The organism is Allorhizobium sp. Av2, from assembly GCF_021462805.2.
In the GTDB taxonomy this organism is placed as follows: Bacteria; Pseudomonadota; Alphaproteobacteria; order Rhizobiales; family Rhizobiaceae; genus Allorhizobium; species Allorhizobium vitis_G.
In genome coordinates, this window is sequence record NZ_CP192698.1 from 1 (window position 1) to 115343 (window position 115343).

Consider the following 115343-nt stretch of genomic DNA (forward strand, 5'->3'; position numbering starts at 1 on the left):
ATGGCGAAGATCGCCCCGAAAACTGATACCGTGATTGAGGGGTTGACTGCCTTGATGGAGCGTCACGCTGACGCGCTTTCCAGCCAGTTGCAAGCACATCATTTGAAAGTTTTCCCGCCGACCTCCGAAAAGGGGATTAGGACGTTCGGGCCGTCTGAAGCGTCCAAGTTGCTTGGCGTTGGGGAGTCTTATCTAAGACAGATTGCTTCTGAAATGCCAGAGTTGAATGTCAGCATGAGCCCTGGGGGCCGGCGCATTTTCTCGATTGAAGATATTCACATGATCCGTAAGCATATGGACCAGATCGGTCGTGGAAACCGTCGCTACCTTCCGCATCGTCGAGACGGCGAACAGCTCCAAGTCATTTCTGTCATGAATTTCAAAGGCGGCTCGGGCAAAACGACGACCGCTGCGCATTTGGCTCAATATCTCGCAATGCGTGGTTACCGAGTCCTTGCTATCGATCTCGATCCTCAGGCAAGCCTGTCTGCGCTTTTTGGCAGCCAACCGGAGACGGACGTCGGTCCAAACGAGACCCTCTACGGCGCTATCAGATATGATGATGAGCAAGTGCCGATCGAACAGGTTGTTAGAGGAACATATATTCCGGACCTTCATCTCATTCCCGGCAATCTCGAACTTATGGAGTTTGAGCATGACACTCCCCGCGCATTGATGAAGCGCAAGGAAGGTGACACGCTCTTCTATGGTCGCATCAGTCAAGCCATTGAAGACATTGCAGATAATTATGATGTCGTCGTCATCGATTGCCCTCCGCAACTCGGTTACCTCACGCTTTCAGCATTGACGGCCGCGACATCCATCCTTGTTACGGTTCACCCCCAGATGCTCGATGTGATGTCAATGAACCAATTTCTGGCAATGACATCGAACTTGTTGAGGGAAATTGAGAGCGCCGGTGCGGAGTTCAAGTTCAATTGGATGCGCTATCTTATCACTCGTTTCGAACCGAGTGATGGGCCACAAAATCAAATGGTTGGCTATCTCAGGTCTATTTTCGGTGAGAACGTCCTTAATTTTCCAATGCTCAAAACGACGGCTGTCTCAGACGCGGGCCTGACAAATCAAACCCTTTTTGAAGTGGAACGCGGTCAGTTTACCCGATCAACCTATGATCGCGCCTTGGAGGCTATGAACGCTGTCAATGATGAGATTGAATCTCTGATCAAAAAAGCATGGGGTAGAACCACATGAGCCGGAAGCACATCCTTGGCGTCTCGACGGACGCCCAAGACGTTAAGCCGTCTGACAATCGGGCAGGGAAAACGCGGTCAATGCCGCTTCTCGGTGTCGCCAGAAAAGAACGCGACCCGGCAACAAAGCTGACTGCGAATATTGGAAACGCACTGCGTGAGCAGAATGATCGGTTGAGCCGCGCTGAAGAGATAGAGCGGCGTCTTGCTGAAGGACAAGCGGTTATCGAATTGGATGTCTCGACGGTAGATCCATCCTTCGTGCAGGACCGAATGCCTGGCGACATCGACGGGCTTCTCGAATCGATTCGAGAGCAGGGCCAACAGGTCCCAATCCTCGTGCGTCCTCACCCGGATATGCCGGGCCGCTATCAGGTCGGCTTCGGTCACCGTCGGCTTCAGGCCGTTTCTGAATTAGGTCTTCCGGTCAAAGCGGTTGTTCGCGATTTGACCGACGAACAATTGGTCATTGCACAGGGCCAGGAGAATAACGAGCGCCAGGATCTCACCTTTATTGAGAAAGCACGTTTTGCTCATCGCTTGAATAAGCAATTTTCACGCGAGATCGTGATTGCCGCGATGTCGATCGACAAGAGTAACCTGTCGAAGATGCTTTTGCTTGTCGACACCCTCCCCCCGGAGTTGATCGATGCAATCGGCCCCGCACCAGGTGTCGGCCGACCAAGCTGGCAGCAACTCACGGAGTTTATCGAAAAGGCCCCCTCGCCTTCTGACGTCTCGAAATACGCGTTATCGCGTGAAGTACAAGCACTGCCATCGGCGGAGCGGTTCAAGGCAGTGTTGGTCAGCCTTAAGCCTCCGAGGATCTCTCGCGGACTTCCGGAAATTATGTCGACCCCTGATGGGGATAGATTGGCTCAGGTTTCGCAAAGCAAATCCAAATTGGAAATAACGATAGACAGAAAGGCGACGCCGGATTTCGCAGCCTTCGTCATTGATCACTTGCCTGCGCTTTATCAGGCGCATCGAGCACAGAACCAGAAGAAACAAGGAGAGTAGTCCGCAAAAGAAAAGAGCTCCCCCAACGTCGCCGTCGTGGAAGCCCTTCTGTCTCTCTAGCAAGAACAGAATCGCATTTCCTCGAATCCTCGTCAAGAGTTTATGCGCCGTTTTGGTGAGTGATTTTCTTTTGCCTGCTGAAAGGTAAAAGATGATGGAGACTGGAAATGTAACGACGCCCTTCGGGCGGCGGGGTATGACGCTTGCGCTGGTGCGTCGGCAGGTCGCTACAAGCGACATTAAGCCGGGTAAACGTGCTGATAAATGGAAAATATTCAGGGATGCCTCAGCCGCAATGGACTTACTTGGGATACAATCCAACAGTCTTGCGGTTCTCGATGCCTTATTGAGCTTTTATCCGGAGAATGAACTGCGGCAGGATGCACAGCTTGTTGTCTTCCCCTCGAATGCACAACTTGCTCTCCGCGCGCACGGCTTAGCCGGGGCGACTTTACGCCGGCATATCGCAGTGCTTGTAGATGCAGGCCTGATCGTTCGCAAAGATAGCGCCAATGGAAAACGCTACGCGCGCAAGGATAATGCCGGTCAAATCGAGCAGGCATTTGGCTTCGATTTATCACCCCTCCTCGTACGCTCAGAGGAGCTTGCGATGATGGCGCAACAGGTGATGGCTGATCGCGCCACCTTTAGAAAAGCTAAGGAAAGCCTGACCATTTGCCGCCGAGACGTCCGCAAGCTGATCACGGCGGCGATCGAGGAGGGCGCGCAAGGTGACTGGCACGAGATCGAATGCACTTATATCTCTCTCGTCGGCAAAATATCCAGAACCCCGGCTCTCTCTGAGGTCACATTGGTTTTAGATGAGATGAACAACCTCAAGAGACACATCGTTAAACGACTGGAAAATCTAGTTAATTCAGAAGAAAAAAGCGGCAATGCTGCTCAAATTGAGCACCACATACAGAATTCAAACACAAACTACATAACTGAATTTGAACCTCGCTCTCGAAAAGAGCAAGAAGCGGCTAAGGAGCAAAACAATCCGCCTAACAGACTGCCGATAAAGTCATTTCCGCTTGGAATGGTTTTGAAGGCCTGCCCTTCGGTTGGCGATTACGGACCAGATGGAACGATCGCGAATTGGCGTGACTTAATGACAGCTGCGGTGGTGGTTAGATCTATGTTGGGAGTAAGTCCGTCCGCCTATCAGGAAGCTTGCGAAATCATGGGTCAAGAGAATGCGGCAACCGCCATTGCGTGTATTTTAGAGCGTACAAATTTTATCAATTCGGCAGGAGGTTATCTGCGTGATCTAACCCGTCGGTCACAGCAGGGAGAATTCTCTCTCGGGCCTATGATGATGGCTTTGTTAAGGACCAACGGAGAAGCGGGTATAAAGACCGGGTAAAAGGTTAAGCGAATCCTCCAAATCGAGACGGATTGGAGTCAAAATGCGAGCAATTGAGGGTGTGATTTGGTGGTCAGCTGACCACCAACATAAGTCTTTGAAAGAGCAGGGTTTTTCAATGCTGTTATGAAATCCAGATTGTGAGTGATTATTTACACGAAAAATGCGGATTGCGGTGAAATTGGTCGGTGTAAGCGAGATATTGGGCTTCTGCCTTGATCATCACAATAGAAAAAGAGTGCAGATTGTTTGCGGTATCTCTAATCCGGATACATCCACACCACTATTCGGGCGGCCAGGTAAGACGTCAAAATAAGATCAGGCCTGCGGCATACGAGCCAGGTAGTTATCCTGAATGGTGATGTGATCAGCCAAGTGCTTGGCATCATGCCAGACGCCCCAGATAAAACTGGAGGCGCGCCCGGAAAGTCCGGGAAGGCCGAGGAAGTAGAGGCCTCTCTCAGAAGAGACACCTAGATGATGTCTAGGGCGACCCGCTTCATCGAAGGCCTGCACTTTCAACCAGCTATAGTCGGATCTGAAGCCGGTGGCCCAGATGATGGTGGTGATGTCTGCCGCGGTAAGATCCAGTTCTAGAATCGGATTGATAATACAATCGGCCGTCGGACCAAGAATGCGGGCTTCCGGCTCTTGCGGAAGGTTGAGGCCGTTCAATACAACGAAAGCATCCGCTTCGTCGAGCAGTGATAGATAGGTCTGGTCACCACGATCAAGATTGTTGGCAAGGTCTTCAGCGAAGGATAATTTGCCGTTCTTAAAACTTTCGGTCATGCCAACCAGAACCATTCCTTGTGCTGCAAGACGACGGAAGTCGATAGTTTCTCCGCCTCGCGCACCACTGACAGCGACCGTAACATGGTCGCTTGTCTGCAATTCCTTCACCTGGGCATCCCATTTTCCGAGAACGCCAAGCCACCAGGCGCAGTCATACCCCCGATAGGCGCGTGGAGGACGATCATGCGGACCAACCGAAAGATAAGTTTTGCGGCCCACTCGCATGAGTTCTTCCGCAATCTGCACTCCCGACGAGCCCGCGCCAATCACGAGAACGGCCCCCTCCCCGAGCTGGTGAGGATTGCGGTATTCGCTGGAATGTATCTGGTTGATATTGGCGGTCGGCGGAACGATTGACGGGATATTCGGCAACTGGAACGGACCGGTCGCCACAACGACGTAGCGTGCTTCGATAACTCCGTTAGATGTCTCGACACGGAAGCCAGGGCGACCGTCCAGACGCTCGACTTGAGTTACCTCGGTTCCACAGCGTGTTGGCGCGTTGTACTTCTTTGCATAGGCTTCAAAATAGTCAGCAACGCCTTCCTTGGGAACAAACGTATCGGCATTGCCGGGAAAGGTCAGGTTTGGAAAACGATCGTGCCAGGCCGGACCATTGGCGACAAGAGAATCCCACCGCATGGAACGCCAGCGCTCCGCTATTCTTCCCTTTTCAAGGACAAGGTGTGCAACATTGTTCCTAGTCAGATGCTCACTCATAGCGATACCAGCCTGGCCGGCGCCGACGACGAGTGCATGTGTTTTTTTGACAGGCATTGTTTCGTTCTTTCTATAAATTTATGTGTTTTCTGGCCCCTGGAGTTGGGTGTTGGCGAGTGCCGAACCATAGGGGCAGGGGCCGACGAGGATTCTTATTACTGTGGCTGTAGGAATAAATTTGGTTGCATTATTCGTTTTCTCGGTCGTCGGGCATCTCATTAAGTCGGCATCCCTGGCCTCTGCGGATGCTCGCCAAGGCAGTCTCCATCTGTTCTTTGAACGTTAGCTGTTTACGAATAGTCGGCCGATGCGGGCTATCTACAACTCTATGATGATAGTGGACCGAAATCTCAATCTGATAGAAACTCTTGGGTTGGTATGAGCGATATAAAAAGAGAGGAAATTTTGGCGAGATTAACAACGCAGTAAGAGACGAGGGGAGGAGAAGTCTGCTCGCCGTTGAGTAGCCGATGCTTACGTAATTTCGCAACGGTCGATCGCAAGGAACTTAAGAAGGGGCCTTGTGAAAAATAGTGGCTTTAGGACTCCCTTAAATCGATCTCTGCTAAATTTTCTGGGTATTCTGTCTGATCGTTGCGCAAGATGAGCTGATGATATTGAACCACCAGTTTGGCAATCGTAAAAATAGTTTTGATTTGGACGCGGCAGCCGCGCTGGATGAAGCTTGGGACCTAGCCTGCAAGGGTCGTTCCGTTCGCGCATTTTCTTTAGCAAATTCAGTTTTGGCTTCAGCAGAACGGCGAGCAGATCAAGGTCTTATAGCGGGCAGTTCTCAGCAATGTGCCTGGTATTGCTTTCAACTTGGTGAGACACAGACGGGGCTAGTATACATTGAGAAAGCAATTTCTCTGTGGAGGCACCTTGAAGAGCCGGTGCTTGAGGCGCAAGCTCTTAGTATCTGTGCTTGGCTGCATCTGGAACTCGGTAATTTAGAGCAGGCTGTCGAGTTTGCCGCAGAGGCACTCAACATTGCCGACCAGAGCCGTAGCCTCCGATCTCGATCTTTGGCGATAAATGTTATTGGCGTGATATTCTGGATGACGCGTCAACCATCTCTCGCTGTTGACTATTGCAGTCGAGCTGTGGAGCTTGCTCGAGAGGCATATGATCTTACGTTCGAATGTTGGTGGTTGATTAATCTCGGTGGAGCGCATGCAGAGGATGCTTATCTCTCTCAGGAAGCCGATAATCAAAAATTCGAAACGTCGATTAGCAGCGCAATAGATATTACGAAACAAGCACTCAGCCTCGCTCAATCACTTAAAGACGCCTGGGCCGAGAGGTTGTGTATCGCAAATTTAGCGGAATATTTTAATGCGGTTGACGATTTTTCCGCCGCAGAAATGTTATTGGAGCGGTACCGTGATATTCCGGGAGATGATTATGTCCGGGGTGAGGGGCATTATCTGGTTACACTGGGAAGCACGCTTGTTTCGTTAAAGCGCTATGATGAGGCCTTGGTTCCACTCGAGCAGGCCCACTTGCTCGCCGGGGAGAATTTCAATCTCGAGACCTTAATGCATGCCTGTCTGTCTCTGTCAAAGGCCCATGAGTATCTTGGAGCATTTAAGCCTGCGCTGGATTTTCATAAAAAATATCACAAACTACATCAGCAGTTCACTGCGGAGCGGATCCAGCAAAATGCCCGTATGGCGGAGATCCGTTATGAAACGAAAAAACTCAAAACAATGCTTGATACAGAGGCAGAGCGCTCCGCAGAAATTGCCCGGTCATTAGAGGCGCTTCAACAGCAGACCAATGTCCTGACGGAAGCGGCAAATACGGACCCGCTGACGGGACTTTCCAATCGGCGGCATTTGGAGACGTTAATATCTGACATTAATACTCGAAGCGCGAGTTATGCGCTGGTGATCCTTGATGTCGATCACTTCAAGAAAATCAATGATACGTTCTCCCATATTATTGGTGATCGTGTCCTCGTGCAAATCGGGGCACTGGTCAAAATTGTTGTTCGTGAAACAGATCTCGCAGTTCGCTTCGGTGGCGAAGAGTTCGTCATACTTATGACGGACCTAACACCGGCCCACGCGGAAAGGGTTTCAGAAAGACTGCGAATGACAATTACCAACTTTGACTGGTCCGAAATTGCCGATGGGCTGAATGTGTCCGTCAGTATCGGAGTGGCAATGTCAGACGATGCAGTCGACGCCGAAGCGGTTTTGCAACTGGCGGATCGGCGCCTTTATTGGGCAAAGCAGACCGGTAGAAATAGAGTTGTTTGTTTTCTGCCGTCTGGAAATAGGTTTGAACAAACGACCAGCGCGATTACGGATTGAGGAAGCGATCCGATTCTGCTGACTGCCCATAGCCTTCTCGGCGTTGCTTTTCTCTTGCCATGAATCTCCGCTTCCGCCGGAGTGAAGATGCGTACGGAATGCCGTCCAAAACCCGCCATAGCGCACTCGATTTTAATGTCATCAATAACCGAAACCGCTAATCGGCTGTCATGAAGGCTAAAGGGGCGGGGTGTGGCGCGGAAAGGGATTTCGACGCGATGAGCGCGATAAACCGATGTTATCTTCGGTAATGATGGGATTATGTTGACGTGCATTTTGACAGGTAGCAGAATTGGACCAGCAGTCTCAATTGCCATGCAAAATCCTGGTGAAACAACCAGCCTGAAACAGGTCGAGGCCGAAAAATCCTATTTCCAGGTGCAACCATTGTGATCAGCAATTCATGGGATGCAAATTTTCTGGTTCAAACGAACAAATTCAAAGCCCCGCGGCTTTTGTCAAATTGACCCTGAAGCGATCCCTTCGGCGCTGGTATCTGCGGGTCATCTCGGCTGAGGCATGGCCGAGCTGTTTCTGGATGTAGCGTTCGTCGACTTCGGCGGAGGAGGCGAGACCGGCGCGAAGCGAATGGCCGGAGAATTTGAAGGCGCGTTCAATCTCGCTGAGATCGCCGCGAACCCCGGCAGCCATGGCGGTCCGCTTCACCAGCCTTGCCACTTCCTTATCGTTCAAGCGGTCCGGACCAATGGACTTGCCTTGTCCTGTGACGCGGCGGAAGAGGGGGCCATGGGCAAGTCTGGCAAAGGTGATCCAGGTTTCCACAGCCACCACCGGGCAGGTAGCATCGGAGGAGCCACGGCCGATCTCGACCTCGCGCCAGCCGGTCTTGCCGCGCAGGGTGACGAGCATGCCCTTGTCGAATATTTCGATCCAGCCTTGTCCGTCTTCAGTCTGGTCAGCCTTGATGTCGAGCCCGACAATCTCGGATCGCCGCAGGCCACCGGCATAGCCGATCAGCAGCATGGCGCGATCCCGCAAACCTCTGAGGTTTCCCCGATCGAGTGTCTCGATCATGGCGATGATATCCTCGGCCAGCACCGCTTCCTTCTGCACGGGTGGGCGTGCGTGGCTGTTGCGAATACCGGCCATCACGGTGGCGATATGCCGATCCTTGCGATCGAGCATCAACCCGCGCTGCGCATAGTTCCAAGACAATGACGAGAGGCGCCGTTCGATCGTCGAGACGGAGTTGGCCTTGGCACCCCTTTCTGCTGAGCCCGAAGCGCAGGCCGTGATGTAGAGCCCCACGGTTTGGGGGGCCGGGGGGAGGGGAGCCAGGTTCGATCGCCGGCACCACGCCGAAAAATGCTTCCAGTCGCAGGCATAGGCCTTGCGGGTATTTGCAGAACTTGCCGCCTCCACATAGTCACGGGCGCGGCTCGCCAGGCTGGCGAGATGCGTTGGCATCTGCTCGTCGGTGGAGGAGAGGGGAGGGGCCTGCATCGAGGTGTCGGCGGCCGACACCTGCGAGGTGGAAACATCACCCCCAGCCGCCGTGCCGAGCGACGGCGCAGGGCTCTCCTGGAGGGGAATGTCGCTGTTCTGCTCGATGAGCTGGGCCATTTCATTATAATGACAAAAATGTCCGATAATGCAAGATTATCGGACGCATTTATTTGATGACAAAGCGTGCGGTTATATGCATTTTTTCGCGAATAACCGCGCGTAAATTTTAAGCTTCGTCCTCGCCCAGCCCATTGATTGCGTCCATCTGGGTCGCCCCGCTTGCTGAGTCGGGTGTTACAGCACCGTGCGTTTTATAAACGCACGGTGCTGTAACACTTTAAATCTGCTGCATAATTACTGAAATCGATTCCGATTTGAGGAATTATGCATTAGCTCTCCTTCGAGAGCACATCAGATCCCATCTCGCTGAACCGTGTCGGGTAATGAAAAACTATCTGTTCGACCTTAGAGCCGTTGCTATAGGAAGCCTTGTGGCAGTGATCGCTGGTAATGCCCCACCTATGACGCCGATTGTAAGCCCGAGTGCTCCCGCGACGAGCATGACGTCGCTAGTAACCGCTAACTGAAATGCCACCCCAGCGTCATTCGCGCCGATCGTGCTGGCTTGCCATCCATTGAAGACCAGCCATGACATTGCCAGTCCGCTTATCGCACCGATTGCAGCAAGAAGAACTGCCTCAATCCAAGTTCCGATGAATGTCGAGAAACGCGTAAAACCCAAGGCTCTAAAGGTTGCGATTTCCACCTTACGATCAGAAACGGAATTCATCATGGTGTTCAACGCACCTGCTGTAGCGCCGATTGCCATCAAGATTGCAAGAGGCCAGCCGAACAGCCGTATCAGGCTGGCTGTTCGGCCCGATTGTGCCGCATAAAGATCAGTTTCCGAAACAGCGATCAGCGGCGTTGTGGTTATTGTTGCGAGTTCGTTTTGAAGAGCTGGAAGCGATGTCGGGCTAAACAAGCGTAGTCGTAGGCTTTGGACCTGTCCCTGACGATCAAACGCTGAACGAATTGCATCGAGATCGGCCCATATTTCGGATTCGAAGGCGCTGCCTTGCGCGGAGAATTGCCCGACAACGGTCCAGTTGACCGTCCCGAGCCGAACCGTATCACCCGTATGTAATCCCAACTCACGGGCAAAGCGATCACCAACGACAATCTCGCGCGCGCCGGATTTGAAAGGCCGCCCTGTAGACAGCGAAATATTATCGCGGATCGACATTCCAGCCGCGTCCATGCCACGCAATGCGATTGTTGGGGTTAGAGCAAGAACTGCTCAAAATCATACGCTAGCCGTGAACAAACAACGAACTTCAGGCTGCCCGCGCTATAGCGGTTGAAGTTCTCAGCGGCCTGAAACCACTATCCGCGAAGCTTGGCGGCTCGTCCCATGTATAGATACCTGTCAAATTGATATGTTCCCAACTCAACGGTGAAACATGCTTGAGCATATCATTCGGAATGATGCGGCGTTTCTGACGGAGGTGCTGCACAGCTCGGCTGAGATAAATGGTGTTCCAGTGGACGATTGCGCTGACGACGAGATTGAGGCCGGACGCCCGAAACGCCTGACTTTCAAACGAACGGTCACGAATTTCACCACGCTCGTGGAAAAAGACGGCCCGCTTGAGTTTGTGGGCAGCCTCACCCTTGTTCAATCCCGCTTGACAACGCCGCCGTAACGCCGGGCCGGAATACCATTCAATCATGAATAGCGACCGCTCAAGCCGCCCCAGCTCTCGCAGTGCCTTCGCGAGCTGGCTCGGGTTGGGCGAGGCCGCTAGTTTTTTCAGAATTGCCGAGGGAGCAAACATCTTCATTTTAATCGAAGCGGCCAAATGCAGTAGATCGTCCCAATGGGCCAGAATCAGATCGCCGTTAATTGGCGCACCAATATGGCCCTCCAGTCCTGAATAGATGTCCGGTTTCTCAAACGTATGGAATTTCCGATCGTTAAGATTGCGCAGTCGAGGCGAGAACCGTTTATCGAGCAGGGCGAACAACGCAAAGACGTTGTCGCTGGCACCACCGGTATCGGTAAAATGCTCTTTAATCTCGAGTGCCGTCTCATGATCGAACAGGCCGTCGAGTACATAGGCTGCCTCGCTTTCAGTTGGACTGATCGGCAGGATGCTGAAATAACCATACTGGTCGGAGAGATGGCTGTAGAACTTGATGCCGGGCTCGCTACCATAGTGCAGGTTAATATCGGCGCGCTTGGCGGCACGGTCACTCGCTCGGAAGAATTGGCCATCAGACGATGCCGTCGCACCATTACCCCATAGCTGAGCGTGGGGATGGCGGGAATGGGCATCGGAAATACAGGCCTGGGCTGTTCGATACGTTTCAGCACGCGCATGAAACATCCGCATCCAGCTGATCTGATGAGCGCTGATTCCCTTCGACGCTATCGCCATCCGTTTGGGCCCGAGATTGGTGCCATCGGCGAGAACGCCGGCCAACATCGCTGAACTATTACGCGGAGGATCGCCGGTGCGCACATGCGTAAATTGATCGGCAAACCTGGTCCATTCATGAACCTCTTTGAGTAAATCCGGAACTTCGACGAGTGGATACATACCGCTCAATTCCCAATTCAATTCTTCTGCCTCTGCGGGTATTTCGCTCGAGAGAGGTGTGACGAGCAACTTGCCGTGTTCTAGGCGGACACCGTCAAGTTTTCCGTTTCGGGCACGATAGGCGAGCTGCTGGAGATTGAAGTCGAGAGCTTGGGCCGCCTCAGAAAGGTAGGCAGCGCCATCGCTCTGGACGCCAAGTCCAAGGTCACCGTCTTCCTTAAGTGTTCTAAATGCTGGCATTGGCATTAGGAGTTCATCCATGGGCCGATATGATTTACTACCTTCTACCCAGACGTCCGCGGAACGTAATCGGTCTCGCAATACGGCTAAGGTTGCGATCTCGTAGAGACGGCGGTCAGGTTTGTCCTGCCGAGAGATCAGCTTGCGCGTCTGCTCCCGCAGATGGCCGACTGGAAACCGAGTGGGCAGCCCCCGCCGCCCGTCGTTAGAAAGCAACTTCAGCATGTCGAGCGCAGCAAGCAGGGGATCATGCCGGCGTGATGAGCGAAAAGTGAAGGCTTGCAGGAACATGGGGGCATATTTGCGCACGCCGCCATAGCGCTCGACCGCCAGCAAGAGCGGGTCTGGATCAGCGTCCTCGACCATCGCTTCAACAAGAGGCTTTGCCTGCAGCAATTTGTGCCATCCCACCTGCCGGTCGATCGTGTCCAATGCATCCGCCCCGGTCTGGTCGGCGATAACGAGCGCGCGCAGCGTGTCTCTAAACAGCCTGAGCGCCTTTGCCGTTTCATGATGCGCGTCGGTGCGGCGCTGCTTTTTTCTGTTGTTTGCCTGAGAAAACAAACGCCCTATCAGTTTGCAGAACATTGTTACCGCATCATCGGTCAGCTTCTGTATGAGTTTGATAAGCTGGGAGACGATAGTTGCCCGACGGCGTGCGGTATTGAAGTCGGCGATAAGCCACGCCGGTGTAACGTCTCCTTCGCGAACCATTTGGTTCCAGCGTTCCGGATGAATTCGGCTCTGAAGCTGAGGATCGATCTCCAAGGATCGGATGAACGCCAGTCTCTCCATCAATCCGACGAGGTTATCACCGCTTGGCCCATCGGGGGCAGACCTAATCCAATGAAAGCGAGTGTGCTCAATCTTCGGATCTACCTTAAGAAGATTGTCGAGATTGACCAAACGCGCTTCGGAGAAACCCGCCAACAATGCCGCTTCTGCTCGGCGGCGAGCAACAGCGCGTGCAGCAAGCCCAAGCCTTTCGATCACGTCCTCCGCAGGCAGCAAAACATTGCGCTCGCGAAACGCTGCTACAATCGCGTTAACGATGGTAACGCCCTTATCTGTTGCCGCAGCCACCTCAATGGCGGCCGATAGTGCCATCCGTCGATCTTCAGAAGTCGGCGTTCGCATTCCCAGATAGCTCAACAGAAAGGCGACATGCTCCATCCGTGTCGGTTGGCGGCGCGCATAAAGATTGAACTCGTGTGGTTCAATATCGAGTTGTCGAGCAATGAACCCGAGTGTTGCCAGGGGTAGGCTCTCCCCCGACATCAATGTTCGCCCGGGATAGCGCATGAGACAGAGTTGGACGGCGAAGCCGAGCTGGTTGGGCGGCCGGCGGCGGGTCTGAATCTCAAGCCGATCGGAAAGGGATAGCGTGTAGTGCCGGATTAAACCATCGTCGCTGGTCGGCACTCCGAAAACCGCTCGTCTCTCATCACTTTTAAGGAGCTTTCTGCGACCCATCACTGGTCTCCTGAAATCAAACGTGTTCAGGGAACATGAAAATGGATCGAGAAGAATTGGCAAATGGATTCCAAGGGCACCATTGCTGTCAAATGCAGGTTCTTAATACGTTCATGGCTACCGTATGATTTTGAACAGTTCTTGTGCCAGTCCCATCATCGTCTCTCATCAAACCGTGCGGCTCTGGGCTGAGAAATTCGGTAGACATTTTGCCAATGATATCCGCAAGCGATCTGCCGGCAGGCTCGGGGACAAATGGCATCTCGATGAGGTTGTCATCACCATCGGTGGAAGGAAACACTGGCTTTGGCGCGCCGTTGATCAGGATGGCTTTGTTCTCGACGTGCTGGTGCAAAACCGCCGCAATGCCAAGGCGGCAAAACGTTTGATGCGCAAGCTCCTGAAAGCCCAAGGCCGTGCGCCGCGTGTGATGATTACCGACAAACTACGATCCTATGGTGCAGCAAAGCGGGAGGTCATGCACGGCTTTGAGCATCGTTCTCACAAAGGATTGAACAATCGGGCAGAAAACTCGCATCAGCCCGTCCGACGACGGGAGAGGATCATGAAGCGCTTCAAGTCAGCGAGGCATCTTCAACGGTTTGTTTCCATCCACGATCCGATTGCCAACCTCTTTCACATTCCCCGCCACGACATTCCATCCACCCATCATCGCGAATTGCGAAAAACAGCCATGCAAACATGGTACCAAATCGCTGGCATTCAAGCCGCCTAAAGCATAACCTCAACCCCAGATCATGACTGTGAAGCGCTAAGTTTACATTGCCTGCCGATGATCTGTTCGTCTGTAAAACGGTTGCGCTTCATTCTCTGGTCCTCTCAATGGGCCAGAGCTTATTTCAAAATGGATTAGGGCATCGTAACGTTAACCGGACATCGATCAAAATGTGGGATCTGGCTACATGACCAGATCCAGCCGTGATCCCCTTTATCGTCGCCACCGATTTCCCGGCGAGGTGATTGCCCATGCAGTTTGGCTGTATTTCCGGTTTCCGCTTAGCCTGCGGATGGTCGAGGATCTGCTGGCAGCGCGTGGCATCATCGTCTCTCATCAAACCGTGCGGCTCTGGGCGGAGAAATTCGGTAGACATTTTGCCAATGATATCCGGAAGCGATCTGCCGGCAGGCTCGGGGACAAATGGCATCTCGATGAGGTTGTCATCACCATCGGTGGAAGTAAACACTGGCTTTGGCGCGCCCTTGACCAGGACGGCTTTGTTCTCGACGTGCTGGTGCAAAGCCGCCGCAATGCCAAGGCGGTAAAACGTTTGATGCGCAAGCTCCTGAAAGCCCAAGGCCGCGCCCCGCGTGTGATGATCACCGATAAACTACGATCCTATGGTGCAGCAAAGCGGGAGGTCATGCCCGGCGTTGAGCATCGTTCTCACAAAGGATTGAACAATCGGGCGGAAAACTCTCATCAGCCCGTCCGACGACGGGAGAGGATCATGAAGCGCTTCAAGTCAACACGACATCTTCAGCGTTTCGTTTCCATCCATGACCCGATCACCAACCTTTTTCACATTCCCCGCCACGATATTCCATCCGTCCACCATCGCGAACTGCGAACAGCTGCCATGCAAGCATGGCACCAAATCGCGCGCCTTCACGCCGCATGAACTAATTCATCACGCCAAGATGTTGCGTTCAAGGCGATAAGTTTACAGTGCCAATCTGGCCCTTATTTCTGTAACTAATTATTAACCATAACGGCAGCTCTAACCATCGATAAGTATCCCTTATCGGATGTTATGTAGTCTACCCATTGACCAACGTCGGCTTCGCCCTTACTCTTAGGTACAATGCGCCAATATCAGCGAAGGAAGTGTTATGACTGTTACCATCAAGGTCGCCGAGGCGAAGACGCATCTGTCGGAACTGTTGGCCCGCGTCGAGGCCGGTGAGGACTTTATTATTGCGCGTGGCAATGATCCGGTTGCGCGCCTGGTGGCCATAAACGAACGCCGGCAACGTATGGCCGCAATCGAATCCGTTCGCGCGTTGCGCGCCCAGGCCAAGCCTGTCACCCATCAGGAAATTCAGGACTGGAAGCAGGAAGGCCGGCGCTGATGGCATTTGTCGTTGATGCCTCGATTGCGGGCGCGTGGCTGTTGCCGGACGAAGAAAACATGATCGCTGAACAGGCGATGACGCGCATGGCTGAGGAAGATGCCATAGCGCCCGATCTGCTTCGCCACGAAATTCGCAGCATTCTCCTGAGCGCCGAGAGGCGCGAGCGCATCTCGGCTGACTTTGTTCATTCGGCTCTGGCACGGTTTCGCGGATTGCCTATGCAACTAACCGGCCCCGGAGACGACACAGAGGTGGTGCGCCTGTCCCGGAAATATCGTCTCAGCGCTTATGATGCCGCCTATCTCGCTCTTGCGCTTCTTGAGCAACTCCCACTTGCCACACTGGATCGCCGATTGGCGGAAGCTGCACGCGCTGAAGGTGTTGCACTCTTTGGGCCAGCTGAGCATGAGCATTGATCGTCCCGCCCAACTCGCGGGACGGATGGCGACACTCGACACGATCGCCGCCGTTCTCCCGATGGAGCGGCGCGACGAACTCGCAGAACTGTTGACCGACCAGGATGTTGAGACACTCCGGCACCTCGTCAACCAAGGCATGGGCGCCAATACGCTGCGCGCCTTCACCTCGGATCTCGCCTACCTGCAGGCTTGGTCACTGGCGGCGACAGGAAACGCTCTCCCCTGGCCTGCCCCCGAAGCAATGCTCCTGAAATTCGTCACCCATCATCTTTGGGACCCGGAAAAGCGTTCGAGCGATCCGGAGCATGGCATGCCGACCGAGGTCGAGAGCAGTCTTCGTGGTCAGGGCTTCTTAAGGGCCTCTGGTCCGCATGCGCCTGACACTGTGCGCCGGCGGCTTGCGACCTGGTCGACGCTGACCAAATGGCGAGGATTGCAGGGAATGTTCGCTTCCCCTGCCCTCAAGTCTGCCATCCGGCTTTCGGTGCGTGCCACGCCGCAGCCGAGGAAGCGCAAGAGTGCCAAGGCGGTCACGGGTGACGTCCTCTCGCAACTGCTGGCCACGTGCCGCACAGACGTCCTCAAGGATCTGCGCGATCGGGCCATTCTGATGGTGGCCTTTGCCTCCGGCGGTCGGCGCCGCAGCGAAATTGCCGGGCTGCGCATGGAACAGCTGAGCAGAGAGGGGCCCATTCCCGTTGATAGCGGTTCTCCCCTTATCTCGCTCTCCATCCACCTGGGATGGACCAAGACCAGTGGTGAGGACAATGACGAAGTGGTTTATCTCACCGGCCGTCCCGTCGAGGCGCTGAATGCATGGCTTACGGCTGCACGCATTGAACATGGCAGTGTGTTTCGGGCGATCGATCGTTGGGGGAATGTGTCTCCCCGCGCGCTCGATCCGAAGGCAATCAACGACATCGTCAAGCAGCGCGCGCTCCTGGCGGGACTTGATCCGGCCGAGTTTTCTGCCCATGGCCTGCGATCGGGATATCTCACCGAAGCGGCCAATCGTGGCATTCCGCTGCCTGAGGCCATGGAACAATCGCGACATCGATCCTTGCAGCAGGCCTCGAGCTATTACAACAGCGCAACACGAAGAAGCGGACGGGCGTCGAGGTTGTTGGATTAATGGACGATGGCGCAAAAAACCGGATATATCGAGGCGTTGGTGCGGGGATCAAATTTCAACATTTTGCAACTCTGTGACTGCGATCGAAAATAGCAAGATTGATCCCGCATCCCGCACAAACATAACGCCGCCCGCCGCCATCACATCGATAAGATGAAGTTCAAGGTAACGAACTGGGCGGACTATGAGGCAGGGCTTCGCTGTCGTGGCAGCTTGATCCTTTGGATAACGCCGGAGGCGCTGGCGGGCTGGGCAGCTCCACATCGCGAGATACCTGGTGGCCAGCCACTCTATTCGGATCTGGCGATCGAAACGACGCTGATGCTGGGCATGGTATTCGGATTACGGTTGCGCCAGAGCGAAGGGCTTCTGGGTTCGGTGCTTGATAGATGCGATTGGATTTACCTGTGCCCGATACCACCAAGCTGAGTAGGAGGGCCAGAACCTGGAGGCCATCGGACAGAAGCAACGACCGTCAGCCTGTTGCGGACGGAACCATTCATGTGCTGGTGCGATAGCACTGGGCTGAAGATCTATGGTGCGGGCCAATGGCTGGAAGAAAAACACGGAGCGAAGTCCCGGCGTGGCTGGCGAAAACTGCATCTGGCTGTTGATGCCGACAGTGGCGAGATCACTGCCCATAGCCTGACAGATCAAGAAGCTGGCGATGCTTCGCAGCTGGAGCCGTTACTGGATCAGATCGAAGATGAGATCAACCAATTCACCGCCGATGGAGCTTATGATGGCACTGCTGAAGCGCGCCTTGTTCTCGCCCATCATTTGACTGTGAAGCATTTGGAGCATCTCTGGCCCCGAACGCTCAACGATAGCTATCCCGGCCAGCAGAGCCGGCCGGAGGTGCAGAGGCAGAATTGGACTTGAGGACGTTGTCAGACTCTGCCGATCAACGACATCGTCGAGAACGACATGCCATTCATGGAAATGACGGAAACCTTCAATTGTACGATATAGGCCAGATTTGACTCAATTTATCATTTGGTGTTGTCCCGCCTAAGCGAGGATAAGAGCTTCTACTAAAAAGCTCTTCCTAGTAGAGCGTGGATCGTGGCGAAGTTACAAACTGGGTCAGACTCTGCCGATAATCAACTGCTATATCCTGAAAACTTACACTTAGTAAACTTTCAAGGCACGTGACATGAAGTCGATGAAGAGACGTGTGCGCCGTGGCAGGAAATTGCTCTGCGGGTACATGGCATATATCGTCAGCGGTTCCATGGTCCAGTCGGAGAGCAGTTCCACCAAGCGTCCTTCCGCAAGCTCTCGGGACACATAGGGGCGCGGGATACGAGCAATGCCCATACCTGCCACGGTCAGCGATTTGATCGCCTCGCTACAATTCGATTTATGCTGAGCACGGACGCTAACATAGCAACTTTCCCCCTGAGCGGAAAAACGCCATTTCTGGTCGCCGATATTGGCACCGTGCACCACGAGCTGATGATCCTCTAGATCCTTCGGGCTTTTGAGGCTTTGCGATTTCTGCAAATAACTGGGCGCTGCGCATATGGCATAGGTCACCGAGCCGATGCAGCGCGACATCAGCGTCGAATCCTCCAGACGTTGACTGGCCCGCACAGCCACGTCAAAATTTCCCTCAACAAGTTGCTGCTTCTCTTCGCTGAGGCAAAGATCCAGCGAACATTCGGGGTTTTCCTCATTGAACTGCGGAAGGACCGGAAGGATCAGATGCAGTCCCAATGTCACAGGCATGGTCACGCGCAAGGTCCCGCGAAGCTCTGCCCCGCTCTGGCTGGCAACTTCATCGGCTTGTTCGTGACGCCATAAAAGCTCGCTCACAATCTGGTAATATCGCGATCCTGCCTCGCTGGGCATGACACCGCGCGTGGTGCGATTGACCAAGGTCACCCCAACATGGGCCTCAAGCTCGCGAATATTCTTGCTGATCGCGGGACGCGAGAGTCCAATATTATTTCCAGCTTTAGTAAAGCTTCGAGCTTCGATAACTGCGCAAAATACTTTCAACGCGGTAAATCGATCCATTAACGCATTCCTTGAAAATCTTTATTTTTAAATACAACCGAAAATTTGTTGTGTAATATCATATTTCTGATTCGATGAAAGTCTGCTCCGGCAGATGTAAACAGTGATTTGCTGACAGACGCTTGTAAACTAACCGATTTCACAGATGTTGGTGAGAGGCCAAAACACCGCGCTACAGAGCCCCGAGCCGTGTTCCAAGATCTTTGGAGGTGCGGGAAATATGCCAAAGGCGCTGGATCCCACCGCCGGCCACTGCGATAAGGTGATGGTCGTCGGCAGGACACCAGCTTCCCGACACAGCGAATTCTGGCGACCTGGCCTGGAAGCCGTCCTCACTGGCGCACATCTGCAATAGCCGTGGATCCAAGACAAAGGCCGTTCTTTGGGCCTTTAGCGTGGCTTCGATGGCGGTCCAGTATTGCAGCGCCGACAGTCCGGCGGGAAGCGGCGCAAGATTCGGAAGAACGTCACCCCACACAGCCCGGGCGGGCATCTGTTCGATATCGAGCCCCACAGGAGCCATCCGGTCCAGGGCTAGCCCGACCCAAGCGCTGCAGTGGCTGAGACTGAAATGCACATCGCTGTCGCGCAAGAACGGAACGTTTCAGCAGATGCGCGGCTTCGAACCGCCTCTGATCAAGCGCGGAGCGGAAATGGCCCAGACGATGAAGCTCTTCTGAGGAAAGCCAGTCGCGTGGAAAGCGACAGTCTGCGACGACATCATGCGGGGCCGCTATGATCACCGTTCGCGGTGAACGCGCTGAAGGGGGGACATATCATCGGAATCGAAGCTTGAAGACGCTTCAGCTTCTGCATTGGTCCTACCATCCGACCGTAAGGCGCTGCCCCGCTTTCGCACGAAGCTCTAAGGTCCAGCATGGCGACAGCGAAATCGGCACAAGAGATGAGTGAAACCCCGTCCTCCTGGGTCATCAGCGTATCGCGGCCAAGCGCATAGCGTCCGGTGCGCCGCTCCTCGGTCAGAAGCGCCGCCGGACGCAAGCAAATCCAGTCCATACCGTCGCTCTCGCTCAAAAGATGGTCCTGCCGGTCGCAGGCTTCGGCTATCGGGCGAAAAACCTAGCCTCGGGCAGAAATCCGGGTGCTGATAAAACCGTATGACCGCGGCCATCTGCCAAATAAAGCGGCGCTGCGCCGCCGTTCAGATAGAGGCGCTTTTTGGCTTTTCCCACTGCCTCTATTGCATAATTCCTTAAATCGGAATCGATTTAAGGTGAAAATTATGCAGCAGATATAAAGCGCTACAGCGAACCGCTGTGCGCCATATATGGCGCACAGCGCTGTAGAAGCACGTGCGTCATGGTCACCAACAAGCCCTCCTGCCCGCCGATGCCGGGATTAAGCGCGGATAGCGTGACATCATCACGGGCGAAAAGTGCCTCCAGCCGTCCGGGGTGCGACAGAATATCAAGAGCCTCGAAGCGCAGGTCGGACGATGCCGGCAGCGACGGCGAAGGGGTACGCGCGCAAGCCGTCTCCATATGATCACGGTGACGCGTTCACCTAATGGAGTCCGACCATACCGGTCGCGCCTAGAATGAGCAGGTTCATAATCTCATACTCTTCGGCAACGTCTTGGACATGAAAACACGCTCTGAGCCGTGTGGGCCAGACTGCGTGGGGCGACCGAGACCGCCCCTGCTCCTTCGGCCTCCCGTAGTCAGCGACCTGGGAGGCGCAGCCCAAAGATCATAAATGCTAGACAACCTGATCGAGCGTCGGGTAGTCGGTGTAGCCACGGCTATCGCCGCCATAGAAGGTCGCCTCGTCGGGAAGATTGAGCACAGCATCTACCTTCAGACGGGCAACCAAATCAGGATTAGCAAGGAACAATGCTCCGAGCGCCACGCCATCAGCGAGGTTCTCGTTCAAGATTGGAGAGATCACCTCGGTAGAGGTCGGCCAGGACCGCGTATCTTTATGCGGATTCAGGATGAAAGGCCCCTGCCACAAGGCGCGGATTTGCTGCGTCATGTCACGGTTATTGGCTTCCATGATGTGAAGATAAGCTAGATCACACGACAAACTAGGGACCAATGCGCGATAGATCGCATCCGTATCGCCTTCGGCAATGTCGTTATAGGGGTTTGCGGGCGATATCCTTACCCCCACGCGGCCTGCCCCGATGGCCTCGGCACAGGCCGCAATTGTCTGCTGGGCGAAACGAATACGATTTTCGACAGGCCCGCCAAACTGATCAATGCGATGGTTGGTATTTTGCGACAGGAATTGATGGATTAGAAAACCGTTGCCGGCGTGTACCTCGATCCCGTCGAACCCCGCTTCAATCGCCAGTCTGGCCGCGTTGACGTGATCGGCAATGGCCTGTTCGATTTCGGCCACCGTCATCTCTCGCGGCAGAGGGTATGGCTTCATCCCGCCCCGCGTATAGGCTTCTCCGGCCGCTGCAACCGCCGAAGGCGCAATCGAACCATGCGCGGACGGATAGAGGTCGGGATGCCCGATTCGCCCCGCATGCATGAGTTGGGCGACGATCTTGCCACCTTTATCATGCACGGCTTTGGTTACAGGCTTCCAGCTTGCCGCTTGTTCATTGGTGAAAAGACCGGGCGCATTTGCGAACCCTTGCCCGACCTGACAGGGATGCATCCCTTCGCTGACAATCAGACCAGCGCTTGCCCGTTGGCCATAGTATTTTGCCATCAGCGCGGTCGCATGACCTTGCACCGTAGCGCGATTGCGCGACATCGGGGCCATGACAAGGCGGTTGGCGACGCGAATGGCGCCATAAGCTGTAGATTGGAAAGTAAGATCCGTTATCATCTGATATATCTTTTCATGAGTTGACTGGTTGAAAGATCGCGTTGCGCTGCGGCGCGATTTCCGCAAGTGCTACGGCGATATCTCCGGCGGTTTGTGCCGTGCTCACCAGCACCGCGGCATTGGCGCGCGAGGTCTTACCGTGAGTGGCCGTGTCCAGCGCGCGCATGATGAATTTGGTCAGGCCCGGGCCCGTCACATTCTCAGATTGCGCCTGTTGCAGGGCCGTGGTGAGGGCGGCTTCGGCGAGTTCCAGCGGCACCGCGTCTTCGGGCCGCGGCGGCACAGTAACCACCACCCCGCCTGGAGCGCCCGAGGCCGCATGCAGGATGATCGCACGCGCGATATCTGCCGGATCATCCAACCTCTGCGGGCATTTCAAGCCGCTCGATTCGCAGAAGAAAGCCGGGAAATAGTCAGATTTATACCCGACTAGCGGCACGGAATGGGTCTCCAGAAACTCCAGCGTTAGCGGCAAATCCAAAATCATCTTTGCCCCCGCACAAACCGTAGTGACACGGCTTCGGGTGAACTGGATAAGATCTGCCGACACATCCATGCTGTGTGTGGCGCCCCGATGGACCCCGCCAATACCCGCCGAGGAGAAGACGGATATGCCTGCCCATTGTGCACAGACCAGCGAAGAGGCGACCGTCGTGGCTCCTGTCCCGCCTTTGGCGAGCACGAAAGGCAGATCGCGACTGGAAACTTTGGGAATGCCTTCCGACGTAGCAAAGCGCGCAAGCAGCCGCTCATCCGATCCATAGATGACGGCTCCCTCGTCAACGAAGATTGTGGCCGGGACCGCCCCCGTGTCGCGCACGGCGGTTTCCATACGCTGCACGCAGTCGATATTTTGCGGATAGCGCAAGCCGTGGGTGATCACATTGGATTCCAGCGCCACGACCGGACGGCCTTCTGCCAAAGCGTCCGCTACTTCGGACTGGAACTTCAGTGTCAGCCCGTGATCCAGGGAAACCTGTTTCATTCATACCTCCGGTAAGGTGTAGCAGGGACGCCGCAGTAACCTGTCAGCGCTTGCCACGATGCGCGGCAAGGCAACCTTTACGTTCCAGTCCTCTGGCGCGACGGGCTCCAGCGCGATGGAGATGGCCGAAATCGGCACGTCGAGGCTTTCGCATAGCGCTTGGGTCAGAGCAGCATCGAGACGCGCGCGCTGGGCATCGCTGAGGGGGCGGTCGAAATAAGCGAGATCGATATGTGGCAAGGTCTAATCCTGAAAAGCTGGGGTAATCGCACCAGCCTGCTGGCTGGCCGAGTGTTGGATGAGGCGTGCCAGATCGGCCGCGTATGGCCGCTGGAGCACCTGATAATGGTTCTGTGGCATGGTCAGAGTGGTCACGGGGCTGGCAGCAAAGCCAGTGGCCTGCTCAAGGAAGGAATAGTCATCCCCCTTCGCTTTGATGACCGTCATCGGGGCGTTGATCCGGCGTCCGAGCAGTTCGGCAAATGTATAGTCGAACTGGTAGGTCGTGCGGACGATCCCGATGATCCGCGCTGCCATTTCCCGCGGCATTTCGGGCTGTTCCGCGCAAAGATGGTCAAGGAAGGCCGGCTCGCTATTGCCAATAGCCAGCATCCGGCGGGTTCGTGCAATATCAATCTGACCGGCAAATACCGAGAGCAGGATCGCCATATAGGATGGGTCGCCCAAAACCGCCTGTCGTGGGCGCGCGAGAGCCTTGTTGGTCGGATCGAGCGCGGCAAGCTCGGGCGGAAGCGAGGGATTGCCAGGGCAGACTAGAACCAGTTGGTCGACTTCGACCCCCTGCTGTTCAAGCTGCCATGCCGCCTCGAACGCCACTCGCGCGCCAAAGGAATATCCCCACAGCGTCACCGGCCCCTCGGGGTGGCGGGCCAGAAGTTCGGCAATATCGTCGCGCGCCATTTCGGCAATCGTTGCAGCGGGGGTCTCGCTTTCATTCAGCCCTTGGGCCTGTATGCCGAAGACGGGACGCGCTTGCTCTTGCGCCAGCGCCCGCAAATTCATCGGATAGCCGCCCAGTCCGGGCCAGATGAAGATAGGCCGTCCCTGGTTCTGCTGGTTCAGTCTTACTAAGCGCTTCGGCGCATCTGTCCCGTCGGTTATCCGGGCCCTGTCGATTTCCTGCGCCAGCACGCGCAAGACGGTATGTTCGAAAATCGCCTGGGTCGGCAACGCGCAGCCGAAAGTCAGTTTGATCCGGTGCAAAAGCGCGATCGCCCTAAGGCTGTTTCCGCCAAGAGCGAAAAAATCATCCTCTTGCGAAATTTCACCGACCGACAGCAGCGATGCCCAAAGCGATGCTAGGCTGTAGTGACAAATTAACGACTGGGATTCCCTTTCCGTCGCAAATCAGATTCAACGCTAACTTTTGGAGGTTTAGCGATGGATGGTGAGGTTCTCCGAGATGACCAGTGGGAGCGTTTGAAACCGTTTGTTCCCGGCGGTCGTAAAGGTAAACGCGGCCCACGCAGCGACGGTCGGCGGTTCTTTGATGCGATTTTATGGCTTGCCCGGTCTGGAGCCCGCTGGCGAGATCTGCCGGAAGACCGCTTCGGCTCTTATCAGGCAGTCAAACGGCGTTACTATCGTTGGATCGAGCAGGGCATTTTCGACGAGATTTTCGAGGCCGTCGCTGCGGACCCGGATTTGGAGTGGCTGTCCATCGACGCCACTGTGATCCGGGCTCAGGCGCAAGCCGCTGGCGGACGCCGAAAAAGGGGGGACCGCAAGCCCAGGCTCTCGGTCGCTCCAGAGGTGGATTTGGCTGCAAAATCCATGCGGTCGTTGATGCGCTAGGGTTGCCGGTTCGTTTTCAACTCGGGCCCGGACAGCAAAATGACATGGCTCCAGCCTGCGACCTCGTTCGGGGACTGCCAGCTCAAAAGGTGCTTGCAGACCGTGCCTATGATGCCGATCATCTGCACGATGTCATTCTCGAACAAGGCGGTGAACCGGTCATTCCGCCGCGACGGCATCGCAAGTACCAGCATGCCTATGATCGCATCGCTTACAGGCAGAGATGGGGTATTGAGAGCTTCTTTGCCAAGCTCAAGCAGTGGCGGCGTATCGCCACGCGATATGACAAACTCGCCGCCAACTTTCTCGGGTTCATTAAGCTCGCCAGCATAATGCTATGGATCAAATGATTAAATTATCACTACAGCCTAGAGCGATCTGCGTCGGACCTTCCGGCGCGATATAGGGACGCGGTGCGAGTGCTTCGAGCAATTGCGGCGCAGATTTGATCGCGTTGCAGTCGATCTTGCCATTGGCCGAAAGCGGCAATTTATCGAAGAGCACCACATCGCTGGGGATCATATAATCGGGCAGGCTGCATTTCAGCTGCCTCCGGATCATCTCTGCGGGCCCTTCCATATGGACCGCATCTTCATTCATGCCCTGGCTTTCGATCTGCGCCCAGCTGACCCGCCCACCGAGGGAGAAATAGCTGGGCCCCGTTTCGATGCCGCAACCCGCCAGAATACGGTCGAATCGTTTGGCAGCCGGCAGAGGGTGATCAGAATGCGAACTATAGCCCGACGCCATGAAACCGAAGAATGCAGCGTTGGCCTGCGCGCAATGCTGGGCGAAGCCAAGGCCAATATAGTTGCGCGTCTCATCCGTATCGCGGCCCACGAAGGTAAGGCCAAAGGAGGATCGCGCAAAGATCGACTGGTTGATCGCGATAACATCGTTCTCGCGGATCATCTCCTCGGAGATCCACGTCAGATCCCCCTCGAGAACGCGATACGTGCCCGTCCGCAACCCGCTCAGCGTCGCGGAATGGGCTTGCAAAAAGACATCCAGTTCAGGCATCCAGCGCTGTGCCGCCGGCACGATATCGAAGGCGGCGATATTGTAATCCTCTTCGGGCAGGTCCAGACGCGCGATCAGGTCCTCGCAAGGTAGGTGCAGGCGCCACGCCTTGCCCCAAGGCTGCAAGCTGGTGCGCTAGAACCCCGAGCATATGCCCCGCCTCAATCTTCATGACCTCTGCGATATTGGTTTTATAGACCCTTTCGAACGGCGCATGGCGCCCGGCGAAATGGCACCGCACCGCGCCCCGGTCCAGATCGCTTTGCGGATGGCTGGCGGCGACAAAACGCAGGCAATGCTGCGCGGGGTCGTAATAATGCAGCCCGTCTTGCAGCCCTGTCACGCCGCATGTTTCCAGGTAGAGCTGCGTGGCATAAAGTGCGCCGGGTGAGGCATAGGCGTATTTGGGCAACAAGCGCTCTTCGCTGTGAAATTGTCCCATCCAGCGCAGAAGGGTCCCTAGGCGCTCAAGCGTCAGCGGCTTGAACGCCCCGATCTTGCCGCCCGAAAGCCGCGCCCGCCAATCTTGCAAGAAGGCCGTGAGCGCTTGCAAATCCAATGGCGAGCCATCAAAGAAACGGTAGGTTTTGCGGGCGAACACCTCGGCGCGCATCTGTTCGGTCTCGCGTTGTCCGACCAAGGGCACGACGGGTTCGTCCGACCTTTCGGCGCGTAACCCGACATTCGAAAGCTGCGGCTTGACCTGAAGCTTGTTCCGTTTCGAGAGATGGTGGCCTTCGGCCACGTCCTGATCCATCACAGCTGCCTGACGCGGATTTAGCTCGATACAAGCGATCAACCGGTCTTCTTGACTGCGTGCATCCTTGGTCACCACGACCGCTGCGGCATTCACCCACGGACTAGTAGCGATAGAAGATGCGATTTCCTCAAGCTCGACACGATATCCACGCAGCTTGATCTGGTTATCAATGCGCCCCAGAAAATGCAGCGTGCCATCAGGCTGCCAAACACATTTGTCTCCGGTTCGGTACATACGTTCGTCTTGTCCCCACGGACATGGCAGGAACCGCTCGGCTGTCTGCTCCGGTGCATTTCGATAGCCGCGCGCCACCTGCGGCCCCGAAATGTACAGCTCGCCCTCTTGGCCGACTGCCGTCGCCTTGAGATCGGCATCCAGGACGTGACAACGCATTCCTGTTACAGGATGGCCGATGGACACCACCGGATTGAGATTGATCAGATCATAAGGGCGCACCTCGTAGGCGGTGGCATTGATCGTGGTTTCAGTCGGGCCATAAAGATTGACCAGCTTCAACCAAGGCATATTGGCAAGAATCGACCCCGCCAGTTTGCGGGTCAAGGCTTCCCCGCCCGAGAAAATCGCGCGCAAGTCATTGAGCGCCCGAAAGCCTTCGTGTTGCAACAAAGCGCTGAGAAGCGTCGGCACGGCCTGCAAATGCGTGACCTGCGTCTGCGCCATCCGCGCGATCAGCGCGTCAGTATCGCGATAGATGCCCACCGACCCGCACACCGTGCAGGCGCCGACCGCTGGGGCCAGAATTTCCCATTGTGCGGCGTCAAAGCTGATCGGGGTCTTTTGCAGAATACGCGTGTCGGGCGTTAAATAAAGCTGTTCGGCAAGCCAGCAGATCTGGTGGACAAGGGCGGACCGCGGCACCTCGACACCTTTGGGCCGCCCGGTCGAGCCGGACGTATAGATCACATAGGCCAGGTCGCCGCCCGAGGGCAGCGGTGCGATCTCTGTCGCGGCCCGTGTGTCGCTGCGAAACCCCGCCAGAAGCTCTTCAATTCGCAGAATTTCAACATCCGCCGGAGCGATCGCGCGCAGGCGATCGACCAGGCACGATTGTACGATCACCTGTTTCAGGCAGCTACTCTCGATGATGTAGCTGAGGCGTTCATCCGGGTATTCCGGCGCCAGCGGGACATAGCCGCGCCCGGACCAGACGATCCCCCAAAGGGCGAGGCTCATCAATACCAACGGTTCGACGAACATACCTGCCACATCCGCAGCCCGCAGCCCCTGCAAGGCCGCCGCCACACTCGCGGCGCCGCGCGCCAGCTCGGCGAAGGTCAGGTCGAAGCCAGTCCCAGCCTCTGCGAGCACCGCTAAATCCTGCGGCCGCGCCAAAGAGACCTTATGCAGCATCGCAGCAAGACTGGAATGCGGTCCATCGTCATGTACCGTTTCAATCACAAAGCTGCCGTCCGATTCGGGTCGCACGGCACATAAATAAGGGGAGTCATTATTACATGTCATGATCAAAATTGCTTTTCTTGATGGGAGATTCACGAGTGAAAGACGTACACAACATGGGTGTAGTAACCTGCATTATCCTCCTTGGGCCGGTTTGCTTGATAATTGCTTCCGAAACGCCGAGCCCAAGCCGAAGAAACTCACCTGTGGCTGCGACAGATAGACCGAAACCAGGACCAGCATACCGCCGCCAAACTGAATCCAAGTCAGTGTCTGGCCCAGAAAGATCGCCCCCAAAATGGCCGCTGTCAGCGGGCTGAGAAGCGAAAGAAACGACACGGTCAAGGCAGGCAGACGTGCGATTCCCCTAAACCAAAGCGCATAGGTCACGAGCGCCCCCAGCAGGCTGAGATAGCTCAGTCCGCCGATATTCCGCAGCGTGAGCGTTTCGGGAAAGGACTCGGTCATCAACGCGAAGGGCACCAGAGCCAAGCCGCCAAAGGTCAGCTGCCAGCCGGTCAGCGCCAGCAGCGACATATTGTCGGGACGACCGAATTTCTTGGCCAGTACCATCCCCGTCGCCATCGAGAATGCCCCGGCCAGACCCGCAGTCACCCCTTGGGTATTGAGCATGACATCGGAGCGCAGCGCGACAAGCGCCACCCCAACCGCCGCGCAAAGGCACGCCAGAATCTGCGTTGCGCGCACCGGGTTGCGAAATAGAATCGCGCTGTAAATGAGAACGATAACCGGCTGAATCGACATCAGCAGCGCCGCAATCCCGCCGGGCAGATGATAAGCCGCCAGAAACAAGAAGTAAAAGAAAGCACCAATATTCAGCACCCCCAGAAGGGCCGCGCGCCACCACCAGTGGCCCTGCAACATTTTCCTTTGCAGCAACACCAGAATAAGCCCTGCGGGCAAAGCGCGTAAAACGGCCGCGGTCAGCGGAATACCGGGCGGCAGGAATTGGGTTGTCACGAGATAGGTGCTGCCCCAAACGAGCGGAACCAATGCCGTGATTAACAGATCAAACCGCTGCCTCGACTTGTTGTCCATTTTGCCCTCCAGAACTGATTGTGCCGAAATAACGATCCCCGAAATCTCCAATCCCCGGGATCATGAACGCCTCCTGGTTTAGTTGCTGCTCGATCGATGAACTCACGATGGTCACATGGGGATAGCGCGCGCTGACACGCTTGATCCCTTCAGGGGAGGCGAGAATATTGGCAAAGACGACATGCTTTTCCTGCACGCCCTTCTTCAGCAATTCCGAGATAGCCATCAGCGCTGAGCCACCCGTCGCCAGCATGGGCTCCATCATAATCACATGGCGCTGTGCGATATCTTCGGGCAGCGCGCTGTAAAATAGTCTTGGTTGTTTGGTGATCTTGTCGCGCTGGATCAGGATCTTGCCGATAGGGATGGCGGGCAGCATCTTGGACAATTCGAATTCCATGCTTTCTCCCGCGCGCACAATCGAAACGGCGCAAAGGGGCGCATCCAGCTCGGCACCCAGATAGGTCGCCCCGACAGGGGTTTGCACCGATCGATCACAGTAGGGCAACTGGTCAAGACAAAGCTCCAGCACATTGCGGATCACGCAATTGGCGTTGGCGACGAAAGTCTCGCGGGGGGCGGTCGCGCGGCGCATCTCTGCATGGAGCGCCCGCAACCTCTGCGTTTGGGGAAGTTCGATCAAAGGCATGGCGGCGCTCTACTGGGTAACCTGGAGCGAAAGTTCGGAAAATGCCCTTTTGGCTTCGGCACAGAAGACCCGCACCTTTTCCGCGCATTTTCGCTTGTCCACTCCTTCCAGCAAGGAATGCGCATCCACTGCTGCTGGGCGCACCGCAAGGATCGCGTCATACACATTGTCCGGCGATAGACCGCCCGCCATCATCAAGGGCTTGGGGGAGTAGCGGGCCAATTCCGCGCTCACATTCCAGTCATGAGTCAAGCCGGTTGCGCCCTTCGCACCGGTTTTCGGATCGAACGTGTCGGTGATATACATATCGACATACTCGGCGCTGTCATCGATCAATTTGCGCAGCTCCGGCAGGTTGTCGGCGGACACAACCAGACTTTTGAGTAGGTAAAGATCCGGCCGATCGGAACGCAGCTTGGCAAGCTCCGCCATCGGAATATCGCCATGAATCTGCACCGCATCCAGACCGAGCTGGTCGCAAAATTGCGATATCTCGTCGGCGGTCGTCATGTAGCTGATTAGAACCGCGCGCTGCGGTGCCTTGAGGCCTTTGACGATGGTCGTAGAGTCAGCTTCAGAAATATCGTCTTTTCCCGACGGCAGGCGCAGAGGAAATCCGATCCAGTCCGCGCCGTTTTCAAAGCAGAGCTTCGCCTCTTCGCTATCAATAATGCCGGCAACCTGAACAATATTTTGCATCCGTTGGTCCATCCATGTGAGTCGGTTTCGTGCAACGCGGTGGACAAGATGGCCAAACGGAACGGCGCAGAAGATCGCTTTTGGTAACAACCGACGTAACTGATGAGAGCTGGCTCTGGAAATCTGCACGGCTAGGATAAGTGGAATTTCTGGCTGACGTCGGCTTAGATGCAGCCTCACTGATTTCCACTCTTTGGCCTTCCCAAAACGCGGTGAATCTGAATCTCTGTCGCAAAGGGGAGGTTTACGATGCCATCGGGGATTTCGTTACGTGAAGATTTTGATGGTGAACGTCTCCGGCGGCTGGCGCGGCAGACGAAGGATGCAGCCCAGGTATGATACCTGTTGGCACTCGCCTCTGACCTTGCCCCGCTGAACTAATCCAGGCACTGTAAACTTATCGCCTTGAACGCAACATCTTGGCGTGATGAATTAGTTCATGCGGCGTGAAGGCGCGCGATTTGGTGCCATGCTTGCATGGCAGCTGTTCGCAGTTCGCGATGGTGGACGGATGGAATATCGTGGCGGGGAATGTGAAAAAGGTTGGCGATGGGGTCATGGATGGAAACGAAACGCTGAAGATGTCGTGCTGACTTGAAGCGCTTCATGATCCTCTCCCGTCGTCGGACGGGCTGATGCGAGTTTTCTGCCCGATTGTTCAATCCTTTGTGAGAACGATGCTCAAAGCCGTGCATGACCTCCCGCTTTGCTGCACCATAGGATCGTAGTTTGTCGGTAATCATCACACGCGGCGCACGGCCTTGGGCTTTCAGGAGCTTGCGCATCAAACGTTTTGCCGCCTTGGCATTGCGGCGGTTTTGCACCAGCACGTCGAGAACAAAGCCATCCTGATCAACGGCGCGCCAAAGCCAGTGTTTCCTTCCACCGATGGTGATGACAACCTCATCGAGATGCCATTTGTCCCCGAGCCTGCCGGCAGATCGCTTGCGGATATCATTGGCAAAATGTCTACCGAATTTCTCAGCCCAGAGCCGCACGGTTTGATGAGAGACGATGATGCCACGCACTGCCAGCAGATCCTCGACCATCCGCAGGCTAAGCGGAAACCGGAAATACAGCCAAACGGCATGGGCAATCACTTCCGCTGGAAATCGGTGGCGACGATAAAGAGGATCACGGCTACATCTGGTCATGCAGCCAGATCCCATATTTTGATCGATGTCCGGTTAACGTTACGATGCCGTCACCCCGGGTTCCGCTGCGGGCGATGCTCGCGCCGCCGTCGTTACCGGCCTTTCATTGCGTGCTGCCGTAGGTGCGATTGTGCCACAAGTTAAGCTTCAGGCACATTTGATGAGTGACGAAGCAAAGGCATTCATGGCTATTGGCGAGAGCTTTGCCGCACACGAGACGGTCAACCACCCCAGCCGTGAATATGTCCGTGATACCGTCCACGTCAATTCAGTTGAAGGGTTCAATGCTCGGGTTTGCCGAACCATCGCAGGTGTTTTTCATCATATCAGCCCGGAACTTGCCGATCTGTATTTCCATGAAATAGGCTTCCGCTGGTCCCAGCGCATCGTAACCGGCCAGGCTGTGCGAAAAAGCCGAAGCGGCAAGGAGAGCATGAAAATCCTTTGGTCGCGGGTGCCGCCGGCGCTGCAATTGGTGCAAGTGTTCCGCGCTGCTACCGGCCGTCAGATGCGCAGAAGCCCGGATGGCGGCATCACCATCAAATCGGCCGTAGCTGTCTTTGGTTGATAAAGGCCGCGTACGATTTCGGACTGCTCTTGTTCTGACCCCATAATTGAATTGGAGCCATAATGCTTTGGGTTTTGATCGCGATTCACCCCGGCGTGCGAGCGTGTCAAACACCGAGTTCCAGGCCTGTTGTCGCCATATGCACCGAAATTTTCGGAAAGGCGTCACTCAGCCGCGATTGAATGCGCTCACGGGCGCCTAGTGGGTAGTGCGAAATGCAAACGGATTTACAGTCCGGCAACTTACCGAGAAGTACGAGCAAATCCTCCACACACATGTGTACTGCATCGCCTTCCGCGCGCTCTTCGGTATTGCATTCAAGAATGACAAGCTGGGCGCCCTGAAGGTCTTGCGGCAATTGCGGGTAGGGGCCCGTATCCGCCGCAAAGATAATGGCTGGACCCTGTTGATGCCGGATTTTGAGGCCATGGGTATCCGCGCTGTGCCGTGTGCGAAAAAAGGATACTTCGAAACTAAGGATAGTAGTGTTGATACCAGGCTCGTATTCGTGCAGATTGAAAAAGTCGGAAAAATACCCGCGACCGATTGCCATGGTGTCGCAAATTCGCGCCAACACTTCTTCATTGCCTGGCCCGACATGAAGATCAACTTTTTTGTCTGTTCCCGAATTGAGAAGCGCATTGCGCAGGGCGAAAAGGTCGGCCCAATGGTCGGGGTGAAGGTGGGTCAGTAGCACGGCCCCGATGGATCCCAACAGATCGGCCTCCAAGATGACGGAGACCGCCCCGTGTCCGCAATCCACGAGCAGCGTGTGAGGTGTGTGAGCGCATGAAAACAGCATGCAGGTAGAAGCCGTGCCTGCTTCCAGATGCGGCTTTGCCCATCCGACAACTCTAACGGCGCAATTGTTCATCTCTGGTTTTCATCCGATTTCGCTTTGCGTCCCCATGTCATTCCGAGACGTAAGTCTGGTCGAAAAGCCCACGGGCGCTTAATAATCTACCGCAACGAAACTCATAGGTGCATTTGGCATCCATCTTGTAACTGCAAGGTCGGTGACCTTGCCGACATGTTGAATACCCTTACCGGGGTATATGCAGCCTGGGCAGGTTACGACAAATACCTTCGTACTATGCCGCTGCACGCGCGCGCGAAATCTCAGCAGACGCGCCGTGTTTAGCTAACAGGGAGCCACCAAGATGGGCCAGCACCATATCCCGAAAACCGCCATTCCCGGTCTGTCAAAACCGTCATCGTCGATGGCGCTTGGACTGCTCGAGTTCGACAATTTGGCCGATGTGTCGGCTGTCCTCGACAGGTTTTCTGAACGGGGAGGGAACCTCCTCGACACGGCCTTTGCCTATCGGGATGGCCTGACTGAAAAACTGGTCGGCGCGTGGATTTCCGAACGGGGTGTCAGAGAGGAAATAGCGCTCGTTGGCAAAGGCGCACACACGCCACTGTGCACGCCCGAAAATATCGGCAAACAACTGACTCGGTCCCTCGAGCGTCTGCAGACCGACTATGTCGATATCTACTTTATGCACCGCGATAATCTGGATGTTCCAGTCGCCGAATTTGTTGATGCGATGGATGCGGAGGTTCGCGCGGGCCGCATTCGGGGCACATTCGGAGGCTCCAACTGGACGCGTGAGCGGTTCGACGAGGCTGTGGCCTATGCCGCCAAGTCGGGCAAACAGGCCCCAGGCGTCCTGTCCAATAATTTTTCGCTAGGCGAGATGCAGGACGTGATCTGGCCCGGGTGCATCTCATCATCAGATGAAACATGGCACCGTTGGTTCTTGGATCGCAAGGTGCCCAATTTTGCCTGGTCAAGTCAGGCCCGGGGCTTCTTTTCCGATCGTGCGGGGCGCGACAAACTTGACGATGAGGAAATGGTGAGCGCCTGGTACTCCGACCGCAATTTCACCCGACGGGACCGGGCGATGGAACTGGCCAATCAGGTTGGCAAAAGCGGCACACAGGTTGCGCTGGCCTATGCACTCGCCCAGCCATTTCCGCTGATACCGATAATCGGTCCAGGATCCTTGGCAGAGCTGGAAGACAGCCTAGCGGCATTTGAAATCCAGTTGACGCGTGAGCAAGTGACCTGGCTGAAAGCGTAGGCCGATAGTCATCCACTTGGAGCCGACTTAGTCAACTCCGGCAAGCGTGGCCGGATAGGCCTCGGCAGCTGTTGTGAATGCCCGCCCGAAAGCAGCAATTGCGGTGTCGATTTCCTGCGCCGTGATGACCAGTGGCGGATTTATCCGAAATCGAGGTCCGGCCTTGCCAACTATCAGGCCTTCATCAAGCAGGCATCTATATACCAGATCAACACCATCGTCATCCAAAGGCCGGTCAGCTTGATCAGGCTTGCGCATTTTCAGGCCGATCATCAGGCCTGCGCCGTCGATTGCATCGAACAATGGGTTTTGCTGCAACTCGAAGTTCAGTTCGGCTGTGAACCTTGCCCCCTCGAATTCAGCATGACTGTTCAGGTTTCGCGTATTGATTTGGCTCAAAACAAAATTCGCCGCTGCGGCTGAAAGCAGATTCCCCCCAAAACTGCTCGAAAGCTGCACAGGGCAATCAGCGATCGCATCGCGGGTCAGGACCATTGAAATGGGCACGCCATTGCCAAGCCCTTTGCCAAGCACCAGCAGGTCAGGAACGGCCCCCTCCTTCAAAAACCGGAACCATCCACCAGTCCGGCCGATACCCGTCAGCACTTCGTCAATGACCAGCAACACCCCATACTCTGAACAAATCTGCCGCAGCATTTTCAAAAAGCCCAGAGGTGGCACCAGATTGCCGGCGGTTCCTTGAAGGGGTTCGACAAAAAGTGCGCCTATTCTGTCGCCGGCTTCTTCAAAAACAGAGCGGACCGACAATCGGCAATCCTCGACCAGGTCAGCATCAGGTTTGTCACCCCGAACCGGATAGTCAAACAGGTAGGTCTGCTCCCCCTGTACGGATAGTTGGGCGGCACCGCGTGTCCGCCCATGAAATCCCGAATGGAATGCGGCCATGGCGGGGCGCCCGGTGCTGGCGCGTACGAAACGGATCACCGCCTCGTTCGCCTCCGCCCCGGTGGAAAAGAAAAAGGCACGATTGATCTCATCGGGTAAATGCTGGCTCAGTTGCGCCCATAGCTCAACCCTGGCCTCATTGGCAAAAGGCGAGCAGATGATTTTGCCGATTTGACCGGAAACATGATCCGCGAAGGCCTGATTGCCATGGCCCAGACTGGCAATTCCGGCATTGGCGAAAAGATCGAGAAATTGCCGGCCATCGTCCGTGAACAATGTCGATCCCGCACCGTACCTGATCGAAACGGGCAGGTCGCGTGCCAATCGAGAAATACCCCCGCGATGAAAACCTCTTTCTTTTGCAACAATGTCGTTCATGCCGAACACAGCCGGTTGATAGCAATATTATTGCCAGTTCTTGCGAAGGACACGATCTCGGTGTCGCCGCAAGGGCCGGTTCCGAAGTCGAGATGTTGAAAACGATCAATGAGGTCGGCAAACCCGGCAGGGTTTGACAACAGGCCGCCAAATACGGCCAGACTTGCATGGCAAGTGTTTCTGACGTCGGCGATATCCGGCTCCGGACTATCGCTGGTGAAGCCCAGTTCTGTGAGATTTTTGTGCAGGCCCCGACGTAAGCCTTGCAGATCAAATTGTGGATATCCGCAGAGCAAAATCGATGTTTTGGCGGCAACAATCCCCCTGAATTCAATGTCAAAACGAGGGCAGCGCGCCAGAGCAGCCCGTGTAGCCTCAATATATTGACGCAATGCCGGCTCGTCGGCGGACACGTCTGGTCTGTATCGCTCGACCGTTCTTATGGTGATGTGGACATTGTGTTGCGCATAATAGGAGTGGTCCGGCCCGGCCAATGCGGCAAGCCCTTGAAGCCGTGTCCAAACGTCCGGCGGAATCTCCGGGCGGAAGACGAGGCTGACGCCCCAGCGCGGATCCCCCTGTTTCGGAAGCGGATCTATCGATACCCGGTTTTCCGTAAGGCCTGGCCGACTGCTCTCCCAGATTTTGCCATAGCGGGCTGTAAGCTCGTCCTGATCGGCTCGATCAACAGGCGGAAACATGAAATCAGAGCTCACCTAAGGCCACTCCCATCGCGCATTGCAAAGAGGAAAACAACATGGCGGCGCGATTTTGACTTGGCTGGCTGATAGCCCGAAGATCTGTCGGTTCTGCCCTCAAATAGTCGCCAAATTCCGCGCCGCCGCACCACGTGTCGTCGCTCAGGCGGAAGGCTGAAGCTGGCTGACGCCGCTGTCGCCTTGAACCGTCAGCGGGAATACAAAATCTGCAATAAACCTGTTCGACGTGCGCGGCTCGGAGACCAACTGGCTGAACTGTTCCAGCCACTTCGTGTTCTGCATATACCAGGTGTAGGTTTCCGTTATGCCGTCTTCGATTGACTTGTGCGGGGCCCATTCGATGGCACCCTGCAGTTTCATTGACGAACTCACCAGAGATGCTCCCCTCCCATCGTTGCCTCGCTCGTTGCGCTTGTGAATGAACGCCTGCTTGGAGGATGCGCCATCGACAAGATCGGCAATCATGTAGTTCGATACACCTTCGCCCGAGGAAATATTGAACACTTCACCCCAGATCTCATTGGCGTCGATCTGCATGATCGCTGCAATTACGTCGCCCACATAAAGATAATCGCGGACACGGCCCTGATCGACTTCACCCGGCAATCCTAGAATGCTTTGCGCAATCAGGCGCGGAATGATGCGGTCCGGCAGTTGCCATGGCCCGTACAGGTTGGTGAAGCGTACCGTGGAGGTCTGCACCCCGAAAGAAAGCTGGAAGCTCTGGGCAACGCTTTCGCACGCCACCTTGGAAGCACCATAGGGCGAGAGCGGATTGAGGGGGCACACTTCGGTAATAATATCCGAGACCTCGGTTCCGTATGTTTCCACGGATGAGCCGAAAATTACCCGCCAGCCTTTGCGGCGCGCCGTTTCAAATATGTTTATCGTCGCCAGAATGTTGTTGGTGAACGTCTCTGAGGGATTGTGCATCGAGTAATCGACATGGGCTAAAGCCGCCAGATGCACACATGTGGCTTCATTGGGCAGTCTGTCCTCAGGTATGCCATCAGCCAGGTTTCCGGCAATGATTTCAAACTTGGGGTGGTCCATAATATCGGTGCCGAATATGCGCGAAAACCGGTCGCCCACATCTAGGCAATATACTTTTCGACCCTGTTCAAGCGCAAATCTGATGAGATTGGCACCAACGAAACCAGCTCCGCCTGTTACGATAAGTTCGCGCATATTTTTAACTCTTCTGTCTCACGTTTCCGCAAATTGTGAATAATCAAATCTAGTTTTGAGCGACCCTTTCGGGGCATCGGCCAACGCTCTGTCTGACCGCCTCAACGTGATTGGGAAGGCGTTCCACGGCTCCGATGGCTTCAATTGCCGGCAACAGGTTTGACAAGGCCTGACGTTCCAGCCGTGCATAGGTTGCAAAACGAATGAAATCGCGTGAGGTGATGCCCGAGCATGAGCGCGCGAAGCCGTTGGTCGGCAAAACTGCCGTGATACCAATGCAATAATTTGCTGCTGCAAACGGTGTGAATTGTCCGTCCAGAAGTTCGGAGGACACAACATTGCCGAGAACATAGTCCCGGTCGTTTCCGGTGACATTGATCATCAAATGCTCCGACGAAAATCGGTTGGCAAAAGCTACAAGCGCGTCAATGTCGGCAAATACGAGAACGCCACCATGTGCCGTTTCAGCTATGCTGGCATAGTGGTCGTTTCGTCCATATTGCAGGTCAGACGTGTCCTTCAGAGCATTCTGAAGCTGTTTGGCGGCAGTGGCACTGGTCGTGAGCGCGTAGGTGAAGGAATCTGGCCCGTGTTCGATCTCTGTGAGAAAATTGCGTGCCAGCCTGTCGAAATAACCATCCTCTTCAGAATTCTCGAAGATCACAAGCGAGTCTGACGGGCCGATGCCCGGCCGCGTTGCAACGCCATATTTCGCCCCGTGGTGCATGGCCAGCGCAATGGCCTGCGGTCCCGGACCGTAGATTGCGTTCATGCGTCCATGACGCCAGTTTCCAACTGACGCGGCGGCAATAATCGCGAGCCCGTTTCCGCATACAAAATGACGTGCGCCCGCAAGATAGGCCGCGGCAACCGTATTCCTGTCAGGAAAACCATCAGCCAGGGGCGGAGTTGCCAGAATTATGTTTTTCACCTCGGCCGTGGCGGCGGCGGCACACAACATGATGGCGGTCGATACCAGCGGGGCCTTGCGTGAGGGCACCCACAGCATGGCGCTGTCCTGTGGCAGGCAGCGCTCGCCAACCAAATGCCCCGGTGCCAGTTCACTGGTCCAGTCGATCAATGTTGACATGATGTGCGCATTGACCGTGGAGATGTTTTTGATCGCCAGATCGATGGCTGCGCGCAAGTCCGGTTCCAGCCCGTTGACACATGACTCCACGAACGCGTCAGTCAGGTAAATGCCTTCCTCGCAAAACGTTTCGCTGTCAAAACGCCGGGTATAGTCGACAATGGCTTTTTCCCCATCCTGCTCAAGAGCATCAAACGCGCTAACAACCGCAGCCTCCAACTCCGGATGAGCAATGGACGAGCGCTTTTCGAGAAGCACCCCCAGTTTGCTGTCAATTTCAGCGGCTTGTAAAATGGGAAACATCGGTCATTCCAGTTTGGTTTAGAGCCTGCTTTTCATCGCCAATATCCAAGGGTTTTGACCTTCGGGTAAGGCTCGGATGCCAATACGCGTCATCTGAAACACGAAACAAATACCCCGATCGTGGTATGTCTGGATCCGCTCGACCGACCCTAATGTTCCCAATAGCGAGACGCGGCAGCTGGAGAAGTGCGGTGCGCGGTGTACTTCGCGCGGGCAGGCTATAATCTCGACAAGAATGTCCACCGGCAGGCAGAGGCGTTCCGATCCGTACCCCGTCCAAATGACGCGTCTCGGGTTGAAGCGTTCTCAAGGGAACCAGGGGAGCCATGGAAGAGTTTCAAGTACCGAACCGCCGCGATGACCTGCTCGCCAAGGGCGCAATCATTCGGGACAAACAGGTTTACAGTCCCACGCTCGGACGGCAGGTGCGGAGTGCGCCTCTGAACTTTGCCAAAGAGGTCTCTCTTTACAAGGATCGCGTACTTTCGAACCGGCACGGTGCGCATAGGGATGTCATCGACGCAATTTCCCTCGCGATGGATTTTGCTCCGGGCACCAGGATTATCTGTTGCATTTTGTGCCATGCAAAAGAGGACACGGAGTCTTTCAATCTGGAGGGCTTGGTGGACTGTGTTGCCGCGGCCGGCGGTCACACAGTCATTTTTGTGAACGGCGCTGATGGTGGCGACACGACCGGAATTATCGAACAGGCTGCCACCAGATTGCGCGGGCGATTCGTGGAAACCAAAAGCCATGATCGCATTTCGGTGGTGACGAATTTATTCCCAAAACGGGAGCCATTGAGCACGATCCGGGGCATTCTGGCAGACGGCGTCACGCTCGCAGCGGAGCGCGCCGGGCTTTCAGACCCCATCATTACCTCCAATGATATCGACATCGTTGCGGTGCCCAATGACTATGCCCGGATCACTCTCGAAGAGTTTCGATCGCCCAAAATCGATATACTGTCCGGGCCTGTATTTTACGGCTATGACCAGTTTGGACGTGACTATACCGGACTGCCGCTCAGTGCACCGGAGTTGATGCTCGGCAACAGGGCAATTTACTGCCGAAAAATGGCGCTGGCCTCCGGCGCAATGCTGGGCGATCCGTTCTTTCCAACTGACGGACCCAATATCGCGTTCCGGCTGTCCGCATATTGCGCGGCGGGTGGCTACAATTATGCGGTCGATGTTGGCGAGGATACCTATATCGGGTCGGCCATTTTCGGCATCCGGAGCGAGACGGAAGACCTGTTTCCCCAGTATGGCCATGCCAGCTACAATTCCGCGTTCTGGGTTGCAACCGATCCGCGCAGGCAATTGCTGTCCATCTGTTCGGGGAATTCCATTGAGGACTCCTGGAGCTTCGTTCCCTTTTCCTCGACCCTTGGGTCCTCAATGAAGACTGCGGAGTTGGCCCGCATTTATCGAAACAACGACGACATGATCCAACTCGGCGACATCGCGGAATTGGATGGCTCGTTGTTGCAGGACAAAATAAGGCAAAGAGCGATAACCGTTTTTCAGGAATCGATCAGGAACGACAATTTCCCGGAAACGCTAGTCACCTATCTAGCCAGATTTTACGGATTGAACCGGGGTGAATTCAATTCCGCCGAGAGAAACTACGACCTGTCCAGAACCATTATTGACGGATTGAAGTCCTGTCACGGCGGCCTGCGGTGAATAGGCCCGAAACGTCGTTCGGTAGGTGTGTCTCATTGGAGTTGTGCGGAAGCGGGTGCGGTTTGGACAGCAGATGCTTCGAATTCAAGTGAGGTCAAAGATCGGATGAAATTACTTGAGCGACTGGTACGGACCCCGGGTGTTCCCGGCCGCGAAGCCCGTGTGCGGGCGGTCATTGAAGAGCATATTCTCAAAGCCGGAATATTTGACGAAGTACGCACAGACGCTCTTGGCTCTCTAATTGGTCTGCGGCACCCAAGGCCGTCTTCGGGACCACCATCCGACAAGCCAACGCGTATATTGCTTGCCGCGCACATGGACCAAATCGGTTTTCTGGTGTCACACATAACGCCGGATGGTTTACTCTATCTGCTGCCCGTGGGATGGTTTGATGTGCGTACTTTGCTCGCCCGCCAAGTGACCGTATGCACCGAAGGAGGCGGGGACCTGCCGGGAATCCTCCTTGCACCGGGACGACCGATGCAGATTGCCAGTTCTGACGACATGAAGAAGCTGCCGGAGACCACCGGTCTATACGTGGACCTGTCCATGTCAGGTGAGGCTGTACGCAAGAAGGTGCGGCCCGGCGATATGGTGGTATTGGACACCGAGTTCGGCGAGATTGGAAGGTCAGTAGTGGGAGCCGCCCTGGACGATCGCGTAGGATGTTGGGTACTAATCCGTGCCTTGGAAGGCTTGACCCACCATGATTGCGAAATTTACGCCGTATGGACCACGCAGGAAGAGCTGGGGTCGCGGGGTGCCGGTCCCGTTGCAGCCGGATATGCGGCTGAAATAGGCATTTCATGCGATACGATTGCCTCCTGCAATGTGCCCGGTGTGCCCGGACATGAACATATCTCACAGCTAGGCGATGGCGTGTCCCTCGTCATAGCCGACGGCACGACATTGTCAGACATGTCACTGGTGGCCGAGTTTGAACAATTGGCTGCGGAACTTGGTATCAAATGCCAGCGTAGCCTGATCTCGGGCGGCGGTCAGGACGGAGCCATGATCCAGAGGTCGAGACAGGGCGTTAAAACGATAGTGCTGAGTTGCCCGGTCAAGAACATGCACACCGCGGTCGAAATGGTGAACAAGAGCGATTTAGCGTCCTACCGGCAATTGATCACAGCATTCCTGTCAAAAGCCGCTTGAGATGAACCGAATAGCACCTCATTCAGCGCTTGGTCTGGGTCAGCAGGCGAGCAGGCGGTCAATCAAAGGGAGTGTGTTTTGCAACCAGTTGATGCGCGATCCCGGGGTGGGTCAGACGGACATGGGTAACCACATTGCGGTTCTGCAGGTTGCGCTCTATGACGAGACAGGCGGTTCCGCTGCTCAACTTGAAGGTCTGAGCAGAACTCCTGTCAGCGTTAATGGCGCTGATGCGATGCTCCGCCGTTGTCCACGGCACCTTCGCCAAGAGCCACGGGCCAGCGGCTTCCCGCGTGAAATCGGCGTGTTCGGCATCCGGGGTTTCGCTAAGCGAAATGGCGCGAACTTCATGGCAGTAAGACATATCGTTCGCATGATGGACGCAGGAAAGCAGAAGCGCTCGCGCATTCTCATCTTCCAGTTCCGGCCAATCGCCTTGGTCGGCGGGGCCAACCAACCGTTCCAGCAAACGATATCCGTAGGCACTGCCCATTGCTTCGACTTCGGCTTTCACATCCCTGATTTCCAGAGCCGCAGATCGGGCGTGGGGGAGGACGACAAACGAACCCGCTTGCACCCATTCTGGATGAGCTGAAGGCCTGGATCGAGGCTACGCTCTCAGCGTTGCCACAAATGCAGAGGCTAGCCGAGGCGATGAGATATGCCCTCACTCGATGGGTAGCCTGGAGCGTCTACATCGACGACGGGCGCATCGAGATCGATAACAACATCGCTGAACGAGCCATGCGACCACTGGGCAGACCTGAGTCATTATGCACTCCTTCTTTAAGTGTCTGTAAACATTGGAAGCGTCTCCGCGTCGGCGATGCGACACGGGCTGCCCTTTCGGGCTATCGCGGCTTTGACCGTCGCAGAATCCAGGTCGGCAGCCTTGATTTGTTACGGCGCACCGCGAACCACCTGTTCGGCGAACAGCACCTTCGTCTAGATCAAATGGCGTATCCGATGATTGGTCACGCCCAAAGCCGCCGCAGCCTCTGTCATTGTCAGCCAATCGCCGTCCTTGTCGGCTGATTTGTACGCGTGGATTGCGCGTACCCGTCTCACGGAAGCGACGCGGTGTGCGGTCCAAGTTTTTCCTTGCCCCGTGGGCATGCCCATTCGATTGAGCGATGCGGCGATATGTTCATCGGACCAGCGACCAGCCATGCTGCGTATCACCGCCAGAGCATCGTCCGTGGTGGTACAGCCGTGTTCACCAATACGAGGTTTGCGGACTTTCAACTCTGAATGCTGGCCGCCATTCCAATGAATCGTCAGCACCACGTCTCGCACCGCATCGTCGACATCAACGACAATGTCGGCGATGAGCGTATGTACGCAGCAGTTGCTGGCGCACCCGCATGGTCACATCAGGCGAAGCCCAGGCTGCCAAGAGATTGTCGGCTAAGTTCGCGAAGGTGCCTGGGTCGACCTCGATGGTCGAAGAACTATCGGCAGGCTTGCACCCTTCCAGATCCCGCACGCGGCGCAATGCAGCTTCCCAATTCTGCTCGAACTGCGCCGCAATCAGACGATTGTCGGGATCGCATGCAGCATAGCGCCGCTCGGCAAGGCTAGCCTCGTAGCGGGCCTGCCGCAGTTCTAAATCGTGAATGTGGCGCTGGTCTTCTTGCCGCTCCCGGTTCATCCGATCTGCTTCAAAGGTCGCCTCGATCGCTAACGGTTCTACCGCGCGCAACAACTCGCGCGCAACCGCCGCATCGACCTTCGGGCCGCCGAACGTCATGCACCGGGGCAGGCCTGTCGATGGCTGTTTGAAAGTGCGGTTATTCGGTGCCGAGATTGGAGATGGAGGTTCCCGCAACGCCGCCATTCGGTAGGCCGCTCCCGCAGCTGAGCGCAATCCGCGCGCAGCGAAGCGAAGGGGCAAGAGGTTTCAAGCTCTCCCATGCAATCCGAAGGCCGCGATCGATCTTTTGGGACCACAGCGTGATGGCGTCGAGGAGGCACATGTCTTCATTGTGAGGCTACGGTTTGGTCAACCTGGTAGATTACTGCTGCAACGAGGGTTACCGTGATGTTGGAAGTCGAAGGAGAAACCTCTGGTGCCGCCACGTCCTGCATCAGCGCGACCTGATCGCGAAGATCCGCCGTCAGCACGGTTCTATCTGTGTTTGCGCTGCCGGCCTCAAGCGCTGGTTTGCTCAAGCTGTGATCGAGGGCAGATATATTGCACACCCGATTGCGCCAAAGCTGCGCGAAAAGAGCAGCAGAGATGCGCTCGTCGGCGCTATCAGGCAGGCGCTCGCGGCCGCGCTATGCATGCCGAGCGAAGTCGCCGCTTTCGTGAGCGACAACGCGGCGTGACGGATCATGGTTCGCTTGAACCGGCAGCCGCATCACTTTTAACGGAACTTTTAGATCCATTGCAACGCAGGAGTGCGTCGCTCAATCGACATCAATTCCTTTGCAATGGCTGCGCTTGTGCAGTTTCAGAATTTGTCAGGCTTGATACTCTCCCACCACGCAAGCCCGTGCGCCGCCGTGGTAAATTCCGGTCGGGAACGCCCATTGCTTCCCACGCGATCAATGGAAGAGCACCCCCACCATAGGTCAGAGAAGCCTTACCAGCCTCATCACTGCGACCAATCCAAACCATACGGTCATGGCGGAGCAAATCGTCCGTAACAGCCTCGGCACCGAATAGCCGCAGTTCTAGACGACCGCGAACAAGGCCAATCGGCCCAGCCTTTAATGAGATGGTCCGTACCGGGGAACTGAGTGCGCCGGTGGTCATCGGTCGCGACCACCTGGATTCGGGCTCGGTGGCCTCGCCAAATCGCGAGACCGAGGCGATGAAGGATGGTTCTGATGCAGTATCGGACTGGCCGCTGCTCAACACCCTGATAAACACGGCGTCGGATGCCACCTGGGTATCTTTGCATCATGGCGGTGGTGTGGGAATGGGCTTTTCTCAACATGCGGGTATGGTGATTTGCGCAGATGGCCCGATGACGCGGCGCGTCGGATTGAACGGGTATTGTGGAACGATCCGGCCACTGGCTTGATGCGACATGCGGATGCAGGTTACGAAATTTCTCGCGACTGCGCGCAACAAAATGGTCTGTATCTTCCCAGCATTTTGACGAGTTGAGGCTTCAGGGCGTGTCGCCGAAAATGGTGCGGCACCAGATTTTCCGATGCATCCTGTAGATCGAAAACATGCATTTTGTGATCTCTTCAGTAAAAGAGGCGAAATACACAAATACCATGGGTAGCCCCAGAACGACCGCCGCCAATATCGACAGGGGAATGCCCACTCCCCACGACGATATTGTGTCGATCTTCAGGATATATCCATTGTCCGCTCCGATACGCAATATGCCGTTTATGACAACGATATTGATGCCCCTGATCCACAGCAAAAGCATGCTCACGGAAAACAGGATCAGGAACTCCTGCGACAGTTCCGGTGAGATGGACGGGTAAAGAATATTCACCTGATCCCGAAGCAAAAACAGTCCGATTGACGTCAGAATGCCGAATGCGGCGGCGACGTTGACGGAATAAACCGCATATTGCCATGCAAGAGGATAATCACGTCGCCCCAATGCCTGCCCGATCATGGCGCCAGATCCGGTCGCCAGTCCGTTGAACAGAGTGAGATATACCGTGATGATGGGGAGGAGGAGGCCGAAGGCCGCTAAGCCAAGCTCACCGACCTGGCTAAAAACGACCTGATAGCCAAACAGACCACCCGACCACAAGCCGCCGTTTAACGCGAGGGGTAGCGATTGCGCAACAAATTGTCTGGCCTTCTTGAGGTCCAGCAATAACCGCAATTCGTCGCGCCGCAAAAGCAGATAGGCTAGGTGAAACTTCAAAAGCGCGATATAGATGAAAAAGAACATGATGTTGACCACCAATGTTCCAAGCGCCGCGCCTTTTACGCCGGTCGCCGGAACGGGACCCATGCCGAAGACGAAAATGTAATTGCACAGGACCGCAATGGTGACAAAAGCCAGGCTGAGCGCCATGCTGAGGGCTGCACGGCCCGTCATGTTGAGCGCGTTGCCTACCCCGACAATGACTGGCCACATAAGCAGGCTCCACCCTGCAATCTGCAAATAGGAAACGCCGGCGCTTCTCACTTCTTCTGATTGCGGCCCCATGCGCATTACCCAATCGGGGAAAATCACGAATAGAACCACCGCAGGAACTGAAACAATCTGCGTCATCAATGTGCTCAGATAGAGTGTCTTTCGTACACTGAGCCTATCACCGGCTCCCCAATGCTGGGAGATGAGCGCTCCGGCGGCCATGACCAGTCCGTACAAAATACTGGTAATGACGAAAAACGCCGCGCCGCAAAACGATAGGGCCGCGATCGATGCATCGCCCAGATGGGCGACCATAACGGTATCAACCACCTGCTGGGCCGAGAAGGCGAAATGCTGGAGGGCAGAGGGGATGGCTGTTGCGAACAGCGCGTACAGAAAAGCGCGATTGCCAAACAGTTTAGATGGCGTCATGGCCGCCGCCAAACGTAGGCGCGAAGATGGCCGTCAGTGGGTCTTGAGGAAGGCTGACTGGTGAGGTGGTCAAATATCCGGTCCCTGAAATCCGGAAACGTTAAGGGTGATCGGGTCCACGCTCATGCAGCGGGCAGTTTGCCACAAATTGTATTTAGCATGCAGATAGACCTTGTTGTCATCGTCTGAATCAAACCGGTCCTCAGCCTGATGGTGAGGAATGTGGACCGACCGGGCTGTGCGCCCAACATCGATTTCAATACCATTTTGGAAAAGCGAAAGGCCAAAATCCATGTCCTCAGCTCCCCACGACTTGTAGTTTTCATCAAAGCCGCCCACCGCATCAAAGGATGTCCGCAAAAGGGAAGCGTTTGCGGTCCAGGTTAGCGCCCAGGGCGCAACAAGTGCCTTCAGGTCATTCTTGCAATATCGGTAGGCAATTTCCCGGGGGTCTTCCCACTCCGGGTCAAGCGCGACGGCGCGTGATATTTCCTCAAGGGCTGTACGCGTATCGGCACCAGCCTGATCGCTAAACAGTGCCTCAAGTCTTTCAAGGCCGTCCGGCGTTGAATATATGCCATAGACATAACCAATGGCGTAAAGCGGCCTTGTCGCTGTTTTGTGCAGGTCGATATGCGCTGATACGAACCCGGGTAGGGCGAGCACCCCGGAATCGCAGAAAATGATTACTTCCCCGCTCGATATTTTGACACCGAGATTGCGCGCACGCGCCGCGCGAAACCCTTCGTCGGGCATATAGACATATTTGAGCTGTGCGCGACCTTCAAATTGCTTGACGACTTTTTCGAACGAGCCGTCGCTTGAGCCGTCATCGGAAACGATGATCTCATATTCGTCGGTGTTCGGGCTGCTTTCAAGCACCGAGGCAAGCGTTTGCCGCAACATGTCGGCACGATTGAAGGTTGGAATAATAACGCTGGCCTTAAGGGACTTAGTCATTTCTTAAACGCCCGACACAAGAACCGCGACGACGGAAATCACTCCCCTGCGCGGTCGGATAAATTGATGGCGTGGAGGGACGCGTCGAGGATGCCAGACCCGAGTTCTCACCGGCTTTGATCCAAGGTTCCACCGGGCATAATTCCGGCTTGTTGCGTCTCACCACAATTCATGCGTACCAGCTAACTTCAGGGGAACATCGGCTCGTGCCTATACCCCCTAAGCGGTATAACTGCGCATGGTCCGCGTGATTAACCTGCCCACCCACGACTGGATTTGCGGATGCGGCACATCGTTTGCTGAAGAATAGATTTTCCATTGCCCCGACTTCGACAGGCGGGTTCCTCCGAGAACAGAACGCGTTGTCGACGCGCGCAAGACGCCGTAGGGGTGACTTGAAACGTGTTGGGAGTCACCGCCCATGAAGCTAGGGGTTTGTTATTACCCGGAACACTGGCCCGAGAGCTGGTGTTCGCGCGATGCCGCGCGCATGGTTGAACTGGGAATTTCCTGCGCCCGTATAGGTGAATTCGCCTGGTCCAGGATTGAGCCCGAGCGTGGGAAGTTTGACTTTGAATGGCTCGACCGTGCCGTGGAATGCCTCCATTCAGCAGGTTTGCGAATCGTCATGGGAACTCCGACGGCGGCACCGCCGAAATGGTTGGTGGACGAATATCCTTCTGTTCTTCCCCACGGCGCCGACGGTAAATCGCGCCGCTTTGGCTCGCGGCGCCATTGCCGTTTTTCCTCTCGCGACTGGCTTCGGGAATCCCGGCGCATTGTCGAGATCGTGGCACATCGTTATGGAAACCATCCAGGGATTGTCGGTTGGCAAACCGACAATGAATATGGCTGCCACGGTACAACACTTTCTTGGGGGCTGGAGGATCGCGACGCATTTCGAGAATGGCTGGCCAAGCGATATGCGACAATTGAAGCGCTTAATACTGCCTGGGCCAATGTGTTCTGGTCTCAGGAAGTGACGGATTTTGATCAGGTGGAGCTTACCAATCTCACCGTCGCGGAGGCCAATCCTGCCGCACGGCTCGACTTCTGGGAATTCTCGTCCAGTCAGGTCGCGTCCTATAATCGCGCGCAATGTGATTTAATTCGACGTCACTCGCCCGGTCGGTGGATCACCCATAACTTTATGGGTTTTGCGAATGATTTCGATCACTGGAAAGTCGCTGATGATCTGGATTTTGTCGCTTGGGATTCCTATCCGATCGAGAGCCTGTCCTGTGTGCCGTTTTTCACGGGGGATGAAAAATTGCGCTTTGCGGAGACCTCGCACCCCGATATCGCGTCTTTTCACCACGATCTCTATCGTGCTCTGGGCAGGGGGCGGTTCTGGATTATGGAGCAACAACCCGGCCCGGTGAACTGGGCAGACTGGAACCCGGTCCCCAAACCCGGCATGGTGCGCCTTTGGACCTGGGAGGCCTTTGCCCATGGGGCAGATGTCGTCAGCTATTTCCGCTGGAGACAGGCCGACTTCGCACAGGAACAACATCATACCGGTCTTAACCTGCCACATGCGCATGAATTGTCACCGGGTGGCCATGAAGTGCAACAGGTCAGTCGAGATCTGCAAAATCTTGATGCCGATTTGGAAACAGTTCAGGCACCAGTCACGATTGTGCATGACTTTGCGAGCTATTGGGCGCTGCAAATTCAGCCTCAGGGTGATGATTACCGTTTTGAAGAAATAATGTTTCGCTGGTACGAGGCCGTGCGCAGGCTGGGCATTGATGTTGACTTCGTCCGACCCGGCGCCGATCTGAAGGGTTATAAGCTAGTTCTTGCGCCAGCGCTGGTGCAGGTTGACGCGGATGCAATCAGAGCCTTTGAGAGTGCCGACGGGTTGGTACTTTATGGTCCGCGTTGCGGCTCACGATGCGAGCAGTTCAAGATACCTGCAAATCTGCCTCCCGGCCCCCTGGGCGATCTGACCGGGGTATGCGTGATTCAGGTCGCATCGCTGCGCCCGGGTCTTGAATTTGCCGTTTCGGGTTCCGTCAATGGCAAGGCGATATGCTGGCGGGAATATGTCGAGACGAGCGCGGAAACCCTCGCAAGTTTTGCAAATGGCGGGCTGGCGCTGACGGCGAAACACAACCACCATTATCTGGCTTGCTGGCCGGACGCAGATCTCCTCAATGAGGTTATTGCGATGCTGGCGACAAAGGCTGGTCTCCACACGACAGATCTGCCGGATTTCATAAGGCTGCGGCGTCGAGGCGATGTTGTTTTTGCCTTTAATTACGGCACGGAGAACTGGAATTTACCGGACTCAGCGCAACTGCTCTTCGGCGAAAGAACGCTCCGACCGCAAGACTTCGCTGCATTTTCATATGCCGACCCTGCCACTCCCAGCCTAACACGGCAATAGTTCGCACCATCGCTACCTGTTGGATTGAAAGGACGCCAGAATGACTGATTCAAACACGCGGAATAAAGATACCCGCGCCCTGATTACCGGTGGCGCTCAAGGCCTCGGTCTGGCTGTCGCAAAGCAGCTTGTCAGGGAAGGGTGCAAAGCGGTTGCTCTTGTCGGACGTTCTGAAGAGAAGGGCGCAACCGCTGTGGCTGCACTCGAAACTCTCGGCGCAGAGGCCGTCTTCATCAGGGCGGACATTTCTGACCCCACCATCTGCCTGTGGGCCGTGGATGAGGCAACAAGCCGTTTTGGAACGATCAACGGACTGGTAAACGCAGCCGCTGCTTCTGATCGCGGCACGCTGCTCGATACCACGCCGGAATTGTTCAATTATTTGTTCAACACCAATGTGCGCGGTCCCTTCTTTTTGAGCCAGGGTGTGGTGAAAGGACTGGTCGAAGCTGAAGCTCCCGGATCAATCGTCAATGTCATGTCGATGACCGCTCATGCCGGGCTGCCATATTTGACACCCTATTCGGCCAGCAAGGGTGCGCTGGGGGTTTTGACTAAAAACGTTGCCCATAGCTATCGCTACAAACGCATTCGCTGCAACGCCGTGTTGCCCGGCTGGATGGATACCGAAGGCGAGGACATGGTGCAAAAAAAATGGCATGGCGCATCGGATGGCTGGCTGGAGGAGGCCGAAGCCGGCCAACCAATGGGCCAACTGGTCAAACCAGACCAGTTGGCGGTTCTCATAGCCTATATGATCAGTCCCCAATCCGGCGTTATGACCGGCGCGCTGGTTGATTATGATCAATATGTTGCCGGTGCGTTCTGGGATGACTAGGCACGGAACTGGCCGGCATCCCTGACCAGACGTTGCACTACTGACACATTTGACCAGTCTACTTCACTGTGGGCGTTACCAGGCGCCTTTGCGCACAACACGAATTCATGAGGGATCATTGTGCTGCGGTTTTGCAGCAGGTCTTTGTGGTCGGAATTGATGAATTCACCGAGATTGACCGCGCCCTTTTCAAGGATGCAATAAGCGGTCATTTGACCGGTGCCGGAACCTACAAACACGGCGAAATCCGAAAACAGACCAGTGGCCAGAAAATGATCTCTTACCGCCGCAAGGTTGATCCACGAACCACCAATGTTCTGCCACTCGGCAGATGGTTCCCAAGCCGCAATACCAAAGCTTGTCACGCACTCTTCCGGGTCCGCAGATGGATCGAGCGCGAGTGTGGTCAGCAGCTTCTCCAGACAGAATAATATCCGGGTGACATCTCCCTTGTCGATATAGTTGGTGTCGGCAAGAATGAACACTTCAGAAGCCGAGTAGGATTTGACGCTGAAAGTGTGCAGGTCGAACACGCGTGACTGCTCATGAACAATCCTGCCAGTGTTGGCTGCATCGGCAAGATAGGCCTCGATGTCATCCATGTGTGTGGTATTTGAAAGGTCCAGCGTTGCGTCGTGGCTGATGTTGAATGAGGTATCGATCTCATAAACCATTCCCTTTTGGGCGCCGATGTCGCGCAATATGGCATCGACGCCGGGTACCCAGACCTGGGCGCTGGGATAGGCATCCATCAAGTTGAAATGAGTGTTTGTCAGGACGTTGGAAAAATCGCCGCTGTCCAACTCCACTATGACCGGTGTGCCTTGCGGGAAACTCCCTATAGCGCGCTGCACCTCTTCGGTTGTGCGATTGCAGTACAAAATGGTGGCGCAAAAATCGTGTGTTTTCACCAACCGGGACAGGATCAACGCAAGACTGGTCAATAACACGGTGGCCGTCGAGACATGGGTGCGCGCGGCGATTGCCTTGGCTGCAGCACCCATGGCAAGCGAGTGGATTTCGGCGCTATGCCACTGATCGGTCCGGCTGTCAGTCAATTGCCGGGCGAATACGGCTCTGGGAAAATGCCGCACTGTGCTGCGCCAATACTCTTCCGAGGCAGTCAATACGTCCTGGCCCTCGGAGGACAATTCCCAGTCGGACTGGTCAAATGGTGACCAAACGGAGGGCCATGAATGGCCCTCTATGCCTTCATTCAGGGCACGGGAGAAATCTTCATGGATGATACTGCTTGACCAACCGTCAGCGACCATATGAGAAAATCCCAAGACGACTGTTTGAGGGGTGCCATTGCTGGTGACAATGCCGCACCTGACGGGTAGGTCGCGGGGCAGGTCGAAGGGTTGATTTTCCAACTCCGTGGCAAGCGATTCAGCAGAGTCTTCAACCGAACCATCACCGCACTCGATAATGGTCACCGGAATAGACACACTTGCTAGCAGGACCTGTTCAGGTTCACCATTATTCTGCACAGGAAACAAAGTGCGCAGGGCGTCGTGGCGTCTCACAAACCACGAAATTGTGTCTTTCACCGTGGCAAGGTCGATGGCGCGTGTCACCTCTATGACAACGGGGATATTGAGCGTTTCAATGCCATGGAGTTCTCGCAGAACCCGCCAGATATATCGCTGGCCACAGGTCGGTCTTGCACGTCTGCCAATTTCGTTTTCACAGGTGATCGTGAGTTCCTGCATATTGCGCTCGGTCATATTTTGACTTTCAGGAATTGTTCCGATTTTTTCGGCGCAGCGTTTCTCACGATCCGGCGGGAATGGCTGGCAATGCGGGGAGACCTTATGAAGCGCTGTCTGCCGTAGTCGACATCTGTTTCTCGATCAGAGCTGCCTGGGCCTTGATATCGCTCGCCTCCAGAACGTCGCGCACCCGCAGCGTTATGCCGAAGGTAACGTTCAGGCGGCGAACGAGCTTAATCGCTGCCAGCGAGCTGCCACCGATTTCCGTAAAACCACTGTCCGTCTTGATGTTGGGTATGCCCAGTAATTCAGTCCAAACCATCTTCACCTTGCGCTCATAATCGGTGAGTGTCTCACCGGCATTTTCCCCGGTGTCCATCGCAACAGGTGGTTCGCGAATATTATTGTCTGGGTTCGCGACAACGCCTGACGGAGGCTGCTGTTGGAATATCCCGGCATTTGGGGTGCCGGGTGACGCGACAGTGTAAAGTTTGCGCGCGAACGGATAGTTCGGGAGCCTGACACGCTGACGGTCTTCTGCGGCATAATAGTCGACCCAATTCACTTTGAGGCCAGCCTGCCAGCTCTCGGCGAGCGCCGCCGCCAGTTCGTGGCTTTCATCCATATCGCCGGGCAGGCTCGAAATGCTCCAGACACCTGCCTGCCGAGCCAACCCGGAAAGGGCCCTGCCTGGCCCGACCTCAATCATAACAGCACCCGGATGCGCCTGCTTGATGCGCTCTATACCGGCATGAAAACGGACGGCGGACCGGATATGACCTGCCCAATAATTAGGGTCGAGGGCTTCATGGTCCTTGATCCAGTCGCCTGTCACATTGGACAAAAATGGCCGGGTTGGGGCGTGTAATTTTGTCTTTGAAACAACGTCGCGAAAACGTTCGCAGACCGGTGCCATCATTTCAGAATGGAACGCATGCGAGGTAAGTAGAATACGAACAGGCACATCCATCGCCGCGAGTTCTTCCGCCGCCGCTTTTATGTCTTCGGTTGAACCGGAAAGGACACATTGTTCCGGGCCGTTAACGGCGGCAATGTCCAGCCGCCCCTCGAACAGGCGTAACAGTTCTGTCTCTTCCTGTGCGACAGCCAGCATGGCACCAGCTGGCTGCGCTTGCATAAGCGCGCCGCGCGCAATCACCAGATGCAACGCGTCCGAAAGCGAAAAAACATCGGTCCGACAGGCGGCAACATATTCGCCTAGACTGTGGCCGATCATGGCGGCGGGCACGACTCCCCAACTTTCCCATAGCTCAGCCAGAGCATAGCTTTGGGCAAAAATTGTTGGCTGGGCATAACGGGTTTCTCGCAGGGTATCGGCACCGACTTCAAACAGCAGCTTGCGCAAATTGACATCGCGGCCGGAAGCCGCCTCAATGCATTTATCGATGGCATCGCGAAAAACCGGCTCCTTCCGGTATAGAACGGCGCCGCACCCGGTCATCTGGCTGCCTTGGCCGGGGAACAGGAATACAGCCCCCCGCGCATCGGTGACCCCCACATCTTTTTCACCTTTTCGCAGGATCTGTGCTGCCTGCTCCGCAGTATCGGCGACCACGACGGCCCGATGGCTATAGTCGATCCGACCAATTGCCTGACTGTAGGCGATATCTGCAAATGCCGCTACATTCGAACACTTCTCGATTGCTCCGGCCAGACGAAGGGACAATGACGACAAAGCTTCCGCGGATTTGGCAGAATAGGGGATGATGACAGGGACACGCTGAAGCGGAGGCGCAGGTGGCCGCTCTGGTGCTTCTTCCACAATCACATGTGCATTCGTACCGCCGATGCCGAACGCGCTAAGCCCGGCAATGCGGGGTCGTTCAGAATTGCGGCGCCAGGGTGTTGCCCGGTCATTGACCACAAAGGGACCGTTTTCAAACGGGATTTTCGGGTTTGGTGTTTGATAGTTCACGCTAGCCGGCAGCAACTCATGCTCAAGCGAAAGGACAAGCTTGATGAGACCTGCAACGCCGGCTGCCGTGTCCAGATGGCCGATATTGCTCTTGAGAGATCCAATCAGGCATTGATGATCTGCCCGGTTTAACCCGTATGCCATGTTGAGGGCTTCGATTTCGATAGGGTCGCCCAAAGGCGTGCCAGTGCCATGGCATTCGACATAATCTATGTCTTCGGCATCAAGCTGCGCGATGGACAGGCACTCTGAAATAACTTCAGCCTGCCCCGAACTGAGCGGGGCCGTGTAGCCGATTTTCTGGTTGCCATCATTGTTGATGGATGTGGCACGCAGAACGGCGCGAACATGGTCACCGTCCGCGATAGCGTCCTCGTATCTTTTGAGCACCACAATACCAGCGCCGCCTGCGCCGACCGTTCCCGCCGCATCCGCATCGAAGGCGCGGCAATGCCCGTCAGGCGAAAGAATGCCGCCCTCACGATATATGTAGCCGGTGCCATGCGGAAAACTGATGGATACACCTCCCGCCAAGGCAACATCGCATTCCCCGTTCAGCAGAGATTGGGCGGCCATATGGACGGCGACAAGAGAACTGGAACACGCTGTTTGTACTGTAACGCTGGGTCCGGTGAGGCCAAGCAGATAGGAGATGCGCGAACACAAAAAATCCTTGTCATTACCGATGAGGGCTTCAAACAGATTTCCATCGGCACGGCGCAGGAGTTCCTGGGCATTTGCCAGAAGGTATGAACTGAAACCGGCGCCTGCATAAACGCCAACCGGCACGTCAATCTCGCCAATCGGCATTCCAGCGTCCTCCAAGGCATGCACGGCACATTCCAGAAACACCCGCTGCTGCGGATCCATGGCCTCGGCCTCCGCCGGCGAAATGCCGAAGAAGGACGCGTCGAAGTGATCAGGCGTGTCGAGCATTCCCGCTGCCCGTACGTAAGCAGGATCCTTATAGACCTCTTCGGGCACGCAAGCCGCTTTCAGGGCTGCCTCATCCGGGCGCGCGATCCCTTCACGGCCCTCGGCCAGCATTTCCCAAAGTGCGTCGGGTGTGTTTGCGCCGGGAAAGCGACCTGAAAGACCAACAATGGCGACACGTAGTAACGGAGGTCCGTTTTCTTCACCCATATCCATCGTCACATCAATCCAATCTGCGCCGTTGCACGCCACGCCGCATGGTATTCGGGTTCGTGCTACGTTTTTTCGGTCGGGACTGCGCATCGTTGGCAGTATTGGCGGTTTGCAAAAGTCTGGCCTGTGCGGTCACGCTCGTATGGCGAAACAATTCCACAATGCCGATGGTGCGGGGTGCAATCAGGTTAAGTTCTTTTTGCAGCTTCATCAGAAGAAGGGAGTGTCCACCGACCTCAAAGAAACTCCGGTCGGGATCGATATTCTGTACACCGAGCAAATCCCGCCATACCCCGGCAACCTTGCTTTCGTCGGGGCTGAGCGGTCTGTCCGGCTGTACTTCGGCTTCGGGAACAGCGAGGGCCGAAAGCCGCTTCCGGTCCAGTTTTCCCGTGGCGGTTCGGGGCAATTCGGGCAGGGAGGCGAACACAGACGGGCAATAATAGGCAGGCAGGCGTTCAGAGATTGCCCGCCGCAATGCTTCGGCGGCCAGTGGGCTTTCAGGGCGATCCTGTTCCACATAGGCGATCAGGCGCGCGCGACCGCCCGAGCCGTTCAGCACTACTACCGATTGGCGTATGCCAGTCACCGTATTCAGGATTTTTTCGATTTGCTCCGGCTCTATTCGGTAGCCGCGCAGTTTGATCTGGTTGTCGATGCGCCCGAAATATTCAAGCGCTCCATCCATCCTGAAGCGCCCCACGTCGCCCGTCCGGTAAACCCGCTCCTCATTGTTGCCCACAGAGATTGAAGTGAACCTTGCCCCGGTGATCTCTGGCCGTGCAACATAGCCTCGTGCAAGGTTCTCACCCGCGACGCAGACTTCACCAAGGGCGCCCATTGGTAGAATCCGTTGATCAGGGTCGAGAACGTACAATCGGGTATTGGCAATGGGACGACCGATGGGAATGCGTTCCTCGCCCTCTTCAACCTTCCAACCTGATACCCATACACTGGCTTCTGTCGGCCCATACTCATTGTATAGTGCGGCATCCGGAAACGTTTCGTGGTGTGCCGTTACCGTATCGCTTTCCAATTTTTCTCCCGCCAGAATTACAGACTGTAATCCGGTAAGTCGGGATGCGCCCGCCGATTGCAGGATTAGCTGGTAGAGTGTTGGAACGGTCAGTACGTGGGAAATTCGGTCAGCACCTGGCAATGTGGTCAGCGTGGCCAAATCCACTTTGTGCCCCGGCAGCAGGCGCAGGGTGCCTCCCTGACAAAGGGTCCAATAAATGCCGGCCACCGAACTGTCGAAATAAAAGGGCGACAGGAGAAGAAAGGCGTCTACGGTTTCGGGGTAATGCTCCATCCGGGCAAGTGTGGAATTGTACAGGGCACGATGGGAAATTGCCACGCCATTGGGTTTGCCCGTCGAACCCGAAGTATACATGACGTAGGCCAGATCGTCGCGGTGAACTGGCGCATCGATATCGGCATCCAACGCGTCCCCCAAACTGTCAAAGCCAAGGTATGTGCGTATCGATCGGGTGGCATCGGATTTTGTTGAAAGAACAATCTTGATATTGTTCTCGTCGAAAATCTCGTCGCGCGTAATGACCCCCAACTGCGGGTCGTAAGGAAGATACGTCGCGCCGATGCGAAGGACTGCGAGATAGGCAGCGATTGTGTCTGGTGCGCTGACGGCCTCCACCGCGACGATTTCACCGGGGACCACATTGTGGCGTCTTAGCGCCGTCGCAATCCGTCTGCTATGCCTTTCCAGATCAGCATAGGTCCAGCGTCCGTCAGCTTCTGCATCAATTGCGATACTGTTGGCGTCGGGTCCGTACGCGTGCTCCAGAATTTGCGTATGAACGCCGCTATTCGCCTCTCGGGGAACAACAGGTCCTGCGCCGATCCTGCAAATTTCAGCGATGTCAGCCGGACTGGCAAGTGCGGCATCTGCGACGGTAGTTGCCGTTTGCATGGCCTCCAGAATGGAAGACATTCGGCCCGCGAGATGTGCAATGAAAGATCGCGGATAGCGGTCGCACCGGAACTCGAACCGTGCGCGAACCGGACCATTGTTAGCGGGCGCAACCAGCAATGCCAGGTTGAATTGCGCGGTACCCAGATCAAGGGTGACAGTTTCAAAGGAAACCCCGGCCTCGGACCATGACGTGGAATAACCGTCCTGCTCGGAGAAAAAACAGTCCAGTAAAGGATGTTCGGTGCCTGAGGCGCCGGAAAGGGCCGCCATATCCTCAAAAGGGAGGTCCTGATGGGAAATGGCCTCAATCACGGTTTGAGAAACCTGAGCGACAAAATTCTCAACGCTTGCCTGCATTGGTACTTGCAGTCGCAGGGGCAACGTGTGGACGAAGCATCCCACAACATTTTCCAGGACCTGCGCATTGCGCGATGACGAGGTGGTGCCTACCGTCAGGTCGTTTTCGCCAGCATATTTGCTAAGCAATATATAGAACGCCGTGAGCTGGATGACGTAACTGGTGGTTCGGTGCCTTCTTGCAAGCGAGAAGCAGGCTCGGCTAGCCTCTTCGGTGAAGGTAAAAGCGTAATTCTCTCCGACATTTGAATCGTAGGGTCTGTCGGAAAGGTCAGCCATGCGCGGAATTGACGCCGGGATCGCGTTGTCGAGTTTTGTGGCCCAATAGGCTTTTTCACGCGCGAAATCCTTACGCATCTGCATCGTCCGCCGTGCATTTGCAAATGCCGAAAACCGCGCAGTTTCCGGATTCTTCGGCATTTGATCATGCCGTATAAATTCGCCAAGCTCGTCTATGATCAGTTTTTCCGACAAGCCGTCGACGGCAATGTGATGGATGACAAGCACAAGCAGCGCCTCATCGGAGCCGAACGGAATGTAAAATGCGCGAAGTGGTGTTTCGCGATCAAAGTCAAATCGCCGACGGGCCATTCGTTCAGCAGTGTTCTGGGCCACTTCGATTGTCTCGACCCGGCTTGAAGCCTCAAATTCAATGTTGGAATCCGGCGGTAAAGCCTGCTGGGTGATTGTCGGTCCGGAGCTGTCGAATCTCATACGCAACATCTCGTGCCGGGCAACGATCGCACGAAGCCCGTGCCGCAGGCGCTCAGGCCCCTGCGCGCCATGTAGGTGAAGCGCTATCGGCACATTGTAAGCCTCGCCATTTGGGCGATGCTGGTTAAGAAAAAAAAGCCGCTCCTGCGTTGACGTCAGGCGGGCAGCGTGTTCTAGCCGAATTTCGGGAAGTAGCTCTTCTTCCGCTGCCGAGGCCTTTTTACAAATTGCGAATAAGTCACCAAAACGCGGGTTTCCCAGTACATCGAGCGCACTGACATTCCGCATTAGTCGCCTGCGGATACGGTTGGCCAAGCGCGCCGCTGACAACGAGTCTCCACCCCATGCAAAAAAATCGGCATCCACCCCCGCAGGTTTCTGGCCCAAAATTTCCGACCAGATGCCAGCCAACTCAGCCTGATCCTGCTGCAGGGGCGCGCTATTGGCCTCCGCAGCAGGCTTCTTTGGGGTCGCAAACAGGACTTCTCTCACCGCTTTGCGGTCCGCCTTTCCGTTTACCGAAAGTGGAATGCTATCGATCAGGCGGATGTCCTGTGGCATCATTTCAGGCATCAATTGCTTTTCAAGGAATGTCCTGATTCTTGTGATGTCGACTTCTGACGGTTCCGCGCTGACGATGCCCGCGACAAGCCGCGGTGCGGCGCGATCATCAAGCACAACCATACATTCCAGCACGCCCGGCGCCTGATTGAGCAATGCTTCGATTTCGCCAAGTTCAATCCGCACCCCGCGGATCTTCACCTGGTCGTCGATACGGCCGCCATAAATGAGTTCACCCTGATAATTGTAGTGGGCGATGTCTCCGGTGCGGTAAAAGCGCTGCATCCGGTCCAACGGCGGGTAATGAATTTGGCGGAACTTTTCTGCATTCAGGTCGGGCCGATTGAGATATTGCTCGGCCAGTTGCACCCCGCCAATCAAAAGTTCTCCGCGCTCGCCTGGTGGCAAAAACTGCCCATCGGCACCCATGATGGCGAGGATGGTATTGGCTGCAGGAAACCCGATCGGCACCGATAGGCAGGTGTTTGAGGTGCGGCATTCAAAATAGCTGACATCGATGGCCGCTTCAGTAGGGCCATAAAGATTGTGCAGACGAGTGGCTGGAAGGCCGGAGAAGAAGCGGTTGCGCAACGCTCCTGAGAGCGCCTCGCCACTACACAAAACATTGCGCAGGGTCACGCAGCGATCCTGCAGCCGTTGCTCCTGAAGAAAAACCTGAAGCATTGAAGGCACGAAATGGCACAGGGTAACCTGCTTCTCGCGGATCAGGTCGGCAAGGTAATCCGGATCCTTGTGGCCTTCAGGCTTTGCAAGAACGATGCGCGCACCAACCAGTAGGGGCCAGAAAAATTCCCAGACTGACACATCGAAGTTGAACGGCGTTTTTTGCAACACCACGTCATCGATACCAAGCGGAATGAGGGACTGGATCCAAAGCAGGCGGTTGCTCAGTGCCCGATGTGTATTGGCTGCGCCCTTGGGGCGCCCGGTGGAACCCGAGGTGTAAATTACATAGGCGCGGTCATCCGGTGCGATCTGCGGCGGCAGAAAATGTCCGCGGTCACCGTTCCAATCATCAATGGCCAGGGAAACTGCCGCATGGTCGGGCAGGGTGGAGGCATAATCGGGATGGTAGGTAAGCACATCGATTTTTGCATCCGCCATCATGAACGTAACACGGTCCTGCGGCAGGTCAGGCTGCAAAGGCAAATAGGCAGCGCCCGACCGCATGATCGCTAGCAGGGCAATCACCATTTCTGCGGATCGATGGCAGAAAACGCCGACAATCGAGCCAACGCCGACGCCCTTGGCCTGCAATCGTCCGGCGAATATGGCGGAGCGCCTTTCAAGTTCCGCATAAGTCAGAATTACCTGCCCGTCGTCTACCGCAATGCCACCCGGGGGGCGGTCAAACTGCGACTGAAGCAAATCGGGCACACAAAAATCCGGATCGATCCCGTCATCCCCTATTTCCCATGAACGCAAGCGCCACGGTATTTCCACCTGCTCGGACAATTGCTCCAAACTGATCTCTGGATCGGCACTCACAATGGCAACTGTCTTTTCAAGGATTGTGGCGACGAAGCGCAGATATGCGCCCGATACTTCCGAACCGGGGATCAGTTCAATCATGCCGTCGCCATTGGTCCACGTACAGTCGACGTAAAACCATGGAGTGCGGGTGCCATCAGCTTTTGGATCAGTAAGATTTACCCGGAATTGAACTGGTGACCTTGCGTGGCCGTCTTCAGTCAGTCCCGCGGCCAGACCGTTCGCATAAGAACCAAATGGGATGATCTTATCGGTGCAGGAAACAGGAAGAAGCCTGAGCTTCCCGTCCGAACCCTTGATCTCAATCGAAATATTTTCTTGCTGAAGCGGCCCCACAAAAATCGCCGCCACCGTCGCACGCAAGACAGCGCCAAACGAGGTTTGGTACGTGCGTGCCAGATTGAGCAGCGTGGCCGCCTGATTAGCATGTAGGGCCAGCATCGGCAAGGTGTGGGCTGGCGGATGTGAAGCTTCTGCGCTCACGCCGACATTGTGCATGGGTCACCCTTTTTGGCAAAATTCGCGCGAGCGACTGCCGTGCTGATTGAAGGCGAACAAAGGGCTCGCGTATCTTGATCATGACCGGGGAAACAGCCTTGCATCACAGCAGCCAATTGATCGGGAGCTAGCCGGACAATTTTTAGCCGGCGTTTGGGCCTTGCCTCAGGTGTACCCCAGGCTACGGCAAGCGATTGGGTGGCGCTGACTTGGGAACTGCAAAAACGGAAATTTGCATTTGGTGCATCAAGAGGTTCCATAATCTGATGACTGATCTCAACACTTTCCAAAAATCGAAAGCCTATTGATTGTGGAGACTGGCTCAGTCCTTTGCCAATGGCTTTTAGATAAGCCTCTTTCAGCGTCCAAAGTTGCGTGAAGCGCCGTGGTTGGTCGACCTGTGGAAGGGCGCGCAACGCTCGGAGTTCGTCGGTGGTGCATATGGATTCTGCCAGATCCAGATCAGTATCGGCGATCACCGTTTCTACGTCGACGCCCAGTTGGCAGTCACGGGCGAAGGCAAGGGCAGCCTGGCCGCAAGTATGCGAAAGGTTAAAAGTCAGCCCGGATTCTGAAGCCTTCAGGTCCGGTCGACCTGCCGTCCCGTACTCAAATTGCCATGCTTTTGGCTCCACTGACGGGCAGTAGGCGGAGAGCAACTGCCGCAGTGTTTCATGCGCAACACGATAAGACCGGCGGTCGGACTCCAATCGCAGGCGGGACAGTTTGGCACGTTCCCCAGCGCTCAGAACATTGCGATCAGGTGCCGCGCTGTTCCCCCACACGTCAGAGGCCACCAGCCAGACGTGAATTTCATCGGGGTGGATTTCGAGTGGGTATGACCCGCGACAAAGGTGCAGGCCGTCGAAGCGCAGTGTCTGGGCGGTTGAGGTCATCGTATCTCGCATAATCCGCCTTCGCCGTCCGGGGGAGGGAGAAGACTTGAATCTCTACCAAATCGGATAGGGGCAAAGAACATGCCCACCACTCCAAACTTGACCGGCTGGAGTCTTGGCCAAATCAGGCACCGCGTTGATACCCCCAACGTGGTATGGCTCAGGCAAAATATATGTATTGGTTAGGTCCCGGTCGGGCTCAAAAGACGCGCACTGGATAGTGCTCAGATTCTACCTGTGGCTGGATATTCTGGAAGTAACGGCAACCCCGCAGCACGGCAAACCAACGCATCATGCAAACGCTGCCCTGGCTTCAGGAGACCTCATGAACGCAGATGAACGAACAGATTTTGCGATTGATCTTGCGAGGCGCGCCGGCGCGCTTGCCATGCAATATTATCGTCGACTCGATACGATCACCATTGAAAGCAAGGGGCACCACGACCTGGTTTCCGAGGCTGACAGGCGGGTGGAAAGGTTTGTGCGCAGTGAACTTGCCCGGTATTTCCCGCAGGACGGAATTGTTGGCGAGGAACAGGCGCCAACTGCGGGTCAGTCGGACTATGTCTGGGTGATCGATCCTATTGATGGCACCGCAAATTATGTTCGCGGCATACCCCAATGGTGCGTCATCATTGCCTGCTGCAGGCGGGGTATCGCAGAGATCGGCGTTATTCATGAGCCGGTGAGCAATGAAACCTTCCATGCCTTCAAGCAAGGCGGCACGTTTTTGAACGGGATTGCCATAAGCGCTTCATCAGCAAAAAGCCTCGCAGACGGTGTAGTGGGGCTTGACTATTGCCGACACAAGGATGTGGCAAACGTGTTGCCCCTGATCTCTGGTATCCTGGGCAATGGCGGCGCGTTCTATCGCTCCGGCTCAGGTGGCCTCAACCTGGCCTATGTCGCGTCAGGGCGGCTCATTGGCTATGTTGAAGAGCACATGAATGCCTGGGACTGTGTTGCAGGCCTGTTGCTGATAGAGGAAGCGGGCGGTGAGATTCTCCAGCCAGATGCCCAAAACGTGTTGCAGCAGGGCGCGGTTGTCGTGGCCGCGGGCAAGGGTGTTTACGGTGAACTTTACCGGATTTGCGAAAATCCGTTCAGTCTTTTACCACGCTGACAGAGGAACGGCTGTCTACAGGTGAGCGTCGGCCATCTTTGTACCGGTCAGAAAATTCGGCAATCTAAAGACACAAGCTGGCGGGAGTGGTCTTCGCACGGTAGGGCATGGCCGAAATCTCTTCCTGTAAAGGCATCATCAGGGTGAACAGCTCAGCCAGCGAAGATATCTGGCACCTTTGATAAATCTGCTTTCTGAAAACCTTGACGGTTTGGGGGCTGATATTCAGGTTGAGGCCGATTGATTCCGACGAATGGCCCCGCAGTATTAGCAAGGCAACCTGAGCCTGTCTTTGCGTAAGATTTATCCCGTGCCGGCTTCGGAACAGGCTGATGAAGTCGGCCACTCCTGCCAGCAGGTCCTGTTTGTTGGACGCGAATTTGCTGCCGTCCCATTCCCAATGGGATTTCAGCAGAGCCATGATGATGGACTGACGCTCCAACAAATGACTTTCGTCGCCTGAAGAAAAAAACTGTCCGGATGTACTGTCCTTGCCAAGTGAAACAGTCATCGTGGCATTGGCATCCACGCATGCGACAACGGTCAGTTCGTCGGTAATGCCGATCCGATTATAATACGTTTCATAATATTCTGTTGTTTCGAATTGGGTTTTTGAAATATCTGATAGACGAAATATACCGTCTCCACCAGATTCTTTATGATATAGATAAACCGGGTCAAAAAGAAAGGCGCCTGACATGTATTCTTTATATATATAGCGAAATACATTGCACCCACTATGCGAGTGAAAATGTAGATTTGGTGCATAGCTGTTTTGGTAAGTTATAAATATTACATTGTCATATCTTACAAATGATCTGACATAGGCGCAAAAATCGTTAAAGAAATCCGGCTTTCCAACTGATAATATCGCCTGAGATAAATTCTCTTTCTCGTTAATCATGAGCGTCCCTCAGATGTAACTAAATTTATTTTCCGTCTGACTTAACAAAACAAGACATTGATTTCGCGACTAAACGGCATCGTCGACGGATTGCTGCAATTGAGCAATTCACGGAATATGGCCTCGGTGCTTTGGTAATTCCGCGCAAAATTAGGTGTCCACGCATCGGCGCTGACGCTGTACGTTCCGAAAACGCTTTGGTGGTACTGTTGTATGACATCGTAGTTGAGCTCTCCTCCATATACTTTTCGGGCAGTAAAATTAGCCTCCATCAGGTCCAAGATCAGGTCCAAGCTTATCATTACTGAGAGATACCCCCTCAAATAACGCTTGATTCATGAAAAAGTAGTTTGCAGTTGCCCCCCGACAGCGTCGTTGTTCACGACGCTCAATGCCAATTTTCCGTATGCAGTTCCAAAATCCGCCAACAAAAAATAGTATTCAATGCGGTCATCTGCATCTTTCGCGGCTTCGTGCATCGAAAACTGTTTGTCAGACAAAGTGGTTCCCATAATTGAATCCCCCAATATAGACGTCGATTTTTTCATGCATTTCAAAAGATTGTGCGCATTTCGTTTTATCTGTCTCCAATGATCCAACTGACCTCTCGGATAAGATAGCTTAATGTCAAAACCTTCAAGCTGGCTGTAATACATCCCATACATGAGGTTGCTGCTCCCCTCGGCGGATGAGACCATCTGCCCTGGTTTGTCGAAGACCTAAGGAGAGCAGCAACCTCATGTATGGGATGTATTAGGCAGGAATATAGATAATCGCAGGCGTGCTGGTAAAAATCTGACCCTCCGATTTCTCGGATCGCGCTCGCCAAACTGCCCAACTGTGTGCCGAGCATAGTGGGATACCCCCATCGGGTTATACCCCTAAATTGAGATTCGCCTACAGTAATGTCCAATCAATAAGGGGTATCTGATCTCAGATCAACAGATCGGGGTCACGCTGCACAAAAGCAGCCAAATTACTGGGCGGCATCACATGAAAAGGCGTATCAATCACGCTGCAATGAACGTTGTGGGTTACACGACGCCGTGGACCGTGGCGAATGGCGCCACCGTAGACCTTCACTTGTCGTGCAGCGATTTTCCTGAAGCGGTTCGGCTGCGACGGCTGGATATCGCGGGTCTACCGATAATTGACTGGCCCGTCCAAAACCTGTCTACGCTACCCGAACACCGAAGCTTCAATCAAGGCTCCTACCTTAAAATCGCACTTTCCGAGCTGCAGAAAGTCGGCCATGTTGCTGGTGTCGCCTTTGAACTCTTTCTCACTGGAAGCGAAGGGCCACGTACGTTGTTGGACGCTGGCGCAACTGTTTTCACCCTGACAGGAAGTCGGCTCTTCGTCGTTTGCGCCGGGCAATGTCACGATACCAAAATAGACTTCCCCCCCCGGGTCTGGAATCATGTAACAATTGCGTTCGGAGACCAATCCATCACAGTGAGCTTGAGTTCCCGTGACCTTCTATCGCCTGTTGCCGCCACCTGGTCACTACAGGAAGTGGCCCCGGGTCTAGGTGCGGATGATATTCTTTTCGGTTCGCGCGCTGACTTCACACAGCCCTCCCTTAACGCTCGCTTCGCATCTGTCGCCATCGAAACGAAGCATGGGCAGATTAGATGGAAATTTCCAACCATCCTGCCCGATGGGCCAATTGCCTCGTTCAGCGGACCTTCCGAACTAATGTTGGACGCTGTAAATCTACCGACATTCTGCGTCGCCTCCGCCCGCTGGGACGGCTCTACGTTTGACCCGCGCCTTGCCCCGTCTCACTACGATGCCATCCATTGCCATGACGACGATATGGGGTCGCTGAATTGGCCGGCCTCCTACCGAGCCTCGATACTCGAGGGCGCATGCTCGGGTATATATGCATTCGAGATACTGGTCGGGGACACAACTGAGCAGATTGTCTTTTTCGTCGCAGCGCCTAAGCCGACCGCACCCCTGGTATTCATCGTGCCGACAGCGACCTACCTTGCATACGCCGATGAATTGCTTCCTAAACATCTTTACCCGTGGCAGTGCGACGACCGAGGCCATCGCCTTGCTATAGATAATGATTTCAGGTCGCTATACGACTTTCACAATGACCTAAGCGGCGTGTCGATCTGCTCATATGAGAAGCCTAAAGCGACCCTGCGAGATGACTATCGCTATCCACTCGGAGATTGTCCCCACAATCTTCCGGTCGATCTGCATTTTCTCCGATTTTGCCGCGCCCATGGCGTCAAGATCGACGTGATCACTGACCATGACCTCCACATCCGTGGGGTGGCGGGACTTGGCGGATACCGTGCCGTAGTAACAGGCAGCCATCCGGAATATCTGTCAGTTGAAATGGAGACTGCCTATCGCACGTTTGCGGCGCAAGGTGGAAGCATAGCCTATCTCGGCGGCAATGGCTTCGCCGGTACGGTCGCTTTCCGAGACGATATCATGGAACTACGGCGCTCACCGCTAGAAGCAGGCCGAACATGGGATGGTCCGGTGGGGGAGCAGGCCTTAGCCCTCAACAATGAACCCGGCGGCCATTTGCGATCGCGCGGCCGTGGGGAATTCAGCCTTACAGGTGTCGCAATATCTTTGATGGGCTTCGGCCTTGGGCGACCATTTTCACGCGTCGATGAGAGCTACACGGATGAACACGCATGGCTTTTTGAGGGTGTCGAAGCGGATACTTTCGGCCAAGACGGCATCGTTCTCGGCGCAGCAGCAGGCTATGAAGTAGATGCCACGGATTTCCGAATGGGTACCTCCAGAGACACTCGAGTTATCGCCCGCGCGACAGGATTTCCCGACAGCTTCTACCACGACCCGTCGCGATGGTACGCTGGTGGTGAGGCTGAGATGGCCGGCCGCCGGTGCGCGGAAATGACGGTGCGCTATCTCGCATCTGGAGGGCTTATCTTCTCGGCCAGTTCCGTGGCGTGGCTCGGTGCTCTACCAACTGGGGAAGAAGCAAATGATGTAGCAAAAATAACGCTCAACCTGCTCGCGCGTCTTTCAAAGGCGTCAGAGGAATGGTCTGCTGACCACGCATCAAAAAATCAAAGTGAAAAGGGGATGACAGCATCATGATAAAGAAATTAGCAATTGCCGCAGTTCTTGCAGCCTCCTCGTTTAGTTCGGCCCATGCCGATACCATCAAACTCGGCCTCCAACCGTGGCTTGGATATGGTCCCCTGTGGGTGGCTGAGGAGAAGGGCTACTTCAAAAAGCACAATGTTGACGTCGCTCTTACTACCTTCAACTGGGACCAAGATATGACGGCAGCGCTGGCTAGCGGCAATCTCGACGTGATCGCCGGGGCGACGAATGGGATGGTCACGAACTTCAATTCGGGTGTCGACCAGAAGGGCTTTCTGATCATGGACCTTTCGTTCGAGGCAGACGGCATCATTGCGGGGAAGGGGATTGCCTCGATCACGGAGCTAAAGGGCAAGAAGGTGGCATTCGAGGCAGGCGCAACGAGCGATTTGCTGATCAATTATGCCCTCAAGCAAAATAGTATGACAATCGCCGATATCGAACATGTCCCCATGGGGGCGTCGGAGGCAGGGCTCGCCCTTATCGCCGACCGCGTTGATGCGGCCGTCACCTATGAGCCGTATATCTCGACAACGCTTTCTCAGGGCGGAGACTACAAGGTCATCTATACCGCAGCCGAGAAACCCGGACTCATCGGTGACATGCTGACAGCGTCGTCGGCGTGGATCAAGTCCAACCCGGACGACGTGAAGGGCCTCATCCTCGCCTGGGACGACGCGATTAATTTCATTCGGTCAAATCCCGAAGATGGAAAGAGCATCATTGCCAAGGCCGTTGGAAGCCCGATGAAAGAATTCGAACCCGCCTTCAAGGGCGTGCGCCTGTACAATATCAAGGAAAACGTCGAGGCTTTGAAGGGTGAGTTCCAAGCTTCACTGCAAGTCGTGGGAGAGATTTCCCATGCAACCAACCCGAAGAACATCAAGGTCGTCCCGAAGCCGGAAGACCTGTTGATGATGGATCAGCTGCACGCCATTGCAGCTCAGCAGTAAGCCGATTGTCCGGCGACCGGAAACGATCGCCGGATCTCCACAAACTGGAGAGTTTTCGTGACAGCTATTCAATCAGTCCGCCGGGAAGCCAGAACCAAGAAAAAGGGCCTGCTTCGTCTGAGGCAGGAAATCCCCGATAGCATCTTCGCCACGGCCGGCTTCGTGATTCCCGCTATCATTCTTATAGTCTGGTGGGCGATCACTTGGTTGGGTCTCGTGAAGCCACTTTTTCTTCCAAGCCCAGGAAGCGTCATCGGCGAGGGCTGGCGACAGCTGACTGAAGGAATTCTTTTCGCTGACGCGTCTGTCAGCGTCTACCGGATCGTCATTGGGTGGCTTGCGGCGACGGTCGTAGCTGTGCCGATTGGTATCCTTATGGGGAATTTCCGGTTGGTCGAAGGCCTTTTCGAACCGCTCATTTCGACGGTCCGCTACATGCCCGTTGTCGCCCTCATTCCGCTCTCCATACTCTGGGCTGGAATCGGAGATGCACAGAAAATCCTAATCCTATTCCTTGGAACGTTTTTCCAGCAGTCCCTGATGATCATGGATAATGTGAAAAATATCGACATCAATCTGATCCGCGCGGGACAGACCCTCGGCTTCAACAATAACGAGATCCTGAGGCGGATCATCCTTCCTGCAGCGTTGCCCGGAATATGGGATACCTTCCGCATCACGATTGGCTGGACGTGGACCTATCTCGTCGTCGCGGAGCTCGTTGCGGCCAATGCCGGCCTCGGCCGCCGGATCATGGATGCGCAGCGCTACCTGTCCACCGACACCATTCTATTCGGAACGCTATTCATCGGCTTGCTTGGCCTGTTAACAGACTATTTCTTCAAACGCGCGGGCAAATCGCTTTTTAAATGGAGCAGTCAGACACGATGAACGCGCCACTCGAAAAATCCAATCCCCAGGCCAAGATCTCCGTCGTTGGAATTGGCAAGAATTTCTCTGTATCCGGCCACACCATGGTCGCGATCGACAGTATCGATTTGACTATCCACGCAAATGAATTCGTCTCGATCGTCGGCACGTCTGGCTGTGGCAAGTCAACCTTGCTCAACATGATCGGGGGGCTGGACGAGCCAACCTTCGGCGAAATTCTAACTGAGGGGCGCCCCGTCAATGGCCCCGGACGTGACCGGGGGTTCGTCTTCCAAACGTACAGCCTATTTGAATGGATGACGGTCGAGCGCAACATCCGTTTCGCCCTTGAGAAAACAACATTCTCGAGGACGGAAAAAGACGAACTCGTCAAACATTTCGTACATGCGGTCGGTCTGTCAGGATTTGAAAAGGCCTATCCCAAGCAACTTTCTGGTGGCATGCGCCAGCGCGTGGCGATCGCGCGTGCGCTCGTCTACAAGCCCTCGATCCTGTTGATGGACGAACCGTTCGGCGCTCTCGACGCCCAGACACGCGGGATGATGCAGGAACTGCTCTTGAAGATCTGGGAAGACCACAAAGTCACGGTCGTATTCGTGACCCACGATGTCGACGAGGCGATCTTCCTCGCGGACAGGGTCGTCGTCCTGGCCAGCCGCCCCGGCCGGATCAAAAAGGATATGCAGATAAAACTTGACCGCCCGCGTTCCTACGAGGTTCTGACAGATCCTAATTTCAGTGCTTACAAGCGCGAAATTTTGTCCGACATCCGCGAGGAGACATTGAAGCTTATCGCACTCGAAAAAGCCTGATTAGCGGCGTTGTTGCATCGGTCGATGAATGAACGGATTCGGCGTTGGTGCAGCGTTCATCGACAGGTGATCATTCGGCTCTGTTGCAAAGATTTCAAACGGCGAGGGACTTCCAGTGTTCTCTGCTGTTAAGCGGTGTGAGCTTGGAGATTCTGGGCGAGCAGAGCTGCGGCTTCAGTCAGAGCGCTTGGTCCAAGCCCGAAAGCCCGTTCAACGATGCGGGCCTCTCCGCGGATGTCTTTTGTAAGGTTGAAAATAGCCGCTTGACCCTTGCGTAACGCCCGCATGACCTCGAAACCTTTAATCGTCGCATAGGCCGTTTTTAGCGTCTTGAACCCTCTCACTGGCTTTATCAGTTGTTTCAACTTGCCGTGATCGGCTTCAACGACATTGTTCAGGTATTTGACCTGTCGATGCACAAGCTCATCGGGACATTTGCCTTCAGCTTTCAATTGCGCGATGGCAATTCCATAGGTTGGGGCTTTGTCAGTGTTGATAACTCTTGGCTTTTCCCAGTCTTTCAGACCATTCAGAGCCTTGCCGAGAAAGCGCTTGGCCGCTTTGGCATTGCGCGTCGGCGACAGATAGAAATCGATCGTGTTCCCGAACTTGTCAACGGCGCGGTACAAGTATGTCCATTTGCCACGAACCTTCACATAGGTTTCATCGACCCGCCAGCTCGTTGATTGGGGCCGCCGCCAGTGCCAACGCAGCCGCTTCTCGATTTCCGGTGCATATTTCTGGACCCAGCGATAAATCGTGGAATGATCAACGGCGACGCCCCGTTCGCCCATCATTTGCTCAAGGTCGCGGTAGCTCACCCCATAGCGGCAATACCAGCGAACTGCCCACAAGATCACCTCGCCCTGAAAATGACGCCACTTGAAATCGCTCATCAAAAGTCCCGCTGAAAACTATCTCCCCTATTTCCAGCACAAACGGAATCTTTGCAACAGAGCCTTTGAATGCAAACCCTATTGGGTGGGTACTGCCTTGGCACCGCCGGTCGAGCCACCGTTCGCCGCTGTGCAGCTTGCCGATTAAGGCGGGCTCGCATCGGCGCTTATCAGGATTGCGGCAGATTAGGTTCCGTCGCAAATTTTTGAAATGGTCGCAGATGTGGATATCGCCGGACGCAGTTATGCAGCGAGTTCAGCAAATTGCTGAAAGGCGGATTGGCCTGCTGTTTGGAATTGGCCCTTTCTGATCATATGGGCGACCTCAATTCCATCCAATGTAGCCGATGCTGATGAAAAGGATTTGAAACCCTTCATTGGTCGCGTCAGCTTCTTGATAAAACGATGGTCCTGCTCAATGATGTTGTTGAGATATTTGATCCGGACAATCTCGATCAGCCAGAACCAGCCGTGGAACTGCAACAACCAGTTCATGTTTTGCAATCCGGCAAGGTTGGCGCCGCTCTTGTCTATGACAACTTTCTCAGGCCAGCCACTATTGCCTATAGTGCGAGCAAAGAAGGTGCTGGTCGTTGATTTCCGCCGATGGGCCTCACGGGCTATCAGGGGTGAATATTTCACAAACCATCTGTTCAACGTCGCATGATCGACTTTAACGCCGCGCTCCGCCATAATCTCTTCCAGATCACGATACGAAACGGCATATCGAACGTAGAAAAACACCGCGTACAAAATCACGGGCACTGTTGCAAAAATTCTTTGTCGTAGAATGAAATTTCAAACGACGTCTGCGTACGGACAGAAAACCTGTCACTCAAACGACAATCATCGGGTCATGCACCATCTTATTTGGCTTTTCAAAACCGCAATTCAGATTGAATTGCGGAATGTTTTTCTTCGATTCAGAGGCCCCAAAAAATTTTGCAACAGAGCCCTATAAATAAGCGTTATCCCACCGGCAGAGAGAATGGGGGACGGTTCTGATCCCATGCAAATATAGGAACATTTGACAAACTTTGCCAAAATCGAATTTGATTCCTTCAAATGGAGGTTTCCGATGGCGACAATGAACGTATCTCTTCCAGACCCGATGAAGGATTGGGTGGAGGCGCAGGCCAGGACTGGGCGATATTCGAACGCTAGCGACTACGTGCGCGACCTGATCCGACGCGACCAGACACGAAACGACAAGATTGCCGCCATGCAAAGTTTCGTCGAGGCCGGGCTCCAAAGTGGCGTTGGCATTCGATCAAAGGATGAACTCTTTGCTGAGGCGATGGATCGTGCCAGCAAGTCATGAGTTTTAAACTTTCTGTCGAGGTAGAAGAAGACATCATTGCGATCGCCGAGCAAGGTGCCCGTATGTTCGGAGTAGACCAGGCAAAACCTACCATGATGAACTTTTCGCACTATTTGATCTGATAGCTGCTAATCCACGCATCGCACGCGAACGAAATGAGATCGAACCGGCCGTCAGAATTCATCCCTTCAAAGCACATCTTATTGTCTATCGGGTTGAAGACGATGAGAAAATTTTCGTAGTGCGAATTCGCCACGGGCATGAAGATTGGGTAAGTATTTCAATGTAGCACAACGGATGGAGCTGTGGGGTTTGGTGTGCTTTAGGTTCTGATCCGTTCAAGGCGGGAGTAATGTTCACCCCCTGAGCACGTTAGTATAGTTTCCGGACTTCTGACGGAAGCGAGCTGGAGTGAAGCCGGTCAGATGGCGAAAGCTTCTGGCAAAGGCGCTGAGTTCGCTATAGCCAAGCTGCTCGGCGATGACAGGGATAGACAGCCGTGTGTTGGCAAGCAGGCTTTTTGCGATTTCCATCCGGACCATGTTGCGCAGGTCCGCATAATTGACGCCGTTTTCTGCGAGCTTGCGCTGGAAACTGCGCAGGCTCATGCCGAAATCACCAGCCGCGTGGTCTATATCGATGCTCGCATGCTGGCAAAGAGCTGCGGCGATCCATGCCTTCAGCGCGGCCACGAGATCGAGACGTTTCTCCCGGTGGTAAAGAAGATCGGACAGTTCGCAGGCGATCCGCAAGTGGCGATGTTCATCCCCGCCGGCGCCGATCGGACGATCAAGAAACTTTTTCGGAAACACGATCGCGTTTTCCCGGCGGCCGAACGATAAAGGGCAGGCAAGCTGTGATCGATAAAGCGCCAGATTGTCGCCCGGCATATGCTCAAACTCTATGCAGGACGGTTTCCAATCCTCACCGATGGTCGCTGCCAGCATTGTGTTCAGCAAGCTTTCTGTAAAGTCCGCATCCTGGGTCTTGTGACGGACCGTATTGTCATGGATGGAATAGGAAAACCGGGCGACATCGTTTTCTACGACGAGCTCCGACCGGCTGTTGCTCTGCAATGCCGGAAAATGGCGACTGAATTGCGTCAGTCCTTGTTTGAGCGTTGGCGCCGTTAGAAACAGGGCGGCCAGGGAGCCAATTGCTTGGAATTCAAATTCTTTGCCAAGTTTCAATCCAAATATCGGATCGTTCGTTTCTTCAGAAGCGACCTCAAGGGCGGATGTGAAGGCGGCCAGCGGCATGAAATCGCTTTCGGCAAACAACGCATTGCTGCCAAGTCCGATGCGCGCCGACACTGTATCCGCGTCGAGCCCTCCGAGACGGATCGAAGCCAACAGGCCGTTCATGGCAGAGGAGGCAATGATGCCTGTGGTTTTCATGGCTTGCTCCAAATGAACTTTCGAGTCTGCCCATGCAATAAGCGGGCCACATGGATCAGCGCGACAGGCGGCCATTTTGGCATGAAGTGTCAAATACAGGCCCTAAAATTTTTGCATAGTAGAAACTCGGCTCAAAAGAACAAAATTATAGATAAATATAACCTGTATTTTTTAGCGAAAAAGCTAAACTATACCGGCTGCGTTTCTCTGTAATAAGCAAACTATACAGTTCATAATCGATCAAAGCTGAACGTTTTATCTGGGGGGATTTCCATGTCCACGATTGAAGTTGGAAAGGCCGGAACTGAACTCCGGCACAATGCTATCGGGGTCAGCCATATCGTCTTTTTCGTCGTCGCCGCCGCTGCGCCGTTGACGGCGGTGGTCGGTGCATCACCTGCCGCCTTTGCCTTCGGAAACGGTGCTGGTGTGCCGGCCACCTATCTGCTGGTCGGTGCGCTTTACCTGATCTTCAGCGTCGGCTTTACGGCCATGAGCCGGTTTATCGGCTCGGCCGGTGGCTTTTATCCCTATATCGCTGCCGGCCTCGGCCGCCCGGCCGGGGTGGCCGGAGCGTTCGTCGCCCTTGCGACCTATATCGCCATCGAACTGGCGGTCTGCGGCCTATTTGGCTTCTTCATGAATGACATTGTCAAGACATCCGGCGGCCCCAGCATCGCCTGGTGGATCTATGCCTGCATGCTTGCGGCCCTGATCTATGCTTGCGGCCGCCGCAATATCGAATTTTCCGGCCGGGTCCTCGGCTACTGTATGATCGCCGAGATTGCCATTCTTGCCCTCTTTGCCTTGTCGGTGCTGATCTCCGGCGGCGGACCCGAGGGTATTACTGTCGCTCCTTTCGGCCTTTCCGCCGTGGCCGGGCCTGGAATAGGTGTGTCGCTGGTTTTCGTCGTCGCCTCCTTCATAGGTTTCGAGGCAACCGCGATCTTTGGCGAGGAAGCCCGCGATCCAAAGCGCACCATCGCACGTGCCACCTACCTTGCGGTGATCATCATCGCCGTGTTCTATGCCTTCGTGACCTGGGCCGTTGCCTTGCATTACGGTCCGTCCAACATAGCCTCCGAGGCAACGGCCAATACAGCGACGCTGTACGTGACCGCCGTGCAGGCCATGCTTGGCGGTCCGGCTGGGATTGTCCTTAACGCCCTGCTGATCACTAGCCTGTTTGCCTGTGCGCTGTCCTTCCACAATACCATCAACCGCTATTTCTATTCGCTTGGCCGCGAGGGGATCGCCTGGTCGGGTTTCGCACGCACGCACGGAACCCATAATTCGCCTCACATGGCGGGTGGCGTCCAGACCATACTGATGGTCGCGCTGATCCTGGCCTTCGCCTTCAGCGGGCAGGATCCCTACGCGGTCGTGTTTGCCTGGATGGGCGCTTTCGCCAGCGTCGGCATCCTGCTCCTGCAGACAATGGTCTGCCTGGCGGTGATTGGCTTTTTCCGCACGGATACCCGTGGTGTCGGCGTCTGGCAGTGGATCGTGGCTCCGATCATCAGCATGGCCGGATTGCTAGCATGCCTAGTGCTGATGATCATCAACCTGCCGCTGATCAGCGGCTCACAATCGCCGATCGTCGCCAGCTTCCCGGTCATCCTGGCCATCATCGCCGCCGCAGGCGCCACCTTTGCAGTGTGGCTGAAGGCCCGCAAGCCGGCCATCTACGCCAATCTCGGCCGCGCCTTCGCTTAAAGGTGGGATCCGGCTCAACCGCAAGACTTGCGCGGCCCTTCGATAAAACCGCGACGGCGGCTCACAACCGCCGTGCTTTTTCAATTTCCGGCTGCAGAAGCCGAACAGACTAAGGAAGAATACCATGGATACCTGCTGTGTTTCCGCTGCACCCCGTCAGATCCCGCTGAGCGTCACCCATCCCCTGCAGCCCCTGACCCCGGACGAAATCCGCGCGGTGGCAACGATCGTGCGCAAGGATCCGCCTTATGGCGCTGACACCCGCTTTGAAACGATCGAACTGATGGAGCCGGACAAGGCGACGGTTCGGGCGTTTTCGTCCGGCGCGCCGATCGCCCGCAAGGCACGGGTGAACGTTTTCAGCGCCGCCGCCGTCACCGTCACCAGTCTCGTGGTTTGCCTCGATACGCAAACCATCCTCACCCGCAAGGATTTCCCCGGCAAGCGTCCGATGATCCAGCTCGAACAGTTCCTATCCATCGAAGGTATAGTACGGACCGATCCGGAGTTTATAGCGGCCTGCGCGAAGCGCGGCATCACCGACATGGAGACGGTGTGCGTCGACCCATGGTCGGCAGGGAATTTTGGGGTGCCCGGCGAGGAGGGTCGCCATCTCTGCCACATTTTCTGCTGGCTGCGGCTGCGCGAGAACGAGAACTTCTACGCCCATCCGATCGAGGGGCTGAATGCGGTGGTCGACCTTATCACCGGCAAGGTCATCCGGGTCGACGACTATGGCGTAGTGCCCGTTCCGATGCAGGAAGTGAACTATGAAAGTCAGTTCATAGAAACCTTTCAACCAACGGCCAAGCCGATCGACGTGGTACAGCAAGAAGGCGTGAACTTCGCTTTCGATGGGCACCGCATCACCTGGCGCAACTGGTCGCTGGTCGTCGGCTTCAATGCGCGCGAGGCGCTCACCCTTCACGACATCCGCTTCGACGGGCGGCCGATCGTTAACCGCGCCTCGATCGTTGAGATGACGGTGCCCTATGGCAGCCCGGACAACGGCCATTTCCGCAAGAATGTCTTCGATATCGGCGAATACGGCATCGGCAAGCTCGCCAATTCCCTGAAGCTCGGCTGCGATTGCCTGGGCGTCATCAAGTATCTCGACGTACACCTCAACACCATGGACGGCGATCCCTGGACGATCGAGAAGGCTATCTGCATTCACGAGGAAGATTCCGGGCTTTTGTGGAAGCATATGGATTTCCGGACAGAACGCTCCGAAATCCGCCGGGGCGCCAAGCTCGTCGTCTCAACGATCTGCACCGTCGGCAACTATGAATACGGCCTTTACTGGTATCTTTTTCTCGACGGGACGATCGAACACGAGGTCAAGGCAACCGGGATCATCAACACTGCCGCCTGCATTCCCGGCCAGCCTCCGAAATATGGGCGCGAAGTGGCACCCGGTGTCGTCGGTCATATCCACCAGCATATCCTATGCGCCCGCCTGGACATGGCGGTGGACGGCGATGCCAACAGCGTCGTGGAATGCAACACCTATGCCGAGCCGCTTGGTCCCGCCAACCCCTATGGCAATGCCTTCTTCGAGCAGCAAACCGTGCTTGGCCGGGAAAGCGAGGCAACACGCCGCGCCGATCCGGCATCGCACCGCTACTGGAAGGTCATTAACCCGAACAAGACGAACTATACCGGCGCTCCCGTTGGCTACAAGCTCGAGGCGAACCATTGCGTCACCCCGTTCGTTCATCCGGATTCGCCATCCGGAAAACGCGCTGCGTTCGTTCAAAATCATGTCTGGGTTACGGCCTTCGATCCGGAAGAGAGATTCCCGGCGGGCGACTTCGTCAACCATTCCGATGGAGCCGGCGGGCTTATAGAATTCGTCGCCAAGAATCGGCCGATCGAGAACACTGATATCGTGCTCTGGCACGTCTTTGGCCTGCATCACCCCGTGCGTGTCGAGGATTTTCCGGTGCAGCCCTGCGTGTTCACCGGCTTTAAGCTGATGCCGAGCGGCTTCTTCGACCGCAATCCGGCTATCAACCTGCCACCGGTGGTCAACACGGCCAGTTGCCCCGCATGAACATATCCGTCATGCACGGCACGTTGGCGAACAGGAAGAGGCAGAAATGATACCGGATCTCCCAATGCTTGCGGGCACCGTTGCCGCTGGCTTCCTGATGGGCCTTGCCGGCAGCCTGCACTGCGCGGGCCAATGCGGCGGCATCGCCTCGTCGCTGCTGATCGCGACGGGTCAAGGTCGTTCCGGGCGGCAAAGAGCGCAGGCTTTGCTGGCCACCCAGCTCGGCCGCACGGTGACCTACACGATCGCTGGCTGTGTTGTCGGTATTGCCGGCGACGCATTGGGGCAGCTTTTCGATCTCGCCGGTCTACAGCCTGTGCTGCGGATCCTAGGCGCAGCCATGCTGCTGTGGGTGGGGCTTTCGCTAATTGGCATGGTCCCAGGTCCTCAGCTCATCGACCGTCGCGTGATCGCCGCCTCGACATTTTTGCTTGGCGGTCGTCAGGGGGGCGTCCATTTCGAGACGCCCTCAGCGTTGCTGCTCGGAATGGCATGGGGTATTGCGCCCTGCGCCATGGTCTACAACGCCTTGATGACTGCCATGCTCAGCGGCACGGGTGCAACGGGCGCTCTGTTCATGATGAGCTTCGGCCTGGCGACCGTTCCGGCGGTGGCTCTGACAGCTGCCGGCGCCGTCCAAATTGCTGTGATGGGGGCAAGGCTGCCCAAGGCCGCGCTGCGCAAAGTCGTCGGTATCGCCATCGTCGCCTTGGGTTTTGGGAGTATCGTAATGCCTGCCGCATCCCTGACGGCGCTTTGCCTAAGCTAGTTAGTTATGAGACGGCCGCCGGAAGGCGCCGAATACAAATCCGGCTATAGATCGAATGCCACGATTCCGTCACATACCGTCTGTGGGATCCAGATCCCTTCAAGGCGAGCGTGGTCACTTTCGCACGGGTGCCCAATCGTCATGGAGTTCTAGATTGCTCTGATCCCCAAAAACTGGATCGTTTTTGATTGGAGTTTTTTGCGCTCGATTCCCGGCTGGGAACAGGAGCGGAAACGATGAAAGCATCGAACTTTTCGGACGTCCAGAAAGCGTTCATTCTCAAACAGGGTGACGACGGCACGCCGGTGGCAGAGATTTGCCGGAAGGCGGGGATTAGCCAAGCAACCTATTTCAATTGGCGCAAGAAATACGCAGGGCTGCTGCCGGACGAGATGCGGCGTCTGAAGGCTTTGGAAGACGAGAACAACCGCTTGAAACGGATCGTTGCCGACCTGACGCTGGATCGCGAGATGCTGGTGGATTGGGGGATATCGATCCGACGGGCCTGCAAGGTCCTGATGTTTGACACCTCGAGCTATCACTACAAATTCCGAGGAATCGGGCAGGCCCCTCTCGAAAGACGGATCAAGGAGATATGCGAAACGCGTGTGCGGTACGGATATCGCCGCGTGCATGTCCACTTGCGCCGGGATGGATGGAAGATCAACATGAAGAAGACACGTAGGATTACAGCGAGTTAGGTCTCCAATTGCGTAATAAGCGCCCCAAGCGTCGGGTGACGGCAAAGCTTCGGGACGACCGTCAGGCAGCCGTCGGTCCGAACGATGTATGGGCGATGGATTTCGTTCACGACCAGCTCTCGACGGGTAAGAAATTGCGCATCCTGACCGTTGTGGATACGCATTCTCGCTAGTGCCCCGCCACCGACGCACGGTTCACCTATCGCGGTGAGGATGTGGTTCAGACGTTGGAACGTATCTGCAAGGGGACTGGCTATCCCAGGACGATCAGGGTTGATAACGGCAGCGAATTTATCTCCCGCGACCTCGACCTTTGGGCTTATGCCAACAACGTCACCCTGGACTTCTCTCGGCCCGGAAAACCGACCGATAACGGCTTCATCGAGGCGTTCAACAGCAAGCTGCGCGCAGAGTGCCTGAACGCGCATTGGTTTTTAACCCTTGCAGATTCACGCAGATTCACGCGAAAAATTGGAGACTTGGCGTCGATACTACAACGAGGATCGTCCTCACAGCGCAATCGGATATAACGTCCCGATTTCCATGCATAATCCCGGTGGCGCAACCAGCCCGTCATCGTGATCAGAGCCGGAAAACTCCAGCTTCCGGCGGTCCAAGGTTAGGGCTCAGAGCACAGCTCATGCCAAGGCCACAAAGATGTGGACCACATCCTCGCCTTGAAGGCATTGCAAATATCTCAAATGCTTGCACCGCTTGAGATATTTGCAAAAGGAATACGAAGTCATCTTCAATGAATCGTCGTATCAGTCGCCGACTGACGCGATCAAGACGTAGAGCTGGATGCGAATTGCGTCCCTTTCATTGCCGAATTCAATTAATCCATAAAAACAATAGATTATTGTTCTTGAGGAATGAAATTGTGCAAAAGCCTATTTCTTTTGCATTGCAAAAAATGGTTTTATCGCCTTCGCGTCCTGAAGATCACTCTGTCATTGTTGGTTGTATCGGAGCGATGACTTCTTCCATCAAGGGACGACAACAATGACAAAAATATTCGGAAACACACCATCTTTGTCGCGCAGAGCGGGTCTGGCAGCCTTGATGGCGCTGGCCGTCACTGCTGGTACCGGCGCATTGCAGGCCCACGCCGAGGATAAGGTGATCAAGGTTGGCATCGTCAGCGGTGAAGATGAAGATGTCTGGCGCGCGGTGGCGCAGGAAGCCGCCAAGACGGGTCTGACCATCAAGACGGTGGTGTTTAACGATTACACCCAGCCGAATGAAGCGCTGGAGCGCGGCGAAATCGACGCCAATGCCTTCCAGCACAAGCCCTATCTGGATAACCAGATCAAGCAGCACGGCTACCACATCACGCCGGTTGGCTATACGGGTGTCTGGCCCATTGGCCTCTATACCAAGAAATACAAGGCGGTTGCCGATCTTTCCAAGGGTGCGCAGATTGGCGTTCCCAACGACCCTTCCAATGAAGGCCGGGCGCTGCGCGTGCTGCAAGATCAGGGTTTAATCAAGCTGAAGGACGGCACAGGCATTCTGGCAACCATTGCCGATATCACTGAAAATCCAAAATCTATCAAGATCAAGGAATTGGATGCGGGCATTGTTGGCCGGGCCATTGACGACCTTGACGCTGCTGTCGTCAATACCGACTGGGCGCTGAAGGCAGGTCTCAAGCCCACTGATCGCATTGCGCAGGAGCCAACGGCTGACAACCCGTACCGCAACTTCATTGCCGTCAAACAGGGCAAGGAAAATGAGGCTTGGGTCAAGACGCTGGTGGCTTCTTACCAGAACGATACGGTCAAGGCCGTGTTTGACAAGGTCTACAAAGGCACCGGCATCGTTGCCTATTGATCATTGAACGGCGTTTTAGTGGTGAGGCGGCGAGGCTTTTGGCCCCGCCGCCTTCGCCCGTTTGGAGTGATAGTGTATGAACAGTCAGCCATTGTTTGCTGAGGCAACCCCCGTTCCTGATCCCGATCTCAACAGCGTTGTTAAACTCACCGATGTCCATCGTCGCTTTGGAGACACCGTCGCGTTGGATGGAATTTCGCTGGATGTCCGTAAGGGCGAAATTCTCGGCATTATCGGGCGCAGTGGTGCCGGTAAATCCACCTTGATCCGCTGCCTGAATGGGCTGGAACAGGCTGATCGGGGCGAAATCCGTATTGAAGGCCGCAACATTGTTGGCCTTGCGGAGCAGGCATTACAGCCCTTGCGGCGGCGTATTGGCATGGTGTTTCAGCATTTTAATCTGCTTTCCGCCAAAACCGTGGAAGTCAATGTGGCGCTGCCGCTGAAAATCGAAGGTATGGCAAAGGCAGAACGCCTGGCCCGTGCCCGCGATCTGCTGGAGCTGGTGGGCTTGAGCGATAAGGCCAAGGCCTATCCTGCAGCCCTCTCCGGCGGGCAAAAACAACGGGTTGGCATTGCCCGCGCCCTTGCCGCACGGCCTGCCCTGCTGCTGTCGGACGAGGCGACCTCGGCGCTTGATCCGGAAACAACCCGCTCGATTCTGGCCTTATTGAAGGATATCAACAAAAAACTTGGCCTGACGATTGTGCTGATCACCCATGAGATGGATGTGGTGCGCTCGATTGCCGACCGGGTTGCCGTGATTGATGCCGGGCGAATTGTTGAGCAAGGCGATGTTTGGTCGGTTTTTGCCAATCCGCAAGCCGAGATTACCAAGAGCCTGCTGTCGGGCAATAGACCGCAACTTCCCAGCCATCTTGCTTCAAAGCTGCGCTCCGAAACGGGCGACACTGTGGTTTTGAGTGTCGATCTCGCGGGAGATTATGCCCAAGGCAGGCTGTTTGCCGATCTCGCCGACAGTTTTCAAAACGGCGTGCGGCTGGTGCAAGGGGGTGTTGAGCATATTCAAACCCAGGTGGTTGCTCGGTTGTTTCTGACAGTTCCCGCCAGCGATCTGACCCTGCTGCAAAAGCTTCAGGCCCAGTTGAAATCCCATCATGCCCGTGTGGAGGTCCTTGGCTATGTCTGATGTTATGATTGACCTTCTCCTCAGTGCTCTCTGGGAAACGGTATTGATGACCGTTGCCTCTGGCCTGATTTCGCTGGTGGCGGGTCTCCCGCTTGGCTTGGCGCTGGTGGTGACGGCAAAGGGCGGCATTGCCGAATATCTATGGATCAACCGCGTGCTTGGAGCCGTGGTCAATGCCTTTCGCTCCATTCCGTTTATCATTCTGCTGGTGGCGCTCATCCCGTTGACCCGGTTGATAGTTGGCACAGCGCTTGGAACTTGGGCGGCGATTGTACCGCTGGCCATCGCGGCCACGCCCTATTATGCCCGCATTGCCGAAGTGTCGTTGCGGGAGGTGGATCGCGGCCTGATTGACGCTGTGCGCGCCATGGGCGGCAATCGCTGGACCATCATCCGCGAAGTTCTAGTCCCCGAAGCGCTTCCCGGCATTATTTCCGGCTTTACCGTCACATTTGTAACCCTCATCGGCGCCTCGGCCATTGCGGGGGCGATTGGCGCAGGTGGGCTTGGTGATCTGGCCATTCGGTATGGCTATCAGCGGTTCGAAACAACGGTGATGATTGCCGTGGTTATTGTGCTGATCATCCTTGTCTGCGGTATCCAATGGCTGGGTGATCGATTGGTTGCACAACTGGACAGACGATAACAATCACGATGCCGCAAGAGGGGTCGCGCACGGCATGCCGGTTGCTTTCCTCTTGCGGCAGAAAGATTTTCTCCTTTTTTCCCGCAGATGAGTACGAGACGCCTCCTAAAAACAACTAAATCTATTAGATTTATGTCCTAATAGAAATTAGGGGGTGTCATGACATTCAAAGTTAAAACGCTGCTTGCAGCCACACTGATTGCACTGTCTGGCAATGCATATGCCGAAACCATCAAGGTGGGTGTTGTTCCCGGCGTTTATGCCGATTCCATCGAGGCGCTGGTGCCGGAAGCAAATGCCGCCGGGCTGGATGTGCAGGTGGTGGAGTTCAGTGATTGGACCACCCCGAACATTGCCCTTCAGGCGGGCGATATTGATGTCAATTATTTTCAGCACAAGCCATTTCTCGACAATGCGGTGGCGCAGCGCGGCTATGATATTGTGCCAGCGGGCATTGGCACGCTTGCCAACATCGGCATCTACTCTTTGAAATACAAGGATTTTGCCAGCGTGCCTGATGGCGCAACCGTTGCCATCGCCAATGATCCGGTCAATCAGGGTCGCGGTCTGCTGCTGTTGCAAAAAGGTGGACTGATTAAGCTGAAGGATGGTGTTGGCTTCAAGGGGTCGCTCGACGATATTATCGATAACCCAAAACACGTCACGTTCACGGAAGTGGAAGGTCCTCAACTGGCCCGCATTACCCGGGATGTCGATCTGGCCCTTGGCTATCCTCACTTCATTGTTGCCGCCAAGGCGTTTGATCCCAGCTCCGGTCTGATCTATTCCGGCGTAGATGACAAGCAGTTCGCCATTGTCTTTGCCGCACGCAAGGACAAGGCTGATAGTCCAGCGTTGAAAAAGCTGGTGGAGATCTATCAGCACTCCGATGCCGTGAAAGCTGCAATCGATAAGGCCTTCGGCCATGATCGCAAGCTTTATACGCTGGCATGGCAGCAGTGAGCACAGTCCTGTTTGATCAGGTCGATGCGAACAGGGTGGAGCATAATAGCTCCGCCGCGAGCGCATCGCGGGCTTCCGCTGCACCTCAGAAAAGTCTAGCGCTGCAAGGCGCTGGCTCGGTCGTGTTCGAGAACCTTTCCAAGGTTTACACCTCATCGGCCGGGCCTGTTCATGCCCTGAAAGATATTTCTGTTAACGTGCCTGCGGGCAGTATTTTTGGCATTATCGGCCGCAGCGGTGCCGGCAAATCCAGCCTGTTGCGCACCATCAATCGGTTGGAGCGGCCAACGGGCGGGCGCGTTCTGGTGGATGGTGAGGATATTGCCGGTTTTACTGATGATCAGTTGGTGGGCCTTCGCCGCCGCGTTGGTATGATCTTTCAGCATTTCAATCTGCTATCGGCCAAGACAGTCTGGGGCAATGTGGCACTCCCGCTTCTGGTGGCGGGCGTGGGGCGCAACGAGATCAACCAGCGTGTGGCGGATGTGCTGAAACTGGTGGGTCTCGAAGGCAAGGAAACCACTTATCCGTCCCGACTATCCGGTGGACAAAAGCAACGTGTTGGCATTGCTCGCGCGCTCGTCAGCAGGCCGGAGATTTTGCTGTGCGATGAAGCAACATCGGCGCTCGACCCGGAAACCACCCTTTCGATCCTAAGGCTTTTGCAAGACATCAACCAGCGTCTGAAACTCACCATCGTCTTGATCACCCATGAAATGAGCGTGATCCGCGAAATCTGCGATCAGGTGTTGGTGCTGGAACAGGGCGAGATTGCCGAACAGGGCCGCGTCTGGCAAATTTTTGGCAAGCCCAACCACCCGGCCACCAAGGCCTTGCTGGAGCCGCTTCAACGCGGTTTGCCGGTCGATCTCGCATCGCGTCTTGAGGTTGGTGGTGATGGCAGGGCGGTGGTTGAACTATCCTATACCGGCGAGGGCGGGATGGAGCCTGATCTCAGCGCCATCAGTGCTGCATTTGGCCCTGGCAGCCGTCTTGTTCAAAGCAATCTGGATCGCATTCAGGGTCATGTGCAGGGACAGGTATTGATCATTGCCGCCAATCCACCCGATGTTTCATCTCCATTGCTTCAGGCTTTGGCGCATTCTGTGAGGATATTGGGCTATGTCACCGCTGATGTATGAACGCTTGGGGCGTGCCTTTTTGGACACCCTCACTATGGTGGGCATCTCGGCACTGTTTGCCCTTGTTGTTGGCATTCCGCTTGCGGTTTTCCTGGTGCTGTCCTCGCCCGGAGGTTTGATTGAGGCACCGCGCGCCAACAGGGTGTTGGGTGCGCTGATCAACGGTTTTCGCGCCACACCCTTCATTGTGCTAATGGTGGCATTGTTGCCTTTTACCCGTCTTGTAACAGGTACGACTATCGGTGTATGGGCCGCCATTGTGCCGCTGTCGATCAGCGCCACACCCTTCTTTGCCCGCATTGCCGAGGTCAGTTTGCGAGAGGTGGATCATGGATTGATTGAAGCCGCGCAGGCCATTGGATGTCGCCGTTGGCATATCATTCGCCATGTGCTGCTGCCCGAATCCCTGCCCGGTCTGGTGGGCGGTTTTACCATCACCATTGTGACGATGATCGGGGCGTCAGCCATGGCTGGGGCGGTGGGCGCGGGCGGGCTTGGTGACATGGCCATCCGCTATGGCTATCAGCGGTTTGATACCACAGTGATGATTGCGGTGATCATCGTGTTGATTGCCACGGTCTGCCTTGTACAATTTACTGGAGACATCATCGTCCGTCGCTTGCGGGCGCGGTAGCGTCCGTTCCCATCGAGAATAGTATCATGCCCCCCAGAAAACAGATTATCCTCAATGCCTTCAACATGAATTGTGTGGGGCATATCAACCATGGCCTTTGGGCGCATCCCCGTGATCGCTCCCATGAATACAAGTCGCTGCGCTACTGGACTGATCTTGCCCGCACACTGGAGCGCGGCCTGTTTGATGGGCTGTTTCTCGCCGACATTGTCGGGGTCTATGATATTTACCAGGACTCGGTTGATCTGACATTGCGGGAATCCATCCAGCTACCGGTCAATGACCCGATGCTGCTGGTGTCAGGCATGGCATCCGTCACCGATAATCTTGGCTTTGGCATCACAGTGAATACCAGTGTCGAGGCGCCCTATACCTTTGCCAGAAAAATCTCGACGCTCGATCATCTCACCTCAGGCCGGATCGGCTGGAATATTGTCACTGGTTATCTCGATAGCGCCGCCAAGGCATTGGGCAAGACCGGCATGACCGAGCATGACACCCGCTACGACCAGGCCGACGACTATATGGACCTGTTATATAAGCTCTGGGAGGGAAGCTGGGAGGAGGGGGCCGTGCGCCTCGACAAGCAGGCGCGGATATATGCCGATCCTGCCAAGGTTCATAAGGTCCAGCACCATGGACCCTATTACCAGTCCGAGGGCTACCATCTGAGCGAGCCCTCGATCCAGCGTACGCCGGTACTCTATCAGGCTGGCACATCGGGTAGGGGCCGGAAATTTGCCGCACGCCACGCCGAATGCGTGTTTATCGGTGCAACGGACAAGGCCGCGGCACGCAAAACAGCTCAGGCTTTGCGGGAAGAGGTGGTCGTCGCAGGACGCCATCCTGATGACATCAAGATTTTTCTTGGTGTTACTGTTGTGACTGACAAAAGCCGGGAAGCCGCCGCCGACAAGCTGGAGGATTACCGCCGCTATGCCAGCCCGCAAGCGGGCCTGGCGCATTTTTCGGCCGGAAGCGGAATCGATCTCTCCCGCTACGAGCTTGATGATCCTATCCAGTACGGCCCCACCAATGCCATCCAGTCCGTCACGCAACTTGCCAAACAGAAGGGTTGGACCAAGCGACAATTGTTGAACGAGCTTTCCATCGGTGGACGTTATCCGCTGATCACCGGCGCGCCTGGCGAGGTGGCAGAGGAACTGATCTCCTGGATCGATGAAGGCGATATCGATGGCTTCAATCTCACCCGCACCGTGACGCCGGAAAGCTATGAGGATTTTATCGAGTTTGTGGTGCCGGAATTGCAAAGTCGGGGCGCTTACAAGACCAGCTATGGCCAGGGCTCCTTAAGGCATCGGCTGTTTGGCGAAGGCAACCGGCTTCCCGCCCGCCATGCCGGCCGCCGCTATAACACTGCTTGATAACATTTCCATCTGCAGAATAGGCGAATTTGTGGATCGTTTCATGACTGACAGAAATAGGATGCTGTCACAGGCGCATTTGGTCGGTGATCTGCTATGACGGCCAACCATGGATGAGTCGGTCGACAATGGACTGTCTCACATTTGAGAAACGCGCCAGCTTCCAGAGCCTTATTGCATAATTCTTTAAACCGGAATCGGTTTAAAGAGAAAATTATGCAACAAATATAATACCAAGTCTCGAAGATGCTAACGCATCCTCACCTTGAAGATGTTTCGAATATCTCAAATGCATCAAAGGTTTGAGCTATTCGATAAAGGAACACCAAGAGTCATTTTCAATGACTCTTGGTATAAGAAGCTATAGCGAACCTTTGTGCGCCATATGTGGCGCACGGCGCTGTAGCCGCCGTTCGCCAACGAGCAATATTGCGTCTGAACCGCTCTACTTTTGCTGGAGACCGTTTGATTTAAGTTATGATGCCATGGCTGGGGTGTCCAGCAATGCATAGCATTGGTCTGGGCTGCTGCGGGTTTATCGGACATGAGGTTATGAGGGAACATTATATCACGAAGTCCGATGGAGATGGCCTTCGTGACATTGTTGCTGTGAGCGCCCTTACCCGCGAAGTAGAGGCAACAATTGTTTCCCCTGCCGCGCAATTTCGCTGAGATAAGGCGTATCTGATAAAACGAAATGCGTGATTCCCAGATCCTGATATTTTTTCAGGGAACGGGCAACATCCTGCGCAGAACCCACCAACCAGGTGGTGCCTGCCCCCCGCCAAATTTGCCGGGTGCGGTGTAGAGATTGTCGTCGAGAACATCTCCGCGCGGCATCGTAACGTTAACCGAACATCGAGCAAAATGTGGGATCTGGCTGGATGACCAGATTTACCCGTGATCCTCTTTATCGCCGACATCGATTTCCAGCGGAAGTTATCGCTCATGCCGTTTGGCTGTATTTCCGGTTTCCGCTCAGCCTGCGGATGGTTGAGGATCTGCTAGCAGCGCGGGGCATCATCGTCTCTCATCAGACCGTTCGACTTTGGGCCGAGAAGTTCGGCAGACACTTAGCCAAGGACATCCGCAAGTGATCTGCGGGCAAGCTCGGGGACAAATGGCACCTTGATGACGTAGTTATCACCATCGGTGGAAAGAAGCACTGACTTTGGCGCGCCGTTGACCAGGACGGCTTTGTCCTCGACGTGCTGGTGCAAAGCCGTCGCAACGCCAAGGCGGCAAAGCGTTTGATGCGCAAGCTCCTCAAAGCGCAAGGCCGCGCGCCGCATGTAATGATCACTGACAAGCTACGCTCCTATGGCGCGGCAAAACGGGAGATCATGCCCGGCATCGAACACCGTTCTCATAAGGGACTGAACAATCGAGCGGAGAACTCCCATCAGCCCGTCCGACGAAGGAAAAAGATCATGAAGCGCTTCAAGTCGGCGCGACATCTTCAGCGTTTCGCGTCCATCCACGACCCGATCGCAAACCTCTTCAACCTTCCCCGCCACGATCTTCCATCCAACCATCATCGCGAACTGCGAACAGCAGCCTTGGATATTCGGCGAGACGTCGCTCGCCTTCAAGCTGTCTGATCGAAGCAAATATCGAGCTTCCTTGGAATTGGCACGTTAACTTTACGATGCCTTCGGTGCTGTTTCATAACCCAGGTGAAGCTGGCACTTTCAGCGTCATCAAAAGATGACCTTCTTGTGTAAGACTGGCAACTGCACTGCCATGATGTAGTTCCAGGGCTTTGCGCGTAATGGCAAGGCCAAGCCCGTGACCCTTCGCGGTTTCACCTATTTCGGATCGGGAAAACGGTAGAAAGATCCTCTCCAGATCGCAAGCGGGAACGCCGGGGCCATTGTCTGTGACGCTGATCGACAGGACACCCCGAAACGACTGCGCCGTGACGGCAACGGTCGAATCGTCCGTTGTAAATTTGACTGCATTTCGAACCACATTCTCTATGGCCCGGTAGATGAGTTCTCCGTTCAATGTTGCGATAAAACTGTCGCAGCCACTATAGGTCACATCGACCCCCCGATCCTGCCCTTCAAAGCAGGCGTCATCGACAATCCGGGTTATCAGATCAATGAGATCAATGGTCTGGCGTTCTGGCGGTGCATGTTCGGGCGAGCTTATGCGTGCTAGCGTCAGGATCTCGTCGACAAGGGCGTCGAGCCGCATGACTTCCCGCCCCATACGCGAGGCGATCATATCGATGCGGCCCGGATTCTTGTCCAACACACCCAAAACGGCCTGTAATCTCGAGAGTGGCGAGCGGAGTTCGTGCGAGACATCATGAAAGAGCCGTTGTTGCGCTTCCTGCAACTCCTGCAAGCGTGCGGCTGTCACATCGAAATCCATGGCCAGCGCCGTGATTTCATCCTGGCCTTTGCCGAAATTGCCGCCAATTCTGGTATGAAAATCGCCTTTCGCCAAGGCACTGAGCCCATTTCTGAGCTTGGCCACCGGACCGACCAGATAGCGTGTGATCCAATAGGCAGACAAGGTACTGGCAATCACTGTAGCGATCCAGGGCAGAGCATCGGGAAGCGCTTCCTCAAGGAAATTATAGTGTTTGAGTTGACTGGAAAGGTGAAAACAAGCGCCGTCGCGCAGGCGGTAAATGCTTAAGGTGTCGTCGGTTGCGGATGCGCACTGAATGGTCGGCACAGGAGAAATGCGAACGACAACTGGATTTGCGAGGTTCGCCCACATTTCCGCAAGCTTACCTGCCTCAACCAAGCCTTTTTGCTCAAGCACTTCCCCCATGGTTTGCACGGCAAGCGAGATGCGTTCTTGCTGCCTTTGGCTTTTCAGCGGGAATAAATGAAACACCCTATCGAGGGAAATGATGCCGACGATGGCCACGGTCATCGCCAGCCAGACGAAAATGAAGAACCTGCGAAACAGCCTTGTCATCAAACATCCTGGATGAGTTGATAGCCCTGTCCGCGAACGGACTGAATCCAGGACTGCCCGTCCTCCCGCCGCCCCAGTTTCTGCCGCACGCTGCTGATGTGAACATCGATGCGCCGGTCAAAGGCCAAGAGCGGACGGCCAAATGCCTGCTTTGAGATAAACTGTCTTGAAATCAGCTGTCCCGCATTGCGCACCAACACTTCAAGCAGGATAAATTCTGTGCCTGTGAGTTCAAACGGCAGGCCGCGCCACTCCGCAGTTCTGTTGGCCGGGTTCAAAACCAGATCACCGGATCGCAATTGGTTGGTCTCGATATCCTTTTCTGGTCCAATGCGTCTGAGTATGGCGCGTAGCCGCGCAACAAGCTCACCGGATGAGCAGGGTTTTGCCACATAATCATCGGCACCCAGATTGAGGCCGGAAATGCGGTCTACGTCATCTCCACGGGCGGTGAGCATGAGAACCGGAACCTCGCTGACGCGGCGTATCCGTTGCAAAACATCAATCCCGTTCATCTGCGGCATCATGATATCAAGCACGACCATGTCGATTTTGCGGGCTGCGATCTCGGCCAATCCCTGCTTGCCATTGACCGCTGCAAATACCGTGAAGCCTTCTTCCGTCAGGTACTCACTCAGAATCGTGCTCAGTTCCGTATCGTCGTCAATCAAGAGTACATTGGTCATCGATCTGGTCTGCCCTTGAACTGCTAATGGATAGGATACACAGGCCTCACGGTTGGCGAATGTTATTTTACCCAATTTTACACGTCCCTGACGGCACTTTACATTCACATCTTTAAAGATCGGTCTTGACGATTGTGAAACCAAGGCCGGATCAATGACGCCAGCACATGACAATGCACTTCAGAGGCACAAGAGGCGGCATGGCAAATGGTGGCTAAGCCTGATTGTCGTACCGTTGTCGGCCTGCGTGGCGGTGACCCAGTCAAATGTGGACATTTCCAAATTGGCAGACCGCTGGCATGCGACGTTGCCGCATTCGGGCAGCACCGCACAGCTGGTTGATTGGTGGAACACCTTTAATGATCCTGCCCTATCAGAGCTTTTGCGCACGGCCGAAGCCAACAGCCCGACCCTCGAATCCGCAGCCGCCGAAATTGAAGAAGCCCGTGCCACCTTGGCCTCATCAAAGGCGGACTATTTCCCATCCCTGACCGGCTCTGGATCCTATGACCGTTCGGGAACGCGGGGATCGAGAGCCAACCGCGTGGCACCCTCCACAACAGGCACCGGAGAGCTGGACGCATCCTGGGAGCTGGATTTTTTCGGCAAGACACGCAACACCGTCGAGGCCGCCCGCCAGCGCGTCACGGAGCAAACGGCGGACTGGTATGATGCGCGCGTAACGCTTGCCGCTGAAGTTGCCGATGATTACGTGCAATACAGGGGATGCCGGCAGTTGCAGGGCATTTATGCAGCCGAGCTGGCTTCGCAACAACAGACGGTCAAGGCAACGGAGATCTCCACCGCATCCGGATTGAAATCGAGTTCCGATCTGGCCCTGATCAAAGCAAGTGCGGCGAGCACGTCTTCGTCCCTGAAGTCACAGGTGGCGGATTGTGAAGTTCTGATCAAATCAATTACCGAACTCGTAGCCGTTGATGAAGGCAAAGTGCGGGATATCCTCAAGAAAAGCTCGTCGAAAATACCGCGCCCCGCAAAACTGTCCGTTGATGCAATTCCGGCCAATGTTATTCGCCAAAGACCGGATGTGAATGCGCTGGAAAAAGAAGCCGCTGCCTCGCTTGCCGATGTCGCAACCGCCAAAGCCGATCTTTACCCAAGCTTTTCTCTCAGCGGCAGCCTGACGGCGAGCCATTCAACAGCGAGTGGCACGAGCTTGCCATGGTCGTTTGGGCCAGCGGTTTCAATCCCGATTTTTGACGGGGGATCGCTTCGCGCCACTGTCAAATACAAGGAAGCGGCCTACAAGGCAGCGATTGCCAGTTACAAGTCAGGTGTGCTGACGGCCATCAACGCCGTGGAAACGGCGATGGTCAATGTCGATAGCACGGAGCGTCAGATTGGCGATGCTGTGGTCGCGGCAAAGAACTACCGCGCGTATTTCATAGCCATAGACACCAATTGGAAAGCGGGCGGGGCAAGTGTTCTCGACCGCGAAGATGCGCGCCGCCAATTGCAGGCCGCCGAGTTAACGCTTGTGGAAAATCAACGCGATGCCGTGCGCGATTGGGTCGCTCTTTACAAGGCGATGGGTGGCGGCTGGACCCCAAATGCAACGGGCGGCGTGATGGCAAGTGACTTAGATGCCAAAGGAGTAAAACAGTGAGTTTAGTTTTCCGCCGTGCGGGCTTGGTTGTTGTGTCGGTGGCGTGTCTTGGCGTCCCATCCATGGTCTTTTCCAAGACCGAGCAAACACAAACCACGCAGTCAGCGACGCTGACCGTCTCAGTCACCACACCCCAAACATTGCAATGGGCAGACACGATCGCAGTCAGCGGCTGGCTGGCTGCTTGGCAGGAAGCCATTGTTGCTGCGGAAACGGGCTCTTTAAAGATCACGGATGTCTTGGTTGATGTCGGCTCTGTGGTGCAGAAGGGCGATGTGATGGCGAGGCTATCAGATGCAAGCGCCATCGCCGATGTTCATAAACAGGAAGCGGCTGTTGCCTCTGCCAAGGCCATGCTCGCCAAAGCGAAAGCCGATAGCGCGCGGGCAAAAAAGGTCACCGGTTCGGGCGCGCTGTCCGATCAGGACACCCTTGGCTATTACATCACCGAACAGACAGACGCAGCCGACCTCGCGTCTGATGAAGCCTCGCTTGAATCAAGCAGGATAACGCTTGCGCAGACAACGATAACCGCACCGGACAGCGGAATCGTCTCAACGCGCTCTGCCGACCTCGGCAATGTGGTCTCGGCCGGAACCGAGCTGTTTCGCCTCGTGCGCCAAGGGCGCGTTGAGTGGCAGGCTGAAGTTCCATCCTATCAACTGCCGCGCATCCATCCCGGGGCCAAGGCCACCATCCAGGATCAGTCGGGAAAGAGTTGTGAGGGAACCGTCCGCCTTGTCAGCCCGATTGTGAGCGATGATACGGGACGGGGTACGATCTATGTGACCCTTCCTGATGATCCCGATATCCGGGTCGGCCTATACGAATCCGGCACCATCGAGCTGGCTGTCACGCCCGCTCTCACCCTGCCTGAAACCGCTTTGGTTTATAGTGACGGCATCAATTACGTCTTCAGGGTCAACGCCGATAGCCGGGTTACGCGTGTGCGCGTGGACATTGGCCGACGCAATGACGGCCGGGTTGAAATCCTTTCAGGAATTGATGCTCAAGCACAGATTGTGGAAGCAGGGGGATCCTTCCTGTCCGACAATGATCTCGTGCTTGTGAAGGCCGCCACCAAATGAACATTTCAGCTTTTTCCATCCGCAATCCGGTTCCAGCCATTCTCCTGTTTGCACTCATGACCGTTTGTGGCCTGATTGCCTTCGAGAAACTCAAGGTTCAGCAGTTTCCGGACATGGACCTGCCGACGATCAAGATCAGCGCAACGCTGGATGGTGCGGCACCATCGCAACTTGAAACCGAAGTCGCTCGCAAGATCGAAGACAAGCTCGCGACCCTCAACAAGCTGGATCACATCACTACGACAATTACCGACGGCTCCGTGTCGATCAGCGTGTCCTTCAGCCTGGAAAAAGATGGCGAACAAGCGCTGAATGAGGTTCGCAATGCGGTGGACAGCGTCACTGATCTGCCATCGGCGATGCAGACACCAAGCGTCTCACGGGTCACGGTGCAATCGTCGGTGCTGCTGACCTATGCGGTGCGATCAACGAAGCTGAATGAAACGGAACTGTCCTGGTTCGTTGACAACGATATGACCAAGGCTTTGCTGAAAGCCCAAGGCGTCGGAGAGGTTGATCGTTTTGGCGGTGTGGATCGGGAAGTTCATGTCGATCTCAATCCGGCCTTGCTGACAGCATTTGGTGTTACAGCGGCAGATGTGTCGTCCCAGCTGAAATTGGTGCAGGAAAATGCGTCCGGCGGACGTGGAGATTTGAACGGACTGCATCAGACCGTGCGGACATTGGGAGCAGTCAACTCCGTACAAGAGGTTGCGGCAATTTCGATTCCGTTCTCCAATGGCAAGAGCGTGCGTCTCGACCAGATCGCCAAGGTAAGCGATAACTATTCCCAAAGGTCTTCCCTTGCCTATCTGGGGCAGACGCCGGTGATTGCCGTTGAGGCCAAGCGCAGCAACGGTTATTCCGATACAGGTGTCGCCACCGATGTGGCGCGTGTGATGGCAACATTTGCGGCCGAGCATCCCGAAGTCGAAATTGTGCAGGCCTACACAACGGTTCAGCCAACAATCGACAACTACGAAGCCTCAATGCACATGCTGTATGAGGGAGCGGCGCTGGCGATCGTCGTGGTGTTTCTCTTCTTGCGCGATTTTCGCGCAACCCTTCTTTCTGCCGTGGCTTTGCCGCTGTCCATCATTCCGACATTCCTTGTGATCTATCTTGCAAATTTCAGCCTCAATACGATTTCGCTGCTTTCGATTTCGCTGGTGGTGGGGATTCTCGTTGACGATGCCATCGTTGAGGTTGAAAATATCGAGCGACATCTGCGCATGGGCAAAAAACCCTTTGATGCCGCCATGGAGGCCGCCGACGAAATCGGCCTTGCAGTGATTGCAACCACATTCACGCTGGTTGCGGTTTTTCTGCCTACTGCATTCATGGCCGGGATTCCCGGGTTGATCTTCAAGCAGTTTGGCGTGACCGCCGCAGTCGCCGTGCTGGCATCGCTGATGGTTGCCCGTTTTCTGACGCCGATGATGGCGGCTTACATGATGAAGGCGACGCCGAAAGTTGAGGTGGATGGGGTCATTATGAAGACCTATCTCTCCATTGTGCGCGCATGTCTGCGACACCGCTTTCTGACCAGTCTTGGCATTATCGTCTTTCTTGTCGTGTCACTTTCGGCAATTTCTCTGCTGAAGACCGGGTTCTTTCCGGCCTCTGACAACGCGCAGACGCAAGTGACATTGACAATGCCACCGGGATCAGAGCTTTCCGACACGGAAGCCATGTCGCTGAAAGCCGTGAAACTGATTTCCGGACTGGACAATATAAAGCGTGTGTTCACCGTCGTCGGCTCCACCACAAGTGGCGGCGGTGCCGATAGCAGCACGACCAGCGACGTGACAACCGCGACATTGGTGGTTGATCTTACCCCAATCGATGATCGAAAACTGAAGCAATCGCAAATCGAGCAGCAGATGCGTGATGCCCTGCAGCAGCTTGCCGGTGTGCGTGTCGAAGTCGGCAACGGGGGCAATGGCACCGAGCTGCAGCTGACGCTGGCAAGCGACGATCCGATCCTTCTCGATCAGACCGCTGCTGTTGTGGGAGAACAATTGCATGGCTTGAAAGGCATTGGCGGCATTACATCCAGCGCGGCCAGACAGGCCCCGGAAATCCAGATCAGCCCGAATTTTGCCCGTGCGGCGGCGCTGGGGATCACCTCGGATACAATTGCGGATGTTGTGCGCGTGGCAACCGATGGAGACTATTCCACATCACGGTCCAAGTTCAATCTTCCGCAGCGGCAGATCGATATCCGTGTCCGGCTTGATCCGAAATATATTCGCAATCTTGATGCCATCTCGCAACTGCAACTCTCCGGGACAAACGGCAAAGTATCCCTCGGCGCGATTGCCGGAATCCGAATCGGGGGCAGCCCCTCTGAGATTGATCGTATCGACAGATCACGCAACATCACCTTCACCATTCAGTTGAACGGCCGTGCCTTGGGAGATGTCAACAAAGAGGCGATGGCGCTTCCGGGCTTGAGCCACCTTCCGCCGGGGGTGCATGTTGTGCAGCAGGGCGAGCTTGAGCGGATGTCGGAATTGTTCACCAGCTTTGCTTTGGCGATGGGCATCGGTATCTTCTGCATTTATGCGGTGCTGGTCTTGTTGTTCCACGATTTCATGCAGCCAGCGACGATCCTGATGGCACTTCCCCTCTCGCTTGGCGGCGCACTCTTTCCGTTGATTGTGACGGGCACGAGTTTCTCCATGCCCGCTGTCATCGGCCTGTTGATGTTGATGGGCATTGTCAGCAAAAATTCAATTCTGCTGGTGGAATATGCCATCATGGCGAGGCGCAATGGCATGAACCGCTACGAGGCGCTTATCGATGCCTGCCACAAACGCGCCCGACCCATCGTGATGACAACAATTGCCATGGGCGCTGGCATGGCCCCCGTTGCGTTGAGCCTCAGCGGTGGAGATACAAGTTTTCGTCAACCCATGTCCATCGTTGTGATTGGCGGCTTGCTCACCTCCACCGTTCTGAGCCTATTGGTGATCCCCGTCATTTTCACCTTTGTTGATGACCTGCTGGGCCTTGTCAAACGGCCTTTCATGAAAAGCCAAAAGGATAACCCGGATGGGGAATCCGCCAACGGCTGATGGTTTCGATTAAGTTGATTGGCTATGTCCTGGCACTCTAACGTAGGTGAGCGACAACCACAGATGCCTGTGTCGTCAAGTTGGACAGGAGTTGCAAGCTCGCGGTCAGCAGCACTTGCGCCCCTGCGACAGAATCCGCAGGCTTTACATACTCTTCTTCGTTATGGCTCAATCCATTTCGGCATGGGGTGAAAATCATCGCAGAGGGTGCGACACGATTGATGAAGAGTGCATCGTGAAACGCACCGGACACCATGGATTTATGGGCAAAACCGGCATCAATCGCGGCGCTCTCCAGTATGGTAACCAGATGATCTGTGAAACGGGCTGGAGCCATGTCGAAGAGCAGCTCAATTTCGAGATCACATCCATTCTCGCCAGCATGATCCTGCAGGACCTTGCGTATCTTCGCTTCGATCAGATCCAGTTGCTCAAAATTGGGGTGGCGGATATCCAGCGAAAACGTCACGGCTGCCGGAATGGCATTGATGGCCCCCGGCTCCAGCGAGAACCGGCCAACTGTCAGGCGTGATTGGGCATCTTGTGGCATGATGTCATTATAAAGCACGTTCAAGCCGGAGACGGCGGCGCGCATGGGGTCTTTGCGGTAGGACAATGCTGTGGTGCCTGCATGGGCAGTCTGGCCCGAAATGGTCACCTGAAGCCAGCGGGTACCCTGAATGCCCGTGACGATGCCGATGGGCAGACCCTCTTTTTCCAAGGATGGGCCTTGCTCGATATGCACTTCAAGATAAGCAAACACCGGAAAGCCCAGCGGCCTCATGTCAGCACCTTGCAAGTCAGCAAGCGTTGCTGCCAAGTCATCGGAAAACAGCGCGCCATCCGTTGCCCGCGCCATAGGCCATGTGGCGGGAATGGCACCCTGCGAAAAGGCCATGGACCCCATGCATCCGGGTGAAAAACGGCAGCCTTCTTCATTGGTGAAGGCAACGACTTCCACTGCGCGCTCTGTCTCTATGCCGTGGTCTTCCAATGTTTCCAAAACTTCGAAGGCGCAGAGTGTGCCCAGCGCACCATCAAACCGCCCGCCAGAGGGCTGGCTGTCGAGATGGCTGCCGATCAGCAGCGGCGGCAAATCCGGGTTCTGGCCCTCGCGGCGCAGGAACAGGTTGGCGATCGGATCTTGATAGACGGAAAATCCACGCGCCCGGCCGAGATCGGCAAGCAATTGCCGCGCCTGACGATCACGCGCCGTCAGGGCCTGCCGATTAACACCGCCTTTGGAAGTAGCGCCAATCGCTGCAAATTGGTCCAATCGGGCCAAAAGCCGCTCGCCATTGACCTCTAACAGTCCTTCACCCGCCTGTGCCATGGTATTTACGCCTTCAAACCGGGCTGGGCCGCCGCCACGAAAGCTTTGACCCGTTCGATATCGACCGGATTCCACCAGACATCGCCATGTTTGAGTGATGAAGCGACGATAACCCCGTTGGTGCGTTTCAGGATCTCGACGATATTGTCCTTGGAAACACCCGAACCAACCAAAAGAGGCAGATGCGTCGCCGCTCCGATCTCTTCAATCTCCTCCATGGTCGCGGAATTGCCGGTGCGCTGGCCGGTGGCAATCACCGCATCGGCATCGAAAAATGCAAGGTCACGGGTCAATTCCTGAATGGTGCGGTCGGCGGTGATGGCGTGGGCGCCGTGCTTGACATGGCTATCGGCAAACACCTTGATATGTTCGGCCCGCAGCATGGAACGGTAGCGCATGGCCTCCGCCGCCCGTCCCTCCATGAAGCCTTCATTGGCGACATAGGCATTGGCCCATTGGTTGACCCGCACGAATTTTGCCCCGCCCGCCATGGCAATGGCAAAGGCCGGAATGGGTGCATTGGCCAGGACATTGATACCCAGTGGCACGCCAACCGCACGGCAAATGCGGTCGGTCACCACACTCATGAAGGCAGATGTTTCCGGCCCAATGTCATCCGGCTTGGAAAAGGGAATGTCGCCGTGGTTTTCAATGATCAGTCCATGCATGCCGCCTTCGATCAGGGCCTCGGCATCAAGCATGCAGGCATCGTAAATCTCTGTCATGCTCGCGCCGCGATAGCGCGGCGCACCGGGAAAGGCCGGGCAATGGATCATGCCGATCAGCGCCTTGTCGCGCCCGAAAATTTCTCGCATAGTGCTTGATGTGTTGTCGGATATATCCAGCATTTCTCATTTCCTTTTGAAAGCCTGCCATGCGTGTTGAAAGTCTGTGATGCGTGCCTGGGTAATCGGTAATGTTGCAATCGATGAAATCATGTCCGTACCGACCATGCCAGAGGCCGGCGCGTCGATTTTTGGCCAGCAGCAAAGCACGGATCTGGGTGGCAAAGGCGCCAACCAGGCGATTGTTCTGGGTCGCGCCGGTTTGGACACCACGCTGATTGCCGCTGTCGGCAACGACCTTCGCGCCTCGATGATCCGGCAGAGCCTGTCTCTGGAGCCGATCGATACCCGCTTGATCGAGCTTGTCGATAAAGCCAGCGATATCTCGATGATCTTCACCACGCCGGATGGCGAAAATGCCATCATCACCACAACAGACTGTGCCACCAGCCTCCGGCCCGAGCATGTTACCAGTGCCTTACAGGCGGCAAAACCCGGCGATCTGGCCATTCTCCAAGGCAATCTCACCGATGACACCACGGCTGCCCTCCTCCACGAGGCCAAACGCTGTGGTATGATCACCGCCTTTAACCCATCACCGCTGCGGCCCGGCTTTGCCGCCCTTTGGTCGCTGATCGACATTGCCTTTTTGAACCAGGGCGAAGCCGATAAGCTGACAGGTGAAAGCGGCGAAGCCGCCACCCAATGCTTGCGTGATGCCGGTATTGGTACCGTCATCATCACCCTTGGCGGCAAGGGTGCAATCTTGGCGGATCGCACCGGCACCACCACAATCCCAGCCGTTCCATCCGTTGCTGTTGACACCACCGGGGCTGGCGACACGTTCATGGCGGTTGCGCTGGCATCCAGCAGTTTGCGCCATGTCATGCCCGATGGCCTGGCGCTGCGCCACGCAGCACAGGCCGCCAGCATCACCGTCAGTCGCCGGGGAACCCGGTCTGCGTTTCCATCACAGACCGAGTTGGCAGCTATCTTCGCCACTTGAGAACATCACCGCGCTTGCGTCATCCAGCCCAGAATGTTCTTCCACAGCTTGCCATAGCCTTCCCATTCACAAAATGCAGGCGACAGCCAATGGGGACCAATGTCCGAGGTCCAGGCCACGGTGCGGCCCTTGCCAAACGTGCCGGTGACCAGCAGCGGATGGCTGCCCTGATCCTTTGGCAAACGCACAACCACCTCAACATCATCACCGTCGCGCACCTCGACTTCGTTGACGCCGAGCAGCAGCGGCCATTCACCGGTGAGGCCAGCAACGGTTGGGTGGTCGGGCTTGATCACATCGGCAGTTGAGCCTTCGGGGATTTCCACCCGGTCATCATAGGGCAGGCAGGTGACGGGCAGAACATCTTCCACCGGCGTGCGACGCCAGCGGGCCTTGCCGTCAATGCCCTGGAACGAGAAATAACCGCCAACCATCAGCAGGTTGCCGCCCTTTTCCACCCAGGCCTTGATCAGCTTCAGGCGGTTGGGAACGGTTTTGGAATGCAGCCACACGGCAGGCGGCAGCAGCAGGGAATTCGCCCCGATGTCGGAGAGGATAATGGCATCATAGGCATCGAGACCGGCCATCTCGAAGGGGAATTTTTCCACTGCTTCATGGGCAGGCATATAGGTCAGCTCAAATTCGCTGCCTTCCAATGCTTTCACCAGCGGCTCCGCGCCCAGATGAAAGGTGACGCTGCCGAATTGGTCAAAACCTTTGTAATGGGTGGCGGAGCTGACCCAGCTTTCACCCACGAGGAGAATTTTCTTTGTCATGATATGTGTTCCTTATCTATGCAACAGGTCTCAGGCGGCAACCTGAAAGACCGAACGGGGATTGCCCCGCATGAGGGTGGTGAGAGCGTCAGAACTGAGGCCATGACGCTGGAGGCGCGGCAAGAAATGCCGCAAAATATAGGCATAGCCATTGCCGCCATAGCGGCTGAGCATCATCTTCAAAAACACATCATGGGAGAGCAGGATGCGGTCGAGATGGCCCATCTCCACCAGCTTGACGATGGCGCGGGCGGCATCCTCATCACTGGGGCATTGCACCTGCTGATCGGCGTAGAAAAAATCCATGCCGATCATGTCATATTCAACGAAGGCACCCCGGCTGGCGAGTTCGCCTTGATAGGTCAGATCATCATGGGATGGGTTCATGTGGCACAGCACCGTGTGGCGCAGGTCTGCCCCTTCTTCTGCGGCAATATCCAGCACTTTGTGACCCAGCCGATACCAGCCCGGCAGATGCACCATCAGCGGCAGGCCGGTGCGTAACTGCGCCTGGGCTGCGGCCCGCAGTGACTTTTCTTCCTCAGCGGTGAAATCAGACGATACGCCAATTTCACCAATCAGGCCGATTTTGACATCGGTGCCATCGACGCCAACCAGCGCCTCGTGCACGATTTCGTCGGCAATGGCTTTCACCGTCATCTCCGCCACCTTGGCGGGGTGGGATGAGGCCAGATAATAGCCTGCGCCCATGACAATGTTCAGCCCGGAGGCTTTGGCGATACGGCGCAGCGCCAGCGGATTGCGGCCAATGCCCTGACAGGTTGGCTCCACCACAGTCTTGCCACCCGCTTTGGCAAAATCCATCAGCTCGGTGATCGCCAAAGGTTCATCATCCAGGGTGATATTGTGCTTGTTGACGAAGGGATCCTGGCGCAATTCGCCGAGGATTTCCATGCAGACAAAGCCTTCCGCCAGATATTGCCGCTCAGGCGTTTTGGGCTGATGCCACCAACAACGGCAATCGTTGAGGATATGCTCGTGCATCAAGGTTACGCCCATCTGGTCCACTGAGATGGGGCCGGCCACCGTCATCACCTTGCCGGAGCGGATATGAGCCTCAGAGAGTTCACTGGTCATATCTCACCCCTTCTTCGCTGCGCCAAAGCGGAAGTTAGCGGAAAATATCCGGGTGTTCAGCCAGATCGCCACCAGAATGATCGCACCCGTGACAATCTGCGTGAAAAACGGCGAGATATGCATGAGAATGAGGCCGTTGCCGATCACCGCAATGGTCATGGTGCCCAGCAGCGTTCCCAGCATCGTGCCGCGCCCGCCCGTCAGCGACGTGCCACCCAGAACCACGGCAGCGATCACCTGCAATTCAAACCCGACGGCGGCATTGGAGGAGCCGGAGCCAAGACGGGCCGCAATCAACAGGCCAGCAAGGGCGCAAGCCACCCCGGACACCAGATAGACAGAGGCGACTATCCACTTGGCTGGCATGCCCACCCGGCGCGCCGCTTCCAGATTGGAGCCGACGGCCACCACTTGACGGCCATATTTGGTGGAGGAGACCAACACAAACCCAAAGACTGTCACGGCAATGGCAATCAAGGCCGGAACGGGAAGGCTCACGAATTCGCCACGACCCAGCGTGAAAAAACCCGGCACGTCGTTGATGGGAATGGAATAACCTTGGGTGATGTAGAGCGCCACGCCGCGCAAGATCGAAAGCCCTGCCAGCGTGACGATAAAGGCCGGAATGCCCTGATAGGCAATGAACCAACCCTGGATCAGGCCAATCACGCCGCCCAGCACCAGCATGAGCAGCACGGCCAAGGGCCATGACAGGCCGGTTGCCAGCACAATGGCCACCGTTGCATTGATCAGTGCCACCAGCGAGCCAACGGAAAGATCAATACCGCCGGTAACAATCACCAGTGTCATGGCAACGGCAACAATCAGAATGGGGGCAGCTTGTCGCACAACATTGAGAATATTGCCGAGCGTCAAAAACGTATCGGTTGTGACGGAGAAGAACACCATGCAGGCAAAGAAGAAAATCGCAATCGACAGAACCTGAGCATTTTCGGTGATAAAGTCAGCGAAGGGCGAGCCTTTGGCCCGTTCAGTATAGGCGGTCAATGTCTTTCCCCCCCGACGATCAATTTCACCAGATCTTCAAGGTTGGTGCTGCCAATCTGGCGTTCTGCCACTTTCGTACCCTCATACATTACAGCAATGCGGTCGCAGACGCGAAACAGGTCCTGCAAGCGATGGGTGATCAACACCACGGAAACGCCTCTGGCTTTGACCCGATTGATCAGTGCCAGCACCGCTTCCACTTCCGCGACGGCCAGCGCCGAGGTTGGCTCATCCATGATCAGCACTTTGGGATTGAACGACGCCGCACGGGCAATGGCAATCGCCTGCCGCTGGCCGCCCGACAATTTCTCGACCTTGGCGGTGAGGCGCGGAATGCGGATTTCCAGCGCATCCAGCATCTTGCGGGCTTCCACCAGCATCCGGGCGCGATCCAGAAACGGGCCTTTGGTCAATTCCCGGCCCAGAAACAGATTGCCCACCACATCAATATGGTCGCACAGGCTCAAATCCTGAAACACCATTTCGATATTGCGCGAGCGCGCCTCAGCGGGACCGGAAAACCGAACCGCCTCGCCATCCAGCGTGATGGTGCCATCATCCGGGATATAGGTGCCGGAGATCACTTTGGTGAGCGTTGATTTCCCCGCCGCATTGTCGCCAACCAGCCCTAAGCATTCGCCGGGAAACAGATCGAGATCAACGCCACGCAGCGCCTGATGCGAGCCAAAGGTTTTGCGGATACCACGAAGCGAAATCCGGGGTTCACGCGCACCGCCTTCTCCGGGTTGCCGGGGGAGATCAACTCCCCCGGCTCCAGGGACAGCGGTTGGGAGCTGTCCACCGGAAATCATTTGAACACGGCCCGGTAAGGCTCAACATTGGCCTTGGTGACAATGGTAACCGGCACAGCAATGGTCTTTTCAACCTTGCCGCCGTCCGAAATGGTCTTCAGAGCTTTCACAGCCGTTTCACCCATGGCAGCAGGGTCCTGCTGGATCACTGCTGCGACATAACCGGCGTCAATGCCGGCAATGGCCTGAGCGGTCAGGTCCCAGCCGAACACTTTGATGCTGTCCTGCTTGCTCTGGCTTTGCACGGCGGCTACGGCACCCAGCAGCGCTGGCTCGCCCGTGGCATAGATTGCGGTCATGTCAGGGTTGCCGGTGATCAGGTTTTCAGCCGCTGCCAGCGCATTGTCCTGAACGTTCTGGCCATCAACCACACCTGCCGACGTGATGCCGGAGACGCCCTTGATGGTGTCTTCAAAGCCCTTCTGGCGGATATTCTGGATGAAGGAGTTCAGCGCGCCGACAACGCCCAGCTTGGCTTTGCCACCCATGTCCTTCTTGACGTAATCGACGAAGAATTTGCCAATATCGGCACCCGCCTTGGCGTTATCGACGCCGATCTGTGCCTTCTGGGGGCCAGCAGGCAGAATGCTGTCGATGGCGACCACCGGAATGCCTGCATCGGCGGCCTGTTTGACCGCAGGCATGATGCCGTTGACATCAATAGCGACGACGGCAATGCCGTCCACCTTCTGCTGAATATAGGTCTCGATGGCACTGTTTTGGGCCGCAGGGTCATTGTTGGCATTGAAGATTACCAGTTTTGCGCCAGCGGCATCAGCGGCCTTCTGAGCACCCTGATTGATCTGGTTGAAAAACAGTGCCTGTTGATTGATCTGCACCAGCGCAAAGGTTTTTTGCGCGGCATTGGCAATTCCTGCTGTCAGGCAAAGGCCGGCGAGGGCCGTGACAGCCAAGGCTGCATTGATGGTTCTACGTGTGAAAGTCCGGGTCATCATTCCATCCTCTGGTTAGGTTTGCCCATTGCTTTTGTTATTTCGCAGGCGGTGCAACGGAGTTCCGCACGACGATTTCCACTGGCAGCAATTCCTCCGATGCTTTCGCAGGCTGTTGCCAATCCGTATCGAGAAGCAGCGAAAGAGCGCGGCTTCCCATTCCCCGCACCGGCTGACGGATGGCCGTCAACGGCGGGGCAAAAAGATGCAAAGGTCCAACATCATCGAAGCCGATGACCGAAATCTGCTCAGGAATGGAGATCCCTTCCGCTCGCAGCACTTCAATGACGCCGATGGCGATTTCGTCTGAACTGGCGAAAATTGCGGTCGCCTCGCGGCCTCCCTCGAGAAAACGCCGCGCTGCCTGTCTGCCAAACTCGGCGGTGTAATCGCCGCAGTAGCGCTCAATCACTGCATTCTCACCATGCTTGGCACGCATGGCGGTTTCAAAGCCTATAAAGCGGCGCTCGGTGCTGATCATCACATCCGGCCCGCCGATGTAGAGAACATGGCTATGGCCAAAACCGGCCAGATGCTGCCCAGCCAGTTCTCCGCCTTGCCGGTTGTCACAAAACAGCTTTGGCACGGTCGCATCCGGCACGTCTTCATCGACCACAACCACTTTTCCGGTGCGATTGATGATCGCCGCCAGTTCACCCTGGTCAGGGTGATTGGTGATAAAGATCAGGCCATCCACATGGTTGCGCTCCAGCAGACTGAGATATGCCATTTCGCGGCCCGGGCGGTTTAGCGTGGCATAGAGTGACAGCGCCAAACCGCGCAGATCTGCTTCCTCTTCAACGGCGGCCACCAGAGTTGCAAAGAACGGATTGGCAATATCCGGCACCACAAGACCGATGGTGTCCGAACGGCCACGGCTGAGACGTCTTGCATGCGGATTTGGCTGATATTTGAGCGCGACAATGGCGTCTTCAATCCGCTTGCGCGTCTCGCCAGGAAGATCGAGCGAGCCATTCAGCATGCGCGACACGGTGGTCACCGACACGCCAGCGGCGGCGGCAACATCCTTTAGCCCAGTGACCCGTTCTTTGACCATATCCACCCTGTAAAGCGGTTTAGTAAAACGCTTTACAAAGTTCACATAGCCATGCGCTTTTTGTCAAGCAACCATAAGACTATTTTTTAATCGGCGGCGAATGTCGCATAAAATGTAAGCGACAAATTCTATCTATCGTTTCAATGCACACCCTTTTATGGCGGTAAAATCCGGGGTGGCGTCGACTTAATTTACAATCTGAGAAGGGTGGCGTCGCCTTAACCGAGCACAGCACGCGATCGTCGCTTCGGCGTGAATATCACACTTTGATCGACAAGGCGATCTCACGCCAGGTGCTGCTGGCGTGAGCGCGGAGTTGGCGATGATCGGCGGCGGTCAGGTGTTTTCGATGAAGATGGAAAAGATTGGCAATCTGACTGTGGGTTGAGACGAAACGCTGGCATTGCCGCGCCGACTTGAACCGCATCATGCGTCGCTCTCGTCGTCGCACGGGAGGGTGAGAATTCTCGACGTGGTTGCAAAAATTCCGATGATGCTCAAAAAAGACGCTGGTAATTTTTAGCGAGATTTTTGATTGGCGATTTTAAGTGGCGTCATTTCCGGGGTGAAATCATTCTTTGGGCAGTTCGCTGGTATTGCCGCTATGGGGTGAGCTACCGTGATCTTGAACAGATGATGGCTGAAAGGGGCGTGCTGGTCGACCATTCCACGATCTATCGCTGGGTTCAGAAATTTGCGCCCGAGATTGAGCCAAGAGATTCCTAGGCAAGGCGCTGAACGGCCTGAAGGATTGGGAAAAGCCAACGGTCATCAACACCGACAAGGCACCAACCTATGGGATCGCGATCGCAGAACTGAAGGCCAATGGCAAATGCCCAAAAGAGTTGGTCCATCGGCAGGTCAAGTATCTGAACAATGTTGTCGAGGCCGATCATGGTAAGCTGAAACAACTGATCAGACCCGTGAGAGGATTCAAGACGTTGAAAACGGCCTATGCTACGATCAAGGGATTCGAGGTGATGCGGGCTTTACGCAAGGGGCAGGCTGCGATTTTCAACCTGACCGGCGATATCCGTGGTGAAGCTCGCATCGTTGAACGGGCTTTTGGCGTCGGACCGGGCGCTCTCACGGAAGCCGTGGCACTGCTCGCCCAGAATCTCGAAAGTCAGTCCGCTTGACAAAGTACATTAGGGAATTTCGTTGCTATTTGAAATCTTTGCAACAGAGCCCTGAGCCGTCCCGAGTTCAGGCGCGTTGCATGAACAATCCAAAGGGTAGAGTTATCTCGCCCAAAGTCTGATTCCTGCAACGCTGCCCCTCTTTCGCATGCTCTCGTTGATATCCGCAGAGCCGTGAAAAATATCAAGCACCCGGCATGCGCAAGATTGCCTTCAGTGTCACACCGCTTTCACTGTCTTTTACCGCCTGATTAATGTCGGCCAGAGGATAGAACTTGACCAGTTTATCAAAGGGGAAGCGTCCCTGACGATGAAGCTCTACCAGTTGCGGAATAAAGATTTTTGGCACACTGTCGCCTTCCACAATGCCACGAATGCTGCGCCCGTTGAGCAGTAGGGTGTTGACATCAAACTCGGCCTTGGTGCCAAGTTTTGGCGCGCCGACCACACCAATCATCCCCAACAGGCCAAGTGTTTCAATGCCTTGCGCCAGAACCTCAGGGCGACCTGTGGATTCGAGCGCAAAATTGACGCCGGTTCCGGTGATGTCTCTGATGGCCTCGACCATATCCTGTTCACGGCTGTTGACCACATGGGTCGCGCCGAGTTCCAAGGCAAGCTGAAGGCGCGATGGCACCACATCAACGGCGATAATGGTGGTGGCACCTACAATTCGGGCGGCCATAATGGCGCTGAGGCCAACGGCACCCGCACCAAAGCTGACAAAGCTTGATCCCGCTGTGACCCTCAGCGCGTTGATCACCGCGCCGGCACCCGTCTGGATGCCGCAGCCAAGCGGGCCGAGAAGATCAAGCGGCGCGTCCTTCGACACTTTCACTGTATTGTTCTCTTCTGCGAGCGCATAGGTGGCGAAAGAAGACTGCGCGAAAAAGTGGTCGTGCAACGGTTTTCCGTCTGCATCGCGGATGGCGGTGTCGCCATTGGCATCGGTTCCGCCAAAGTTGCGCCCATAAAAATGGGTGCAATAGGCACCATGGCCTTCGGTGCAACTGTTGCAATGGCCGCAGGCCCCATAGGTCAGCACCACATGATCGCCCGGTTGAATGGTTTTAACATGCGGCCCGACCTTTTCGACAATACCAGACCCTTCATGGCCCAGCACCGCAGGCAGTGGCACGGGATAATATTGGTCGCGCACGATGAGATCGGTGTGGCACAGGCCGGTGGCAACAACCCGCACCAGCACTTCGCTTCCCTGTGGGTCGCGAATATCACCCTTTTCAATGGTAAAGGCCGCCCCTTGGGCGCGGGTGACGGCGGCGGTGATTTCGGTGCATTGAATTCTCAGGTTCATAATAGTCTCCTCCCATAACAATAAGCAATCTATCAAAGTGGATAGGCAGGCGCATCAGCCTTGATGGTGACCCACTGCCATTGTGTGAACTCCTCCCAATTCGCAGGCCCGCCGATGCTGGTACCATTGCCCGATGCACCAACGCCACCAAAAGGATTAATGACTTCATCATTCACCGTTGCATCATTGATATGCAGCAGACCCACATTGAGCCGCTCGCCAATGGCCAGTGCGCGGCCAATGGAGCGCGACACGATGGCACCCGACAGGCCGTAATCGGTATCATTGGCAAGGGCGATGGCGTCTTCGTCCTTATCAAACACCGTCACCACGGCGACCGGGCCGAAGATTTCCTCATGGAAGGCCGGATTATCGCGGCTCACGCCTGCAAGAACCGTGGGTTGGAAATACAGCCCGTCATGGCCGCCGCCTGTGACCACTTCAGCACCACCGGCAACGGCCGCATCAACGATACGCGCCGCATGATCAAGCTGGGCTTGGTTGATCAAAGGCCCAAGCGCCACTTGCCCGCTGGCCGGATCGCCCGATGGCATGGCGCTCGCATGTTCCGCAAGCTTGCGGATAAACTCTTTTGCGATGCCGGATTGCACCAAAATACGACCGGCCGACATGCAGATCTGCCCTTGATGGAGATAGGTGCTCCAAACCGCATTTTTTACGGCAAGATCCAGATCGGCGTCATCCAAAACGATGAAGGAGTTTTTACCGCCAAGCTCCAGCGATACTTTTTTGAGATTACGCCCTGCGGCCTCACCAACTTTGCGGCCTGCCGTGGTTGAGCCGGTAAACTGGATCATGCCAATATCGGGCGCATCACACAGGGCGGCCCCGGCTGCCCCATCGCCGGGCAATACTGATAGAATACCTGCGGGCAGGCCTGCTTCTTCAAACAACCGTGCAATCACATGGCCACCGCAAATGGCAGTGCGTGGATCGGGCTTTAAAACCACGCCATTGCCCACAGCTAAGGCAGGGGCAACCGCGCGCATGGCAAGATATAGGGGGAAATTAAAGGGCGAAATCACCCCGACGACGCCAATTGCACGACGGCGAGCGAGGTTAAGTCGGCCCGGCTGGGTCGGCAAAACCTGACCCGCTGCTTGCGATGGCATGGCAGACGCCTCATACAGCGCCTTAATCGTCAGGGCGACTTCAAAACCCGCCTTAGGTGCGATTGAGCCGGATTCGCGCACGATCCAGTCAACAATCTCATCGCGATTGTTTTCTGCTATGCGGGCGGCGTTGCGCAATATTTCGGCGCGCTGCTCATAGGGTGTTGCGGCCCATGCAGGTTGAACCTTGCGGGCCGTGGCCGCTGCCCCAACAATGTCTTGCGCTGTCGCCATGGCAATCTGGCCGAGTGTTTTGCCGGTTGCCGTCTCAACACTGTCTTGTACCTTGCTCAAGCTTTTCCAGCCGCCGTCAAAGGCAACTCCTGTGAGATGCTCTGGATTGATGAAGGGTATGGATGAGGTCATTGCGGTTTACTCCCTATGGATTTCCAGAATGATTTCGATGCAAGCAAACAGAAATCAATCATGAATTGTGGATCAAGCGGACAGGAATGCGATGATGGTCGCGTTGAATGCATCCGTCGCTTCGATATTGATAATATGCCGACCGGGCAGAGACACATGCTGTCCGTGCTGCACACCATCGGCGATGGCTTGCAGATCGGCGGGTGGGCAAACGGAATCATCGTCGCCAGAAATTGCCAATAGCGGGTTGGTGATCTTGCCAAGCTGATCTGTGAGGTCGGCGTCTCCAAGTGCTGCACAGCAGCCAATGTAGGCATCAGCGGAAACCGCGACAAAGCGGGTTAGAATATCTTGCACAATCGCGGGCTTGGCCGTGGCGAAGGCTGGGCTAAACCAGCGTTCAGCTGTGCCAGCGGTAATATGGCCAAGGCCATTTTCCCGCACCAATGTGATACGGGCGTTCCAGCCCTCTTTGGTGCCAATTTTGGCAGCGGTGGCACAAACAATGATCTTGCCCAGCCGTTCGCTTGCGTGGATACCAAGCCATTGCCCGGTGAGCCCGCCAATCGACAGGCCGCAAAAATCGGTGCGCTCAATAGCAAGCGCATCGAGCAAAGCAATCACGTCTCCACCAAGGTCGCTTAACGCATAAGGCGACGGCGGCGCGCTGGATAAGCCATGCCCCCGGCGATCATAGCGCAAAATGCAATAATGCTCCGATAGCGCTTCAACTTGCGCATCCCAAGCGTGAAGGTCAGTTCCCAGTGAATTGCAAAAAGTGAGCCAGGGCTTATCCCCTGGCGCACCATCAATGCGGTAATGAAGGCGATATCCCGGGCGCTCAAGAAAGGTCATGATCCGTATTCCTTTGGTTTTGAGAGATATTCGCACCGGGCATCGCGGTTGCGATCATGCGGTTGCGAGCACCACGGCTTTGGTTTTTCGAGCATTGCTGATGGCAAAGACCACCATGGCCAAAGCTGCGACCGCTGCGGGGATTGCGAAAATCAGGAAGTTTTGCTGCAAAGGCAGTTGCAGTGCCAAAAGGGTTCCGCCGAGCGTCGGTCCAACAATGGCACCAATTCTGCCAACGCCGGACGCCCACCCAAGACCCGTCGAGCGAATGGAAAGATTGTAAAGCTGTGCGACGCTGGCATAGAGCAAGATCTGCGTGCCAATGGTTGCGGCCCCAGCCACAAACACCATCAGAAACAAGATTGTTGAGGGCGGGTTATAGCCAATCAGGGCAATGGAGACCGCTGCGGCAATAAAAAAGCCAACGACCACTTTGGGCAGTCCGAAACGGTCACCCAGCCAGCCACCCACAATTGCGCCTGCCATGCCGCCAAAATTAAGCGAGAACAGGCTGAGGAGGCTTGCCTTTTCTGCATAACCGGCCTCCTGCAACACTTTCGGCAGCCACGAAGAAAGCAAATACACCAGCAGCAAGCAGCAGAAAAACGCGACCCACAGCATGAGCGTGCTCAACGTGCGCTGATGGCGAAACAGCTCAGTCACCGAGGTTGAGGTACTCTTGGTTTCGCTAAAAACCAGCGTATCGTCAGCTTCCAGCGCCGTCTTGGGATAAAGCTTTGCGTAGATGCGCTTTGCTTTGTCCTGTTGGCCTTGGCGAAGAAGAAACCCAATGGATTCCGGCAGTTGCCACACAATAAGCGGCAGAAGCAACAAAGGCACTGCGGCTGCGAAGAACATCGGCTGCCATCCATACTGCGGGATCAGGCCAATGCCAAGACCAGCAGCGACCATACCGCCAACCGAATAGCCAGAGAACATCAGCGCCACCATGGTGCTGCGTAGACGCTTGGGCGCATATTCATTCATCAGCGCCACAGTGTTGGGCATAAGGCCACCGCAACCAAGGCCCGCAATGAAACGGAAAATCTTGAATTGATCGGGTGAGGTCGCAAATCCGGTCAGAAGCGTCGAGACCGTGAACAGCAAGAAGCTGATTGCAATGCCCTTTTTACGTCCAATACGGTCGGCGAGTTGGCCGAATATAAGAGCACCAAACATCATGCCAAACAGCGCCCACGCTTGCAGCGCACCGGCCTGTGGCTTCGTCAGGCCCCATTCTGCAATCAATGTTGGCAGCACTGTTCCCGCCACAAACACGTCATAACCATCAACAATCAACAGCGTGGCGCATAGCGCAACAATAGCCCATTGAAAGCCCCCGAATGGGCTGGTGTCGATTTTATCATTCACGTCAATTTTGCGCATATTCACTCCTCCCAAAGTGATTTGCACTAGTGTCTGTCAGGTTCAAGTTGAACCAGACAGACACTAGATTTTCTTGTTTTCGTTTGTCTTTTCGGGAAAACCGGGTTCCACTTTTCCCTGACAAACTCTAGGCCGCGGCTTCAGCCCAAATCGCCCCCGGCGACGGGCAGCACGGTGCCTGTGATGTAACTTGCTTCATCTGATGCCAAAAACAGAATGGGTGCGGCCTGTTCTTCAATCGTGCCGTAGCGCTTCATGAAGCTGGATTGCTTCACTTGCTCCACCACCTCCGTCATCCATGCCTTTTCGGCTTCCGTATCACCGCTGCTATTGCGCGGAATGATGCGCGGCGGTGCTTGCGTGCCGCCGGGGGCTGTTGCGACAACACGAATATTATGCTCAGCCAGTTCCATAGCCAGCGATTGGGTTATGGCATTGACGCCGCCTTTGGCCGCCGAATAGGGCACACGATAAATGCCACGCGTGGCATTGGACGACACATTGACAATAGTGCCGCCACCGCGCGCAGACAGATGCGGTATCACCGCATGGCAGCCGTACAGCGTGGGCATCAGAGAGCGGCGAATTTCGGCGTCAATCTGCTCCGGCTCGAACTCCGCAAAGGGCCGCATGCGAATGGCACCGCCGACATTGTTGATCAGAATGTCGATGCCGCCAAATGTGTCTGCGGCAAAGCGCATGGCCTTGGCCGCACCGTCATAGGTTTCCAGATCAACCCTGATCGCAGCTGTTTGAGCGCCCTCAACCTCGGCGGCAACGTTTGCGATGAAATCGGCGCGATCAACAAACACAACGCGGCCACCTTCTTGGGCCGCACGCATGGCCACTGCGCGACCAATCCCTTGCGCCGCACCGGTAACAACCAGAACTTTGCCGCTGAAACGGCCAGCAACACCCGCCGTGCTCATGCTGCCACCTTCGTGGTGCTATTGGGCGTAAACTTCTCATAATAGAAGCTGTTTGGCTTTACGCCCTTGTCGTCGAAATAGCTGCGGACCGCATCCACCATGGGCGGAGGGCCGCACAGATAAACATCAACATATCCGCCATTCAGCATGTCCTGAGGCATGTGCTGCGTAACCCAGCCCTTACGCGGATGATTGGTTGCGTCGTCTGCGACCACTGTTGCATAGGTAAAGTTGGGCAACCGTCCGGTAAAGGCCTCTAGCTGATCGACCAGCACCAGATCGAGATCGCGGGTGACGCCGTAAATCAGATGCATTTTTTGCTGTGATTGCTGTTGTGACAGCACTTCGAGCATTGAGAGGAAGGGCGCAAGCCCGGTTCCTCCGGCAAGAAACAGCAGCGTGTTTTGCACATCACGCAGATAAAAGCTGCCGAGCGGTCCTGTTAGGTCAAGCGTCGTGCCAATCTTTGCCTGTTCCAGCCAGGTGCTCATCACGCCGCCCGGAATTTTCTTGATCAGGAAGCTGATGCGGTTTTCGCCGGGCTTTGAGCTGAAGGAGTAGGATCGGCTCTGATTTGATCCCGGCACAGCAATATTGACATATTGGCCGGGAAGAAAAGTGGGGGCTGCGTCCACATCCAGCTCCAGCACAATGGCAGCATCATTGTGAGGAGCTACGCTTGCCACTGTTGCAGAAAAACGCTGCTGCCCGGTTTTGCAGGATGCTGATGTGGTTGGCACGGCAATGACGCAGTCTGATGTTGGCTTCATCTGACAGGTTAGCACCAAACCGCTTTTCGCCTCGTCAGCGGTCAGGGCATCGTCGATAAAGTCATCACCAAGATCGTAAGTGCCGCTTTCAGCGCGGCACTTACAGGTGCCACACACGCCGTCGGAACAGTCCATCGGCAGGTTGATTTTGTTGCGATAAGCAGCATCGAGAACCTTTTCGTCGTCCTTACAGGTGATGAAGCGGGTCACGCCGTCTTCGAAATTCAATGCAATTTTGTAGTCGGTCATAGAACCCTCCTGATCCGCTCAGTTCAAACCCCATCAGATGTGATAGATGTCGATCACCTGCCGGATGTAATCATTCTTCAACACGATCTTCTTGCTGGCGATCAGCAGTGCATCACCGCTCTGGCGCAAGGTGACGAAGGTGGTGCCAAAAAACTGGTCAGTGACTTTGTAGCGGTGGTTCAACGTGAGGAAATTGTAACGCACATCAACTTCATCGCCCCGATCCGCCAACACTTCGACATTGGTGACGTTGTGGCTGGTGCGCGGCTCCGGCGTTGAGGCGCTGGAACGCTCGGTTTGAATGCGAAACACCCGGTCTTCCAACCCGTCACGGTTTGGATAATAGATCAGTGAAATTTGGCTATGCGGATCTTCGGTGATCTGGTCATCATCGTCCCAGGCGGGCATCCAATAGGAGGCGTCTGCGGCATAGCAGGTGAGCCATTCCGCCCATTCCCGATCATCGAGCAGACGGGCCTCGCGGTAGAGAAAGGCGCAAATGGCATGATAGGAAATGCTCATGTGACCACTCCATTTTTTTCCGCAGACAGGGCTTTGCGCATCACATGTGTCCAATATTCATGCTGGCGCACAAACAGGCCTTCGTCTTCGCTGCGCTCACCGGAGAGAAGAGGATTCATGCCCATGCGTTTGGCATTGTCGTCTGGCCCATCAATCCACAGCGGCGCGCCGCGCGACAGGTCATTCCACAGGGCGGCTGTGCCAGCATAGCCCTGTTGGCAGGCCCGGAACTCTTCAAGATCGTCGGCGGTGCCCATGCCGGATACGTTGAAGAAGTCTTCATATTGGCGGATGCGCAACGTGCGGTCTTCTGCACTCTCGCCTTTGGGGGCAAAGCAGAAAATACTGATCTCGGTCTTATCAACGCTGATTGGCCGCGTCACACGGATTTGCGTGCTAAACTGATCCATCAGGAACACATTGGGGTATAGACAAAGATTGCGCGTCTGGTTGATGATGAAATCGGCTTTATCCTCACCAACCCGCGCCTTGATTTCCTCGCGGTGGTTATAGACCGGGCGAACCTCAGGGTTCATGGTTTTGGTCCACAGCAAGATGTGGCCATTTTCAAACCCGTAGACGCCTGCAATCGAGCGGCTCCAGCTGTTGGCATCGACCGCCTTTGTGCCTTCTTCCTTACGCCTGCCCATGGTGGCTGCGTAATTCCAATGCACAGAACTTACGTGATAGCCATCGCAGCCGTTTTCCATCTGCAGTTTCCAATTGCCATCATAGATGTAAGAGGAATTGCCACGCAGAACTTCCAACCCTTCCGGGGCCTGATCAACGATCTGGTCGATAATCACCTTGGTTTCACCAAGGTAATCTTCCAACGATGCCACATCCTCTTCAAGGCTGCCGAACAGGAAGCCGCGATAGCTTTGAAAACGTGGCACGCGCTTGAGATCGTGCGAACCGTCCTTGCCGAACTGTGGCGGATATTGCGTGGTCTTCTCGTCCTTGACCTTTAAAAGCTTGCCCGTATTGGCAAAGGTCCAGCCATGGAACGGGCAGGTGAAGCTGCCCTTATTGCCATGCTTGCGGCGACAGATCATGGCACCGCGATGGGCGCAGGCGTTGATCATGGCATGCAGTTCGCCGGTCTTGTCGCGGGTGACGACAATGGGCTGGCGGCCAATATAGGCCGTATAATAATCGTTGTTGTCAGGAATCTGGCTCTCATGGGCCAGATAGACCCAATTGCTTTCGAAGATGTGCTTCATCTCCAGCTCGAACAGGTCTTCATTGGTAAAGATATCGCGGCGGCAGCGGAAGATCCCAGCGTCCTTGTCGTCCTGCACCGCAGTCGCCAGCAGATGGTCGAGATCTCTCGCTTTGTCGATAATCGCAGACATGATTTATCTCCCAAATAGAGCGTGAAAGGCTCTGACTTTGTATACAAGTCGTTGACGACAATTGTTTCTGTTTGGTGCTTTTGTGTGGCCTCGGCCTGTGCGCTGGCAGCCTTCTAGGCCGCCAGCATTGCCAATCAGGCGGCTGCGCGCTTGCGCTGTTCGTTGATCTGGTTATCAACGCCGTCCACCAAAGACGTCAGATGAATATCAAACTTGATTTCGGCAAAGGGGCCAGACAAGCCATTGGCCTTGATGCTGGCTTCATCGGTGCGTTCAATCACCGGCGGGATCAGGCCATCACGCGTTGCATAGGCAAAATCATCGTTGACCAGCGGATCACCTTCAATGTTGATCTGGGTGGTCAGTTTGCGATGGCCATCGGCACTGACAAAGAAGTGGATATGGGCCGGGCGCTGGCCATGACGGCCAAGGGCTGACAACAGCCGTTCCGTTGGGCTGCCCGGAGGCACGCCATAGCCACTCGGCAGGATGCTCTGGAACTTATAACAGCCCTTGTCGTCGGCAATAATGGTGCGGCGCATGTTGAACTCGGCCTGTTTGCCGGTTGGGTCAAAATGCGAATAGAAACCACGGGTGTCACAGTGCCAGACTTCAACAGTCGCGCCGGGAGCCGGCTTGCCATCGGCACCATGAATGGTTCCGTGCATGATCAGCAGATGACCGTTTTCGTCGGTGCCATCATCCAGACGGGCAAAGCCGGTCGAAACCGGCGCACCAGCCACATAAAGCGGGCCTTCGATGGTGCGTGGCGTTGGGTTTTCAATGCCAAGCGCGGCATCAATCGCATCAAGGCGCTCATCAATGAAATGGTCAAGGCCAAGGCCGGGCGAGATCAGGCCAGCCTGACCGGCAGCACCAATCTCATTCAGCCAGGCAATGCCTGTCCAATATTCATCTGGTGTGATGTTCAACTCGTCAATGGCCTTGAACAGGTCAGACATGATCCGGTAGGTGATCTCTTTCATGCGGGGGCTACCGCCATCTTTATCAAGCCCGCTCAGCGTCTTGAGAAAAGCCTGAATGTCGGGCCGATTAAAGATCTCTACGTTCATTTATTCATCCTCCTCTAGGACTTTTAGAAATCGAGCGCCACTCTCCTTGGCGCTGTTTTGCGGGCGTTAGCTGTCGTTGTCGCGGATGGAAGAAGGATGCCGCAGAAGCGGCATCACCTCGATGTCCATAAATTTAAACAGCGGCAGACCAGAGAGTATTGCGTGCAGCTCCGCATTGTCGCTCACGTCAAAAATGCTGTAATTGGCGTATTGGCCTGCAAGCCGCCAGATGTGGCGCCACTTGCCGCTGTTTTGTAATTCTTGCGAATAGGCCTTTTCGCGCGCCAGAATGTCAGCTACTTCTGATTGTGGCAGGTT

At 55.5% G+C, this 115343-nt stretch carries 87 protein-coding genes and 15 pseudogenes (1 of these 102 running past the window's edge); 44 read left to right on the forward strand and 58 right to left on the reverse strand.

From position 1 onward, the window contains the following. The 3 genes from repA to repC all read left to right on the forward strand — a co-directional run bounded on the left by repA (position 1) and on the right by repC (position 3603). Positions 1 to 1215, forward strand: coding sequence for a plasmid partitioning protein RepA (gene repA, locus FS819_RS23675; protein WP_156551275.1), 1215 nt, complete (start codon positions 1 to 3; stop codon positions 1213 to 1215). Beyond that, the gene (gene repB, locus FS819_RS23680) at positions 1212 to 2234 is read left to right on the forward strand and encodes a plasmid partitioning protein RepB (RefSeq protein ID WP_156551276.1); all 1023 of its coding nucleotides are present in this window, start codon (positions 1212 to 1214) and stop codon (positions 2232 to 2234) included. Before repA ends, repB begins: the two co-directional genes overlap by 4 nt. Before the next feature lie 154 nt (positions 2235 to 2388). After that, on the forward strand, positions 2389 to 3603 hold the full coding sequence (gene repC, locus FS819_RS23685) for a plasmid replication protein RepC (RefSeq protein WP_156551290.1): 1215 nt from the start codon (positions 2389 to 2391) through the stop codon (positions 3601 to 3603). A 318-nt stretch (positions 3604 to 3921) separates the two neighbouring features. On the opposite strand, the gene FS819_RS23690 is transcribed toward repC, so the two are convergent. Then, positions 3922 to 5175 carry a flavin-containing monooxygenase gene (locus FS819_RS23690; protein ID WP_156551277.1) on the reverse strand — a complete coding sequence of 418 codons (1254 nt, stop codon included), beginning with the start codon at positions 5173 to 5175 and terminating at the stop codon, positions 3922 to 3924. A 554-nt stretch (positions 5176 to 5729) separates the two neighbouring features. Between FS819_RS23690 and FS819_RS23695 the strand changes: the two genes are divergently transcribed. Next, positions 5730 to 7436: a tetratricopeptide repeat-containing diguanylate cyclase gene (locus FS819_RS23695; RefSeq protein WP_156551278.1), complete on the forward strand. Its 1707-nt coding sequence runs from the start codon at positions 5730 to 5732 to the stop codon at positions 7434 to 7436. Positions 7437 to 7874: 438 nt separating this feature from the next. Here the strand turns inward: FS819_RS23695 and FS819_RS23700 are convergent, their stop codons facing one another. The 3 genes and pseudogenes from FS819_RS23700 to FS819_RS23710 form a co-directional block, all read right to left on the reverse strand. Continuing rightward, entirely contained in the window at positions 7875 to 9020 is a 1146-nt protein-coding gene (locus FS819_RS23700; protein ID WP_498724701.1) for a site-specific integrase, read from the reverse strand. Between the two features lie 334 nt (positions 9021 to 9354). Beyond that, positions 9355 to 10182 (reverse strand): annotated as a pseudogene (locus FS819_RS23705) (ABC transporter permease); the annotation flags it as partial. Between the two features lie 58 nt (positions 10183 to 10240). After that, the gene (locus FS819_RS23710; RefSeq protein ID WP_156551594.1) at positions 10241 to 13219 is read right to left on the reverse strand and encodes a Tn3 family transposase; all 2979 of its coding nucleotides are present in this window, start codon (positions 13217 to 13219) and stop codon (positions 10241 to 10243) included. Between the two features lie 151 nt (positions 13220 to 13370). On the opposite strand from FS819_RS23710, the pseudogene FS819_RS23715 reads away from it, so the two are divergent. The 6 genes and pseudogenes from FS819_RS23715 to FS819_RS23740 all read left to right on the forward strand — a co-directional run. Continuing rightward, positions 13371 to 13955 (forward strand): annotated as a pseudogene (locus tag FS819_RS23715) (IS6 family transposase); the annotation flags it as partial. A 187-nt stretch (positions 13956 to 14142) separates the two neighbouring features. Then, on the forward strand, positions 14143 to 14859 hold the full coding sequence (locus tag FS819_RS23720) for an IS6 family transposase (protein WP_156551595.1): 717 nt from the start codon (positions 14143 to 14145) through the stop codon (positions 14857 to 14859). Positions 14860 to 15070: 211 nt separating this feature from the next. Continuing rightward, positions 15071 to 15310 carry a type II toxin-antitoxin system Phd/YefM family antitoxin gene (locus tag FS819_RS23725; protein ID WP_071205515.1) on the forward strand — a complete coding sequence of 80 codons (240 nt, stop codon included), beginning with the start codon at positions 15071 to 15073 and terminating at the stop codon, positions 15308 to 15310. Beyond that, positions 15310 to 15729 (forward strand): type II toxin-antitoxin system VapC family toxin, encoded by a 420-nt coding sequence (locus FS819_RS23730; protein WP_071205516.1) that lies wholly within the window; start codon positions 15310 to 15312, stop codon positions 15727 to 15729. Before FS819_RS23725 ends, FS819_RS23730 begins: the two co-directional genes overlap by 1 nt. Then, positions 15719 to 16864 (forward strand): tyrosine-type recombinase/integrase, encoded by a 1146-nt coding sequence (locus FS819_RS23735; RefSeq protein ID WP_071584952.1) that lies wholly within the window; start codon positions 15719 to 15721, stop codon positions 16862 to 16864. Before FS819_RS23730 ends, FS819_RS23735 begins: the two co-directional genes overlap by 11 nt. A gap of 153 nt (positions 16865 to 17017) precedes the next feature. After that, a pseudogene (locus FS819_RS23740) lies at positions 17018 to 17641 on the forward strand (IS5 family transposase); the annotation flags it as partial. A gap of 354 nt (positions 17642 to 17995) precedes the next feature. Here FS819_RS23740 and FS819_RS23745 read toward each other — a convergent pair. The 7 genes from FS819_RS23745 to FS819_RS23775 form a co-directional block, all read right to left on the reverse strand. Continuing rightward, entirely contained in the window at positions 17996 to 18886 is an 891-nt protein-coding gene (locus FS819_RS23745; RefSeq protein WP_156551596.1) for a LysR family transcriptional regulator, read from the reverse strand. 172 nt (positions 18887 to 19058) lie between these two features. Beyond that, positions 19059 to 19478, reverse strand: coding sequence for a 4'-phosphopantetheinyl transferase family protein (locus tag FS819_RS23750; RefSeq protein ID WP_156551597.1), 420 nt, complete (start codon positions 19476 to 19478; stop codon positions 19059 to 19061). A gap of 128 nt (positions 19479 to 19606) precedes the next feature. Continuing rightward, the gene (locus FS819_RS23755; RefSeq protein WP_156551598.1) at positions 19607 to 19921 is read right to left on the reverse strand and encodes an NAD(P)-dependent oxidoreductase; all 315 of its coding nucleotides are present in this window, start codon (positions 19919 to 19921) and stop codon (positions 19607 to 19609) included. Positions 19922 to 20605: 684 nt separating this feature from the next. After that, complete coding sequence (locus FS819_RS23760) at positions 20606 to 21625, reverse strand: alkene reductase (RefSeq protein WP_498724741.1); 1020 nt, start codon at positions 21623 to 21625, stop codon at positions 20606 to 20608. 79 nt (positions 21626 to 21704) lie between these two features. Beyond that, complete coding sequence (locus FS819_RS23765) at positions 21705 to 22676, reverse strand: pseudouridine-5'-phosphate glycosidase (RefSeq protein ID WP_071205528.1); 972 nt, start codon at positions 22674 to 22676, stop codon at positions 21705 to 21707. Next, entirely contained in the window at positions 22677 to 22916 is a 240-nt protein-coding gene (locus FS819_RS23770; protein WP_156551599.1) for a tautomerase family protein, read from the reverse strand. It abuts the gene before it with no gap. Between the two features lie 3 nt (positions 22917 to 22919). After that, on the reverse strand, positions 22920 to 24014 hold the full coding sequence (locus FS819_RS23775) for a thioesterase domain-containing protein (protein ID WP_322192787.1): 1095 nt from the start codon (positions 24012 to 24014) through the stop codon (positions 22920 to 22922). A gap of 63 nt (positions 24015 to 24077) precedes the next feature. Here FS819_RS23775 and FS819_RS23780 point away from each other — a divergent pair. Beyond that, positions 24078 to 24841, forward strand: a protein-coding gene (locus FS819_RS23780) for an IS5 family transposase (RefSeq protein ID WP_498724705.1) whose coding sequence is annotated in 2 segments (ribosomal slippage) — positions 24078 to 24405 and positions 24405 to 24841 — 765 coding nt in all. Because the reading frame shifts where the segments join, the coding sequence is not laid out codon by codon here. Here FS819_RS23780 and FS819_RS23785 read toward each other — a convergent pair. From FS819_RS23785 to FS819_RS23810, 6 genes are all read right to left on the reverse strand, one after another. Then, positions 24834 to 25511, reverse strand: coding sequence for a hypothetical protein (locus FS819_RS23785; RefSeq protein WP_210252799.1), 678 nt, complete (start codon positions 25509 to 25511; stop codon positions 24834 to 24836). The two genes, FS819_RS23780 and FS819_RS23785, sit on opposite strands and share 8 nt — an antisense overlap. Beyond that, the gene (locus tag FS819_RS23790; protein ID WP_197434140.1) at positions 25504 to 27690 is read right to left on the reverse strand and encodes an amino acid adenylation domain-containing protein; all 2187 of its coding nucleotides are present in this window, start codon (positions 27688 to 27690) and stop codon (positions 25504 to 25506) included. The genes FS819_RS23785 and FS819_RS23790 overlap by 8 nt, the downstream gene beginning before the upstream one ends. Before the next feature lie 135 nt (positions 27691 to 27825). Then, positions 27826 to 28749, reverse strand: a complete 924-nt coding sequence (locus tag FS819_RS23795) for an EamA family transporter (protein WP_156534835.1) — start codon at positions 28747 to 28749, stop codon at positions 27826 to 27828. Further along, positions 28721 to 29398, reverse strand: a complete 678-nt coding sequence (gene upp / locus FS819_RS23800; protein WP_174089765.1) for a uracil phosphoribosyltransferase — start codon at positions 29396 to 29398, stop codon at positions 28721 to 28723. Before upp ends, FS819_RS23795 begins: the two co-directional genes overlap by 29 nt. Positions 29399 to 29407: 9 nt before the next feature. After that, positions 29408 to 30097 (reverse strand): phosphoribosylanthranilate isomerase, encoded by a 690-nt coding sequence (locus tag FS819_RS23805; protein ID WP_156549967.1) that lies wholly within the window; start codon positions 30095 to 30097, stop codon positions 29408 to 29410. Positions 30098 to 30534: 437 nt separating this feature from the next. Next, entirely contained in the window at positions 30535 to 31251 is a 717-nt protein-coding gene (locus FS819_RS23810) for an IS6 family transposase (protein WP_156549968.1), read from the reverse strand. Positions 31252 to 31288: 37 nt separating this feature from the next. Here FS819_RS23810 and FS819_RS23815 point away from each other — a divergent pair. Further along, positions 31289 to 31819: pseudogene (locus FS819_RS23815) on the forward strand (transposase); the annotation flags it as partial. A gap of 106 nt (positions 31820 to 31925) precedes the next feature. Here FS819_RS23815 and FS819_RS23820 read toward each other — a convergent pair. After that, the gene (locus FS819_RS23820; protein WP_156549969.1) at positions 31926 to 32693 is read right to left on the reverse strand and encodes an MBL fold metallo-hydrolase; all 768 of its coding nucleotides are present in this window, start codon (positions 32691 to 32693) and stop codon (positions 31926 to 31928) included. Positions 32694 to 32967: 274 nt separating this feature from the next. Between FS819_RS23820 and FS819_RS23825 the strand changes: the two are divergent. Next, a pseudogene (locus tag FS819_RS23825) lies at positions 32968 to 33906 on the forward strand (aldo/keto reductase); the annotation flags it as partial. A 27-nt stretch (positions 33907 to 33933) separates the two neighbouring features. On the opposite strand, the gene FS819_RS23830 reads toward FS819_RS23825, so the two are convergent. The 4 genes from FS819_RS23830 to FS819_RS23845 form a co-directional block, all read right to left on the reverse strand. Beyond that, positions 33934 to 35190, reverse strand: a complete 1257-nt coding sequence (locus tag FS819_RS23830) for an aspartate aminotransferase family protein (protein WP_156549971.1) — start codon at positions 35188 to 35190, stop codon at positions 33934 to 33936. Beyond that, positions 35187 to 35603: a hypothetical protein gene (locus tag FS819_RS23835; RefSeq protein ID WP_156549972.1), complete on the reverse strand. Its 417-nt coding sequence runs from the start codon at positions 35601 to 35603 to the stop codon at positions 35187 to 35189. The genes FS819_RS23830 and FS819_RS23835 overlap by 4 nt, the downstream gene beginning before the upstream one ends. Before the next feature lie 447 nt (positions 35604 to 36050). Beyond that, on the reverse strand, positions 36051 to 37097 hold the full coding sequence (locus tag FS819_RS23840) for a GDP-mannose 4,6-dehydratase (protein WP_156549973.1): 1047 nt from the start codon (positions 37095 to 37097) through the stop codon (positions 36051 to 36053). A 49-nt stretch (positions 37098 to 37146) separates the two neighbouring features. Next, positions 37147 to 38490, reverse strand: coding sequence for a histidinol dehydrogenase (locus tag FS819_RS23845; protein WP_156549974.1), 1344 nt, complete (start codon positions 38488 to 38490; stop codon positions 37147 to 37149). Positions 38491 to 39113: 623 nt separating this feature from the next. Between FS819_RS23845 and FS819_RS23850 the strand changes: the two genes are divergently transcribed. Further along, positions 39114 to 40178 carry a hypothetical protein gene (locus FS819_RS23850; RefSeq protein ID WP_156549975.1) on the forward strand — a complete coding sequence of 355 codons (1065 nt, stop codon included), beginning with the start codon at positions 39114 to 39116 and terminating at the stop codon, positions 40176 to 40178. Positions 40179 to 40283: 105 nt separating this feature from the next. After that, entirely contained in the window at positions 40284 to 41336 is a 1053-nt protein-coding gene (locus FS819_RS23855) for a M42 family metallopeptidase (protein ID WP_156549976.1), read from the forward strand. A 58-nt stretch (positions 41337 to 41394) separates the two neighbouring features. Here the strand turns inward: FS819_RS23855 and FS819_RS23860 are convergent, their stop codons facing one another. Further along, complete coding sequence (locus FS819_RS23860; protein WP_156549977.1) at positions 41395 to 41850, reverse strand: UTRA domain-containing protein; 456 nt, start codon at positions 41848 to 41850, stop codon at positions 41395 to 41397. Between the two features lie 62 nt (positions 41851 to 41912). Here FS819_RS23860 and FS819_RS23865 point away from each other — a divergent pair. After that, positions 41913 to 42095, forward strand: a pseudogene (locus FS819_RS23865) (IS66 family transposase); the annotation flags it as partial. Between the two features lie 27 nt (positions 42096 to 42122). On the opposite strand, the pseudogene FS819_RS23870 reads toward FS819_RS23865, so the two are convergent. Next, positions 42123 to 43101 (reverse strand): annotated as a pseudogene (locus FS819_RS23870) (recombinase family protein); the annotation flags it as partial. A gap of 233 nt (positions 43102 to 43334) precedes the next feature. Between FS819_RS23870 and FS819_RS23875 the strand changes: the two are divergent. Together FS819_RS23875 and FS819_RS23880 are read left to right on the forward strand one after the other, a co-directional pair. After that, entirely contained in the window at positions 43335 to 43667 is a 333-nt protein-coding gene (locus FS819_RS23875; protein WP_156549978.1) for a hypothetical protein, read from the forward strand. A 392-nt stretch (positions 43668 to 44059) separates the two neighbouring features. Next, a pseudogene (locus FS819_RS23880) lies at positions 44060 to 44454 on the forward strand (hypothetical protein). Positions 44455 to 44458: 4 nt separating this feature from the next. Here FS819_RS23880 and FS819_RS23885 read toward each other — a convergent pair. Continuing rightward, positions 44459 to 45832, reverse strand: a complete 1374-nt coding sequence (locus FS819_RS23885) for an MATE family efflux transporter (RefSeq protein WP_156549979.1) — start codon at positions 45830 to 45832, stop codon at positions 44459 to 44461. A gap of 69 nt (positions 45833 to 45901) precedes the next feature. Further along, positions 45902 to 46714 (reverse strand): glycosyltransferase, encoded by an 813-nt coding sequence (locus FS819_RS23890; RefSeq protein ID WP_234624819.1) that lies wholly within the window; start codon positions 46712 to 46714, stop codon positions 45902 to 45904. A gap of 499 nt (positions 46715 to 47213) precedes the next feature. Here FS819_RS23890 and FS819_RS23895 point away from each other — a divergent pair, with 499 nt between their 5' ends. Both FS819_RS23895 and FS819_RS23900 read left to right on the forward strand, forming a co-directional pair. After that, positions 47214 to 49184, forward strand: a complete 1971-nt coding sequence (locus FS819_RS23895; RefSeq protein WP_156549981.1) for a beta-galactosidase — start codon at positions 47214 to 47216, stop codon at positions 49182 to 49184. A gap of 40 nt (positions 49185 to 49224) precedes the next feature. Then, complete coding sequence (locus tag FS819_RS23900) at positions 49225 to 50022, forward strand: SDR family oxidoreductase (protein WP_156549982.1); 798 nt, start codon at positions 49225 to 49227, stop codon at positions 50020 to 50022. Here the strand turns inward: FS819_RS23900 and FS819_RS23905 are convergent. The 4 genes from FS819_RS23905 to FS819_RS23920 form a co-directional block, all read right to left on the reverse strand. Then, the gene (locus FS819_RS23905; protein WP_156549983.1) at positions 50019 to 51752 is read right to left on the reverse strand and encodes a condensation domain-containing protein; all 1734 of its coding nucleotides are present in this window, start codon (positions 51750 to 51752) and stop codon (positions 50019 to 50021) included. The genes FS819_RS23900 and FS819_RS23905 overlap by 4 nt on opposite strands. A gap of 85 nt (positions 51753 to 51837) precedes the next feature. Next, a complete protein-coding gene (locus FS819_RS23910; protein ID WP_197434142.1) occupies positions 51838 to 54822 on the reverse strand; it encodes a type I polyketide synthase in 2985 nt (994 codons plus the stop codon). 7 nt (positions 54823 to 54829) lie between these two features. Further along, a complete protein-coding gene (locus tag FS819_RS23915; protein WP_156549985.1) occupies positions 54830 to 60394 on the reverse strand; it encodes a non-ribosomal peptide synthetase in 5565 nt (1854 codons plus the stop codon). Beyond that, positions 60376 to 61290, reverse strand: coding sequence for a 4'-phosphopantetheinyl transferase family protein (locus FS819_RS23920; RefSeq protein ID WP_197434143.1), 915 nt, complete (start codon positions 61288 to 61290; stop codon positions 60376 to 60378). Before FS819_RS23920 ends, FS819_RS23915 begins: the two co-directional genes overlap by 19 nt. Before the next feature lie 115 nt (positions 61291 to 61405). Between FS819_RS23920 and FS819_RS23925 the strand changes: the two genes are divergently transcribed. Next, positions 61406 to 62413, forward strand: coding sequence for an inositol monophosphatase family protein (locus tag FS819_RS23925; RefSeq protein ID WP_322192757.1), 1008 nt, complete (start codon positions 61406 to 61408; stop codon positions 62411 to 62413). A 64-nt stretch (positions 62414 to 62477) separates the two neighbouring features. Here FS819_RS23925 and FS819_RS23930 read toward each other — a convergent pair whose 3' ends face one another. Together FS819_RS23930 and FS819_RS23935 are read right to left on the reverse strand one after the other, a co-directional pair. Beyond that, positions 62478 to 63317, reverse strand: a complete 840-nt coding sequence (locus FS819_RS23930; protein ID WP_156549987.1) for a helix-turn-helix transcriptional regulator — start codon at positions 63315 to 63317, stop codon at positions 62478 to 62480. A 335-nt stretch (positions 63318 to 63652) separates the two neighbouring features. Continuing rightward, positions 63653 to 63982, reverse strand: a complete 330-nt coding sequence (locus FS819_RS23935) for a hypothetical protein (protein ID WP_156549988.1) — start codon at positions 63980 to 63982, stop codon at positions 63653 to 63655. Positions 63983 to 64310: 328 nt separating this feature from the next. Between FS819_RS23935 and FS819_RS23940 the strand changes: the two genes are divergently transcribed. Genes FS819_RS23940 through FS819_RS23955 form a run of 4 tightly spaced genes read left to right on the forward strand, consistent with a single transcriptional unit; the run spans position 64311 to position 69078 of the window. Then, the gene (locus FS819_RS23940) at positions 64311 to 66413 is read left to right on the forward strand and encodes a N,N-dimethylformamidase beta subunit family domain-containing protein (RefSeq protein ID WP_197434144.1); all 2103 of its coding nucleotides are present in this window, start codon (positions 64311 to 64313) and stop codon (positions 66411 to 66413) included. Further along, positions 66410 to 67375: an ABC transporter substrate-binding protein gene (locus tag FS819_RS23945; protein ID WP_156549989.1), complete on the forward strand. Its 966-nt coding sequence runs from the start codon at positions 66410 to 66412 to the stop codon at positions 67373 to 67375. The genes FS819_RS23940 and FS819_RS23945 overlap by 4 nt, the downstream gene beginning before the upstream one ends. Before the next feature lie 57 nt (positions 67376 to 67432). Then, entirely contained in the window at positions 67433 to 68266 is an 834-nt protein-coding gene (locus tag FS819_RS23950) for an ABC transporter permease (protein ID WP_234624818.1), read from the forward strand. Continuing rightward, positions 68263 to 69078: an ABC transporter ATP-binding protein gene (locus FS819_RS23955; protein ID WP_197434145.1), complete on the forward strand. Its 816-nt coding sequence runs from the start codon at positions 68263 to 68265 to the stop codon at positions 69076 to 69078. The genes FS819_RS23950 and FS819_RS23955 overlap by 4 nt, the downstream gene beginning before the upstream one ends. A 128-nt stretch (positions 69079 to 69206) precedes the next feature. Here FS819_RS23955 and FS819_RS23960 read toward each other — a convergent pair whose 3' ends face one another. Further along, positions 69207 to 69974, reverse strand: a complete 768-nt coding sequence (locus FS819_RS23960) for an IS6 family transposase (RefSeq protein ID WP_156549991.1) — start codon at positions 69972 to 69974, stop codon at positions 69207 to 69209. Between the two features lie 243 nt (positions 69975 to 70217). Then, the gene (locus FS819_RS23965; RefSeq protein WP_234624830.1) at positions 70218 to 70766 is read right to left on the reverse strand and encodes a DDE-type integrase/transposase/recombinase; all 549 of its coding nucleotides are present in this window, start codon (positions 70764 to 70766) and stop codon (positions 70218 to 70220) included. A 286-nt stretch (positions 70767 to 71052) separates the two neighbouring features. Here FS819_RS23965 and FS819_RS23970 point away from each other — a divergent pair, with 286 nt between their 5' ends. Together FS819_RS23970 and FS819_RS23975 are read left to right on the forward strand one after the other, a co-directional pair. Beyond that, complete coding sequence (locus tag FS819_RS23970) at positions 71053 to 71295, forward strand: type II toxin-antitoxin system ParD family antitoxin (RefSeq protein WP_156549992.1); 243 nt, start codon at positions 71053 to 71055, stop codon at positions 71293 to 71295. Next, positions 71292 to 71584, forward strand: a pseudogene (locus FS819_RS23975) (type II toxin-antitoxin system RelE/ParE family toxin). The gene FS819_RS23970 and the pseudogene FS819_RS23975 overlap by 4 nt, the downstream one beginning before the upstream one ends. A gap of 67 nt (positions 71585 to 71651) precedes the next feature. On the opposite strand, the gene FS819_RS23980 reads toward FS819_RS23975, so the two are convergent. Further along, positions 71652 to 72692 carry an AraC family transcriptional regulator gene (locus FS819_RS23980; RefSeq protein WP_197434146.1) on the reverse strand — a complete coding sequence of 347 codons (1041 nt, stop codon included), beginning with the start codon at positions 72690 to 72692 and terminating at the stop codon, positions 71652 to 71654. Positions 72693 to 72965: 273 nt separating this feature from the next. Here FS819_RS23980 and FS819_RS23985 point away from each other — a divergent pair, with 273 nt between their 5' ends. The 11 genes and pseudogenes from FS819_RS23985 to FS819_RS24035 all read left to right on the forward strand — a co-directional run bounded on the left by FS819_RS23985 (position 72966) and on the right by FS819_RS24035 (position 85687). Then, complete coding sequence (locus FS819_RS23985; RefSeq protein WP_156549994.1) at positions 72966 to 74408, forward strand: APC family permease; 1443 nt, start codon at positions 72966 to 72968, stop codon at positions 74406 to 74408. A 124-nt stretch (positions 74409 to 74532) separates the two neighbouring features. Beyond that, positions 74533 to 76464: a primary-amine oxidase gene (locus FS819_RS23990; protein WP_156549995.1), complete on the forward strand. Its 1932-nt coding sequence runs from the start codon at positions 74533 to 74535 to the stop codon at positions 76462 to 76464. Positions 76465 to 76510: 46 nt separating this feature from the next. After that, positions 76511 to 77233, forward strand: a complete 723-nt coding sequence (locus FS819_RS23995) for a sulfite exporter TauE/SafE family protein (RefSeq protein ID WP_156549996.1) — start codon at positions 76511 to 76513, stop codon at positions 77231 to 77233. Between the two features lie 236 nt (positions 77234 to 77469). Then, positions 77470 to 78516 (forward strand): annotated as a pseudogene (locus FS819_RS24000) (IS3 family transposase). A gap of 420 nt (positions 78517 to 78936) precedes the next feature. Continuing rightward, positions 78937 to 79767: a MetQ/NlpA family lipoprotein gene (locus FS819_RS24005; RefSeq protein WP_156549997.1), complete on the forward strand. Its 831-nt coding sequence runs from the start codon at positions 78937 to 78939 to the stop codon at positions 79765 to 79767. Between the two features lie 76 nt (positions 79768 to 79843). After that, complete coding sequence (locus FS819_RS24010; protein WP_156549998.1) at positions 79844 to 80917, forward strand: methionine ABC transporter ATP-binding protein; 1074 nt, start codon at positions 79844 to 79846, stop codon at positions 80915 to 80917. Further along, positions 80910 to 81563: a methionine ABC transporter permease gene (locus FS819_RS24015; protein WP_156549999.1), complete on the forward strand. Its 654-nt coding sequence runs from the start codon at positions 80910 to 80912 to the stop codon at positions 81561 to 81563. Before FS819_RS24010 ends, FS819_RS24015 begins: the two co-directional genes overlap by 8 nt. A 159-nt stretch (positions 81564 to 81722) precedes the next feature. Then, complete coding sequence (locus FS819_RS24020) at positions 81723 to 82526, forward strand: MetQ/NlpA family ABC transporter substrate-binding protein (RefSeq protein ID WP_156550000.1); 804 nt, start codon at positions 81723 to 81725, stop codon at positions 82524 to 82526. Continuing rightward, positions 82514 to 83668, forward strand: coding sequence for a methionine ABC transporter ATP-binding protein (locus FS819_RS24025; protein WP_156550001.1), 1155 nt, complete (start codon positions 82514 to 82516; stop codon positions 83666 to 83668). The genes FS819_RS24020 and FS819_RS24025 overlap by 13 nt, the downstream gene beginning before the upstream one ends. Next, entirely contained in the window at positions 83649 to 84302 is a 654-nt protein-coding gene (locus tag FS819_RS24030) for a methionine ABC transporter permease (RefSeq protein WP_156550002.1), read from the forward strand. The genes FS819_RS24025 and FS819_RS24030 overlap by 20 nt, the downstream gene beginning before the upstream one ends. 26 nt (positions 84303 to 84328) lie before the next feature. Continuing rightward, positions 84329 to 85687 carry an LLM class flavin-dependent oxidoreductase gene (locus FS819_RS24035; protein ID WP_156550003.1) on the forward strand — a complete coding sequence of 453 codons (1359 nt, stop codon included), beginning with the start codon at positions 84329 to 84331 and terminating at the stop codon, positions 85685 to 85687. Here the strand turns inward: FS819_RS24035 and FS819_RS24040 are convergent. Both FS819_RS24040 and FS819_RS24045 read right to left on the reverse strand, forming a co-directional pair. Then, positions 85683 to 85859: pseudogene (locus FS819_RS24040) on the reverse strand (IS30 family transposase); the annotation flags it as partial. The gene FS819_RS24035 and the pseudogene FS819_RS24040 sit on opposite strands and share 5 nt — an antisense overlap. A gap of 447 nt (positions 85860 to 86306) precedes the next feature. Beyond that, a pseudogene (locus tag FS819_RS24045) lies at positions 86307 to 86521 on the reverse strand (LLM class flavin-dependent oxidoreductase); the annotation flags it as partial. A 50-nt stretch (positions 86522 to 86571) separates the two neighbouring features. Here FS819_RS24045 and FS819_RS24050 point away from each other — a divergent pair. Continuing rightward, positions 86572 to 87288 (forward strand): annotated as a pseudogene (locus tag FS819_RS24050) (IS6 family transposase). 64 nt (positions 87289 to 87352) lie between these two features. On the opposite strand, the gene FS819_RS24055 reads toward FS819_RS24050, so the two are convergent. Together FS819_RS24055 and FS819_RS24060 are read right to left on the reverse strand one after the other, a co-directional pair. Next, the gene (locus FS819_RS24055) at positions 87353 to 88579 is read right to left on the reverse strand and encodes a HAMP domain-containing sensor histidine kinase (RefSeq protein ID WP_234624817.1); all 1227 of its coding nucleotides are present in this window, start codon (positions 88577 to 88579) and stop codon (positions 87353 to 87355) included. Between the two features lie 44 nt (positions 88580 to 88623). After that, positions 88624 to 89310 carry a response regulator gene (locus FS819_RS24060; RefSeq protein ID WP_156550223.1) on the reverse strand — a complete coding sequence of 229 codons (687 nt, stop codon included), beginning with the start codon at positions 89308 to 89310 and terminating at the stop codon, positions 88624 to 88626. Between the two features lie 154 nt (positions 89311 to 89464). Between FS819_RS24060 and FS819_RS24065 the strand changes: the two genes are divergently transcribed. From FS819_RS24065 to FS819_RS24075, 3 genes are all read left to right on the forward strand, one after another. Beyond that, entirely contained in the window at positions 89465 to 90937 is a 1473-nt protein-coding gene (locus tag FS819_RS24065; RefSeq protein ID WP_156550005.1) for an efflux transporter outer membrane subunit, read from the forward strand. Between the two features lie 62 nt (positions 90938 to 90999). After that, positions 91000 to 92025, forward strand: coding sequence for an efflux RND transporter periplasmic adaptor subunit (locus FS819_RS24070; protein WP_156550224.1), 1026 nt, complete (start codon positions 91000 to 91002; stop codon positions 92023 to 92025). Then, positions 92022 to 95105, forward strand: coding sequence for an efflux RND transporter permease subunit (locus FS819_RS24075; RefSeq protein ID WP_156550006.1), 3084 nt, complete (start codon positions 92022 to 92024; stop codon positions 95103 to 95105). Before FS819_RS24070 ends, FS819_RS24075 begins: the two co-directional genes overlap by 4 nt. 37 nt (positions 95106 to 95142) lie before the next feature. On the opposite strand, the gene FS819_RS24080 is transcribed toward FS819_RS24075, so the two are convergent. Beyond that, positions 95143 to 96438 carry a Zn-dependent hydrolase gene (locus FS819_RS24080; protein ID WP_156550007.1) on the reverse strand — a complete coding sequence of 432 codons (1296 nt, stop codon included), beginning with the start codon at positions 96436 to 96438 and terminating at the stop codon, positions 95143 to 95145. 5 nt (positions 96439 to 96443) lie between these two features. Continuing rightward, positions 96444 to 97286, reverse strand: a complete 843-nt coding sequence (locus FS819_RS24085; RefSeq protein WP_071205507.1) for a BtpA/SgcQ family protein — start codon at positions 97284 to 97286, stop codon at positions 96444 to 96446. A gap of 46 nt (positions 97287 to 97332) precedes the next feature. Here FS819_RS24085 and FS819_RS24090 point away from each other — a divergent pair, with 46 nt between their 5' ends. Then, positions 97333 to 98229, forward strand: coding sequence for a ribokinase (locus FS819_RS24090; protein WP_156550008.1), 897 nt, complete (start codon positions 97333 to 97335; stop codon positions 98227 to 98229). Between the two features lie 5 nt (positions 98230 to 98234). Here FS819_RS24090 and FS819_RS24095 read toward each other — a convergent pair whose 3' ends face one another. From FS819_RS24095 to FS819_RS24125, 7 genes and pseudogenes are all read right to left on the reverse strand, one after another. Next, positions 98235 to 99005, reverse strand: a complete 771-nt coding sequence (locus tag FS819_RS24095) for a glutamine amidotransferase (RefSeq protein ID WP_015918553.1) — start codon at positions 99003 to 99005, stop codon at positions 98235 to 98237. A 30-nt stretch (positions 99006 to 99035) separates the two neighbouring features. After that, positions 99036 to 100103, reverse strand: coding sequence for a phosphotriesterase family protein (locus FS819_RS24100; RefSeq protein ID WP_156550009.1), 1068 nt, complete (start codon positions 100101 to 100103; stop codon positions 99036 to 99038). A gap of 3 nt (positions 100104 to 100106) precedes the next feature. Then, positions 100107 to 101111, reverse strand: coding sequence for an ABC transporter permease (locus FS819_RS24105; protein ID WP_156550010.1), 1005 nt, complete (start codon positions 101109 to 101111; stop codon positions 100107 to 100109). Then, positions 101108 to 101923, reverse strand: a complete 816-nt coding sequence (locus tag FS819_RS24110) for an ATP-binding cassette domain-containing protein (protein WP_015918550.1) — start codon at positions 101921 to 101923, stop codon at positions 101108 to 101110. The genes FS819_RS24105 and FS819_RS24110 overlap by 4 nt, the downstream gene beginning before the upstream one ends. Next, positions 101920 to 102876: a substrate-binding domain-containing protein gene (locus tag FS819_RS24115; RefSeq protein WP_156550011.1), complete on the reverse strand. Its 957-nt coding sequence runs from the start codon at positions 102874 to 102876 to the stop codon at positions 101920 to 101922. The genes FS819_RS24110 and FS819_RS24115 overlap by 4 nt, the downstream gene beginning before the upstream one ends. 37 nt (positions 102877 to 102913) lie before the next feature. Beyond that, the gene (locus FS819_RS24120; protein ID WP_156550012.1) at positions 102914 to 103933 is read right to left on the reverse strand and encodes a LacI family DNA-binding transcriptional regulator; all 1020 of its coding nucleotides are present in this window, start codon (positions 103931 to 103933) and stop codon (positions 102914 to 102916) included. Between the two features lie 259 nt (positions 103934 to 104192). Continuing rightward, positions 104193 to 104411, reverse strand: a pseudogene (locus tag FS819_RS24125) (IS6 family transposase); the annotation flags it as partial. A gap of 56 nt (positions 104412 to 104467) precedes the next feature. Here FS819_RS24125 and FS819_RS24130 point away from each other — a divergent pair. Continuing rightward, positions 104468 to 105072, forward strand: a pseudogene (locus FS819_RS24130) (IS6 family transposase). A gap of 184 nt (positions 105073 to 105256) precedes the next feature. On the opposite strand, the gene FS819_RS24135 reads toward FS819_RS24130, so the two are convergent. The 10 genes from FS819_RS24135 to catC form a co-directional block, all read right to left on the reverse strand. Continuing rightward, complete coding sequence (locus tag FS819_RS24135; RefSeq protein WP_156550013.1) at positions 105257 to 106387, reverse strand: NAD(P)-dependent alcohol dehydrogenase; 1131 nt, start codon at positions 106385 to 106387, stop codon at positions 105257 to 105259. A gap of 32 nt (positions 106388 to 106419) precedes the next feature. Next, positions 106420 to 107886 (reverse strand): benzaldehyde dehydrogenase, encoded by a 1467-nt coding sequence (locus tag FS819_RS24140; protein ID WP_156629823.1) that lies wholly within the window; start codon positions 107884 to 107886, stop codon positions 106420 to 106422. 72 nt (positions 107887 to 107958) lie between these two features. Then, the gene (pcaD, locus tag FS819_RS24145; protein ID WP_156550015.1) at positions 107959 to 108741 is read right to left on the reverse strand and encodes a 3-oxoadipate enol-lactonase; all 783 of its coding nucleotides are present in this window, start codon (positions 108739 to 108741) and stop codon (positions 107959 to 107961) included. A gap of 54 nt (positions 108742 to 108795) precedes the next feature. Further along, positions 108796 to 110127: an MFS transporter gene (locus FS819_RS24150; RefSeq protein ID WP_156550016.1), complete on the reverse strand. Its 1332-nt coding sequence runs from the start codon at positions 110125 to 110127 to the stop codon at positions 108796 to 108798. A 140-nt stretch (positions 110128 to 110267) separates the two neighbouring features. Next, on the reverse strand, positions 110268 to 111056 hold the full coding sequence (gene benD / locus FS819_RS24155) for a benzoate diol dehydrogenase BenD (RefSeq protein ID WP_156550017.1): 789 nt from the start codon (positions 111054 to 111056) through the stop codon (positions 110268 to 110270). Next, positions 111053 to 112075: a benzoate 1,2-dioxygenase electron transfer component BenC gene (benC, locus tag FS819_RS24160; RefSeq protein WP_156550018.1), complete on the reverse strand. Its 1023-nt coding sequence runs from the start codon at positions 112073 to 112075 to the stop codon at positions 111053 to 111055. The genes benD and benC overlap by 4 nt, the downstream gene beginning before the upstream one ends. 33 nt (positions 112076 to 112108) lie before the next feature. Then, positions 112109 to 112597: a benzoate 1,2-dioxygenase small subunit gene (benB, locus tag FS819_RS24165; RefSeq protein WP_156550019.1), complete on the reverse strand. Its 489-nt coding sequence runs from the start codon at positions 112595 to 112597 to the stop codon at positions 112109 to 112111. Further along, positions 112594 to 113952: a Rieske 2Fe-2S domain-containing protein gene (locus tag FS819_RS24170; RefSeq protein ID WP_156550020.1), complete on the reverse strand. Its 1359-nt coding sequence runs from the start codon at positions 113950 to 113952 to the stop codon at positions 112594 to 112596. Before FS819_RS24170 ends, benB begins: the two co-directional genes overlap by 4 nt. 134 nt (positions 113953 to 114086) lie before the next feature. Continuing rightward, a complete protein-coding gene (catA, locus tag FS819_RS24175) occupies positions 114087 to 115025 on the reverse strand; it encodes a catechol 1,2-dioxygenase (RefSeq protein ID WP_156550021.1) in 939 nt (312 codons plus the stop codon). 66 nt (positions 115026 to 115091) lie between these two features. Continuing rightward, positions 115092 to 115343, reverse strand: the 3' portion of a protein-coding gene (catC, locus tag FS819_RS24180) for a muconolactone Delta-isomerase (RefSeq protein WP_156550023.1). The gene runs 39 nt beyond the window's last position; 252 of the gene's 291 nt are visible here — the last part of the coding sequence; its start codon lies beyond the right edge, outside the window — the gene reads right to left on this strand; its stop codon occupies positions 115092 to 115094.

Excerpts from the sequence above, each read along its gene's own strand:
- repA (WP_156551275.1), top strand. The coding sequence starts at position 1 with ATGGCGAAGATCGCCCCGAAAACTGATACCGTGATTGAGGGGTTGACT.
- repB (WP_156551276.1), top strand. The coding sequence starts at position 1,212 with ATGAGCCGGAAGCACATCCTTGGCGTCTCGACGGACGCCCAAGACGTT.
- repC (WP_156551290.1), top strand. The coding sequence starts at position 2,389 with ATGGAGACTGGAAATGTAACGACGCCCTTCGGGCGGCGGGGTATGACG.
- FS819_RS23690 (WP_156551277.1), bottom strand. The coding sequence starts at position 5,175 with ATGCCTGTCAAAAAAACACATGCACTCGTCGTCGGCGCCGGCCAGGCT.
- FS819_RS23695 (WP_156551278.1), top strand. The coding sequence starts at position 5,730 with ATGATATTGAACCACCAGTTTGGCAATCGTAAAAATAGTTTTGATTTG.
- FS819_RS23700 (WP_498724701.1), bottom strand. The coding sequence starts at position 9,020 with ATGGCCCAGCTCATCGAGCAGAACAGCGACATTCCCCTCCAGGAGAGC.
- FS819_RS23710 (WP_156551594.1), bottom strand. The coding sequence starts at position 13,219 with ATGGGTCGCAGAAAGCTCCTTAAAAGTGATGAGAGACGAGCGGTTTTC.
- FS819_RS23720 (WP_156551595.1), top strand. The coding sequence starts at position 14,143 with ATGACCAGATCCAGCCGTGATCCCCTTTATCGTCGCCACCGATTTCCC.
- FS819_RS23725 (WP_071205515.1), top strand. The coding sequence starts at position 15,071 with ATGACTGTTACCATCAAGGTCGCCGAGGCGAAGACGCATCTGTCGGAA.
- FS819_RS23730 (WP_071205516.1), top strand. The coding sequence starts at position 15,310 with ATGGCATTTGTCGTTGATGCCTCGATTGCGGGCGCGTGGCTGTTGCCG.
- FS819_RS23735 (WP_071584952.1), top strand. The coding sequence starts at position 15,719 with ATGAGCATTGATCGTCCCGCCCAACTCGCGGGACGGATGGCGACACTC.
- FS819_RS23745 (WP_156551596.1), bottom strand. The coding sequence starts at position 18,886 with ATGGATCGATTTACCGCGTTGAAAGTATTTTGCGCAGTTATCGAAGCT.
- FS819_RS23760 (WP_498724741.1), bottom strand. The coding sequence starts at position 21,625 with ATGGCCCCGATGTCGCGCAATCGCGCTACGGTGCAAGGTCATGCGACC.
- FS819_RS23765 (WP_071205528.1), bottom strand. The coding sequence starts at position 22,676 with ATGAAACAGGTTTCCCTGGATCACGGGCTGACACTGAAGTTCCAGTCC.
- FS819_RS23785 (WP_210252799.1), bottom strand. The coding sequence starts at position 25,511 with ATGCCTGAACTGGATGTCTTTTTGCAAGCCCATTCCGCGACGCTGAGC.
- FS819_RS23795 (WP_156534835.1), bottom strand. The coding sequence starts at position 28,749 with ATGGACAACAAGTCGAGGCAGCGGTTTGATCTGTTAATCACGGCATTG.
- upp (WP_174089765.1), bottom strand. The coding sequence starts at position 29,398 with ATGCCTTTGATCGAACTTCCCCAAACGCAGAGGTTGCGGGCGCTCCAT.
- FS819_RS23805 (WP_156549967.1), bottom strand. The coding sequence starts at position 30,097 with ATGCAAAATATTGTTCAGGTTGCCGGCATTATTGATAGCGAAGAGGCG.
- FS819_RS23810 (WP_156549968.1), bottom strand. The coding sequence starts at position 31,251 with ATGACCAGATGTAGCCGTGATCCTCTTTATCGTCGCCACCGATTTCCA.
- FS819_RS23820 (WP_156549969.1), bottom strand. The coding sequence starts at position 32,693 with ATGAACAATTGCGCCGTTAGAGTTGTCGGATGGGCAAAGCCGCATCTG.
- FS819_RS23830 (WP_156549971.1), bottom strand. The coding sequence starts at position 35,190 with ATGAACGACATTGTTGCAAAAGAAAGAGGTTTTCATCGCGGGGGTATT.
- FS819_RS23840 (WP_156549973.1), bottom strand. The coding sequence starts at position 37,097 with ATGCGCGAACTTATCGTAACAGGCGGAGCTGGTTTCGTTGGTGCCAAT.
- FS819_RS23845 (WP_156549974.1), bottom strand. The coding sequence starts at position 38,490 with ATGTTTCCCATTTTACAAGCCGCTGAAATTGACAGCAAACTGGGGGTG.
- FS819_RS23855 (WP_156549976.1), top strand. The coding sequence starts at position 40,284 with ATGAAATTACTTGAGCGACTGGTACGGACCCCGGGTGTTCCCGGCCGC.
- FS819_RS23885 (WP_156549979.1), bottom strand. The coding sequence starts at position 45,832 with ATGACGCCATCTAAACTGTTTGGCAATCGCGCTTTTCTGTACGCGCTG.
- FS819_RS23895 (WP_156549981.1), top strand. The coding sequence starts at position 47,214 with ATGAAGCTAGGGGTTTGTTATTACCCGGAACACTGGCCCGAGAGCTGG.
- FS819_RS23900 (WP_156549982.1), top strand. The coding sequence starts at position 49,225 with ATGACTGATTCAAACACGCGGAATAAAGATACCCGCGCCCTGATTACC.
- FS819_RS23905 (WP_156549983.1), bottom strand. The coding sequence starts at position 51,752 with ATGACCGAGCGCAATATGCAGGAACTCACGATCACCTGTGAAAACGAA.
- FS819_RS23910 (WP_197434142.1), bottom strand. The coding sequence starts at position 54,822 with ATGGATATGGGTGAAGAAAACGGACCTCCGTTACTACGTGTCGCCATT.
- FS819_RS23915 (WP_156549985.1), bottom strand. The coding sequence starts at position 60,394 with ATGCACAATGTCGGCGTGAGCGCAGAAGCTTCACATCCGCCAGCCCAC.
- FS819_RS23920 (WP_197434143.1), bottom strand. The coding sequence starts at position 61,290 with ATGACCTCAACCGCCCAGACACTGCGCTTCGACGGCCTGCACCTTTGT.
- FS819_RS23930 (WP_156549987.1), bottom strand. The coding sequence starts at position 63,317 with ATGATTAACGAGAAAGAGAATTTATCTCAGGCGATATTATCAGTTGGA.
- FS819_RS23935 (WP_156549988.1), bottom strand. The coding sequence starts at position 63,982 with ATGTATGGGATGTATTACAGCCAGCTTGAAGGTTTTGACATTAAGCTA.
- FS819_RS23940 (WP_197434144.1), top strand. The coding sequence starts at position 64,311 with ATGAAAAGGCGTATCAATCACGCTGCAATGAACGTTGTGGGTTACACG.
- FS819_RS23945 (WP_156549989.1), top strand. The coding sequence starts at position 66,410 with ATGATAAAGAAATTAGCAATTGCCGCAGTTCTTGCAGCCTCCTCGTTT.
- FS819_RS23955 (WP_197434145.1), top strand. The coding sequence starts at position 68,263 with ATGAACGCGCCACTCGAAAAATCCAATCCCCAGGCCAAGATCTCCGTC.
- FS819_RS23960 (WP_156549991.1), bottom strand. The coding sequence starts at position 69,974 with ATGAGCGATTTCAAGTGGCGTCATTTTCAGGGCGAGGTGATCTTGTGG.
- FS819_RS23970 (WP_156549992.1), top strand. The coding sequence starts at position 71,053 with ATGGCGACAATGAACGTATCTCTTCCAGACCCGATGAAGGATTGGGTG.
- FS819_RS23980 (WP_197434146.1), bottom strand. The coding sequence starts at position 72,692 with ATGAAAACCACAGGCATCATTGCCTCCTCTGCCATGAACGGCCTGTTG.
- FS819_RS23985 (WP_156549994.1), top strand. The coding sequence starts at position 72,966 with ATGTCCACGATTGAAGTTGGAAAGGCCGGAACTGAACTCCGGCACAAT.
- FS819_RS23990 (WP_156549995.1), top strand. The coding sequence starts at position 74,533 with ATGGATACCTGCTGTGTTTCCGCTGCACCCCGTCAGATCCCGCTGAGC.
- FS819_RS23995 (WP_156549996.1), top strand. The coding sequence starts at position 76,511 with ATGATACCGGATCTCCCAATGCTTGCGGGCACCGTTGCCGCTGGCTTC.
- FS819_RS24005 (WP_156549997.1), top strand. The coding sequence starts at position 78,937 with ATGACAAAAATATTCGGAAACACACCATCTTTGTCGCGCAGAGCGGGT.
- FS819_RS24010 (WP_156549998.1), top strand. The coding sequence starts at position 79,844 with ATGAACAGTCAGCCATTGTTTGCTGAGGCAACCCCCGTTCCTGATCCC.
- FS819_RS24015 (WP_156549999.1), top strand. The coding sequence starts at position 80,910 with ATGTCTGATGTTATGATTGACCTTCTCCTCAGTGCTCTCTGGGAAACG.
- FS819_RS24020 (WP_156550000.1), top strand. The coding sequence starts at position 81,723 with ATGACATTCAAAGTTAAAACGCTGCTTGCAGCCACACTGATTGCACTG.
- FS819_RS24025 (WP_156550001.1), top strand. The coding sequence starts at position 82,514 with ATGGCAGCAGTGAGCACAGTCCTGTTTGATCAGGTCGATGCGAACAGG.
- FS819_RS24030 (WP_156550002.1), top strand. The coding sequence starts at position 83,649 with ATGTCACCGCTGATGTATGAACGCTTGGGGCGTGCCTTTTTGGACACC.
- FS819_RS24035 (WP_156550003.1), top strand. The coding sequence starts at position 84,329 with ATGCCCCCCAGAAAACAGATTATCCTCAATGCCTTCAACATGAATTGT.
- FS819_RS24055 (WP_234624817.1), bottom strand. The coding sequence starts at position 88,579 with ATGACCGTGGCCATCGTCGGCATCATTTCCCTCGATAGGGTGTTTCAT.
- FS819_RS24060 (WP_156550223.1), bottom strand. The coding sequence starts at position 89,310 with ATGACCAATGTACTCTTGATTGACGACGATACGGAACTGAGCACGATT.
- FS819_RS24065 (WP_156550005.1), top strand. The coding sequence starts at position 89,465 with ATGACGCCAGCACATGACAATGCACTTCAGAGGCACAAGAGGCGGCAT.
- FS819_RS24070 (WP_156550224.1), top strand. The coding sequence starts at position 91,000 with ATGGTCTTTTCCAAGACCGAGCAAACACAAACCACGCAGTCAGCGACG.
- FS819_RS24075 (WP_156550006.1), top strand. The coding sequence starts at position 92,022 with ATGAACATTTCAGCTTTTTCCATCCGCAATCCGGTTCCAGCCATTCTC.
- FS819_RS24080 (WP_156550007.1), bottom strand. The coding sequence starts at position 96,438 with ATGGCACAGGCGGGTGAAGGACTGTTAGAGGTCAATGGCGAGCGGCTT.
- FS819_RS24085 (WP_071205507.1), bottom strand. The coding sequence starts at position 97,286 with ATGCTGGATATATCCGACAACACATCAAGCACTATGCGAGAAATTTTC.
- FS819_RS24090 (WP_156550008.1), top strand. The coding sequence starts at position 97,333 with ATGCGTGCCTGGGTAATCGGTAATGTTGCAATCGATGAAATCATGTCC.
- FS819_RS24095 (WP_015918553.1), bottom strand. The coding sequence starts at position 99,005 with ATGACAAAGAAAATTCTCCTCGTGGGTGAAAGCTGGGTCAGCTCCGCC.
- FS819_RS24100 (WP_156550009.1), bottom strand. The coding sequence starts at position 100,103 with ATGACCAGTGAACTCTCTGAGGCTCATATCCGCTCCGGCAAGGTGATG.
- FS819_RS24110 (WP_015918550.1), bottom strand. The coding sequence starts at position 101,923 with ATGATTTCCGGTGGACAGCTCCCAACCGCTGTCCCTGGAGCCGGGGGA.
- FS819_RS24115 (WP_156550011.1), bottom strand. The coding sequence starts at position 102,876 with ATGACCCGGACTTTCACACGTAGAACCATCAATGCAGCCTTGGCTGTC.
- FS819_RS24120 (WP_156550012.1), bottom strand. The coding sequence starts at position 103,933 with ATGGTCAAAGAACGGGTCACTGGGCTAAAGGATGTTGCCGCCGCCGCT.
- FS819_RS24135 (WP_156550013.1), bottom strand. The coding sequence starts at position 106,387 with ATGAACCTGAGAATTCAATGCACCGAAATCACCGCCGCCGTCACCCGC.
- FS819_RS24140 (WP_156629823.1), bottom strand. The coding sequence starts at position 107,886 with ATGACCTCATCCATACCCTTCATCAATCCAGAGCATCTCACAGGAGTT.
- pcaD (WP_156550015.1), bottom strand. The coding sequence starts at position 108,741 with ATGACCTTTCTTGAGCGCCCGGGATATCGCCTTCATTACCGCATTGAT.
- FS819_RS24150 (WP_156550016.1), bottom strand. The coding sequence starts at position 110,127 with ATGCGCAAAATTGACGTGAATGATAAAATCGACACCAGCCCATTCGGG.
- benD (WP_156550017.1), bottom strand. The coding sequence starts at position 111,056 with ATGAGCACGGCGGGTGTTGCTGGCCGTTTCAGCGGCAAAGTTCTGGTT.
- benC (WP_156550018.1), bottom strand. The coding sequence starts at position 112,075 with ATGACCGACTACAAAATTGCATTGAATTTCGAAGACGGCGTGACCCGC.
- benB (WP_156550019.1), bottom strand. The coding sequence starts at position 112,597 with ATGAGCATTTCCTATCATGCCATTTGCGCCTTTCTCTACCGCGAGGCC.
- FS819_RS24170 (WP_156550020.1), bottom strand. The coding sequence starts at position 113,952 with ATGTCTGCGATTATCGACAAAGCGAGAGATCTCGACCATCTGCTGGCG.
- catA (WP_156550021.1), bottom strand. The coding sequence starts at position 115,025 with ATGAACGTAGAGATCTTTAATCGGCCCGACATTCAGGCTTTTCTCAAG.